We start from the raw sequence: 115343 nt of genomic DNA on the forward strand, positions 1-115343 counted from the left end.
CAATTGGCAGAAGGACCGCTGGGTCTTTGGCGTTGAGGTGGATGCCAGTGGCGCCGCGTCAGACGGTGCAAATACCTGTCTTGCCGCCTCTGGATCAATTGTAAGCGCAAACTGCAATGCGAGCCCAAACCTCTTTGTCACCGGCACCGGTCGGCTCGGTTACGCGTTTGGCTCGCAGGGATATACGCTGGCTTATCTCAAAGGAGGTGTGGCCTGGCAACACAACCAGGGGGATGTCGTCAACAACAACGAATTTAGCTGGGCGCCACAGAATGCAACTCATTTCGAGTATGGTCGGGTCGGTGGCACAATCGGCGCCGGCGTCGAGCAGGCGATCACGCCTGCATGGTCCGTTGGACTTGAGTACGATTATCTGTGGTTTGGTGGACCAAGTGTGGCAACCCCTCCGACCGCACGGCTTCCGTTGGCAACGGTCCCAGCCAACATCACCCACCCGTCCAGCAGCTATCATATCGGCAAAATTGCTCTGAATTATCATTTCGATGCCGATCCAAGGACGCCGGGCTGGTTTGATACGCCGCCATACGGGGCAAGGCCGACTGTCAGCGCGTCGCCGATTGCCTTCACTCGGGGTTGGTCGTTGGAAAGCGGCACACGGTTATGGCTGAGCCGAGGAAGGTTTCAATGGGGCGCCGGGAGCGAGCTCGTATCAAGGCTCACCTATCACAAACTGGATGGGATCTCCGGTGAGTTGTTCGAACGCGTGGACAGCCCGTGGGGGATATTCCTGAAGGGCAATATCGGCTTCGGCCGCATCAACAACGGAACCATGAACGATGAAGATTGGGGCGCTGCCTTCGCCTATTCCAACACGACATCGGGCCAGACGAACGGAAGGTTCATGTACTACACGGCCGACGCGGGCTACGATTTTTTGCGCGGCACCACCTTCAAGGTCGGTGGGTTTATGGGCTGGACCTACTACGGACAGAAATCTGACACGACAGGATGCGCGCAGATCGCGTCCTCGCCGCCATGCTATCAAGCAGTCGGCGGAAAGATGGTCATCGGCAGTCAGGACACTGATTGGAATGCGCTGCGCGTCGGTCTGAGTGCTGAAACCATGTTGCTCGACCGTTGGCGCGTGAGCGCCGATGTTGCTTACCTGCCCTGGACAGACTTCCAGGGCCGTGACAACCATCTGTTGCGGGATTTGACGTTCTTCAGCGATCAACGCGGGAGCGGTGGCAGTGGTGTGCAGGTCGAAGGGATCCTGTCTTATCTCATCACCGATAACTTCAGCCTCGGCGTCGGCGCCCGTTATTGGGCCATGTGGACTCCAAAACATAGCGAGATACTCCCCAATAAAGCCCAAAAGGAGGGGAGCTCTCCAGTTGCCGAGGGGGCCTTTCCTGCGAACTATCGCATGGAGCGATGGGGTACGTTCCTGCAGGCCTCCTACAGGTTTGACTGAAACTGCTCGCTCGCCGCTCTAAGCTACGGAAGCCGCGACTATACATGACGAAATCGCGGATCCCAGGATTCGATTCAGGTGGAGACCAAGAATAAAGCTGCAAGCTTTCGGGCCTTTCAAGCCCGCAAGCTTGCATTGATTTACTGAAGGTGACGGCCAGGCCGCCGTTGGGGCGGTGCTGCGTTATTCCAATCGATCTTTGTTGTCAGAGCGCCCGCCGACCTTGAGACGAACCAATTCGCAAGAGAGCGGTGACGTATTCAATTCGGAATCGCCGAGCATGCGGCACGCGTTTTGTGTCCGTCATCAGACGCATCGCGCTTCAAATCCGCCATCCTTGAGAGGAGAAAACGACATCGCCAACGAAAAACCGCAGGCAGTACGCGTCGTGTGCACTGGCCTAGATCCTGCAGACCTTAGACGGCGTGGAGGCGGCGCCAACAACATCGGCCATTCGGGCTTGGTTGCAAGATGGCGCGCGCGTTGTGTTTCGTGAGGTGAGATGCGATCTGGAGTTCTTTCTTGGGGTGCAGCAACAATTGCGCTCGTTGCAAGCGGTGCGGTCAATTCGGCAGATCTTAAGCCGGCAGTAAAAGTCCCACCGGTCCTGTGGAGCTGGACCGGAGGATATTTTGGCGCGCACGTTGGCGGCGGCTACGGCCGGACATCATTCAGTGATCCGTATGGTCCGTCAATCTATGGGGATGTCGTCGATACCCCAGTGTTCCTGCAGGGAGGCCAGATCGGCTACAATTGGCAGAAGGCCAATTGGGTCATTGGCGTTGAAGTGGATGCCAGTGGCGCCGCGTCCGACGGCACGAATACCTGTTTTGCCGTCTCCGGATCTGTTGTGAGCGCAACCTGCAATGCGAGTCCGAACGTCTTTGTCACCGGGACCGGTCGCCTGGGTTATGCGTTTGGTTCGCAGGGCCATACGCTGGCTTATCTCAAGGGAGGTGTGGCCTGGCAACACAATCAGGGCGATGTCGTCAACAACGACGAATTTCGTAGCGAAGACCACCCCGATGGCTTGGCGTCACAGAATGCCACTCATTTCGAGTACGGTCGGTTCGGCGGCACAATCGGTGCCGGCGTTGAGCAAGCGCTCACGCCTGCATGGTCCGTTGGACTTGAGTACGACTATTTGTGGTTCGGCGGACCCGGTGTGGCAACCCCTCCGACTGTACAGCTTCCGTTGGCAACGGTCCCTGCCAACATCACCCACCTGTCCAGCAGCTATCACATCGGCAAAATTGCTCTGAACTACCATTTCGGTGCCGACCCGCGGACGCCGGGATGGTTCGATACGCCGCTACAGGCGGCGACGCCGCCCGTCAGCGCGCTGCCGACTGCCTTTACTCAGGGATGGTCGCTGGAAAGCGGCACACGATTCTGGCTGAGTCGCGGAAGGTTTCAATGGAATCACGGGGGCGAAGTCACAGGGAGCGATCTCGAATCAAGGATCACGTATCACAATCTGGATGGGATCTCCGGTGAGTTGTTCGAACGCGTGGACAGCCCGTGGGGGATCTTTCTGAAGGGCAATATTGGGATGGGGCGCTTCAACAACGGCAATACGAACGATGAAGATTGGGGTGCTGACACCTTCGCCTATTCCAACACGACATCGGGCCAGACGAACGGAAGGTTCACGTACTACACGGCCGATGCGGGCTACGATTTCTTGCGCGAGACCGCCTTCAAGGTTGGCGGGTTTATGGGCTGGACCTATTACGGCCAGAAATCTGACACGACAGGATGCGCGCAGATCGCCTCCTCGCCGCCGTGCCATCAAGCCGTCGGCGGTAAGGTGGTCGTGGGCAGCCAGGACACTGATTGGAATGCGCTGCGAATCGGCCTCAGCGCTGAGACCGTGTTGCTCGACCGTTGGCGCGTCAGCGCCGATGTTGCCTACCTGCCCTGGACAGATTTCCAGGGGCGCGACAACCATCTGAGGCGCCCATTGACGACTTTCGAGAATCAGCGCGGGGGCGGTGGCGGTGGTGTGCAGGTCGAAGGAGTCCTGTCTTATTTCCTCACCAACAATTTCAGCGTCGGCGTCGGCGCCCGGTATTGGGCTATGTGGACTTCAAGACATAGTAAGGAACTCGACACCCGTTCCGAGACGGAGGACAGTTCTCCTGTCACCGCAGCACCTAATCCTGCGAACTATCGCATGGAAAGATGGGGCACATTTCTGCAGGCCTCCTACAAGTTTGATTGAAACTGCTCGCTCGCTGCTCTAAGCTTCCGAAGCCGCGACTATAGATGACGAAATCGCGGTCGTGGGGCTGGAGTCGGGCGAAACCGAGAATCAAGCTGCGCACTTTCGGGCTGTTCAAGCCCGAAAGCTTGCAATCGATTTACTGAAGGTAAAGGCCAGGAGCCGTCCAAACCATCGTTTGATGTCAGAGCGCCCGCCGCAGTTCGGACGTCACTAACTCTCTGCAAGGTGGAACGTCAGACGCAGTCCTGCCATTTTCAGGTTCGATCCGTCTGCCACAGCCAGCCAATTCGTAGCGATTGAGGGCTCATCTCGCGGTGTTGCCTGGAGTATCGGTCCGCTTAAGCGTTACCTTCAACGCCTGGCGCGTATCCATTCGGCGCAGGCCGCAGAGTCACCGGACGAGCGGTCCACGACTTTCATTGTAGAACCTGATCAGCTCGATCAGGTTTTCGATTGTGAAGTCCGTGAACGCCTTGACGCTGTCTTCGCCGACGCCTCAGACTCAGATCACCCCGTGCTCGGTCTCCATTTCATTTCGAGATGTAGCCACACCTCGTCTTCCGAGCTCGACCCCGAGGTGATGGCCTGATGGACCTTGTTCACGTGTACAGGTTCTGCTGGCCGCTGATGCCGAGCCGGGCGACGAGGAGATCGCCGCGAGTGTTGGCGTGAGCGGTTCAACCGCGTAGCGGACCAAGGGCCGCTTCGTGGAAGGCAATATGGAGCGGGCGATGAGCGAAGAGCCGCGTTCCGGACACAACCCTAGAAGCCCAGCCGCACGAGCACCACAAGTGAACAGGCCGAAAACTACCACCATAGCTGCATGGCTCTTGCACACTACGTGCGTCACTTCTTGGAGAGCACCACCTCCACAGTTCTGTAGGCTCAATGCTCCGGTCCGCAATGATGTCCATTGTCAGGTCAACCCGCGATATCGATCGGTCTTGAAGTAGCGTACCGGAGCGCTCGTTTGAGCTCCGCAAACTGCTGGAACATGACAATGATTGCAATCATTCCAGCACCCAGCTCAGCGATTGCTTGACTGGCCAACAGTCCGTTGAAACCCGATATGACCGGCAACACCAGTATGGCCGGTATGAAGAAATAGCCGTGCCTCGCCAAGGATACGATCACACTGAGGCGTGCTCTCCCGAACGACTGAAGCATCGTCGTCACGAAACTCTCAATACCAAAAAGCCAAAAAAAGAGATGGAAAACGATACAGGACAAGACGGCAATTTCAGTGACGTTCTCGTTATCGCTGAACAGTTTGACCAAAGGTCGGGCAAAACTCACAACGGCCGCGGAATACGCAACCGAGAGCGCGACAGTTATGGACAGCATGAGCTTTGCGGCCTTCCATACGCGGGGAAGATCGCGTGCGCCCCAACCGAAACCCAGGACAGCTTGAGAGCCCATACAAAAGCCGGTGACAGGCAGTGCGCCGATCGTCAGCAATCGCACAGCTATTCCCATGGCCGCGATGCAGTCGTCTCCGAACGGCGCAGCAGCTCCGTACAGGAGCATGGAGGCAGTGGCAGACAAAATGCCGGTCATGGTGGCTGGCGCACCTATGAACGCGATCTGTCTGATGCGACTTGTTTGCAATGAGACGTAAGAAATCTTGACGAGGACTATCCCGCCTAGCTTCGCAAAATGCGCAATGTAGAGGCTAATGGCAGCGATCTGAGATACCAGCGTTGCGAGGGCTGCGCCTCGCACACCGAGGTTGAGTAAGAAGATGAAGGCCGGATCGAGCACCGCGTTCAGTATGAAGGCGGTAAGCATCGTCCACATGCTGAAACGTGTGTTGCCCTCGGCTCTAACGATGAAGCCGTTGACGATGTTTAGAAGCATCAGGGTGTACCCGAACAATAGCGTCGCCGCATAGTCGAGCGCCACGGGCATGATGGTTGGAGTTGCCCCGAGCGTTACGAAGATCCGTCGCAAGTTTAGCAGTAAGAGAACCGTAAACATGATACCAATCGGAGCGGCCAGGGCCAGCGCGGTACTCGCGCCCCTACTTGCCTCCAGGTACTCACCAGCACCAAGATGGCGAGATATGAACGAGGCTGTTCCAACACCGATTCCCTGACCGACTGCCGTCAGCAGGACCACGACGGGCAAGGTCATGCTGACAGCTGCGATCGCCTGCGCACCAAGTGCACCAACAAAGATCGCATTGACGGCCTGCTGTACCGCGTTGATCGATAGGCCAACAATAGACGGAATTGCGAGCCGCAGGATAAGGCTCGCCAGATTGGGATCCGATAGATCGATGTTCTGCTTCTTCTTTGCCATCACATCTCGATCGCACTCGACCGCTACTTCCGCATCCGGCTCATTCATGGATGACGGTGTCGCCGGCTCTTCCGAATTCGCTGATCGTCAGCAACAGCTCCTGTTGCAACACCGTGCAAAGATTATGGGTCACCTCATAACCGATCTGGGTTGGATCATACCTTGTTTCAATCTGTAGACGGCCGGCTTGATATCCGACGTCGAACCAGAAGAGGTGGCTCGCGGCGGCTTCATCCATGTCTTCGCCGATCCAGATTGGAGACGGGTCCTGGGCTAGGAGGCGGCGCGGAAAATGGTGCTGCAAACCCGCTCGATAATTCAGTCCGATTTTAGGTAAGGGCAGACGATCGATCCGGCTCCGCACGGCTGGATCTCGGTTTACAAATTTCAAAACCCGAAATCCTACTCCGCTGCGCGGCAGGGCATTGCGCTGGCGGTTTATTGAACGAGCACGATCGGGACGAGCCTCCGTTCCGGCGAGACTCAAGGAAAGCGGAACGAGCTCGCTGATATGGCCAATGATCTGCGATGGATCGATATCTTCAAACAGCCGACCTCGGGTCGAGGTAAGGCTATCAATCCAGAGCGAATAGTTGCCGAAAACACGCCCACAGGCGCCGGATATCGCGGCAAGAAATACGTCGATGTCCTTACAATGCGTCGATCTGGCTGCAATATTGAGCAGATCAGCTGTCGCTTCTTTGCCAATCTCCAGATGATGCTTGGCCTGATCTTCCCAAAGGACCCGGCAATTCGCGTCATCCGCTCGACCTTCAAGGCGTGCATAGTGAAGCTCTCTCGCGGTCACTTGCGAAAAGCTCGCGCTACCCGCCGACGTGGGGCTGACATGTAAATTGAACCGATCGTAGTCGATCCTCTCCCAGTATTCGAGTTCGGCTGGCGCCTCGCTGTTCGCGTACTGCTCAAGGCGCTTCAACCATGGAGAGAGCATTTGCATGGTCTCGGGGCCGCTTACGGCGTGGCCTGAGCCAAGAGCGTCGTAGGCCGCATCCAATGCTTCAAGGAACAGTCGATAGCCTATCCCGTCCGCTACAAAATGATGCATCAAGACCAGAAGATAGTAATCGCCGCTTTCCGATGTGCGGAACACCGTGACGTTAACAAGAGGCGTCTGGCCGTCAAAACGAAACATATGTTGACGTCTTGCTGAGATGCTCTCGATTGCCTTACGCTGCCGCAGGCTGGTCAATCCGCCAAGATTGATCTCCTCCACGAGACGTTCGGCCACGGAAGCTGCGATCGTCAGACGTAGACCATCGTCGGTTCGGGCGATACGGAGCCTGAGGCCTTCGTGCCTATCCATGACATGAGCAAGGGCGCGCTCCAGCAGCCGGATATCCAGCATCCCGCCGGGCAGGAAGAACAGATCGCCTATGTTGTAGTGCTCATCGAAGCCGACAAGAGGCTTCCAAGATGCGATTGCGGGGGTAACCGGCAACGACCCGTCCACGGAAGGGGCGGTATGGAGTGCAACCGTCGCTCCATCTGCCGCCAATTCCCTAATTGTCGGCGTTCGATAGAGTCGGTCAACAGTAAGATTCAGCCCGGCTTTGCGCGCCAACGTGACGCAGCGCACGCTTAGAAGAGAATCTCCACCGATATCAAAGAAGACCTGATCAATTCCGACCCGCTCGACGTCCAATAGATCCTGCCAGATCCCAGCAAGAATACGCTCCTTCCTCGTGCGGGGCTCGACAGATGGAGCAGGTCCGACCTCGCGGTAAGGAACGGACGACAAGCCCGCACGATCTATCTTTCCGCTTGTCGTGAGGGGGATATTGTCAACAAAACGGAAGGCGGCGGGAGTCATGTAGGATGGCAATGAGTGCTTAAGATGGGCGACAATCTCTTCCGAGCTTAGACTGTCGCGCGCGGGGATCACGCTGGCGATCAAACGACGATCGCCGTCCATGCCATCTGCAGCGACCGCGGCCTTTGTGATTGCGGGATGAGACTCAAGAGCCTTTTCCACCTCCTCCAGCTCAATCCGATGCCCCCGTACCTTGATCTGATTGTCCGATCGGCCGCAAATCTCGAGAAGGCCCCTGGTTGAGATGCGGGCAATATCGCCGCTTCGATAAAGGACGCTGTACTGTCCGTCACCATAAGGATTTGGCACGAAGCAACGTGTTGTCCGCTCTTGATCCCTCCAGTACCCAGCGCTTACGCAGCGCCCCGCGATGCAGAGCTCACCGGCGGCTCCGACAGGGACTCTCTTCAACGCGGCATCGAGCACGTAGAGTTTGACGTTATCGATTGGGCGCCCAACGGGGACGAGCGACACGCCGTCGTCGGCATCCGACGTTTTGTAGACTGCGGCGTTGGACGCACATTCCGTGGCACCATAGAAGTTCCACAACGGCACGTCCGGGAAGTGCGTACGCCAGCGAACTGGGAGCGAAGATGACATCGCTTCAGCGCTGCTTGTGACGAACCGCAAGGAAGTGGATCTTGGCTGCCGCTCTTGGGAGGCAACGAGGCCGCTCAGGAGTGGCGGCGAGGCAAATAAGTGTGTCGCGCGACGTTCCGCCAACGTGCTCAACAGCAGATCTGGATCCAGCAACTGCCTACGGGTCAGGATCAGCGCAGGCACACCTCTTAGAAGTCCACCGAAGTATTCCCAAGCGGACGCAACGAGTGATGCGGACTTCTGGACAACCATCACGTCGGTGCGCTCGAACGGAGCGGTTCGCCACATCCAGTTCAGTCGATTAAGAATTGCCGACTCCGGTATGAGAACCCCCTTCGCCCTCCCGGTCGAGGACGACGTGTATATAAGGCTCGCAATTCCCTGATCTGATGGTTTGTCGCCGCACTCAGACTCGTGCGCGAGCGTGCCGCACCCTTCTAGGGTCAACAGGCAAATCGACGGCAGGTCAAAACCAAGGTCAGTGGTACTTGCGTGAACCAAAACCTTTGCCCGACTATCTCGCAGGATATGGTCCATCCGATCACGCGGATAATCCGGCGATATGGGGACAACGATGGATTGCAAGGCTCGTGCCGCAAGAATAACAGCGGCGACGTCAGGCGACCGGTCGACCAGCATGGCGACCCTGTCGCCAGCCCCCACCTCAGACGCCTCCAGTAAGGACCTGATTGCTGTTACGCGCTCACGCAGATCGCCGAATGTGATCTCACCGAAATCACCAAAATATGCCACTTGGCTGCGATGAGAGGCGCCGATTTGCTCGAACGCTTCGACCAGTGGACATTCAGTCGCGTATGACTGCGCCGAGCCGTGCAGCGAGTCCAGCATAACGACATCCGCCCCGCTGAGACAGCTCAGATCCTTAACGGGCGCAAGTGGATTCTCAACGCAGGCCGCAATCAGACAGCGCATATTATCAGCCATACGGACGATGAGATCTCTGGAGAGGATGTCTTCGGCATATGCTAGCTGGAGGGCGATTTCATCGCCCTGATCTTGTGCGTACAAGGTCAGATCGAATTTTACATAGCCGGTGTCGTATTCGCGGAATGTCAGATTGCACTCATGCTGATCCGGTGGCTCCGCGGCCTCGGAGTACATGTTGAACATGACCCGGAAGATCGGCGATCGTTCCGCTTCGCGATATAGCCGGCTATCCCTTACCATCCAACCGAACGGGTATGCCGAATTTGCGATGGCATCGCTGACCAGGCCCTGGACGCGCAAGGCATGAACCGCAAAGGACTGACCGACATCGATCGCGGAACGGATTGGCAGCATATTCAGGAAAAAGCCGACAATGTCGGCACTGCCGGGTTGATCCCGTACGACTTGCGGTATGCCGACGATTATATCGTCCTGACCGCTGTACATCCGTAGCAGCAGCTTGAAGCACGCAAGGAGCGTTGTCGACGTTGTGCATCTATGTTGGCGCGCAAACTCCCGTACCTGATTGGAGAGCTCGCTGCCGAGCAGCTCCGCATGCGAGGCGCCGCGGTGAGACTTCGTCCGCGGTCGCGCTTGTCCTGTTCCAAGCGAAAGCACCGGCGGATCATCACCAATCTGACGGCGCCAATAGCTGCGTTGGTTGGCCAGCGTCTCTGGGGTCGCGTGCTGTTTTTCCCAGACCGCGTAGGTCGAAAGCGAGGCGCGGTCCTTTGGCATGGACGCCGCGGCATCCAGGTATCTTTGTCGAAGGTCTCTGAGCAGAACAGAGATGGACCAAGCATCGATAATAATTTCGTGAGCGGTGATCAGTATCAGATGGTGGTCAGGGCGAAAACGGATCATGCGCGCGCGAAACAGATGACCTTGGCTGAGATCAAAGCTACCGCTCAGCTCTGTTTGCCGTAACTCTGCGATCAGCTCCTCGGCTTGCTGTGCCGTGAGATGAGATGCATCAGTCAAACCAAGATTTGCGCATTGCGGATCATCAAAAAGCTGAACCGGACGATCCTCGTCGATAAAGCGCGCAGAAAGTGCCTGATGGAAATGAACGACATCGGTCCAGGCACGGTTGAATGCGACCAGATCGATGAAGCCTCTTATTCGCAGGCCGCCTTGAATGATGTAGTTCCTGGCAGACGGATCGAGCTGGGAAAGAAACCATAGATGTTCCTGAACTCGCGTTAGAGGTGCTCGCGGAAGCTTTCCGTACGCGGGGGCTGTGCACGGTTTGGATTCGACTCGGGACGCGATCGAAGCCGCAAGAGACCGTACAGTTCCATTCAGGACCAGCCTGAAATCCGTTCTCACTCCGAGCTGGGTCTGCAATTGACCCAATATGAGCATTGCTCGGAGCGAGTCGCCGCCGAGGCTTATGAACTGATCATTCACGCCAATGTTCTCAATGCGCAGAACGCCTGCCCAAATTTGCCACAGCTTGGCTTCGAGCTCTGTTCGCGGCCCCTCGAACGGCGTCGGCAATAAAGGACGAACACTGGTCGGGTCCGGCAATGCGCCAAAATCGACTTTTCCGTTTCTGGTCCGCGGAATACAGCCGACGTGGATGATCCTTTCCGGGAGCATGTAGGTCGGAAGCGTTTCGGCAACAAAGTTCTTAAGCTCGGTTTCCGTCACTTCAGCCGGAGCCGACACATACGCGATTAGCTGTCTCGATCCAGTTTCCCGCTCCGCGCTTGTTATGTCTCGCGCCATAAGTTTTACGCCTGCGCAGACGGAGGCGACCGCGACAGCGCCATGTACCGAATGATGGGCACAGAGGCGGGCCTCGATCTCTCCCAGCTCAATTCTGTGCCCACGGATTTTGACCTGACGGTCCCGTCGACCGAGGCATTCCAAGAGACCATCGGAACGGACGCGCCCGAGATCACCTGTCCTGTATAGGCGCCGGAACCCCGGGTTGTTGGAGAACGGGTTTGGCCCAAAGGCATCCTTGGTGCGAACATCGTCGTTGACGTAACCAGCCGCGACACCCACGCCGCTCACACAGATGTCGCCGACCTCTCCCGTGTCGCACAGACGAGATCCATCGGTGACATAGACCTCAAGGTTCGCAATCGGCTTGCCGATCGGCACATAAGTGTCAGCCACCGCGGGCGGTACTGAAACCAGATTGTGCGTAACGCCGTCGGCGCACTCGGTCGGCCCGTAGTGGTTGAGAATGGGGACCTGCGGATATAAGGCAAGCCATGCGCGCGCCAGTCCGGGTGTCAGCGGTTCTCCAACCGTAGAGATAATCCGCAAACTTTCCAGGGCTCTCTCAGCCGCCGCAAGGGGCTGCAGATATTCAACAAATACTGCAAGCATTGACGGGACGAATTGAGCAACCGTCACGCTGTGCCCTTGAATTGCTTTAAGAAGAGATACTGGCGATTTCAGTGTCGCATCATCAATGATCGCGATACTGGCTCCGACGCAAAGCCCTGACAGAAGTTGCCACAGCGAGATGTCAAAGCAATGCGATGCCGTCTGCGCGATGCAATCCGTCCGAGTGAGGGCCAGGGCATCAATTTTTGCCGTCAAATGATTGTTTAAGGCTGCATGCGCAATCATTGCGCCCTTGGGCTGGCCCGTCGAACCAGACGTAAACAGAATATAGGCGAGTTCATCCGCGCTCGATGATGGCACGAACGACGAAGGCTGGCCCTCACGCAGCGCCGCCTCTATCGGCATGAATTGGGTGGAGCCTTTGCTGCTCGACCGGAACAGGCTGAGCGAATGCTGCTGGTCGGGGCCAATAATCAGAGCACAGCGGCTCTGCTCAATTATGAACGACGTACGTGAATCCGGTAAGGATGGATCGAGCGGCAAGTACGTTGATCCGGCCTTCAAAATTGCGACCACCGCCGTCGCCCAGTCGAAGCCGCGCTCCCCCCAATATCCGATGACCGCGCCCCGAGCGCCATGCTCTCGTAGCCTCCTTGCGAGGGCATCCGATCTTAGTCGCAGCGCCTCGTAGGTGAGTTCGTCTGCGCCGCTTCGCAGCGCAATTCTCTCCGGATCCGATCTCGCAAGGCGATCGATCGCCGTGATCGCCTCGATCGGTTGACGTTCCACAAACTGATTTTTTTTGGATAGATCTCGGCTAGGCATACGCGTCCCCCATCCGTCGCCTTCTGGGGCCCTTAATCAGAACACCGACGATCCTGATTGAGGGTATGCAGCGCGTAGCCCCCGGTATCGGCCGGTCATAGTGTGCCGGTTTGTCCGTTTCTTAGCTTCCCGTGCTTTGCGTTCACTACTGTTACCTCGATGATCGTCAGGGGAACGCGGCCGCAGCCTAGGGCCCCAAATTGGCGTTGGCACCTACCGGATCTTGTAGTCGACACGCGTGAGTCCGCATGGCACCCGCAACCAACGGGCGCCTGGACTTTGGTTTGGTGCTCTCCTCATGAAAGCGGACTTGGCCCTCGCAGGGCTGCGGATTCCTATGGCACTCAAGCGGTAACATCGATTGTGCAAGATCCAATGCAAACACATGTTACCGTTTCCACGAGACCAGCGTCGTTTCCACAGCCGCTGGAGGGCAGTCGTCAAGCGCTCAAAGGCGGACGAGGGACATCTTGTCGCCAATCACCGCCAAGCCGATGGTGCTCGAGCAGCTGATCGCCACATCAAGGACTCGGCGTCGGCTCAAAGGCACAAATCAGTTGCCTAAGGTCATCGCAGTTGTCGGATTCGACGGCGGTTTTGAGGTCATTCACGTACCGGCAAAACACGCGGGCTGATCACCTCGTCACCTAGATCCCGAACAGCTCTTCTTATTGAGCCGTCAATTCAACGGAGATTGCTTAATGATTATTGATAACGAAGAGGAAGTACCACCGGCTCTTTCAACCGGTGCGACGCATATGCTCATCGAGCTATGGGGAGCGAAAAACCTCGACGATCCGGACCTTGCGGAAGACGCCATCCGAAAAGCCATCCATGCGGCGAGTGCGACATTACTCCACCTCCATGTTCATAAGTTTTGTCCGGGCAACGGCGTCTCGGCAATAGCGTTGTTGGCTGAATCGCACATGACCTTACATACTTGGCCTGAGAGGTCCTACGCGGCCGTTGATGTTTTCGTATGTGGCGACAGCAATCCTGCGAGCGCCGTGCCAGTACTAGTTGAGGCCTTTCAGCCTGAACGGTCGGACGTTCGCAGCTTCCGGAGAGGTGTGTCAATCAAGCCAACCAGTTGAAGCAGATGGTCGATCCCTCGGGTGAGGGCATCGAGCTCGCTGCCTCAATCGAAAAAATATCTTGGACTAACTCTAGCATCAAAACTCGACCGCGGGGGTTGCTGACGTATGCTTATTTGTTGGCCGTCAATATCGACCATCATTAAAGATTGCACGGACTTATGGCGCAAGCCTGCCCAATGGTAGCGCCCCTCTGCCACAACTAGCACTTGCTTCGGCGCGGATGCGCCTTGGCAATGGCCATTGCCGTTTTGGATCTTCAATCGAGCGCCCTCAGGTCAGCCGCATCGCCTTCGAGCCGAGACTCAGCTCTTCGAGCTGCTTGTTCCGCACGGATCTGGCCTGGGGGACGGTGGTCGGCCGCGAGCACCACATAGACCGCCGGCAGCACGAACAGGGTGAACAGCGTGCCGATCGACATGCCAGCGACAACCACGAGCCCGATCGAGAAGCGGCTGGCCGCCCCGGCGCCGGTCGCGGTCAGAAGCGGGATCAGGCCGGTGACCATCGCGGCCGTCGTCATCAGGATCGGCCGCAGTCGGATGCGAGCCGCCATCTCGATCGCCGAGCGGCGGTCAAGCCGTTCGTTGAGCTGGAGCTCGTTGGCGAACTCCACCATCAGGATGCCGTGCTTGGTGATCAGGCCGACCAGGGTCAACAGACCCACCTGCGTGTAGATGTTCATGGTTGCTGCGCCGAAGAACAGCGGGATCAACGCACCGACAATCGCCATCGGCACCGAGATCATGATGACCAACGGGTCGCGCAGGCTCTCGAACTGTGCCGCCAGCACCAGGAAGATGATGATCAGCGCGAAGCTGAAGGTGACGGCGAGCTGGTTGCCTTCCTGCACGTATTGCCGGGAGTCGGCAAGGTAGTCGTGGCTGAAGCCCTGCGGCAGCTTCTTGGCTTCACCTTCAAGGAAGTCGACGGCCTGGCCGACGGTTACGCCGGGCATCGGCACGGCCGAGAAGGTCGCCGAGTCAAGCTGGTTGTAGTGGGTCAATGAATTCGGAGCGGTCGACGTTTCGATCGACACCACCGTCGATAGCGGCACTTGTTGGCCGGTGCTGGTCGCCACGTAGTAATTGCCGAGCGCTTCCGGCGAGAGCCGCTGGCTGCGTGGTACCTGTGGGATCACCTGATAGGAACGGCCCTCCAGGTTGAAGCGATTGATGTAATTGCCGCCGCCCAGGATCGCGAGCGCGCTGCCGATGTTCTGCATGTTGATGCCGAGATCCTGGGCCTTGGCGCGGTCGACGTTCACCTTCACGGTCGGCTGGTTGAAGGCGAGATCGCTATCGGTGACGATGAACATGCCGCTCTTGCGCGCGGCGCCCTTCAGCTTCTCCATCTGCTCATAGACGGCCTGGAAGCCCGCGGTCGAATTGATCACCATCTGCACCGGCAGGCCGCCGGGTCCACCGGGCAGCGGCGGCAGGTTGAAGGCGAACGCCTGGACGCCCTCGATCTTGCTGAGCTCGGCCTGAACCAGCGGAACCAACTGGATCGAAGAGCGCTTCCGTTCATCCCACGGCTTCAGCAACATGCCGGCGATACCGCTCTGGGGACCGTTGATGCCGTTCAGCGCGAAGCGCAGATCGGTCTCAGGAAAGCCTTGCAATTTCTTGTCGAGCTTGTCGCCATAGAAATCGAGATAGTCGATGTTGGCATATTTCGGCGCCTTGATCACCGCGAACACGATACCTTGGTCTTCCTCGGGCGCGAGCTCTTTCGAGGTGTGCATGTAGAGGAACCCGACGAGCCCAAGGATCGTCACCGCGACCAGCCCGGTAATGGCCTTATAGTCGAGCGAGCGGTCGAGCCTGCGGCCATACCAGCGCGTGACGGCGCCGAACACCTTGTTGACCAGTTTTGCAAACCGGCCCTCCTCCGTGTTTTTCAGCAGCCCCGAGCACATCATCGGCGACAGCGTCAGCGCGATGACGCCGGACACGATCACCGAGCCTGCCAGCGTGAAGGCGAATTCGCGAAACAGCGAACCGGTGAGACCGCCGAGGAAGCCGATCGGCGCATACACGGCGGCTAGCGTGATGGTCATCGAGACGACCGGACCGATGATTTCGCGCGCGCCTTGCAGCGACGCTTGCACCGGTGTCTTGCCCTCCTCCAGATGGCGGTGGATGTTCTCCACCACCACGATGGCGTCGTCGACCACGAGGCCGATCGCCAGCACCATCGCGAGCAGCGTCAGCAGGTTGAAGCTGAAGCCGAGCGCCAGCATCAGGGTACAGACGCCGATCATCGACAGCGGGATGGTGACGACCGGGATGATCACCGAGCGGAACGAGCCCAGGAACAGGAAGATCACCACGATGACGATGATGATGGCTTCGCCCAGCGTCTTCTCGACCTCATCGATCGAGGACTGAATGAACTTGGTCGAGTCGTAGGCGACCTTCATCTTCATCGACGGTGGCAGATTGCGCTCGAGCTCGGGGAACAGCGCACGCACACCGTTCACAAGAGTCAGCGGGTTGCCCTGCGGCGTTGCGTTCACGCCGATGAAGATCGCGTGCTCGCCGTTAAAGGCTACGCTCGCATCCGTGCTCTGGGCTGCAAGCTCGGCGGTGGCGATGTCCTCCATCCGCACGAAGCCGCCGTCCTTGGCCTTGACGATCAACTTCCTGAACTCGTTGACGTCGGTCAGGCCTGTGTTCGTCGTGATGTTCGAGAGGATGAGGTATCCCTTGGTCTGGCCGGCCGCAGACTGGAAGTTGTTGGCGGTGATCGCGGCCGCGACATCAGCCGGGGACACGTTGTGGCCGGCCATCTTCATCGGGTCAAGCCACAACCGCATCGCAAAGGTCTGGCCGCCCAGGATATCGGCGGACGCCACGCCATCGACGGTCGACAGCACCGGCTGCACGACGCGCGTCAAATAGTCCGAGATTGCCGAGCCCGACAGCTCCTCAGAGGAGAAGCCCAGATACATCACGGCCGTGGTCTGGCCGGTGGTCTTGGTGACGACCGGATCGTTGGATTCCTTCGGGATCAGATATTTGACCGAATTCACCTTGGCGAGCACCTCGGTGAGCCCCTGGTTCGGGTCAAAGTTCAGCTTGATGTAGACCTGGATCGTCGACGTGCCGAGCACCGAGGACGAGGTAACGTAGTCGACGCCCTCGGCGGAAGCGACCGCCTGCTCGATGGGCGTCGTGATGAAGCCCTGGACCAGGTCTGCAGACGCACCGGGATAGACGGTCGTGATATTGATGACCGTGTTCGACAGTTTCGGATACTGCCGGATCGGCAGTACCATCGCCGCGCGCAGGCCGATCAGCAGGATCAGCAGACTGACGACGACCGACAGGACCGGGCGTTTGATGAAGATATCGGTAAAGGTCATCGCGGCGAACTCGATCTCTTTTGTTTTAAGAACGTGATCCGGTCAGACCGGATCACGCGAGTGCATTGTCAGTGGCGCGGCGGCTTCGCCTGGATCTGCGGGGCCGGGTCGGTCGAAATCGACACGGCCGAGCCCGATTGCAGCTTGAGCTGGCCGACGGCGACAACCTTGTCGCCCGGCTTCAGGCCTTTGACGATTTCAGCGCGACCATCGACCCGGTTGCCGGTCTGCACGAAGGTGAGCACCGCGCTCAGGCCGGTCTTGCCGTCCTCTTCCTTCTTCTCGGTGATCAGGAACACCGAGTCGCCGTAGAGCGTGTAGTCGACGGCTGTCTCCGGAACGGAGACCACCGCCGGCTTGTCCGGCAACACCACCGTGGTGGTCACGAACATGCCGGGCTTCAGGATCTTCTCCGGATTCGCGACCGTCGCCTGCACCCGGATGTTACGGGTGTCGGTCGCGATCTGCGGCTCGATCGTGGTGATCTTTGCGTCGAAGGTGCGGGCCGGATAGGCGTCGACCTTCAGCCGGACTGACTGGCCGACCTTGAGGTTGCCCGAATCCTTTTCCGTCACCGTGAAGTTCGCCCACAGCTCCGACAGATCGGTCAGCGAGACGATCGCGGTGCCTGCCGTGAGATACTGTCCGACCTCGACCTTGCGGACGCCGAGATCGCCCGAGAACGGCGCGCGCACCAGCTTCTGCGAGATCAGCGCTTCGGTCTTGGCGATGCCGGCCAACGCCTGGTCGTAAGCGGCCTGCGCGGAATCGACGGTCGCTTGCGGACCGAACTGGCGCGAAGCCAGTTGCTTGGCGCGATCGAGCGAAAGCTGCGCAACGGTCGCCTGCGCCTTGTAGTTGGCAAGATCGCCCTGATCCGGCGCGTCGAACAGCTGCACAAGCGGCATGCCGGCCTCGACATGAGCGCCCGGTTCGAACTTGATCTCGGTGACGCGGCCGTTGACGTCGGCGCTGACGTCGACCTGGTGTACGGCAACGAGGCTGCCGACCGCGGTCAGCAGGTTCGGCACCACCTCCGACTTCGCTTCGGCTGCGCTGACCGAGGTCGGCGGCGGCTTGTTGTTGGCGAAGAACTGCTTGATCATCTGGCCACGAAAGTAGTTGAACCAGACGAGGCCACCGACCAGCGCGCCCAGCAGCACGCCGACGATGATGAACCAGAGCACCGGCCGGACCGCGCGCTTGGGCGCTTTATCAATGGGTTCGCCCGAAATCTCGTGTTCAGCCGCGATGTTCATGTCATGAACATCCTGCAATCGCCTGCCCCGGGCGCCGAAGCGTGGCCCAGATGCGAAGCAATTGCGGCGTCGTGAAGTCCGCATCAGTCACGTTCTGAATCAGATCGGAGAACATGACTTCGTCGATGCTTGAAAACTGCTTCATAATCCATTGTCACCCTTTTTGGCGAGGTCGCGAGCGGGAGACGCTGGCGTATTTACAGCCCAGCCTCAGCGGGCTGGCCAGACGTGAATGCTCAGACATGATTGTCTAGGCCAGTTTGAGGACCGGAAGCGATCGACCGGCTCCCTATTCGACGGTCACGGATTTGGCGAGATTCCGCGGCTGGTCGACATCAGTGCCCATCACGATGGCCGTGTGGTAGGCGAGCAGTTGCACGGGGATCGCGTAGACCATCGGCGTGAAGGCGGCCGGCATGTCCGGCAGCACGATGGTGGCGAACGTATCCAGTGTCGCCTCTTCAGCGCCCTTGGCATCGGTCATGAGGACAATGTTGCCGCCGCGCGCTGCCACCTCCTGCATGTTCGAGACCGTCTTCTCGAATAGACGATCACGCGGTGCGATCACCACGACTGGCACAGTCTCGTCGATCAGCGCGATCGGCCCGTGCTTGAGCTCGCCCGCAGCATACCCCTCTGCATGGATGTAGGAGATTTCCTTCAGCTTCAGTGCGCCCTCTAGCGCGATCGGGAAGCTCGTACCGCGACCAAGGTAGATGACGTCGCGCGCTTTCGCGATGTCGCTCGCAAGCCTCTCGATCTGCGGCTCGGTGGTGAGCGCTGCCGACATCAGGCGAGGAATTTCAACCAAGCCACGCACCAAGTCGATCTCCTCATCCTCGGACAGTTCGCCGCGCGCCTTGGCGGCCGCGACTCCAAGCACGGCTAGCACTATCAGTTGGCAGGTAAAGGCTTTGGTCGAGGCAACGCCGATCTCGGGGCCGGCCAGCGTCGGCAGCACGGTTTCGCTCTCGCGAGCAATCGTCGATGTTGGTACGTTGACGACGGCGAGCGTGTGTGCCCCTTCCGCCTTGGCATAGCGGAGCGCGGCAAGCGTATCCGCCGTCTCGCCTGACTGCGAAACAAAGATCGCGAGATCACCTCTTTGCAAAGTCGATTCGCGGTAGCGGAACTCGGACGCGACATCGACTTCAACCGGCACGCGCGCAAAGCGCTCGAACCAGTATTTTGCGACGCTGCCCGCATAGCTCGCTGTGCCGCAAGCAGTGATCGTGATGCGCCGGACTTCTCTGAAGTCGAACGGCAGCTTGACCGGCAGCGCAACACGTTGGCAGGCCGTGTCGATATAGCGCGCCAGCGTCTGTCCGACCACCTCCGGCTGCTCATGGATCTCCTTGGCCATAAAGTGTCTATAATTCGCCTTGTCAACCAGGAACGACGACACACCCAATTTCAGCGTCTCGCGGTGCGCGACTGCGCCTTTGGAATCGTAGATGACGCCGATCTTGCGGGTAAACACGGCCCAGTCCCCATCTTCAAGATAGGTGATGGCGTCGGTGAACGGGGCGAGCGCAATGGCATCCGAACCGATATACACCTCGTCATTGCCATAGCCGATCGCGAGCGGGGATCCCTTCCGGGCGGCGATCATGAGATCGCAATGCCCCTTGAACAGGAATACCAGGGCAAACGTACCGCTCAGTCGCGGCAAGGCTTCTTGCACTGCTTTTTGGGGCGAGTAGCAATTCTTCAGATAGGATTCGACCAGATGCGCCACCACCTCGGTGTCAGTGTCGGAAACAAATCTGGCGCCATTCTGCTCAAGTTCAGCGCGCAACTCACAAAAATTCTCGATGATTCCGTTATGGACGACCGCAACATTGTCCGTCGTATGCGGATGCGCGTTGTACTCCGTAGGCTTGCCATGAGTGGCCCAGCGGGTATGACCAATACCAGTGTAACCCGACAGCGGATTGCGACGTAGGCTGGTCTCAAGATTTTTCAGCTTGCCCTCGGCTCGTCGGCGCTCAAGATGATTGCCGTCGAGCGTTGCGACTCCCGCTGAATCGTAGCCGCGATATTCCAGCCGAGTGAGCGCTTCGACTAGCCGCTCCGCAACAGGTGCGCGCCCCAAAATGCCTACAATCCCACACATGCGGATCAATATCCCCCAATTTCAGGAACAATGCCTTTAAAGCCGCTACACTTTTCTTGAGACATCATCGTTGGTTGCGTTGAGAGCCAAGCACGACGGCCCGGCCCACTTCTCAAGAGTTTGGTGAAGCGCATAGCTGGATAGATGATTTCCATCTCCAAGCTGTCGCTCGTACACGGCCCGCAAAAGAGGCCCGGCCGCCTTCGGTGACCGGGCAGAAGTCAGTCTCGGAGGAGACACGCCGTTAGACATTCCCAGCTTCCGTCGACAGTGGGAGGCCTACCGACCGTCTATTTGCGGCGAGGACATTCGCCGCCAACGTTGGCGACAGAGGGCCGATCTCGATTTCGAACGCAATTCGATGTTGTCCAGCGCCCGATCTACAAGAGAATTTGGCAAACAACGACGCAGCCTCTTGGGCTTCGCCTGTCGCTTCCAACCGGCGCGGTGTAACCGCCCAAGCACGTGACCGGACTGAAAATGCGCTTGAATTGATGCTCGACATGCACCGAAAATATTCCTCCGGCTCTAGGCAAAGATCGAACACCATTCTGATTGGCCGAAGGCTTTTCTCCAGTCCGGGACGTTTTCTTATGGGGGATCCTATAGGATTGGTAAAATCGATTGTGTTGATGGGCCGCATCTACACAATGGATAGTTGTCAAAATGCTTCTCACGGCCGGTAGCCATTGGCGACTTCGCGGTTTCGAGACCGCCGGCCTCCATTATTGTACGAGCCGGGCGAGCCCGCGAATTGGTCAAAGAGGTTTGGTATGGCGAGCTGCGCTCAAGGCGTTATGCAGCTCCGGCCCGCACGGGCCCGCCTCAGATGCTCATGCGTCAGAGTGCTGAGCGTTCTTATGTGGCGTACATCGGGTCACTGCTCAAAATGGATCTTCCGGGCTTTCCTGGGGACGCCGTGGATCAGTTGCGGACGCTCGATGTCGAAGCTTCGCTAATCAAAATCCCCGGATCGTCATGAATTCCGATGGATCAGCACGATCTGTACGCAGACGATTTATCGGATGTTCTCGATCTATGGAACCCAGAGCCATGCCGCAAAAGAGCATGAGATGGGAAGGCAACCCGATGAACTCCGCAACGGTCTTGTGCCACAGCGCCCAAGCCTCTTGCTGACGACCATTTATGCACCTCGGTCGGACCGTCGTAGATGCGAAATGCGCGAACCTCGCGGAATACCTGTTCGACGATGGTTTCGTTGGTCACACCCGTCCCGCCAATGACCTGGACGCAGCGATCCGCGACCCGCATGAGCGCCTCACTTACGGCGACCTTCGCCATCGAGCTCTCATTTGTTCCGAGCGATCCCGCGTCCAGGACGCTCGCACACCAGGAGATCATCAACTCGGCTTGCTTGAGGTCGATCAGGTTGTCGGTAAGCATGAAGCCAACTCCCTCGTGGTCGACGAGCGTCTTGCCGAACGCCTGCCGGCGGTTGGCATAGCTGGTCGCGATCTCGTTGGCGCGGATGCAAGCGCCTAGCCAGCGCATGCAATGCGACAACCTGGCCGGCGAAAGGCGGATCTGCGCGTATTTGAATCCCTCACCCGGCAGCCCGAGCATTTGATCGGCCGGAATGCGCAAATTGCGGATGGTTATGACCGCATGACCGCCCGGCATGGAACTGTCGATCGTGTTGGGCACATGATCGATCGTGATTGCTGGATCAGGCAAATCGACCAGGAACATGCAGGCGCCCTCCTCGGCCTTTGCCATCACGATGCCGACCTTGGCTCCGCGAGCACCTGTGATGAACGCCTTGCGTCCATTCACAACCCACTGATTGCCGTCCAGACGACAAGTCGTGGTCATCATCGATGGGTCGGAGCCAGCTTCCCCTTCTTCGGCCGGTTCGGTCATGAAGAAGGCGGACCGAGCGCGCCCCTCGACGAGCGGTTTTAGAAAGCGCTCCTTGATCTCCGGCGAGCCAATTTTGCCCAGAAGGTACATATTGCCTTCGTCGGGAGCCGCCGTATTGCATGCGAGGGGGCCAAGTGGCGATAGGCCTGTCTTGGCCAGGACGATTGCGGTTTCCGCCTGCGAGGTGCGACCCGTCGGCAGGATGTGTAGCGTCAATACGCCCGCCGCCCGCGCCAATTCACGCAACTCGGTGACCAATTCGTCCTTGGGACGGTCATGATGATCACGGCGGGGATCGCGCTCGAACGGGACCACGACGTCCCGAACGAAGCGCTCAACGCGATTGGCAATCTGTTGAGTACGCTCCACGCCAACCCCGCTCATTTCGGTGCCATTCGAATTGCGCCGTCGAGGCGGATTGTTTCGCCGTTGAGCATTGGATTGGTGACGATGGACTCGACCATCTAAGCGAATGCGGACGGATGACCGAGCCGGCTCGGAAAGGGCACCTGCTTGCCAAGCGACGTCTGCGCCTCTTCAGGAAGGGACATCAGCAGTGGTCTGCGAAAGATGCCTGCGCAATCGTCATCACCCGAATGCCATAGCGCGCGAACTCACGCGCAAGAGGCAGCGTCATGCCGACAATTCCGCCCTTCGATGCTGAATAGGCAGCTTGGCCGATCTGGCCATCGAACGCAGCAACGCTGGCAGTGTTGATGATGATGCCCCGTTCCTCACCGTGCGGCTCGGCCGTATGAAGGCGGGCGGCAAACTTCGACAGCATGTTGAAGCTGCCAATCAGATTGATGTTGATGGTCCTGGCGAAGTCGCGCAGCGGTAGCGCCCTGCCGTCTCGATCGATCGCCTTACCGGGCGGGCCGAGGCCGGCGCAGTTGACCAGGATGCGCCCCTCGGCGTTAAGATCTAAGATGGTCACCTTGGCGCCCGCGGCCGCCAGTCGCTCGGCCGTGACGCCTCCGAGACCGGAAGCGCCGCCCGTGACGATTGCGGCTGTTCCCTTTATATGCATGCACCTTTTCCGTTTTCTCGAGGTTCAAATTTCGATGGCCATCGCCATCGCTTCGCCGCCGCCAATGAGCGTACTTGCGTAGCTTGCGATGACGGCTGGATCTGACATGGAGGCTCCTCAGTGCACTTCGTTGTTAGTCGCGCGCTGCGGCCCTCGGAGGTCTCGCGCAATGACCATTCGCTGGATATCCGATGTGCCTTCGTAGATCTGACAGACGCGCACATCTCGATAGATCTTCGCGATGGCAAAATCTTCCAGATAGCCGTAGCCGCCGAAGGTCTGCAGCGAACCCGAAACCACCGCCTCGGCCGTTTCGGAGGCGACGAGCTTCGCCATAGACGCTTCCTTGAGGCATAGAAGAGCTGCATCCTTCATCGCGGCGGCATGCAACACGAGCTGATGAGCGGCCTCCAGTCTTGCGGCGAGATCCGCAAGACGAAACCCGACGGCCTGATGCGCGATGATTGGCGACCCGAAACTCGTTCGCTCGCCAGCGTACTTTACCGCCGCGTCGAGAGCGGCGCGTGCCATTCCCACGCATTGCGCCGCAATGCCGATGCGGCCGGCCTCAAGATTGGAGAGCGCGATGGAGTAGCCGGCACCTTCCGGACCGAGCCGCATTGCATCTTCGACGAAAACGTTGTCGAACCGAATGGCACAGGTGTCGGATGCGGCCTGCCCCCGCTTGCGTTCGATTCTCTCGACGCTGTAGCCAGGACTGTCGGTGCGGACCAGAAAAGCCGAGATGCCGCGCTTGCCTGCAGCAGGATCGGTTACGGCGAACACGATCGCAAGGCCGGCAGTTCGCCCCGGCGAGATAAACTGCTTCGCTCCGTTTAGATTGTAACCGTGTCCCACGCGAACAGCCCGGGTCCTCAATGCGGAGGCATCCGAACCCGCTCCCGCCTCGGTCAGTGCGAATGCGCCAATCATTCGGCCAGAGATGAGCGAGGGCAGAAATCTTGCTTGCTGCTCCGGCGTGCCGTCCTTGAGTAAGCCTGAAACGACCAGACTGTTTTGAATGCTCAAAATGGTAGATAGCGCACCGTCGGCCGGGGCGACTTCAACAAGCGAGAGTGCATAGGATACGTAGTCGGCGCCGGCTCCTCCGGCCGCTTCGGGCGCTGTCATTCCCATAAGTCCAAGGCTCGCGAGCTCCTCAAACAACCGCGCGGGGTATTCCTTGGCTTGTTCGTAGTCGCGAGCGAAAGGCGCAACGCGCGCCTGCGCGAACTTGCGCACTTCGTCGCGAATAGCGGCTTGCGTTTCAGTCAGGATCACGACGCGCGCCTGTCGATTTTTCGCCCAGACGAGCCCAGGACAGCGAGCGCGACTGCGCTAAGCACTAAAGGGAAGGACAATGAAGTACCCGGCATCATTACATTTTCTGCCGAAATGATCGGCTCCTCCCTGCTGAATTTCCGCGCTTCTGCCCCGACGCCTAAAAGTGATGTTGAGGTCATATTACTGCCAAGCCGCCACATCAAGCCGGCTCCATCGAGCGCAGGGCCAGGCCCGTCCACCTGGCTTTTTATTGATGATTGTCAGCGCTCGAACGCTGTTCGCGATCACTGGGCAGATTTCATGAACGAGCAGCGTCACGCCTGTTTGGCTGCGACACGCGCGCTCGCATCAATGGCAGAACGGATGCTAGTTGGGAGCCGCAGGATCGTCTTTGGCGGCACCAAACACGCCTCGATACCAGACCTTTGCGCAGTGTGACCCTATGTGCTCAATCTCCGCGTCGCTTGGATCTTCCGACGCGAGATCAAATTTCATATAGGCAACCTGCTCCATCGTGGCGCCGAGCACTTCAGCAGCCATTTCAGGATCGAGTTCACGGCTTAGTTCGCCCAATCCCTGAAGGCGAGTCAGCCAAGTCGCGGTGCGCCTTACGAAGCGGCTACGTTCCGTGACATAGAGAGAAAGGAATGTTGCTTTCTCTCCGCGAGCCGCCGCCTCGCGCATGACGCGCAACAGCTTGCGATGTCGGGCATAGATCTTGAGATAAGCGATCGTATTCTCAACGAACTCGGCTTCGGTTGCCTTCAATGATCGGCCCGACCTTCGCTTACTCGCGACGAAGATCTCGTCGACCAATGGTTGCAACACGGCGAGCAGAATCTCGTCCTTATTTCGAAAGTGCCGGTAGAAGTTGCCGTAAGACGTTCGAGCGATCTTGACGATGTCCTGGACCCGGGTGGCCTCGTATCCTTTGCGCGCGAATACGCGTGCGGAGGCGTTCAGCAGGCGCTGACGCATCGCTGCCCCCTTCGCGGTGGCAGGGGCCAACGGCTCCAACGCAGAATCGGTCTCCAGCATTTGCCACCCATAGCACCGCGGCCGCTTGACCACCAGCTCGGAACCCAGTAATATGACGTCAATGTCAATTATTGACTAGGCTCGGATCGTAATCAGTTCAAGGGCCGGGAGCTGCAGAGCTCGCCCGACCCGTCGATGCAGCCAGTACCCCCGTGGAGGGGGGCGTGCTCGGTCGCGGCAATTCCGTTGGAAATCCAAATTTCGCCTCTCCGGTGGAAAGGCGACATTCAGGGATGTGTGATGTATCCGGGCACCCACGCACTAACAAATCCGGGCCGCCCTGCCCTCATCATGACGGCAACCGGTGAGATCGTGACATACGCCGAATTGGAGGATCGGTCTCGACGGGCTGCAAACTGGCTCTTCGACGCCGGCTTGCGGCCCGGCGACGTTGTGGGCCTACTCTCTGACAACAGCTCTTGGATCTTCGATATCTACTGGGCCACTCAGCGCTCCGGCCTGTATCTGATGCCTATCAATTATCGGCTGAGCCCCAGTGAAGTCGAGGCAAGCTCATGAAGCAGGAATTGCGTAATCGGTATTGGTCGGAGAAGGCAGCCTGACATCAAGCGCCTGGAATGGAATGAACCGCTCCAGTCTGCGGCCTCGCCAATGCCCTGTCGTATGTATGCCGCTGAATTTGGTCAACACAACACAACGCCATGCTGCTCCGCAATACGCTCAGTGACTATCGCTTGCCGCTCGATTCCTCCGATGCCGATGCTCTCGGCATCGAGGCTGCCCAGGCAGTGGAGCGCTTCCTCCAGCATAGGCAGGGGACCGCCCCTACCCCGATGGTTTCACTTCCTGGCCTTGCCCGTCGTCTGGATGTCGGATCCATCCACGTCAAGGACGAAGGACAACGATTGGGTCTCGGCAGCTTCAAAGCACTGGGGGGAGCCTATGCGGTCATACAGCTTGTCCTTGGGCTCGCGTCGCAACGATGGGGCCGTCCAGTCGACATTTCTGAGTGGCGCTCACCGGAAGTCGCCACAGTCGCCGCTGGAATAACCTTGACGTGCGCCACGGACGGCAACCACGGCCGATCCGTTGCACAAGGCGCTCAACTCGTGGGCGCAAACTGCGTTGTCTTTGTTCATGCTGGAGTGAGTGATGAGCGCTGCCAAGCGATCGCGCGGTATGGTGCTCGTATCGAACGTGTTCAGGGCAACTACGATGATTCCGTTGCGTCGGCATCTAAAATCGCCAGCGAACGGGGCTGGATTGTGGTCTCCGACACATCTTGGCCAGGTTACGAACGGATCCCTCACCTCGTTATGCAAGGTTATACAGCATTGCTTCGTGAGGCTCTTGGTGCGCTGCCAACGCCTCCAACCCACGTGTTTGTCCAGGCCGGTGTCGGCGGCATCGCTGCGGCGACTGCCGCTCATTTTGCGCTTGTATTCGGAAAGGACAGGCCCTTCTTCACTGTGGTGGAGCCGGATCGAGCCGCCTGCCTTCTCGAGAGCGCCAAGGCCGGCCAGATCGTGAAGGTGCCGCACGACAGACCAACCGTCATGGCGATGCTTGAATGCTACGAGCCATCACTTGTTGCCTGGCGCATTCTCTCGCGCGTTGCCGATGCCTTTATGACCGTCGAGGACGACGAGGCGGTTACGATGATGAAGGCGCTTGCCTATCCCGTCGACGGGGATCCGGCGATCGTCGCCGGCGAAAGTGGCGCAGTAGGTCTCGCTGGATTGGCAAAGGTGGCGGGTGATCCAGCGTGTCGTTCGGAGATCGGGCTCGACTCAAATGCCCGTGTCTTCCTGATCAATACCGAGGGCGCCACTGATCCAGCGCTCTATGAGAAGCTCGTGGGCGCTCGCCCCGAGGACGTGACCGGCTGAACCGACGGAGGAGAGCACATAGCATGCCGAGTTGTCCGACGTTTATGCGGTTTGCAGTGGCCGCGCGTGACCGCTCTGTCTGCGGCGGTCGCGATGAGACAGGGCTTTCGGTTTTTCACATGCCTTGCAACCACCGGCCATTGCATGTGGATTTCAAACACGATTCTCCACTCTGGAATGGTTCGCGATTCCTTCGCCGGTTTGCAGCTACAGTTGATAGCTGCAGTCGCCCGCTCGCGTTTCGCGCCAAACCCAAAGCGAAGTCGGAGGGCCCCACGATTCTACGGAAGCAAGTAGCTGATATAGAAGCGGCAGGCGGTCGCCGGGTCGCGCACGGCAAACCTTGGTATAGCTTTTCCAACCCTTTGTATGCAGCAGTTCGTCATCGAACTGCTATGTCTTAACTCTAACACTCCATCTAAAATTTTGCCGCACTCCCGTGAGCAGGTAAAATCGATTGTTTAGATGAAGCACATCCACACGATGGATAAATTCGCACCATGCGTTTCAACGGCCTCGATCTAAATCTTCTCGTCGCGTTCGACGCTCTCATGACGGAGCCGAACCTCACCGCGGCGGCGCGGCGAATCAACCTGAGTCAGCCGGCCATGAGCGCGGCCGTGGCCCGGTTGCGCGCCTATTTCCGCGATGAGCTCTTTACGATGATGGGCCGCAAGCTTGTGCCCACGCCGCGAGCCGAAGCGCTTGCTGCCCCGGTTCGGGAGGCTCTGTCGCACATCCAACTCTCCATTATCTCCCCCGACGGATTCAAGCCGGCGCAGTCGACTCGTCGCTTCAGGATCATCCTGTCAGATTTCATGATGACCGTGTTTCTTCGAAAGGTCGTGGATCGCGTCGCGCAGGAAGCTCCGACCGTCTCCTTCGAATTGCTGCCACCCGAAGAGGACCCCGATCAACTTCTCCGGCGGGGTGAGATTGACTTCTTGGTTTGTCCGGAATTGTTCATGTCGCACACGCATCCCAAAATGCCGCTGTTTGACGAAAGATTCGTGTACGTCGGCTGTCCCAAGAGCAAGCAGCTAGCTGAGCCGCTTACATTGGAGCGATACTTATCGATTGGACAGGTTACGGCCAGATTTGGGCCGACGATCAGACCTTCGTTCGCTGAATGGCTTTTGCTCGAGCATGATCTCAAGATTCGCGTCGAAGTCGCTGTACCGGGCTTTAGCCTGATCCCACCCCTGATATTGGGAACTGATCGCATAGCGACAATGCCATCGAGGATGTTCAAGCATTTCAAGAACACGATGCCCTTGCGGACGATCCAAGCTCCTTTGCCGGACTTTGCGTTCACCGAATCCGTCCAGTGGCCTGCTCTTCACAACGCTGATCCGGCTAGCATTTGGATGCGCAACATTTTTGTGCAGGAGGCCTCCCGCATCGCATGAGTTCGCCTGAACTTGAATGCGCGGCGAAAATCAACCACAGCACGTGGTGATACACGATCTATCGAGTCACCGACTTGAGACGCATCCGCATGAGCGGTAGCCTGATTGGTATTTTGGCTGTCAGTGCTTGAGCCAGGCGGGATCTTCGTTGTCTACCCGGCCGACTTCGAGCAGGTTGTCCATACCGAATTCGGTGGAGGCTGCGACACCCCTTTTCTCGGAAAAAATGGAATCGGATGACGCCGTCCTCGATCTCCATTCGTCGACGAACGTCCCGCAGCCAGTCTTCGTTTCGCCGAAACACGACACCGTTTACGAGAACGCCATCGCCTGAACCTCAACGCTGGTTCGTGCTCGGTTCGGAGATCAGTGGCTTACCCCCGACCGAGACCGGCCCTTCTGGCTTAGCGGGTTGGACGGCTCGCTTGGCCGGGCTCGAAACGGGATGGGAAGGCAGGGGAGAAGAAGGCGCGAGAAGAACGGGGGCAGCGACGGCCGGTTTCTGCAACAACTCAATTCTCGATGTCAGCGCCTCAATCTGATCTGCCATGCGTTTCAAGTCGTCCTGCTGCGCACCGATGTTACGATTTATCTCTCCAATTTGATCTCTTGCCTTCTGCTGCTCGGACCGAATCTCCAAAAGTGCCTCCCTATCTTCAGGTGACAGGCCTGTCGTTGGGACGACTTCATGAGCCAACGGCTTCTCGAAAAACTCTTCGACACTGATCCAATAATAGGCTGCTCCGGCGCACAGGCCGATGGACACCGCCACGAGCCCGAAGACCGACGCAAAACGTCTTGACGACCTGTGCAAGACAGAGGGTGGTTCCAAGCTGCTCACTTGATCAATCACATTCGTCATCCCTGAGCCTGCCATTCTCATCCGTGTTGGTTTTTCTCGTGACGCGATAAAGGGCAATGGTCAAGAGCATCGGGAGCCGAGCGTGCAGCCTTGCGCAACTTTGTCTGAGCGCATGGTTTTATCCCATAAGGCGCATTAACAAGCCGGCGCGGCGAGGCCCTGATACCCATATTTCCTTGAAACTGAACGATCCGAAGTTGCGATCCAAAGCGTGAGCGGTGCCAAAGGGAGTTGCCATCTTGGCAAGATCGCTCTCGTCGAACTCCAGTGATCTCCTTGCACGAGCGTTATTGGGAGCGCCTGTCCGCTTTCGGCGCTTCTTCGCCGCAAAACGGTTCGGAGCTGTTCGAGAGCGAACCAACAGCAGGGCTGTATGCCTCGCTATCCGAAATTTAGATATCCAGTCGTGGCTTGCACGGGGGCCCGTCGAGTTCAGCCCGTTGTCGCGAGATGCCGGTATTTTCGCGGACAGTCAAATGCAGCTTTCCGCTTGCGCTTTGGCCTGCGAATCGGCGGCTGCATGAAAGAGATCGTGGGTTTCACTCCAGCGCTCCTCAATCGTTCAACGCTTTCTTGCGCAAGACGCGGTATCACGCACAAATGCTGCATCGTGAATAGAAAGACGCAGACTCCAAACCCGGTCTCGAGCCTAACTTTATCGCGACAATGGATAACTTACGTTGTGGGGCCCGCTTGTGCGCAGGGCAACCGTTAACTCGCGTCCTGATCTCGTCTTCAGGGTGTGTGCATTTCATTTGAAGACTCGGACGCCCGAAGAAGAACGCAAGGTGGTAACATAATTGATGGTGGGAGAGGTCGAACAGGTGTCTATAGAATGCGAACGTTCGGCAATCATCTGCCACCGAGGCTTTTGATCGCGGCCCGGGACTCCCTTTGCCGGAATTTACCGGCGTATGGGCTGTCTTCGCGAGACGGGTATTGCATCGTCCTGCCGCCATAGGGACATCATACGCATTCGCCAGCGCAAGGATCGATCCGATGGCGATTGATCGTGCAGACCGGCCCAATTCGAAATGGAGTTGTCAGAAATAGAAGTCACCGTCGGAGTTCAGGCCTGCAAGAATGGCTCGGCTGAGGGCCCTCCACGTTTGCAGGCTTCAATTAAAAAGCCGCGAAGGGCTTAGCTAGGCATATGCTCGATCCGGTCGTGTAAGACGCCAATGAGCATGTCCGCCTTTCCCCGTGAGAGATCAACCTCGCCTGGCGGCACGACATAGCCGCCACAATCCACCGAATGTGCTACGCACAATTTATGCAACTCTTGCATCGGATGAATTCGGGATACGGCGCCGCGGTGTGCGTCGCCGCCGAGGATCTAGCCCCGATGGGGCCGCAGGACTACCCTGCCCACGTGGACCAGCTAAGCCGTGCAATGGCAATTTGAGACGCGGGCCAATCTCTGAGAAGCCGAGCTTCAGGTACAATGCTGAGTTGGGACTGCGGCTCCACATCGGCTGCCTTGGCGCCCCGACTTCAAGTTGGCCCCAGCCTTTTGTCGCCCCAAGGGTAACGGCTGCGTCGATGAGCGCCATCGCAACACCAGATGATCGCTGGTCAGGCACCACGTAGAGCTCAGTGATAATGCCATAGGTTCCGCGCGCAAAGAGGGCGGCACTTTCCGATAGCATGATGAGGCCGACGGGGCGTTCCTCCGTAAAAGCAAGAAACCCCGAGATGCGCTCTTTCATGGCCAGCAGGTCGGCAACCAGTCGAGTATCCACTCCGGCCTGCACGTGACCGGCCCCAAGTTCGGCAAGCAGAGCACTGACCATCTGAGTCACCGTTGCGGCATCATCGACGGACACCTCACTCGTCTTCACCATGTCACATCCTCCACCACGTGGTTCAGCGGCAGCAACGGAGACAGAAGCTGCCGCAGCCATCAACTCAAAGTCGATATGCTGTTACTTTGAAAGTCCAATGACGCTTTCGTTCACACCATTGAGAGGTCGCTAGATTTTCACTTGGCGCTTAGCTGATGGTTCTGGCTCAAGACATAATCGAAACCTGCCTTCCCGCTGATCTACGCGAGCTTTCGATTGTAATCCGGCCTCAAGCTAGAGCGCTGTTTGGCCAACGCAACGGCCGGGTCACCAAACACATTCCGCATCCGATGCGGCGCCCCTATGAGTCGTTCGGTGGAATCCTGCTTTGCTTGGCGAGCTAGATGAGCTCGATCAAACTGGCGGCCAATTGACGCAGGTAGCATTTTGCTCCATGCGAGCGGGCCGGCGGGTGTTTAATGCGACGCCAAACAATCGTTTAAGTGTTTCACGATCGCCGGTGTCAGCACGAGGACACGATGTGAATTAGGTCAACAAAACGGCACGCATGTCGCATCGTGCCGGGTGGATCGGAGTTGTGGAGTTCGTAAGACATCATTCGATCTCATCACCCCACCACTATGAACGAACCGGTTGGCGCCAATAGTCTCAGAGAATGAACTACGGCGCGAGTCGAAGACGCACTCATTTTTGTCGTGGTTGAAAAACCAGCTTTCTTATATTTGCGACGAACGGATCGTTTGTTTCCTCGACCACGGTTGCAGGCATCCCTCGAATTTGGGGGAAGCTAAAGAAGCCTTGGTCGAAACACCATCTTGCGCCATCTCATCGATCCTGTTCTCCGGTCGGAGTCATTCATTGACTTGCTCGAAGCCGCTCATCGAGCCTCGTCGAGCGCGACCAGCTGTAACGTGCCGCAGTGATGGCCGCGGCGGCGTTGCGCCCGACGATCTCGGGAAGGTTTGACGGCCGAACTTGCCGATCAGGAGCACGCCCGCGCAAGCGCAGCAATGATGCGGACTGTCCGCTTTCGCGCCCTTTTTCGGCTGTCGAAGCAGGACGCGACGCCTTGAGCCAAAATGCCGCGAAGGCGTTCCGTGGGCCGTGCCGTGCTTTTGGCCGGCCCGGCAGATCCACCTCGGCCCGGTCATCGAGGCCTAAGCGGTGGAGCATGTCCTTGCCGCGCTCATTTCGACTATCGCTGTAGAATACCTCTACCACTCTCATGGCGTTCTCACCTTCGCCAGAGCCTGGAGCAGTGACGGCACCCCTCTCCCCGTCTGCGCCCAAGACTTCTTGCCGTAGGTTAAGGGTGAAGCTCGCTCAGGCCTCTTCATCCAACCAGCCGATCTTGCTCCTCAGGAACCGAAAACCAAGCACCTGAAAGCTGGCACGCTCCTTGTTGTCCCTGCCATAGCCGTGGCCCCCCGCGGCTGCCTCATACAAATAAGCCTCGTAGCCCATCACCTGCAGTTTCGCGACCATCTTGCGGGCGTGCGCCGGATGAACCCGATCGTCGCGCCGCGTGGTGGCAATCAGGATCGGCGGATAGTTTTGACTCGGTCTTGCCGCATGATAGGCGGAATACGTCTTGAGCCATTCCCACTCCGCAGGCTTGTCGGGATCACCAAATTCCGCGATCCAGCTCGCACCGGCAAGGAGCTTTGTGTAGCGACGCATGTCGATCAGAGGAATCGTGCAAAACAATGCGCCGAACCGCGCCGGATAGCGCGTGAGCATGTTGCTGATGAGGATGCCGCCGTTCGACCCACTTTCGGCGGCTATCCGCCTCGGCTCAGTCACGCCGCGACGCACCAGATCGGCGGCCACCGCCGCGAAGTCATCATGCGACAGTTTCTTGCCAGCAAGCCGTCCGGCGTCGTGCCAACGTGTGCCGAACTCGCCCCCACCGCGCAGGTTCGCCTGTACGGTCGTGCCGCCACGCTCCAACCAGAGCTTGCCCAGGGCCGAATTGTAGTACGGCCTCATCGAAAGTCCGAAGCCGCCGTAGCCGCTCATATGGACCGGCGCGTTGCCGCTCTCCGCGGCGGGACCAGTCTGCACATATGGAATCCGCTCACCATCGATCGAGATAGCCTCGTGCTGCGTAACCACAAGGCCCTCGGGGCTAAACGTCTTTGGCGCCTGCTTCAGCACGATTGGGCTCGAGACACTCCGTTCGATCAGCATCAGCGAAGGCGACGTGAGCGGATCCTGGACACAGGCAAGCAGGTCGCCGTTGCTTTCGGACCGATCGCAATCGAGGGGCCACACGTCGACGACGCCGATGCCGGGAAGGCCGCGCAGCTCCTCATGGCTCCAGCCCGCAGACGAGGGCGTCCAAGTCTCGAATGAAGGGCGCAGCTCGTCGAGGATGGAAAGCACGAGTTTGCCGCTGGCCCAGAAAAATCCCTGCAGCGCGCGGCGCGGGCGCGGCGCGAAAATGACCGTGAAGTTGCGATCGCCGGCGAGAAAGGCCGACAGCGACATGCCAAGCGCGGTGTCAGGCGCGTGGGTGACGCCGGCAATCCTCCATGCAGAGCGCAATTTGACGATTAACCAGTCCCGGTGCGCCTGGAGCCAGATGTCGGAGGGAAGATCGAGCTTCATGCTCGCGCCGGTTTCGGTCCCGGGCCAGACGTCAAGATTGAAGAAGTCCAGCTGATCGAAGAACCAGACGCGTGGCCTTTTTCCAGTCCGATCGACTTCGCAAAAGGCCCACATGCGATCGGGCGTCGTCTCGAACACCACGGCCGCGCGATCCACGGGTTCGCCGCGGCGCCACAACCGCACTGTCCTCGGATAGCCCGATGTGGTTGCCATGCCGTCTCCATGCGCGCTGGACAACAGCAGCGTATCGGGATCGACCCATGTGGCGCTACTCTTCGCTTCCAGCAGGGTGAAGCCGTCGGCCACAAAGCTTTTCGCTTTGAGGTCGAATTCGCGCAAGACGACGGCATCGCTGCCGCCGCGCGACAGGCTCACAATGGTTCGCGGATGATCTCCCGGCAGTGAAGCCGTCGCGTTCAGAAGCCAGTCCTCACCTTCCTTTGCCGCGAGCTGGTCGACATCGAGCAGGATTTCCCAGGACGGGTTCGGCTTGCGAAATTCGTCTAGCGTGGTCCGTCGCCAGAGGCCTCGTCGATTGCTGGCGTCCTTCGAGACATTGTAGAGATAGCCACCACGCCGCGCGATATAGGGAATATTGTCCGGCCGATCGTAGATCGACGCCAGCACGTCGCGATCCCGCTCGAAGGTCGCGCCGGCAAACGCTCGCAACGTCCTGTCGTTCTGCCGCTCGACAAAGTTTAGCGCGCGCCGGCCCTCTATCTCTTCCAGCCAAAGATAGGGATCATCATCGGGAGCGGAGAGCGTTGGCGCTCCAGCTTGCGACTTTGTCGGCGAGCTTGCTTTAGACACCCGTTCACTCCCAGGGCTGGCATTGGCGTTCGCTTTCGATTTGCGATCGAGGTTTGCATGATGTGGTTCGGTCGAGACACGAAGCCTACAACCTGACGCAGCATGCGATTCAAGTTCATTCTTTCGAAGTGAACGCTGCTCCGCAGATTTCATCATTGACGTTGGCGCGGCGCCCTTCAGTTCGCTGGCGAGCTGCAGTTCGTACTTGGCGCTTTTACAGTCATTCCCACGCATGCATCAGAGGGATTTCGGAAGACGCCGCAAGGATGCGACCCAAGGTCATACGCTGCAAATGGATATTGGCAAAACGGGTGATGGGCGCTGACTTCTGCGTCGCCGTCAACTACCGATATTCGTAATCAAATATGACAACAGCGCGCCGTTGCTGGTCAATGACTTCTACGGTGCAGGCTCGCGCGGCTGCTCCAGAACAATCTTCGCGTCAGCCTCTCAAAGAGTCATGCTGCGCAGCTCCGCCTAGTCGAAACAACAAAAGGGGAGCGCATCACATGAGCTAGAGGGGCGACGCATCCGTGAATGCAACACCGGATCACTAGCACGAGGGTCCGATTGCGCGGCTTACCACGATGCGGATTTACCAGGCCGCTTCGGTGATGAGCAATCATTATCGTTCCAGTACTGTGACACTGAGTGGGTGCCGTGTGAGGGCAATTGACTTGCGTCAGAATTCGAGCGGCACCATCAGTCTCGTGCTCTATTTCTGAGGGCGGTGGTGGGTCTGAAAGGCGTTCACTTCCCTGAACCATGGTTGGAATGAAGATTGGCATTGTCCGATGTACGACCATGTCGGAGACGCAACATCGCTTGTGCGAGCTGATCTTTGTATTTGCGAAGCTTTCTCTTTGGCACAGCTAATGCTTTTGGGGAATGCGCATCGCGTTGGACCGACATAGTCCTGCGGACACGCAAAGACTCTCGATTGGATGATCGGAGAGTCTAGAGCCACCGAGAAATGAAATTTGTTCATCACTCATCCTCATTCCTGACAAACCGAAATGGAGCTTTTGAACAGCCATGCCGATCCAGCAGCTGACGAACTATGTCGATGGCAATAATAGAGCCAAATGCCGAGCGCTTTATCGTGCTTTCTCCTGGGATCTTTGGGTTCGGATGTTGACACGAATCCCAACACCTTCATACCGATCGGCGGCTTGCGTTCTTGCTGCACTGCTCTCCAGTTGCAGTCTTTCGACCGGCAGCGCATTTGCCCAGACGACGCTCACGTCGGCGCCGCCCGCCAGCTTCACGCTCAGCAACGGGCTTCAGGTCGTGGTGATCCCGGACCATCGCACGCCCGTGGTCACGGAGATGATCTGGTACAAGGTCGGCTCCGCCGACGAGACGCCCGGCAAATCGGGGCTTGCCCACTTTCTCGAGCATCTGATGTTCAAGGGCACGGAAAAGCACCCGATCGGCGAATTTTCTAAGACCGTGTTTCGCGTCGGCGGCAACGAAAACGCGTTCACCTCACTTGATTACACCAGCTACTTTCAGCGCGTCCCGCGCGAGCAGCTGCCGACGGTGATGGAGTTGGAGGCCGACCGGATGACCGGCCTCGTGCTCAAGGACGAAAACGTACTGCCCGAGCGCGACGTGGTGCTCGAAGAATACAACATGAGCGTCGCCAACAGTCCCAATGAGCGTTTGAGCGAACAGATCACGACCGCGCTCTATCTCAATCATCCCTATAGCCGGCCCGTGATCGGCTGGCATCAGGAGATTGAGAAGCTCGGTCGCGAGGACGCGCTCGCCTTCTATCGTTGCTTCTACGCGCCGAACAACGCGATTGTCGTGATCGCCGGCGACGTCGAACTCCCTGAAGTCCGCTCGCTGGTCGAACGCAATTTCGGCCCCATCCCCGCTCAGCCCGCGATCCCGGCGCAGCGCGTCCGCCCGCAGGAGCCTGAACCGGAAGCCCCGCGCACTGTCACGCTGTCCGACCCGCGCGTCGAGCAGCCCGTCCTGCAGCGCTTCTACCTCGTGCCCTCGGCGAGGACGGTGGCTCCCGGGGAGAGCGCGGCAATCGCCGTGCTTGCGCAGCTGATGGGCGGCGGCAGCAACTCCTATCTGTACCGCGCCCTCGTCGCCGACAAGCCGCTCGCGGTCTCCGCCAGCGCCAGCTATTCCAGCATCTCGCTCGATCCGACCCAGTTCTCGGTCTCGGCCTCGCCGAAAGCCGGCGTCGGCTTTGCCGAGGTCGAGCAGGTGATCGACGGCGTCATCGCCGACATCGCGCAGAACCCGATCCGAGCCGAGGACCTCGAGCGAGTCAAGACGCACCTCATTGCAGGAGCGATCTACGCCCAGGACGACCAGGCGGCGCTCGCGGGCTGGTATGGCGGCGCGCTGAGCACCGGGCTCTCCGTCAAGGACATCCGAAGCTGGCCGGACCGAATTCGCGGCGTCACCGACGTACAGGTCCGTGCAGCTGCGCAAAAATGGCTCGATAAGAAGCGCTCGGTCACCGGCTATCTGATCAAGGACACCAGCACAGCCAAGACTGGCGCAAAGACTACCACCAAGCGCGAGGAGAAACGTTCGTGACCCATCCCTTCCTTCACTCCCGACGCATCGTTCTGTCGTTGGCCGCCGGCGCAGCGCTCACTTTGACTCAGATCTTCCCCTCCGAGGCCGCCGCAAAGATTCAGCGCCTGATCTCGCCGGGCGGCATCGAGGCCTGGTTCGTCCAGGACGCAACCGTGCCGCTGATCGCGATGGAATATTCCTTCGCCGGCGGCTCGGCGCAGGATCCCAGGGACAAGCCCGGCGTCGCCAATCTCGTCGGCGACCTCCTCGACGAGGGCTCCGGCCATCTCGATTCCAAGACGTTCCATGAGCGGCTCGATCGCCGCGCCATCGTGCTCTCCTTCAGCGCCAGCCGCGACACCTTCCGTGGCAGCCTGCGCATGCTGCGCGACAACAAGGACGAGGCCTTCGACCTGTTGCGCTCGGCGCTCACCTCGCCGCGTTTCGACACCGCCGACGTCGAGCGCGTTCGCTCGCACGTGATCGCCGGTCTGCGCCACCAGACCACCGACCCGACGTCGCTGGCAAACCGCAAGTTCCTGGAGGTCGCCTTCGGCGATCATCCCTACGGGCGGCAGACCGATGGCACGCTGGAGAGTGTGCCGGCCATCACGATCGACGACATGAAGGATTATGTCGGCCGCGTGCTGGCCAAGGACACACTGAAGGTGGCGGTCGTCGGAGACGTCGATCCAGACACTCTCGGCAAGTTGCTCGACGACACCTTCGGCGCCCTGCCAGCTAAGGCCAATCTGGCGCCGGTCCCCGACGTCGAAGCTGCAAAGCCGCCACAGCGCGCCTTCGTGCCGTTCGACGTGCCGCAGACCGTGATCACCTTCGGTGGTCCCGGCGTGAAGCGCAACGACCCGAACTTCATGGCAGCTGATGTCGTCAGTCACATCCTCGGCGGCGGGATGTCGTCGCGGCTCTATCGCGAGGTGCGCGAGAAGCGGGGCCTCGCCTATTCGGTGTTCGACTCGCTGCAATGGATGCAGCATTCGGCGCTGTTCATCGGTAATACTGGCACGCGCGCCGACCGCGCCGGCGACACCATCGACGTCGTCGAGAAGGAGGTACGCCGCATCGCCGAGGCGGGCCCGACGCAAAAAGAGCTCGACGAGGCCAAGTCCTACCTCAAGGGCTCGCAGATGCTGGCGCTCGACACCTCCTCCAAGCTGGCCCATGCGCTGCTGCAAGATCAGCATGATCAGCTGCCGATCGATTATATCGAGAAGCGCAACGCCATTGTCGATGCGGTCACGCTGGACGACGCCAAGGCGGCCGCCAAGCGACTGTGGGGCCAGGGCCTCCTCACCGTCATTGTCGGCCGCGCACCGCAAGCCGCGGCGCTGCCTGCCGGCGTTCCGACGCCGAAGTCAGACTGATTGGCGCACGTCGATGGCCGGGCTTGTCCCGGCCATCAACTTCAGTGACGCCGCGTTATTGATATGTATGCTTGGTAATTCTCGGCGCCCACGCTGGTACACTCTGCTCCGGGTCGTCCCGCGACATTGCCATCGCCAACCCGACATGCTGACCCGGCTTCGCCTGCGCCTCAAGCGCGGCCGGACAAAGAACAAAGCCGTCGAGCGATATCTGCTGGCGACGCTTCCCAACTGGCTACTTTATTGACGCCGGCTGGGAGCCGGCCCTTCGTTCGAAAAAGATGATCGAATCCCTATGGGATAAGCGTCGCGAGAGAGAAGTGAAACCAAGTCATGAAAGCACAAGACGCACGCCAATATGGCCCCTGACCTCAGCCCCCGCTTGCCAAAGCAGAATCTAAATGAGGCGCAGGTTTTCAGCTGATATTTTCCCCGAGCGGCCGATCTTTGGTTCATAGCTGATCTTGTCTCCTTGTGGGAGTAGGACCAAGCCAGCCCTCTGCACCGCAGAGATATGAACAAACACGTCACGGCCGCCATCGTCCGGCGCGATGTAGCCGTAGCCTTTAGTCGGGTTGAACCATCTCACGCTTCCAGTCGCCACTGTCTTTGCTCCCTAAAAACGACACTGAATCGCGCGCTGCGATCTAGCAGCCGCGTTGCTCACCTCAGCAACTCGCGTGCCGCTCCCAACGCGCTGTGAATAGTTGTAGAAGACCGTGTGTTTGGTGCGGATTTGCGGGCTTCTTTGTCTGTCGTTCTTGAGTGCCACGCAGCGAATGTCTTCAATCCGACAACCCTGGTACGACAAAATACGGAAGGCGATGACTTCGGCCGCTCTCTCCTGTAGTCATCCGTCCTGTGTAGATCACATCACGAGACTCACTGGATCGGCTCATCCAGGTGATGTTGAAGTTCGTTGCGACTGACGTTGGCAGCGACCCAATTGACCAGCAGACCTCTGCGGACCGGGCGGGCCGCTCAATCATTGGCAGACTTGAATCTTATGGGAATGGGCCATCCACTGCCAGACCACGGAACGTGTGCACTACGTTCCAGATTTTTCTTGTGACATGCTAGGCCGGTGCATTTAGATGGATCACAGGATCGGCACCGTCGAGCCGGGATGCAAACAATGCCACAAAGACTGATCCGCGTGGCTGGCCGTTGGGACTATGGGTCGTTTCAACGTTTCTTTCATTTGCCGATGGAGAGTCGATGTCTACGAGGCAAGCGGTGTGCCAGCTGAAACAGTTATTGGGGATGCTCGCTGGACTCGCCGGCATTGTTGGGATCTCCGGTGCTATCGCAGCGAGCAATCCGAGATGGGACAGCGCACAGGGATTTGGTGCTGGAACCACGGGCGGCCTGGGAGGCGAAGTTGTTCAGGTCAACTCACTCAAAGATCTGACTTATCAATTGTGTCGTTCGTATAGCTCCGGAATCTGCAAGGATGATAGTCCGCGCGTTGTCCAGATTGTCGGGACCATAGACTTCACAGGAGCGGAAGGGCGCGGCGAGGGTCCGGGTTGCCAATACAGCAACACCTGTCAGACGCCCTACAAGGGTGAATCGCTTCTCCTCCTGGATGGGCTCGACACGCACTGCGACGGCAAGCTCAAAATGGAAGTCAGCTTCGATAAAGCGGGCAAACATCCCTTGGAGGTCGGATCAAACAAGACCGTGATTGGCGTCGGATCAAGCGCTACAATCAGGGGCAAGGGACTGCGACTGAATGGTGTGAGCAACGTCATTGTCCGCAATCTGACCATCGTTGACATCAATCCCGGCATTGTCTTCGCGGGCGATGCGATTGCGATTTCGCGAGCGAACCGGGTCTGGATCGATCATAACCGTTTTCATAACATCGGGCGCCAGATGATTGCCGGCGGCCTTGGGGAGACGACGAATATCACGGTCTCGTGGAACGATTTTGATGGCAGGGATAACTACTCCTCTTATTGCAACGGAGCGCATTACTGGAACCTTCTTTTTCTTGGCAGTCCTCAGTCGATCACGGTTGCCAACAACTACTTCCATGAGGTCTCCGGACGGGCTCCGCACATTGACGGTCTACGGTCGGTCATTCACCTGGTGAACAACTACTTCCACAACACCGAGCTGCTGCAGCGCAATGGTTTCTTCCACGCGCTGGACGCCGGACCATCTGTTCAAGGCCTGATTGAGGGCAACTACTTCGACAACATTGAAACCCCGATCAGGGCCGAGAGTGGGCATGTCTTTGGCGCGCTGGGAGGCGTAAATCGAGAAATGCAAGACCTCTGCCTAGCCATGCTTGGACGCATGTGTGCGGGCAACATCGCGAGGCCCGCGCCGCGGATCAATGGATTCCGGCTGGATGAAAGCGTCATTAGATCTTTTGGCGCTCTTCCGAAGGCGGCTATTCATCGTCCCTTCCAGGCGGATGATGTCCCGGCATTGGTCACCGGCAACGCAGGTCCCGGCCACATTTGAATTTTCCGATAGGATCCAGCGAAGCTGCGACCGCGCGCACGCATCTGGCCGAAGTACCGCGGAATTCTCCCTCTTCCGGGCAGAACAATTCCCGGTCCGTGGCAGCTGCGCTTCAAAGAGCGCCTTGAGCGTTCAGGCCAGTCGATCCTCACTCCGAGACGCATCGATTTTTTTTGCAAGCGCGCAACTGCCTCGAAGCTTCGGCGGGTCTCATTCAGCCTCCTGCTCGCCCAAGTCACCGTCCACGAAACACGATATTCTCCGAACTGATTGAGACCTCATCGGCAGATGCGATCGGTTCAAAAACAAAATGCCCGGCATGTGTCGACGAAAGCAGCTCTTGCTGCGCCGCGCTGCTTCGATGGGCTAACAAAAAGACTTTCGGATGCGGCGCCCTATTCCTGCTGTTGCAACCAAAGAACGCATTTTTCCATCGTGACTGCAGGGCATTTGGCGGTCTTGCGGCGTAAATAAAGGAATATCTCAGATTTGAGAGGGCTGGCATGAGTAATTTGGATCTGCAGTCTTCCGGAGCGACGGCTTGACGCCACGCCCAAGGACCCGGGCGGCCAGTAAGAGTGTGTTATGGGGCGTGAATTCTACAGAAAACTGGCGCAGCAGGCGCGTGATCTCGCCGAGCGGGCCGATCCGTTCACCAGGCAGCGGTTGCTGAAGCTGGCCGGCAGCTACGACGTGAAGGGCGGAAATCTGGCGCGGGCGCCACGCCCGACGGAGCGTCCGCTGCCGATTCCGCGTACCGCGCCGCCCGCATCGATCTTTTCAGGTCCGGGCGAAGCTGGATGAAGTTCGGTGCAGGCCACCCGTTCGCCGATCCGGAAGCCGCGGCACGCAAGCGATCGCCGGCGGCATCGAGCCCAACCAACGGCCAGTTCCTTTGCGATGCCAGCCGCACCGGCGGCGTTTTCCAAACGGGCCTGACATTGGCGGTTGAACGGGACTGGATCAAGCGGCATGGGTCCGGAACACATTTCAGACCGGCTGAGCACGGAATTGGATCTCAACTAGTTGTCGAGCGCGAAACCAAGCGCTCTCGCTCTCGGCTGCTTCGCTTGAGCCGACTGACCTTCTTGAATTGATCGGATGCTCAGGCCGATCAGGCAAGCGAAAGCATCATCAACGAGCATTGGAAGGATGACGTCCATGATGGACGACAATTTGGCGCGCATGCGCACACATCTGAGCGCCATCCAGCGCCACCGAAGACTGCTGAAGACCAAGCTCACCGAACACGACCGGCAGTACGTCTGCAGACGCCTGTCGGAGGAAGAGTGCGCGCTCGAAAGCTTGCGAGCGTCGATCTTTCCCATGGTGTTCGAGAGCCCCAGGCCGATGATATCGGCCTCCTAGCCGGTACGGCCGTGTCGATGGCGACGGCCTACGCGCGCAGGAGCGCCGCTATGGCACTCACGTCAACGAATTCATATATCGGCTACCGATATTGGAGCCTTTTTTAGATGCGCGGCCTGCTAATCCTCTTTGTGACCTTTGTGATTATGCTGGCGGCGCGCAGCCAGCATCAGATTGGTTTCGTGCCGCGCCCAACCGCATCCATGCCACCGGTCAATGTACCCTAGAGCCGAAGGTTTGGCGCAAACAGCGCGGATTGCGCTACAACGTGCTTCCGTCTCTCTGGGAATTCGGACCGGTTTGCGTTAGGCGGAGCCTCGCTTTCCAAGTTGTCTGAGGACCTGCAGGAAGCGGGCAAGCCATGCCTCAAGCCATGCGTCAGTTGAGGCCACTTGCGCTGCTGCGATCGTGCGCGCCCTCGTCTCATCAACAAGGAAGATTTGAGGACGGCAGTTTTGGTTTCTGACTGGATCTTGCACTTCTCCCACCCTTTCGCGAGGAGCGTGGCGAGGAGGTGTCCGGACCTCCCAGGCCACGCAGCCGCAACAGCTCAGTCGGCGAGCGGCTTTGGCATGTGCAAAACAGTATCGGTTCCCGGGCAGGTTGAATTGATCTAGCGCAAACACGAGAGCCGTTCGTCTTTAACCCAGCAGATTTGTGGATGTCCCGGTCGTGTAATCCGAGAAGACCAGCTGCGTTTTTCTGGGCGCATTTTCACGGCCGCGCTTCAATGGTAGTGCAAATCGCGCGAGTTTCCTGATCGTGGTCCTCTTTTTCTCCCCCTGCGATGGAGTGTTGTCCAATCAAGCCTCTAGAGCACGCCCTCGAAACCAACGGGACCATGCGAGTAGACCGGATTATCGGCGCGGGCTGACGCCTGCCTTGATCCTGTGAATCTGCGGTCCGGCCGAATGTCCCTTTTGTGCGAGCGGATCAGGAAGCGTTTGCGCTTCTTCGCGCGTGGTCGGAGCGGCGGCGCTGCCGCCGCCCGTGCCGACCTGAGCGCGCGAGCACCGGCAGCGGGGCAGCGGGGATGGAGCACTCGGGCGAACCTTTTGCGGGCTCCGGACGCCTGGGGCGCGCTTCCATGAACTCCAAGACGGCGCGTCCCTTTTCCGTTATGCGCCACCCGCCGTTGATACGTTCAATCAAGGCTTGCGAAAAGATGTCAAGGTCGGGCACAAGCGAACCCAGTCGTCGGGTGCGTTCGGCCCAATCGCTACCGCTGGTCGCCAGGATCGCCATGTCGCGCTTCAAGTCCGCCATCACGGCAAACCCATCCGGATAGCTCACCAGGATCTTAAGAACCGTGACCTGGAAGTTCACGCGGCACCCTCTTGTGACTATCGCCACATCGTCGGCGCCTTCGAGAGCGTTTCGCGGCGAACCTGCCGTACACAGTCGGTCGACGTCTCTCCCCCGGTGGTTGCTCCCAGGACTTTTGAGGCGACATTGGTCCGGCCGCCGGTGTCGTACCGGGACACATACTCGCAGATCTCGTCAACAACCCTGCGCATCCGAGCAAGAATGACCACCTGAATGTCCATAAACTGGAATAATGGGCGGGCCATGCTGGTATAAATAGGACTGGCCGAAACCCAAACTACGCCTCGCGATCGCAAGGTGCAACGGCCCCTCGACGATACCTGCATAGTCCGAATAGCCATACCGAAGCAACTCACCGACTGGGGCGCAGACCACGTCCGTTCCGCGCAGTGCCGAGTCCTTCCCACGGCATTGCTGCCGATGACAGGCCGTTGGCTCAAGACGTCAAGAACCGCCGGCCGATCGGCGCCGATCATCAACGTCCGTATGAGTTCGCGGGATCCAGGCGGCTGCCGGTTGCTGCCGATTACCCCAAATGATGATGCAACTGCCGATCAGACGCCGACAGCGCTGTCATGACAACCATCATCATCGGCATGTCGTAGGCAGCAGCGTCACAACGGCTACGAGGCGCCATCCGCCACACCAAGGCCGCAGCCATTGTCCGGCTTAGTTCGTTTCGGCGCAGTACTACGGCCGGAAGCGCAAAGGCCACGATCGTCGCATCGCCGGAATGAATGGCGTCTTTCCTCGGGCTCGGTGAAAGCAACGTTCGGATCGCACCAATTCGCGCGCCGCGGCGTCCATTAGGGTTTGCTTTTTACTTTTGCGTTATCGATCGCGACGATTTTGACGTCTGCCGCCGACGGCCAAGCCTCGCCAGCGCCTCGACTGGCGGCAAGACGAGCGAGATCCGCTTCGTCTTCGCCAACGATCCGCACGTCTGGTCGTGACCGTCGTCCCGGACTGCGTTTCCCAACTGGCGGCTCCCTGCCAGGCGGGTCAGCACTCGTTCGGCTGACAACCAGCCGTTGGCCGATGAGCTTCTTACGGCATGCCTACGCCGGCAGTGGCAACCTCGGTCCGCCATCCGTCCTCGCACCAACGCCACGTAGCGCGATCCACGGCAGCCGACCTCATGATGTCGCGACTGCGTCTTTAGCAACCTTGAGCGGCGACGCCTTGACCGACTTGCTGGCTGGCTTGGCTGCGAATTCCATCGGCTCCTTCGTGAAAGGATTAACTCCGCTGCGGGCTTCAGTAGCAGGCTTGTTCACGACCGACATCTTGACGAAGCCGGGGATGACGAACTCGCCAGACTCGTTCAACTCCTTGTAGCCGACGGTCGCCAACTGCTCGATGACGGCCTTTACGTCACCTTTGGAAACTTGCGTTCCTTGAGCAATTGCGTCAATGAGCTCGTTCTTGGTCATCTTGGCCACGATGAATTCCTTTGTAGCGCCGAACGATACAGTGCGTGATGTATCGCCGGCTCTTTTCCTCTTGTTCGAGCACGGCAAAACTACACGAATTACTTTCATTCACTGAGGTGATGAAGTCGACCGGTTTAAAACCTATCGGAAGCAAAAACACAACGATCTTTGTTTCCAGCATTCGCTCACGCGTCACAGGTGGACGGCGAATGCCCTATTCGGTATGCAGGTGAATGCTTGAATTTGGCCGATGCAGCAGTCAGCGCAGCAATCAGAGCCAATCCCTCTTGGATCTCGCAGACGAGTGATGATCGCAGATCGAGCCTCATTTTATTTCACACTTCGTAACGCTCGCGCGGACAGGTCACCTCTGAAGGAAACTCAGGGCCCGCTAATACTGGTGGCGTCGGGACAGAAGCACAAAGCTGATCCCCTCTCTCTTACCGGCGATGCCCTAGAGAGATGCCGAGCTTGATTGCCTTTTGACGGAGAGAACCTTCCGTCCTTTTCATAGACTTTGCGATCTTCGCTACCGGCACCCTAGCCTTGGAGTGCGCGCGAAGCTCTTTGACGTCCGCCTTCGTGTACTCGCGGCGGACTACCTTCTTCACTTTCTTCGCCATTGGAAATCTCCACTCGTTGTTGAGCGGGGCTTCTAGCACGAAAGATCAAATTGGCAATGTTGCGACGCGTCGCATTTCGTGCGATTTATAAACCGCTTTTGCGAATTCACTTCCGTCCTGATATCTGCAAAAGTGCTGCCTTCTATTCAGTCAACTACAATTGAAACACTGAAGGGTTTTCCGGACGAATGACGGCCCGATGTTCGGAGGCGCGCCATAGTAGCGCCGTCAAGTGTGACTCGCATGCGATAGGAGCGATGTGGCACTGGGACCTGGTCGCGCGGCGCTGAATCATCGGTGTGCGCCTGCACTCGGATGCAGTCACTCAGGAAACGAATTCCTAGCTCACCTCAATCTCGGCGGCCTCGTTGTCGGTCAGTTTGGCAAATTCCTTTTCCCAGCCACGTATCGACAGAACACCCTTGTTCTGGTGGAGAAGCGAAATAATAGATCGACAGTGCCGCCCCGCATGTCGACGATCTCCGTCACGCTACGCCTGAACGTATCCTAAGATACCAGATATCTCGTCTCCACCGGAAGATCTGTATCGATTGTCCTTGCCACGCCATTCATAGAGAAATTCGGCGTGAGGCGTGGCAGTGGCATCGAAGAAGCGTTGGAAATCTGCCGTCTCGTTGAGGACGCGAACACTCCGTTCGCCCGTCGCCTTCCATTTGATGAAGGGGAGCAGGCGGACAGAATAGCTTTCAAGACTCCGCTGATAAGCGTTGATGTTGTCCAAAATGGCCGCGGAGACCGGAAACATCATGCCCGGCGGATTGAAGCCGCGTTCCGCCAGAACGTAATCGATCAGTTAGCGATGAAGGCGGCCGTAGCGAACTTGGTGTTGAGCACGGCTTGGCATGAAAAGGCGTAATTTTCCATGAAATCCATGACTTTTACGCCATTTTCGTGAGATATAGAGCCCCGAAGTGACAAGAGGGGTGGTGCGGAACAGCCATTTCCTTGCTGACCTGATGGATAGGGCACGGTCGTTTGGGCAGGAAATGCGCCGATGCAAACCGCGTGACATTCATAATGGCCATCAGTCAGCCGCACTTCGCCAGCAGCGGTGTCAGGATCAGATCATTCAGGAGGCGGTGCATTTGCGCTCAGTTGGGTCGGCTCAAGCTGGGGTTTGAAGGCGAGCAGACGAGCGCCGGCCGCCCTCGCGTTTGGACCGCGGCGCAAACGACCTTTTCCAAGTCGAAGGCGTTCTGACTATCTGCGCAAATTCAGCACCGTCAGAAAGCATTCGCCCTGCTCGCGGGCGACGCGCCGGCGCTGACGGCGTACGCGCCGACCGTGATGCGTCAACGCGGCAAGCTGCGATGGGCAAAGTCTGGAGCACTCAGGTTGAGCTTTTTCGGCCGCCGCGTTGAATCCCTACGACGAGCTTCCATACTCTCCGACACGGCGCGTCCTGTTTTCGGTTGTGCAGCACCCGCGGTTCGTACGCTCGATCAGCGCTTATGAAAAAATGTCAGATTGGGAATGTGCGAAGCCGGTCGTCTGGCCTCCGGCCCAAATCCTGGCCGCTGGTCGCCAAGATCGCATTGGCGTGCTGGAGGCCCGCCATCGCGGCGAGCCAACGCGTGCCCTTAAAGCGGCTCGCGTTCGCATAAACCCTCAAGTCCGTCAGCTGACGGTCAGCTACGCTGACTATGACCCCTCGCCGGCTTGACCAGCCTTAGTGCTGTAAACGATTCACAGAGAGGAACCTGATCCACCATGGACCGCCGAACCGACCGTTACTTCGACCTTAAATGGCGCGCCGGCGATGCAAGCCGAGGTTGTCCGCTGGGCGATTCCGACGAACGGAACTGGATCGGACCAAGGTAGAGCGTCTCCTTGATGCAAAGCTGTCAGAGGTCTTCGAAGCAGTCAAAGCGATCCTACATTGATCTGGCAACGAGCCGCAGGATGTCCAGCTAGAACATCATCTAGGTCGACAGCGGAGTTCAGCTATGACGAGACCGTTCCGTGATGTTCCGAGTTTCTCGACATGAGCCGAGCTCACTTCCTGCCTCGTGCTGCAAAAGCCTGATCGTCTGGCTGCGCGCGACCTCGGCCGCTGAGGAGCGGGAACGAGCCGAGGAAGACATTTATCGCGGCACTCTCGGGCAACAATCGAGCCCGGGAACTAGGCGCTGCGCCGCACGAGACTTCCCGGCGGCATGTGACGGCTGATGATCGGAGCTTGTCCACACCAAGATCGTGACCGCTCGGTGGCGGGCGCGATCGTTCTGGTCGACGAGATCGGCCCCTCGTCGACAATTGAAGCACACGAAATAGGAGATGAATGATGCACTGGCGCACACCAAAACTACACCTGAACGAGGGCGATGGCTATTTATCTCCTGATGCCTCCCAACCCCTGAGGACTTGGACTCGGTGGCCGCTCGCGGCACTTCTCCTCAGCTTGGTGCTTTGGGGCGCTCTCTTGCTCTTCGCCACGTTCTCGTGAGCGCCATGCCACTCACCGGCTCCGGCGCTCCCGAGCGACGTGCACGAGCAAGCATCCTCGATGGATCGAGATATCAGCCAGGTTTCGAGTTCAGCGACACGCCCTCTTCAGCGCCGAAAAAGCTATGTGCGTTTCACAAGCAATCGTTGGTTTTAGGACTGCCTCGTGCTGGTCGCAATGCCGTTGTCAGTACGATTCGCAGCTAGACGCGATCGAGCCAAGCTCGTCCCGCCATGGGCGCGACCAAGGCCGCCAGCTGCGTCGATGCGGTTGGTCGGCCCGGGCCGCATACGGAAACTGCCGAGAGCGCAACTCTCCTGAACGATCATGCAGCAGCGCCTGCTTGCGCTCTCTAACGCCAAAGGCGCAAGTTCCCGCATGACCGTCATCCGGACTCATTTAGCGCCTGCGGGCGGCGACCATGTTCATGCAGCCTGTCGCTGGAGCTGGCAGCGAGCGCACGCGATGTCCAACCCGACCTTTCTCGGAAGCTTGCACAGCGCTTGCAGCTCCTGAAGCACATTTCGTCAGAAGGCCGCTCCTGACCGACCTCTATCCGTGTTTGTGCCATGCACCATCGAGATGCCGCAGCTTTGGAGTTCGGTTCACTCCGATTGAAGAAGATCGCGAGACATTAGTCGTGCCATCGACACATTGATCATCGATCTGAAAAATCGGTGCTGGCGTTTTGCGCGAGAACAAGGCGGCCCCGGTTCAGGTGTCGTAGTTTGGATTAATCCCGAGTGGCACGCCGGGACCTGCGCTGGTTGCGAGGTCACGCACTGCCGGGCCGTTTTCCTGTTCACCCGAGCCCAGCAGCATGGGGCAGATATGCGCACCATCACTTTCCTCTGCCCGATCACACGAGTTGTGGTTCAGCATCGGCTAATCGACGACGAAGCTGCCGAACACCAGTTTCAAGGCGTGTTTTGCCCCGCCTGTTCCCAGCTGCACTTCGTAGATCGCAAGACCGGAAAGCTGCTAGGCAGGAAGACGAATGACAGCGCGTCCTCACAGAGCGGCTGAAGTACGGCGCCGCCGAAAATCCGCTGGCGATACGCGAGCATTTGGCTTCCGAGTTCCATCAGTCTTGAGGTGCAATAGTCAGCATGAGGAGAGTTCAACGGCGGGCTTTTTGCATAGAGCCACCACGTGATCAGCCTGCTCGGCACATTTCGTTTCCTAAATGCGTTGAAAGAACACCGGACCTTAGGCTCGCAATTTTGCACTACGAGAAAATTCGCCGGATGCCCGTGGCGGCAAGTCTCTACAGTGACATTGGGTGAACGCGGCCTGCTACCGTGTGAAGTCGGTGCGCTGGCGTAGGCTGCGGCGGCGGACGTACCGGCGGCACCACAAACACCGAGCGAAGCGAAGCAATCCAGAGTCCTTCCGCGGTAACAGTCCGGATTGCTTCGTCGCTTCGCTCCTCGCAACGATGAGGAGGAGAGAGGGGGAGCACTAGCAATGATCGACCACATCCCCGTCGGCGTCAGCGATCTCAAACGCTCTGCAAGATTTTACGACGCCACGCTGCTGCCCGCGGGCTCCCGCGCCTGGTCACACGGCACTGCACAATTGGCTTCCGCAAGGCCTATCCGGAGTTCTGGATCAATCTGCGCGAGGCGATACGGTACGGAGCACCGGAGAGCGGCGTGCATATCTGCCTGCGGGCGAAGATTACGGCCGAGGTCGACGCGTTTCATGCCGCAGCCCTTGCGACCCGCGGCGCATCCGACGGCGCGCCGGGCATCCGCCGGCACGACCGCATGCGTTACTACGCAGCGTTCGCCTTCGATCCGATGGCAACCGGATCGAAACGGCGACGTTTCCGGCGGAAGAATCTTAGAGCTTCCGCACGATGTCCGGCGCGAGCTGCTTTTCCGCCTCGGCGATCTGGGCCGCCGCCGATTTCAGCTTCGGCAGGATGTCCTCGACGCAATCGGCCTTGAGGATATCGACGGAAAAGCCGGTGCGGATGAACTCGATCTGGCGCATGTGCGACAGCAGCAACAACAGCGGCTCCCAGAAATTGGCGATATTGGCGAGGAGCACCGGCTTGGCGTGACGGCCGAGCTGCTTCCAGGTCAGTTGCTCGACCAGCTCCTCCAGCGTGCCGACGCCGCCCGGCAGTGCCACGAAGGCGTCGGAGCGCTCGAACATCAACCGCTTGCGCTCGTGCATGTCGGGCGTGATGATCATTTCCTGCACGCGGGTCAGCGCATTCTCGCGCTTCCGCAGGAATTCGGGAATGATGCCGGTTACCATGCCGCCGTGATCGAGCACGGAGGTGGCGACCGAGCCCATCAGGCCAAGCGAACCGCCGCCATAGACCAGGCGGATGTTGTTCTCGGCGAGCGCCTTGCCGAATGCCTTGGCGCCTTCGATGAAGTGGGAATTGGTCCCGGGACCGGAGCCGCAATAGACACAGACGGTTTTGATCGTGCTCATTGGTACCATGATGCTTTGCAGCGAAGTCTTTCGCTAGTCCAAGGTGTTGCGTTGAATGACGGGAGCCAGTTTACATCTGAACAGGCAAGCTTTGGGTTGACGACTCCTGATCGCAAGCGGCGCTCTTCGGCAACGCGACCGCACGAGCAAATGTGTTGCACCTTCGTCCGGGGCAACGGATCTCCTGGCCAGATTGCAGACCTGAATTCTTTGACTGTCGCGTCATTGCAGTTTCGATTGACGGTCGCAGGTGTCGGCCAGGGAGACAAGCTTGTGTCGTGCACCGATCGGTCCATCTTCAGCCGATCAGAGGTGTTGGCCACCATTGATCGGCACTTCGACGCCGGTGATATAACTGGCGTCATCCGAGCACAGGAAGAAGATGACCTTAGCGACCTCTTCAGGGGTCCCCACCCGGCGCAGTGGAATGTTCGGTACGACCCGTGCTTCCGTATCCGGTGACAAAATATCCGTCTTGATCTCGCCCGGGGCGATTGCATTCACACGAATTCCATGCGGCGCGTAGTCGTGAGCCATCTCGCGCGTGAGACACGCAAGAGCGGCTTTCGAAGTCGCGTAGGCACTGCCAGCGAAGGGGTGCACCCGCGAGCCTGCAATTGAGGTCACGTTGACGATCGATCCAGACGCAGCTTTCAATTCGCCAAAGAGCCCCTGCGCAAGCAGAATTGGAGCCACCAAATTGAGATGGAATACGTCCATCCAGGTCTCGATCGATGTCGCCAACGATGTTAGTCGTGCGCCGCTCGTCGTCTTCGGTGACATCGCTGCGTTGTTGACCAGGGCGTGCAACGGCGCGCCCGCGAGGCGCTCTTTAACCTCGGTGATAGCGCGCGGCAGCAACCGATGCTCGCTGAGGTCGAGCTGGACATGATTGTCGGATGCGGCCTCCCAAGGACATCGCCGGGCATCGATCGGTTGCCGCGCGCAGGAGATGATCCGCCAGCCTGCTTCCGAAAACAGCTTTCCGGTGGCGTAACCTATCCCACGCGATGCTCCGGTCAGCAGCAGCGTCTTTCGGTCTCTCCGCCGGCCGCGTGCCTTGTCCGATTTGAATGAACTGCCCTCGTTGTCAACCGACATTCGTCTGGCGACCGCATCCTTGTTCGGCAGATCGGCCCTCAAACACGCCTCCTATCAGGTTACACTCAACCTTCTTGGTGCAGGATTTGGGCCATCTCTACCGACAGAGTGATTCACGCGTGTTGCGAAGCCAGGCCCCGTGGTTTACGACCTGCTTGGCGAGTTCCAGACATCAAGTCCGTTGGCTTTCCGACAGCGGCAACGCGAGGACCGCGGCAAATGACCTTCACTCTTTTCGCGCACAGCTGCGCAAAACTTCGTTCAGTAGATCTGGGCTGAACGCGCGAGTGAAGGTCCTGCCGATGTTGAATGCCGCCGCACGCGGCTCGTCCCGATCCTCGCGGAGCTATCAGCAACAGGAGGGGCACCCATCCGTCCATCCAATGGTGCATGCCAATTCGAGACGCCCGCTCGCTAGCAACCCCAGCGGTTCATACCGCTGCTCTTGCCCCAATCCACCAAGGGGCATTCGAACGCGGGCGCCACGGAATAGAAGGCCATCCTCAGGCGTCAGCAGCCTCAAAGTACCTGGCGTAAGGTCCCTCTTTGAATTGGCGACGCAACTCATCAAAATCCTCTACGGTTTGGTCGAGCGGTCGCACTTCCTGGCGCTGAAGTTTGACGCGACCGGAAACATTCCGCATACGAACCCCGAGGAATTCCCAAACCAACTCCAAGCACAGGTGCGGCTCGCGAAGAAGCGTCTCATACTCCAGCTCGAGGATGTTGGTCGACGCGAAGGACTGCCTGATCCTATCGTGGAACTCAGCGGTGGTCTTGAAGTAGGTTTCGCAGGTGCTGACGCTTAGGCTGACGAGTGGCGGTTGCGAGTCGTCGCTATCAGAGCTGTATTTCAGCCATTCACCGGTTTGCCTCGCCTGCACGAGTGAGCGGAGCGATTCCAGCGGATTTCTACGACACACGATGACCTTAAGGCGCGGCCAACCGGCCAGCTCTGCCATCATCCCCGGACGGTCATGAAACTGCGGTTCGTTGATCTTGCAGCCAACATGAGTCACGTCGATTTTGTCGCTCGGCGTTGGATAGCGCAAGTAGGCGCACTCCAGAAGCTCACGATCGCTACGTAGGAGCCGCGCCTTGTCGGGCCAATTTGGATCATACTCATTGAGCAATTCCCCGTTGCTCACCACGTTCGGATGTTCATTGAGCAATTCTTCCAGATAGTGGGTGCCGCTCCTCGGCATCGCGAGGATGACGAATGGCTCAGGCGATCGTTCCGATTTCAACATTGTGACAGCTCCTGATTGACTCGGTCGAGACGGTTCGGCCCCTAACCAATGAGGCTAGATCAGCCCGCACGTGATACTATCGTTCCACAAGGCCAGATATATCGGTGAGATACGAGCATTCTTGCCGCCGGCTTCCACACCCGCAAATTTCCGCAGAACTGATTCACACTATGTGGGGCATGGTTTGTTCAACGCATCAGCCGGCGGCGAAGCAGCAAAGCCGATACGACGAACGCGACCACAGTGTATATGCAAAGTACGCCCACATGCAGGCCGACGCTGCTGGCGTCCCGGTCCAGCATTGCCGGCCGAATGAGATCAATCGAATGTGCTAAGGGCAACGCCTCTGCTACGCGCTGCAGCGCGATGGGCAGTTGAGCAACGGGAAAGATCGCGCCGCACAAGTACATCATGGGTGTGAGAAAGAGGGTCTGATAGAACACGAAGTAGTCGTAACTGGGCGCGAGCGCTATCACAACCATGGCGAGGCTGGCGAAGGCAACACCGGTGAGCGCGATAGCTGGCAGCGCATAAGGGATGGACGGCCACGCCGCATAGCCCAGCGCGGCGGCGACAATCGTAATTCCCGTTCCTGCCAGAACAGCCTTTGTCGCTGCCCACGCCAATTCACCGAGAACGACGTCGCCAAGCGTGAGCTCCGTGCAAAGGATGGCGTCCCAGGTGCGCTGGGCGTTCATCCGAGCGAAGGCCCCATAGACGGTTTCAAAGGTCGCCGAAATCATCGCGCTTGTCGCGACCATCCCAGCCGCCAGAAAGGCGACGTAAGAAATGCCATCGACTTGGCCGATCATCAGTCCCAGGCCGAAGCCGAGACCGAACAAGGCGCCCATGGGCTCAGCGAGGTTTCCCAGAAGCGATGCCAGCGCCGCTTTGCGCCAAGCCATATAATTCCGGCGCCATACGGCGCTCCAGTTCCACGCATTGGCGGGCAGAGCCGCCGCGTACTGCTCCCACATCATTCAGTCCCTCATCTCCCGACCGGTCAACCGTAAGAAGACGTCCTCGAGGTTCGGTGGCCGCTGAAGCAGACGAAGACCGGTCCGCCCACGCAGCCGCGCGAGCACCTGCTCTGGATTTGGCGCATAGCAAAAGAGCGTCTCGCCGCTGATTTCGGTGCGTTGAGCGAGCGGCTTGATGAGGCCGCAGAGCTCGTTCGGATCGCCACCGTAGACCTCAATGACTGGGCAACCGATCTGTTCGTCGATCAATGTGTGTGGCGGCCCTTCGGCGATCTTGCGTCCTGCCTCGAGGACGCATAGGCGATCGCACAATCGCTCCGCCTCCTCCATGAAGTGCGTCGTCAGAAGAATCGTCTTGCCGCGCGACAGCAGCGCGCGCAGCCGCTCCCAAATCAAATGCCGCGCATGCGGATCGAGCCCGGTGGTCGGCTCATCCAAGATAAGGATCTCCGGATCGTTGATGAGCGCCCGCGCCAGCGTCAGACGCCGCTTCATGCCACCGGACAGTTCGGTCACCCGCGCGTCTGCCTTGCTCTCAAGGCGGGCGAACTCGAGAAGGGACGGAGTGATCTTCTCGACATCCTTTGCTGTCATCCCGAAATAGCGCCCGAACACCAGCAGGTTTTCGCGTACGGTGAACTCGAGATCAAGATTGTCAGCTTGCGGAACGACGCCGATGCGCTTGCGCGCCAATCGAGCGCGTGCCGGCACTTTCTCGCCGAGCACCGTTATCTTGCCAGCCTCGGGCGTGGACATCCCGAGCATCAAACGCGCGATCGTGCTCTTGCCCGCGCCGTTCGGTCCCAACAAGCCGAAGCACTCTCCCGATGCCACCGTGAACGACAGCTGGTCGACGACCACCTTCTCGCCATAGGACTTTTTCACGGCCGTGAAATCGATAGCCACGTTCGATACGCGCCCGCCCCCCCTGTCAGCCGGCGTGACCGGCGCCGGCTCCATCGCGATTGTTCGCCTTGAGATTGGCGCTGCTTCGACGCCGCCAAGCATTTTTTCCATTCCTTCTGCTACAATTTGTCGGCCGGACCAGCTCGCTGATCTCGCCTTCAACAACCGCAATGCGATCCGTCTGCGATACGGCAACTCTGACATAGTCATTTGTCAGCCTCCGAAGCGGGTTGCTTATGCAGACGGCCTCCGAAAGCTGGCGATCAAGCAATCTTCGTTATCCGACCCACCTTGGCAGTGGACACGCTCGATCTCGACCAACGCTTCATTCAACATGGCGATGACGGTCTCTGCACCGGCTGCGTGTCCCCAGCGTCGGCAGATGTGGTCGCGCGCCGATCCGAACACCACAAGCCCGCCTGGCGCGAGCATTCCGACCAAGTTGTCGACCGCCGTGCGCATCTCCAGCGTGTCGCTGAGGTAATAGAGGACTTCTGCTACAACAATAAGGTCGAACCGCTCTGGTGGTGAAAAGTGTTGGAGGTCAGCGACTTTCCAGCCGATGTGTGACCATCTCTCCGTCCGGTGACGTGCGCGGCTAATGGCCTGCGGCACGACGTCGACGACCGTGAGCCGCTTGCAGTGAGGCGCGAGCATCTCGGTGAATGCGCCGGCAGCGCAACCGACCTCCAACGCACTTGTGATGCTTTGGCGGGAGAGCGACATCCGAAGCATTTGCGTGTATCGCTCCCGCTCGAACGGATTCGCGTCCAGACGCCACGGATCATCGGCGACCAATTCTCGCTCTAGCAACTGATAGTTCTTGTCTAGGCTCACGAGCTTCTCACCTCTTTGACGCGCACAGTTACGCGTCGCCTCCAGGCCCGTCAGGTACCGTCAACGTCAAACGCATGTGTACGTGTGGCCGTTTCGCCCATCGACGGTGCAATACCCGAATGGCCTGTGGCATCTAACCTGGCGCTCTGCCTCGGCGTGCTGGCCTGACCTTCACCTGAATCTGGCATATTGGCGGACTTGCGCGACAACCAGTCACTGTTGCCCAATGTGCACAACGCATATACCTTCACAGGAAGTAACAGGAACATGCTGATCGGTTTGTGTAGAGCGAAAGCGAGAAAGCGAAGCTGTCGGGCACGAAATGCTGCCAAGCTGCAGCGAACCATGGTCATTGACGCGATGATCAGTACCGTCGGCCACGGCAACTCGCTCGTCAGTGCGATTTGCGCAAGCGCGGTCAGTATTGAAACGCCGAGCAGAAGCGGAAGGAGGTTCTGCCCGACAATGTCCAGCGTGATGTAGAAGTCGAGGCGTGGCAGCAGGGGTAGCGCAAGCGCTGTATCCCGGAAGGTACTCCGTGCCCACCGCAACTGTTGACGCAGATATGGCACCAGCCTATCCGGAACGACGGTTGCTGCGATCGCATCAGGAACGTACTCAGTTCGAAATCCGGCCGCGAGCATCAGGATCGTGAGATGGCGATCCTCGCCAAAGTCGCTTGGCTTTCCTCGAAAATACTGCGTCTCGTACTCGTGGAGGACCAAATCGAGCGCCGATCGGCGATACATGGCGCACGGGCCACAGCAACACAAGACGGCTCCGAAGCGAGCTTCCGCCAAACGCTCTTCATTACAGGCTAGCCAGTACTCCATATCTATCAGCCTGGTCAGCCAAGTGCCGCTTCGATTGCTGGCTGTGAGCTGCCCCATAACAGCGCCAACCGCTGGATTTTGCATCTTCCGTACAAGCTTGGTCACCACGTCGACGGCGATTGTCGAATCTGAATCGACGTTGAGAACCAAATCGCCGGACGAGCGGCGCAGCGCTGCAATTTGCGCCTTGCGCTTGCCAACATTCTTTCCCAGCCACATAAAGTTGAACCGCGGATCATCTGTGTAGGCGTCCTGTACAGGCCACAGGTACCTACGATTTTCCGAGCCGTCATCTACCACGTACACCCGCACTTGCCCTTCGTAGTCTTGGCTTGCGATCGACTCCAGGCACGCCGACAGCGTGCGCGGGTCCTCGTTAAAGCAGGGCACGATCACATCGACGCTCGGCAGCGGGCCAGTCTCGGAAACGTCGTCAGTCGGGGACGGGATCTGTGTTCGGAGCGCGTTGAGCGTCTGCGTGCTCCTGTAGATGGCGGACAGCAGGGCATAGGACGACACAGCGACAACGCTTGTTGTGGCAAGCAGATTCATGGGGGGCGGCTCTTTTTCAATGAGACTGAGGAAGTGAGCAGATGGCGAATCCTTGCTCGCCCAATGCCGGAATAAGCCGGGAAAGCGCCTCGAGGGTCTGATCGCGACCGCAATCGATGGCTTGTTCGCGCTCGACGGGAGGACATCCGTCGTGCAAGAGCACAACAGCACCGGGCCGGACCGACGCCAGCACTGCGTCAACAATCGCCGGAACGCCTGGACGAGACCAGTCTCTCGGGTCTACTGACCAGTGCAAGGGAACCAGTCCAGCTCTGGTTGACATCGTGAATACCTGGTCAGTCCAGATGCCATACGGAGCACGTATGTGCCGCAGTGACGCCTCGGGACAAACCGTCCTGATGACGTCGCTCGCCGACTGAATCTCATGTTGCACCTCAGCTGGTTCGCATCGGGAGAGATCGGGATGTGTCATCGTGTGGTTTCCGACTTCATGCCCTTCTGCGATTATTCGTTGGATCAGTTTCGGGTGAGCTGCCGCGCACGTCCCGATGACGAAGAAAGTCGCCGGAGCCTCGTGCTCGGCAAGAACATCAAGGATAGACGCCGTCCAACGTGGATCCGGACCGTCGTCAAAGGTCAGGTAAACGTTACGATCTCCGGTGGCGCTAACGTGCTCGCTTCGCGCTTCCGACAAGCGGCCGGGGCAGGTCACAGCTCTGGCCCGTTCCGATCGATCATGGTCCCGACCGGCCATTCGCTTATCGGACGTCCGATTGGGAAGACCAGAACTACCAAGTCGTCGTCGGTACGGGTCGGCGGCAAGTCGAGATGAATATCCGGCCGCGTTGAACGCACGCTCACTCCCGGCAAAACCGTCGCGAGACCCTGACGGCCGACCAGCTTGGTCACATGCTTCTGTAACGCCTGCCGTACTGCACCAAAGCCAAACGGGACCGCGAGCTGCTGCAGCACCGGATACATCACCCGCATTGAGTGCGTGATCCCCAGCCCCTCCAGATCCGGACGAACACCGTACAATCCTAGCTCAGCCACGAGCAGGTCGACGTCCCCGACTTTGATGAAGCGGCGCAGTGCGCCGATATGAGCTGCGATGCCGTGCGCATCGTAGCCGATGACACGAATCTCGGGCCTCGCGCCGGCCCAGCTTCGTCCGCCTTCGAACGGCTTTGCATTGAATTCACCGGTCGGCCCGTACGTCTTACGAAAGAACTCGGACAGTTCGATGTGTTCAGCAAGTTGCAACTCGTTTTCCCAGCACACCCTCCACCGGACTTTGGAGTGCGTGGAGAACACTCCTGTATCGTTGGATATGGCAATGTTCATGGTGGTCCCCGTTGCGACGTTCGATATTTGATCTGGTACTTTGTGCACGCGCGTCACTCATTCTCGCAGGCGCATTCATGCGCCAACTGGACACCTCGGCGCGCGTTGGCCAGTGCCCACCGGTCGGAGGAGCCGCGTTCACGATGCAGATGACATTGAGGCGCGGCGCCATTCGCATGAGATCGGGCGGATATTTCAGCCGCGCTTTGGGCAGATCGCCTTGGAGCCGCGATCCATTTGGACGCGCCGCCAGCGTGCTTGACATCCGTAAGCGGACCGAGGAACGGCGGGGTCGCGTTCGAGATGAGCCGCGGTGGATACTTAGAGGATGCTAGATAATCCCTCTCGGGGCTGGTCCAACGATTAATAATCATTGTGGTACGCCTCACTCCGATCCGACGTTTTTGGTATCTCGCACTGCATCAAATTGGTAAAATCGATTGTTTCTATGGTAGACATCCACGGGCTGGATACTTCCCACCATGCGTTTCAAAGGGCTTGATCTGAACCTTCTCGTCGCGCTCGACGCTCTGATGACGGAGCGCAATCTCACGGCGGCAGCGCGGAGAATCAACTTGAGCCAGCCGGCCATGAGCGCGGCGGTTGGCCGGTTGCGTTCCTACTTTCGCGACGATCTATTCGCGATGAGAGGCCGAGAACTCGTCCCGACACCACGCGCCGAAGGACTCGCCGGCCCAATTCGCGAAGCCCTGCTGCACATCCAGCTGTCGATTATTTCGCGGGATGCGTTTAATCCAGCTCTATCGGACCGCAGGTTCAGGATCGGCGTTTCCGACTTCGTCATGGTCGTGTTTTTTCAGTCCATCGTGGAGAGAGTCGCACGGGAGGCACCTGGCGTTGCGTTCGACTTTCTGCCCCTCGCCGACGACCCCGATGAGCTTCTCCAGCGCGGTGAGATCGACTTCCTTGTCTTGCCGGAAATGTACATGTCGCGCTCCCATCCAAGAGCGACGCTGTTCGAGGAAAAACTCGTATGCGTGGGGTGCCGGAGCAACAAGCAGTTCTCACGCAAGCTGACGTTCGAGAAATACATGTCGATGGGACACGTAGCGGCTAAATTCGGGCGTACCCGAAGGCCTTCGATCGAGGAATGGTTCTTGATTGAGCACGGTCTCAAGCGACGCATCGAGGTTGTCGTGCAGAGCTTCAGCATGATTCCACCCATGCTCCTGGGCACTGCTCGTATAGGCACGATGCCCTCGTTGCTGGCCAGGCATTACGGAAAGACGACGCCCCTGCGGATCGTCGATCTTCCGCTGCCAATTCCGTCTTTCACAGAGGCCGTTCAATGGCCGGCCCTTCACAATACCGATCCGGCGAGCATCTGGATGCGGACAATATTGTTGGAGCAGGCTTCGCGCATGCCTTCGGCGCGCGCGACTGCAGCAACTCGAAAGGCCTTGGTAGAGCATTCGCCTTCCAAGTGAATGGAACACTATTGCAAAGTTCAGATGTGAACTGAAAGCGACCTGCTAGTGAACGGCGGCAGAAGGAGCCAAACGTTCTCTTGTTGCATCTTCGCGTTCAAGTGTTTCGCCCCGCCATCCGAGCCGGCGCATGACGCCGAGCCGAGAGCGAAGGGCTGCGCAGACGCAACACACTCGGGCTGCTGATGGCGCCAAGTGTGTTGCGTCAACATCACCCAGTCGCCGCGACAATTTGACGACGCCCCACTTTGGTGATAGCCGCGCAGTCCCGTCGTTCTCGTCGACATGGAATGTGTCGCTTGCGATAGTCTCTAGGAATGGAGCCAACATGTCATTGGTCTCTGACAGTGCTGATCGATGTCGATCGACGACGAAATTGCGAATCAGTTGGTGCGACTGGCGAAACGCAATTTGCGGCCGATTCACATGTCGAACACGTCAAGGGCTACACGGACGTCCAAGTTGATCTCGTTCCAGATCATGCGAAAGCCGCCTCGCGCCTGCGCCAGCCGGTGTCCCCCTGAACTCACCACCGCGCAGATATCAGCCGGTGATCCCGCTCCGGTATCCGCATGGCACGGGAATGATAGTTCGAAAGTCGTTCACCCCTCGCGCAAATGAGCGCCTGCTCTCCCTCAATGACGGGCCGCAAACCACCCGCCCTCATCGGTCTTCTCGCTTGCCATCACCGCGCACCGCCGGCCCTCGCGGTGATCGTTCAGGCGCCGCGATGCGCTGACCCGAACAGTTCGCCGTCAGTTTCGCGCACCAGTCAGCTGGGGATTCCGCAGAGCATTCGATTGCTCAGATTCGTCTGGCATCGGCTGCCTGGATTTCAGGCAAGGCAAGTCCGTCGCTGTTGCACAACCGCGTCACTTGAGTGCGTATCGCGCCTTCCTCGCTGAACGGCGCCGCTCTGTCGTCTTTTCGCCCAACGGCGCGGTCAAGCGCCTCGGCCAGCTAACGATCACAAACAGGGAGCCGAACATTGCTGCAGTATAGTGGTGTCTACGATCCGGAAGATCTCACGGTCCTCGGCGCGATCTTTGATAAAGCCATCGCGTCATTGCCGGCATCTATGCGAACGCCTGAAAACCGGATCACAATCGCCAAACTTGTTTTGGAGCGTACAGCAGCAAGCCAATCCGGCTTGGCGTCCCTTATGCTCCTGCTCGACGCCCTACCATCTGCCCACTCGGTTGAGCGGCGATCGGAGCAGAGCCAGCCTGCTTGCGCCAGAATGGACGACTGCCCAACCAGCTAATTCAAGTAGCTTGATTCTCACGTGACGTCAGGTTGTAGGCTTGCCAATTGAACATCATGATCAAAGCTACACCACGAAGGCGTCGCTGGCGCATTGGAGAACTTGCGGAGGCTACCGGGGTAACGGTACGCACGCTGCATCACTACGAGCACACGGGTCTGCTCAGCGCGTCCGAACGCACGGACGGCGGTCATCGAATGTACGAACGCGAAAGCATTCAACGAGTGTCGCAAATTCGAGCGCTGCGCGAGCTCGGCTTCTCGCTGAATGATATTCGCACGGCAATGGGAGGAAAGACGTCACTTACTGACCTCCTGCGCAAGCATTTGGAGCAAATTGAACTTCAGGTCACGCGCACGACCCAGTTGCGGGATCGTTTGCGTAACATGACGACGGACTCTGACACGCAAGTCAGCATGCATGAGCTGCCTGCTGCTCTGAATGCAGCTTCGCGCGCTGAAGCGCGCCCCCAGACTCCGCGATGCACGTGCGCGCTCGGCGCTGATCGAGAAGAGCGCTGGCGAAAGATCCGGGATGAGTTGCGCGATTGTGTCGATCGTGGCGAGCACCCTTGCAGCGAGCGGGCCGCTTCCGTGGCGCTGAAGGCGCGCGCGCTCATCACAGAAATTGCGGGAACCGACCCGGCGGCCTCAACCATGCTGAAAGTTCTTGCGCGACTGAGCACGCCGCGCAACCTGGCCGGCTGGAACCACAGCCTGATGCAGTACCTTGATCTCGCAATGGCCGCATTGCAGGACAGGTACTGACGCAGCCGCCGATTCAGATGCGTCCTTCATTTAAATGATTGGCGGCCGCACGTCGCGACTGCTGCGTTTCCGGCTCGGCCTCTTCCTTCCGTGCCTCCCCATCAACCTAGTTGCTGTCGCTCCTTCCACGAGAACCGCTCGCGACCTCGAGAGATGCGTCTCTCGAACAGGCTTGAATCGGACGTAACGTCAGATTGTACGATGGAATCTGGCTGATACCGGATTCACGCGCGGAACGCTCTCACGGGCGAGGGTTGCCCTGGCCCCGTACGCCTGGTTTTCCAAGCTGCGTTCTCGGCGTTCGACAAGCAATGAAGGATCGTTATGGCGCTACCAGAGTCTGATCAGCGCGTTTGCGCCGACCGCGAGTGCGGTTCGAGCCAGCTTTCGTCTGACCCTGTCCGAGTGCCTGCCGGAAGAAGGGATCTTTGGGGCATCCTTCGGCCCATCTTTCGCTTACCACGGCACGCGCGCGAGCACCGGGCGGAGAACGGCTCACAGCAAGGGCCGCCGGTCCGACGGCTGTCATTATTCGACGCCTCAGCAAAAATTTTTCAAGGCAAAACCAGCCACAAACTCAAGCCCGCATGGACTCTCATAATGTCAATCCATGGCGCCATTTCTCTCGCAGCTATTCCACTCCTTGCTTTGATGTCCGTTGCATCTGCGGCCGACGTCAATATTGCTGTGGCAGGACCGATGACTGGAAGCAATGCCGCGCTTGGAGCGCAGATGCGGGACGGTGCTGCTGCCGCCGTCGATGATCTGAATGCGTCAGGCCTCCTTCCAGGAACTAGCGTCGCCGACGACGCGTGCGATCCCAAGCAGGCGGTCGTAGTCGCCAATCGGCTTGCATCAGATCAGGTCAAGTTGGTTGTTGGCCACTTTTGTTCTTCCTCGTCGATACCGGCTTCCAACGTTTACGACGAGGCGCAACTTATTCAGATATCACCAGGATCCACCAATCCCGCGCTCACAGAGCGTGGCATCAAATCCGTGTTTCAAATCTGTGGGCGCGACGACCAGCAGGGTGTCGTGGCGGCCGAATATATCCGACGGCATTTCCCCAACACCAAGATTGCCATCCTTGACGACAGGAGCACCGCTGGTAAAGGCATCGCCGATGTCGTTGCGGCTCATCTTCGGGAGGTTGGGATATCGGATGTGAAGCGACAAAGTTACGTGGCCGGGGAGAAGGATTACATGGCCCTGGTTTCGAGGATGAAAGCGGACGGAATCAAACTTGCTTACATCGGCGGCTACTACAATGAGATCGGGCTGATCGTGCGTCAGGCCTCAGAAGCAGGTGCAGGTATGACCGTGATGGCCAATGATCCTCTGATGACCCACGATTTTTCGATGATCGCGGGCAAAGCCGGAAACGGAACACTGTTCACCTTTATGCCGGATCCCACCAAGAATGCTGAGGCGGCGAGCGCCGTGGCACATCTCAAGGCCTCCAACCGGTCTTCGGAAGGTTATTCGCTTTACGCCTATGCGGCTGTGCAGGCATGGGCGAAGGCCGCAAAGCGCGCCGGCACTTTTGATTCATCGAAAGTGGCAGCTGCGCTTCGTTCGCAGCCAATTGACACGGTGATCGGTGCCGTCCGGTTCGACGCCAAGGGCGACAATTCGGCTCCCGGCTTCAGTGTCTACCGTTGGCAAGACAATATCGCCGAACAGGCCGAGTGAATTGATCGCAACTCATCACGGTTCGATGGGTTCATTCAGCCGCCCGATACCCTGATGCACATGTCAAGGGGACGAGCGCACGCTCGTGATTTTCCCACCCCCTAACGGGACTTCCTCGGCACTCTCACTAGTCGAGCCAGCTGGTCAACTGGTGCGGTTCTCCGCGCTTGTTGACCTGGGCTGCACCACACCAAAACGGAGGCTCTCCAATGCGTAAGATATTTGTAGCTTGTAGCATGCTTGTTCTCGCTCAAGCTCAAGCCAGTGCTCAAGATTCCCACCTGCTTGCCGCGGTGGAGGAACATGCCGCGCCAGGTGAGGCTGATGATCGATCGCCCCAAGCAATGTCTGCAAGGAAGCCATTTGAAACGCCAGAGGCTCCAACCCCAGTTCCGACTGATACTGCGGAGTTTGGGTCCATTGACGCGACCGTCACGTTTCTGGCGGACGTATATGGACCCGCGCCACAAACGTCGCAGCGTCGCACTCTTCGTTACGAACAAGCCAAGAGATATATTGACGCGCATCCGGGTACGCCTGGCGTGCTGTTCATCGAAGACGTCATCGACCATCGTGGCTCGAACGGCATAGCACCGCAACACGAACTCGAGTATCGGGAGACACCGGCTCACTACTACGTGGGCGGCGGGACCTTAAACGACACAGTATTCGGGTTCGTTGACGGACCGTATCCTCCCGTGTGGACGATTGAAGCGGCACCGGTCTATTCGAGCCTCATCTATGTCGACGCACAAGGCAGCGAGACATATGTTAGCGAGAGCAAAGTCCGGCAGATGAACGATCTCGCCCCCGAGCTGCTGGACGAGATGATGCGACGCCAGGATGCGGATCGACGTTATCATGCCAGTCAAGGCTTTCTGGCAGATGAGATTCAGCGAGCCGCGGATAACGGCGACAACTTGCGGCTGGCCCAACTCACCGAGCAGCAACAGCAAGCACAAGCTGCGCATTGTGCGGCGATGCAGATGCGTCAGCAGCGCGACGCGGAGATCGATCGGATGTATGACCTCAACTTGAAGGCCGACGCCGGTACGATCAGCGCTCCCGAACGAGGGGAACTCGACAACTTCTCCAAGCGATCTGAGTTGATCGAATCGACTGCACCGATTTCTGGCCGCGAGGCCGCCGGTCCTCCGCCAACCAGCTGCCCATTGTGTCGGAGCACAAACATTGCGGTGTTGCGAAGTCGACATTTTACCGGGACATTCCAGTTTACCTCTAGCGATGATCGGTCTGTGGTCGTGGCTTATCGCCACGGCCACGCAGGTCCCATTGGCGTGCTGATCGGTGTGCCGAAGGATCTGTCAGGACCGATATTTGGTAGCTGGACCAACGCGGGAATGACCTTGCCGCCACCCCAGAAATGACAGCGGTTTGGACCGCCGCCCAGCCTTGTCTGCGCAGGCACGATCAGGACTGATCCGTCACTGCCCGTGCGAACCTAAGCCCCTGCTTGCTGAAACACTCGGCGTCCGCTTAACCCTTCCTTGGCGGTAAGGAAGCTGCGAAATTGCCCGCTCACGGGCACAGTTCGCCACGGCGACGTGCGACTCGAGGCGAAGTCCACGTTTGTGGGTTGCACATCCCGGCCAGGCCGGTCGTCCCTTACCGAATGATCCGGTCGGTGCAGGGGGGGCCGGCCATTCAAATGAGGTTTTGGCGAATGGCCTTTGCAATTCCGTGGGTCCGGTTCGAAGTCCCGAGCTTTCGTATCGCGTTCTTGAGATGGAAGTTGACTGTATTCTCGCTCACCTCGAGTATCTTGCCTATTTCCCAGGAGGACTTGCCCTCTCCCACCCATCGCAAGCAATCTTTTTCCCGCTCAGACAGGGCAACTTCGCAATTTGAGCCACTAGCGGAGGGCCGCGAGATCTCCGCAAGGGCAATGTGGAAGTGCCAGGCCAGTACGTTGAGATGACTCATCTGGCACTGCGGATCAGCATCGTCGAACGGGGATGCAAAGGATGCCAGAGCCACTTGGCCCAATGGTCCGTACAACGGCACGCTCATACCGTGCTTCAGACCCGCCTCTTTGGCTTCTGCGAGTACGCGCTGCTCGCTGGGTTGCAATTGACATTTTTTGGCAAGTTGATCCCACAGGAACGGCCGCGAAAGCGTTGGCGCCCGTCGTACCACCGGATCGATGACACGGTACTTGCGTTCAACGTACCGGCCGCACCAATCGGACGGGAAGGTTACCGTTACCCCGGAGGGCAGATATTCAGGCAGACCACATGCCTCCGCGAAAGTGAGGGCTCCATAAGCGACTTCACTGAAGCCTTTCTCGCTCGCACAGCTTACGAGAAGGTCGAACAAGACCTTGATTGAGTGAGTTGCCTTGGCGCATTCGATGAAATTGAAAAGATCCATGTAGCGCCTCACGAGGCCCCACGGCCCAAAAGTCGTACTGCGTCATTGCGCGCAGAGCTTGGTGAGGGCGGGCGTCGTTCACTCGCCCTCACCGTTGGGCTTGGCGTCCTTGCAATGCGAGCGCTCGAGCGCTGCGGCACGCAGTTCCAGAGCTGGGTAAGCTCTCCCGAAACGCGCTCGGAAGGGATAGGCGCCTCGAAGCAGCGACGAGTCGAGAAGGCCGCGGACGCGTGTCGACGGATTAAGCCCGCCACGTCTTAACTGTCGTGTGGACAGCTGCGATTCGGCTCGTCGCAGCGCGCAGGGCCGGCTATCATGAACAGTGAGAGTGGCCGCTATCGGACTGCCGGCGAGCTCCTCGCTGAGTTGAGGATGACCGACTTCTAAAAGAGTGCGGTTGTGCAATCGCAGGCGCCATAGCGGTGGCGGAGCCTCGGGATGCCTATTTGCGTTTCCGCAACCCGGATCCACGGTAGAGCAAAGCGCTTCCGCTCTCTTTGTTCGATGCTGGTGAAGACGCCCTCGGCGAGCCGCACGAGATGGCCGTTGCCGAAGACGAGAACCTCGCACAAGAACCGCATGCCATCTCAAGCGCCAATGACCAAGCGTTTCAGCTCGTCGCACGCGGACCCGCGCGCAGTTGCAACTTTGCTTCATCGAGACGAAACGGTGCATGCGGGACTCCGGAACTTCCGAGCTGACCCTTAGGACAGCAAGTGTCGTACCAATTCCCGGCAGTCATGCATTCACGTCTGAAAGCCGTGTGTTGCGCCACTCGTCGGTCGTTCGGCGGGTCGGAGGATCGAAGCAACTCGGACATTCGTCCGAATGCGACACTGCGCTTTGCTACAGAAGCGACATTTGCAGGTCAGCAAAGCTGCCGCCAACAACAAGATACGTAGCCTGTCTGCGGCACAAGGCAGGCGCACAAGGGGCGCCCCTGTAATCCCATGCGCGGCGAAGCCTATGGTCGAGAGCTGCTGAGCGCGGCCGACCGCCAGAGCGGGCGCCGTTTCAGTTCCAGCCAACAACCATCGAACATCCCGGTCCGGCACCAATGCTCTGCGTTGCGATCAGCGATCGCGCTCCCCCTCGATGGCACTGCATACTCAGCCGTTGGCTGGTCGACTTGCGGATCGTCGGCCAGCTCGCCTTGACTGGATGCTGGACGACACACGCGGCTGAATGGCCGCTACCTTCAAGATCTGTATGATAGACCGGTGCTCATCGCACGAGGAACGAGCTGTCGCCGACCTGCGCGGTTTCCGACAATTTGGCGTGACGCGCTGGCAATCTGAAGCGGCACTACTCCTCGATTGGGCTTATCAAGCCGCGATCGTGTGTCACGCGGCGGACCAAACGTCGCAATGGTTGCTGCCAACAGGCCCGGTTGCGTTGCACCAGATACAGAAAGTGTGACGACGGGGATTGTGCCGCGGACCAGCATCGCGTCATCCTGGAACGTTACCTCGCGCCAAACGGGAATGCGCCATAATCCAAATGCGCGACCCGCGAGCAACACCCTCGGCGCCGTTTACATCCGACGTACGCCGAGGGCTTTTGCGTGCACGGACAGTGACTCCGCTCGCAAACTCACATCAACTCTATTGGTTGTTCATTGCAACTCACCGGTATTAGGACCGACGAATTCCAGAATCGACTCTGCCTTCTGAACCTCGTGCGCGAGGCGCTTGAAGATTCGAATGGCAGACGCCGGCGTAACAAGGAGTCCAACTCTCTTGCAGGCGAGCTCGAAATGATGCGCAACCTGTTCGTTACTGGGGGCAACCCGGGTCTGAAGCGCGCATGTAGTTAGCGAGGCGAGCATGTGTTCGACGACATCCATTTCAGCCTGACTCACCCCTCTTCCTTCTTTCAGCTGTTGGCCCGCCCGCAAACGTCATCTCGCGAATTGACGGCCAAGTTATGACCGACAAAACAGCGAACCGTCCTGCGGCGGCGCCAGCCTTGCGACGGCCCTAGCATGATGTGCGCTCATTTCACAACCCCGCGGTGGCTTATGTCGACGCTCATGCTGCACACTTGGCTACGCAATGTCGCTCAACTGTAAAGCCGTCGACACGTCCATCAAGGTAACACTTCAGTCGAAAGCTCGCTCTCTTGATTCGACCGAGGCACGATGCCCTCTTTCGGCCAAGCTGGTCCTGCCGCCGATCCAGTTTGTCTAGCTTTCGCGACCGCTCTCGTTTTGCCCAAGATATCTCTGCGTGGTCCCCTCGCCTGCAAGCGAGCAGGCGGCATGTGACGCCCCACCGTTGGCTCTCTATTGCCCATACGCGATAGACGCCGAACGTGCCTGGCGTTCCGAGTTCAAACCTGACGTCACGTCAGATCGACGACGACGGCCGCAGTCCGGATTCTCCGAGCTGTTAGATGGCCGCAAACCTGACGTAGAGCGCTGCCACGTCAGACCTCGCTCGCATAAATTTGCAAAACTTCGACGACCTCTTCTTTCTGCCATGTTCACGTCTAAAGCAAAGACTGTCGATCGCGCCTCGCGGTTGGCATAGCGCGTGTCTTAAAGGGAATTCGATGGCGAAGCCGGTTGTGATTGTGGTGGGCGCGGACAAGGGTGGGGTCGGCAAGACGACCGTATGTCGGACGCTTCTGGACTATTTCAGCGTGAACAAGGTGCAGACCCGCGCCTTTGACACGGAGTCACCGCGAGGTACGCTGAAGCGCTTTCATTCCGACATCACTGAGATCGTCGATATGACGACGACGGCAGACCAGATGAGGATCTTCGACACCCTGAACGCCGGGCTATCGGTCACCGTGATCGACGTCCGCGCAGGTTTGCTATCGGTCGCTCTGAACTCGTTGCGGGACATCGGGTTCCTGGATTCAGTAAAGTCTGGTCAGATCACCTTTGCCGTCTTTCATATCCTTGGCCCTTCGATCGCCTCTCTGGACGAGATCGCCGAAACTTCCAATTTCATGAACGGCGCGAAATACTTCCTCGTCAAAAATTTCATAAATGATACCCAGTTCTTCCAATGGGATCAGTCGACTTACGACTCGTATTTTCGCCGCATCAAGGGCGCCACCGAACTGACGATTCCGAAACTCAACGAGATGGCGTATGAGCAGGTCGAGGTCGCTTCCGTTTCGTTCGTGAACTTCGTCGCAAACAAGGGACCGCTCGATGAGATCGCGAACTACTCCTTTGTGCTGCGGGGCTATGTCCGGCACTGGCTGGCCAACGTCTGGTCCGAGTATGACCGCATCAATTTGACCGATGTGACTGGCGCCACATCAAGGCCCCGCAGCAGTGAAACGTAGCCCTTTTGGTATGCACCTTGGGGAATATACGAAGTCGTGTGATGTCGCTGGAGATGCCGCCCACGCCGGTCTACATCATCTGCTCTCCCGGCCTGCAGGTCGGCAAGACTCTGATCGCGCGGCTCTTGAGCGAGTTCTTGTTGCTCAAGAACGGATCGGTGCTCTCCTTCGACATCAGTTTGAGGGAGCCGTCGCTGGTCGATTACCTGCCCACAATTACCGAGACGGCAGATGTGACAGACACTTGGGGCAAAATGCAGTTGATGGACCGGCTCATCCTGGACGACGGGGTCGCGAAGGTGATTGATCTCGGTTTCCACGCATTCGACGAGTTCTTCAAAATGTGCATCGAGATTGGGTTCATGAGGGAGGCGGTACGCAACCAGGTTGCACCAATCATCCTATTTGTCGGGAGCGCCGATCGCGTCTCCTCAAGGAGCTATGAGGTGTTGCGGCACCAGATCCGGGCACCAGCGCTGATCACCGTCCATAATCAGTTCGTGCTGCGCGGCGAGTTGCCCGAAGCAATGGACCGCGCTCCAGTGCTGCGCATCTTCGCACTGCCGCAATTTTTGAAGACCTATATCGATCGCCTGACGTTTTCCTTTACGGGGTATTTGCGCCACGAGAAGGATTCGACCACGGAGCTGCATCAATGGATTCGGCGGAATTACACCCTGTTCCGAGACCTCGAATTGAGCCTCATGCCGGCGCGCTCATTTTGAGGCCAAGCAATGAGTCGCTGACCCGTGCAGTCGACGGGCCCTTTCCATCTTGAAATAGGAGACGTGGACCGACGAGGTCCAGCGTCCGGGTGCATTGGGCCAGGTGCCAACCGCACACATCCGATCACGATCGTTCTCTCATTTGTGCCACCAGCGACGCGGCCTCGGACGGTCCGAGGCCGACGACGCCTATGAAGGATGCCGGTGGCCTTGGAATATTCTCACGAATGGGCTTCCAGAGGTGCAGGCAGTACCTGCTGTTGTTCACATATTGCGAGTATGGCGGGTGCAGCTGCATCACGCATTCCTCTTCATCCCAAAACAGGTCCTTGACGAAGCACATCTCTTCCCAGTTCGGACAACGCCGCGGCGTCGAGACGGAGACGTGCTCCCATCCCGGACGGACCAATGCTGCGATCTGCAGTTTACAGCCGCAAGGTCCTTGAACAAAAAAGAGACCACAAGGACCTGACCCTGGCGCGCTGGCGAACTGCCCATGCTGTACGCGGCCGGCCTCCAATCTATCTATGATCTGCGCTCTCACGCGTCCTCCTTGGCTTTTCAACTCATCTGAAGTCGGCGCACACGAAGGTTTCGCCGGTGCTTCATCGACTTCACCCAATGCTACCGCACATAGGTCAGCCTGAAACAATCCCAATACGTCATCTATGTGGCCGCAGCCGTTGAGTTCGTCAGGTCAATCAAGCTCGCGCTCGCCATTCGTCGCTGCATCACTCTCTCTCGAATGACCAGTCTGTGGGAAAGTGGCGTTCAGGGACGCATTCCGAAAGACCTTGGGCAGCTTCAGATTCGAATATCCCCGCTGGGACGCGTGGAGCAAGAACCGAATCATGGGCTGCGAGCGCGTCAATCCAAGATGTTGCGGACTCCAAACCGCGGGATTCGAGCAACTCCGATATTGCCTCACATGAGTTTGGTTGACGCAAACGGAAAAGACCGCCTGCGCACCGCTTAGCATTCAGGTCCGGTTCGTGACGAAGATGTCGGAAACCGGACCCTAAGCGCGACACCATTTGCCGCGGCGACGCCAAACCCTAGGCTTTCTTGCGTCAACGAACGCCTACAGCACCGCTTCCTGCGGCACGCCAATTGCTGAGCGGAATATGCGGCAGCGAGCGCTTGCGCACAGCCCACCAACGCGGGATCTTTCGATGACACTTGGTCAACCCACGCAGATCAACACGCGGACGACTCGCGGCTTGGCAATTGTCCGAGATGCACTTGACGGTCGTCGCAATCACGATCGAACCGATACCTGCCTCGACCAGTCCGGAGATTGGCCAGAGCTAGGCTTGGCTTAACGTCCCAATCGGCTGTCGATGAGGTCGGCCGGGCGTTGGCCGCTCCGATCTTCAATTTGGGAGCATCGGGCCGTTTCGCCTGGGCATGGTGACATCCGATTTCGCGCGGATGCGACGCTCGCCTCGATTCACTAGGGATAGATGAGTGCTGATGATGCACTGGCGTGAACCAAGACGACGCCTGATCAACGCGCAGGACGCGCTGCGAGCGGCGCGTTGTGATCTCCCCCTGAAGTCGGGCACGCGACAACTTTGGTCGCTTGCGGCAATTTTCGCCGCGCTTGTCTGGATGAGCATCTACGGGCTTGCCGGGGTTTTTCGATGGGCGACTGCAATCCGCCACAGGTGCGTGCTGCGCTTAATGCGCCGACGACCCGGCTCGCCGAGCCTCGCCCGCGCCAAAGACAGATACAAGTGAAGTGGGCCATCGCGTTTTCGGTAAGCTTGTGGGCCATGCTTATCGCTTACTGCGCTGACAGTCCTGAGGCGTTCATCGCGGCGAGTCTTGCCGCAGCGGTAAGCCTGTGCCGACTCTTGGACTAGCCAAGTACCAGGAGAATGCGGAAATCTTCCGACGACAGTTGCGCACGAGCCTCTTTTGCGGCGTCGGGATGGACCGCCTCACCCGCCTCGGGCTTGTCGGCGTTCATCTTCGCTCGGCGACCACGATTACCGTCTTGGGACATTCAGCCCCGCTACTGGAAGATGGATCCTGAGCCGCAGCACTGCTCGGCACGTGCCGCGCCCTGGTCCCAAGAGGTCGGCGGTCGATAGCAAGGATGAAAACGATCGCAGTGTCTCAACATAAAAAAGCCCGACGCCCTCGGAGCAGGCTGGAGGTGCGTCGGGCCCAACCTGGCGAGGTTGGGGGCATCGACGTGCCGCTGAGGGAGCCCACGTCCATGCCCACGATGATTGTTGCAAATGATGTGCCGCGGAAATTGGCAGAGAGGTTTCGCGACGATCATTGAATGTGTGCCGCGAGGTGTCGTCGGTACTCCTGCATGAAGGTCTATGTCTCGCCTGCCCGACAACGTCCGAAGTTCTACGAACCCGATACGACGTGCGTCGATGTTCAACACGGCCAGGGATGTCGCATGCTGGTTGATACAGCTCATTGTGCGTCTCTCGGCTGAGCAGCACGAAAAAGCCCGACGCGCCTTGCCGGGTAAAAAGGCGCGTCGGGCCGGCGAGGCATAGGCGCTGGAGAGCCTTTCCCCTCAGAAGGCTTCAGCAAAACACGTGCCACCCTGAAGGCTGCCGCGATGATCCGTCGCGTCTCAGGATGGGCGGGGGTGACGCGCGCGCTCACTTCCGGGTATGCGAGCCTATCCGAACGTCTAGTTCGATGCCGCTGGGCGACAGCACGCGTTGTCGTCGCATTGCTAGATCCACTTAAAAGATCCATCGAATTCGAGTCGGTGAGACATCCTTCAAATTCCGGAGATCGAAGGCGACGTGCGGAGCATGGGCGCGGGGTGTTAGGGGTGCGGGCGCATGGGTCGAGGTCACTTCAAATGCTGCGGGCCAGAGCCGAGAGAGATCTTCTCGGAATGCCACCCGAATTGAAGATAGTCATTGCTCCTCATCGGCAGCTCTTCTTAGTCTTTCCCGCTCGTCGGCCCACCGTTCCAGCTTTTGATATTCCTCGGCGATTTTAAGCAGCTTGGCCTTTGACTTTGGACAATCGAATGACTCCGCCTTGGCGAGCGTCGCTTGAGCTCGCTGCCGCCAGTGTGTTGGACCGCTCGATGGGCCTTTGCGCTTCATGGAAGTGGATATGCAACCGCTAGACCAGGTGAAGCGGCGTCCAACATCCGTGCTGATACGTAGGAACTTCTCGGGCGTAGGTCACAATATCTTCAATATGGGAAGCGGCGCCATTTTCGGTCAGCGCGGACGTTATTGACGAAGATCGTTGGCGGAAATGCTTGAGACGAAACGCGCGGGTCCCGGTTGTCTGAACGGACTCTCCGCGCTGACAAGTGAAGAGTCGTCGGCGGGTGGGCCGCCCTGCGGACCAGGATCTGGTGACGACTTCTGCGCAGCGAATTGTCCGCGGAACGGCGTGAGCCCGAACACGCTCGCACGACGTTCATGGGGGCTTGAATCGCACGTGGCGTCAGATTGTACGGTTTTCGGATCAGGCGGGCGGGCCTTTGCTCGCCCTCGATCTCTTCCCGCGCAGTCACAGGGGGTTGCACATGTCTTGCAGTTTCGGGAGGACGGCGCACGGGCTGCCGGTACGGAGTGGACCTGCGCATGACTGGCGGACCGCGGCGTCACAGACGTGCTGCGGACGACAGACCCTTTGGATGATGGCGTTCCTCGGGTCACTGCGCCTCGTAGCTCCGCCGCCGTTGATCGGTCGTTTCGTGCTCGTGACCTCGGGTCCGATCGGTCGTCCGTCAGCTACAGCATGCGCAGGACGTTAATCCCGGCTGCAGTCGCAGCCGCCACAATGGTCTCTCAAACGATGACGACCGCTCGATCGGCCGATCAGAGATCGTCGGGTATGCCGGCGTTCGCGGTGTCGGCGTCTCCGCACCTCAAGCTTGACCGTCCGGCGCTCGCTCCTATGGCATACACCATGTTCTGCCTGCGTTATCAGGATGAATGCCGCCTCCGCCTCCTGTTTCGCGGCGGTCCGGTCCTCCTGACCGAGGCGCGGTGGGCAGATTTGAAAGAAGCCAACCGGACCGTGAACAGCGCCATTATCCCGGAAGCCAGTGAACCCGGTCCCGCGGTGGAAACCTGGCTCATTGATCCGGAGCGCGGTGACTGCAACGACTACGCCGTCAGCAAGCGCCACAAGCTTCTACAGCGTGGATGGCCGCCGCGAGCGCTGTTGCTCGCCGAGGTCGTGACCGCCTCGGGCCAACATCATCTGGTTCTGGTGGTACGGACTAAGAGCGGCGACCTCGTGCTGGACAATCTGACCCCGCAGATCCGATCGTGGTCGCGTGTTCCCTATCGCTGGGTTCGAGTTCAGTCGCCAGGCGCTCCGCGATATTGGCGTACTATCGCGCAGCGCGGCGAGTAAGCGCCTCACGGAGGAGATCGGAAATGTCCCGGCTAGCGCCACGGGCGCACTGCAGATGATCGAACCCCGGGGTGACTTCGTTCAGCGCGCCACCGGTCGGTCTCCGACCGGCGCCGCAACTGATCTGTGGTCCGTGCTCTGATCGGCGGCCGTCAGCTATGGCGATATCGCCTGCAATCAGACCGCATTGCGCGCTGGTGAGATCGCTCTCTCAAGGCCCGTTTTGATTGATCCATTCTCCTTGTCCCTTGGATATTTGCCTAGCGTGGTCGCGCGTCTTGGATCTGCGGAGCTTCGTAAGCAGAGCCGGCGGACATCACGCCTCTTTTGGCCGCTCCGAGACAATATGGATGATCACGATGAATGAACATCAGAGCCGATCGGACGCTCTCACGGACCGCTATTTGCAGGTGCCGTGGGGATTGTCCTTCGCCAGACCGACGGAACGGATTCGCCATTGCTGTGCCCCCGCATCGTATTCCCGACTCATTTCGAGAAGATCGGCTTCTCAGCCGCGATGGGCTGTTGGCAGCAGCAGACGAGATGCGTGGTTTGGAGCGAAAGGGCAGATCAAGCGGATCGAGCACGCTGAACCGTATCAGGAGAGTTCACCTATGCGCTGCCCGAAATGTGAGGCCGACAAATGGTATGAAGTTGCAACGCACGATCCCTGGAGCGGTCGGCCGGTGATCGCCTGCAAGATCTGCGGCGAATATGCCGAGCTCGAGGCGCTCAAACGTGAGGATGCGCACGATGTGATTACCCGGACGCTGGCGGCTGACTTGGTCGGTGAGGGGCAGGCTGACGCGCGGGCCATTGCGAGCAAGGTTCTCCAGGCGCTGGAGAATGCCGGCCTGACAATCAGACGCTCCTGACGCGATTTCCCTCGACCCTACCTCATTCCGTCCCCGCGGAACCAGACACGATCGGGGTCTCGTTGCACTGGCATCCGCGGACGGGCTGATGTCTGTCAAGACTCGATGATCGGTCGCAAAACTGAAGCCCGGCCTTGTGGAGCTTGACGGGGCGTGTGGAAGTGCCCGCAAACGTGGTCTCGACCGTTAGCCATGACGATGGAGCCTCTTGTCTCAATGCCGGTGATTGCGAGGAGGCACATTTCGTTGTTTTGAAAGTGAAAAAAGCTCCACTCGGCCATCGAAAGGGCTTGAACCTTACGCTGCGTGAGATTGTAGGCTTGCGGTTGCGGCGAAAGCTGGCTTGGCTTGCCACCGCCGAGATTATTGAGCCGCCAGAATATCTGGCTATTCGCTTGACGTCGGCGGCTGTTGCTAAGGAAGAACCGATGATACCCGGGCGAATGACGACAACGCTCACCTCAATCGACCGCATGTTTCTGAAGATTCGGGAACTGATCGATACAGACGACTCGATCCCGCTTGAGCTTCGTGCGTCGCTGCACACGACGCTGGACAAACATCTTCGCCTGGCAAAGGAAGGATTCTTCAAGGCGCCTGCGAGGAGCCAATAAGCGGCTTGCGTTGCCCGGCTCCTGCTCGGTTTGCCCGAGGAGCCCGGTTTTCGGTGAAGTTGTCCGAATTCACAACTATTTCCGCGGTAGCAAACGTGGACTTTTGTGACAGTTTGCTTTAGCGGGCTTCACCGCACGCCGATATACTTCTGCGTTTGGATGCTGACGCGCCAGTTGCGTACAGTTGCCTCTCGGATGCACAGCTCCGTCGCTTTCCGGCTTTGGCTCAATGGTTGTAGCCATATCTCTGGCTTGAGCGCGTGCTCGATAGGCAGGCTCAGCAGGTTTTGGATGTCGGCAGGCTTGCCCACCGGGTGTTTGATCTCATTGGCACGCAGCAAGGTCTCACCCAGAACGGATCGCCGACCCGGCATGCCAACTTTCGGACTGACGGTCACCCATGTGTAGGGATGCGCCTGAATGGCTTGGGTGCCCGATGTCTCCAACTGCACCGAGAATCCGGAACCGACAAGCAGCGTGGTCAGTGGCCGCAGGTCGTACAGCGCGGGCTCGCCACCCGTAATCACGACATGCCGGGCGCTGAACGCCTGCACAGCGAGCAGGACGTCCTCCGGCGACATCATGGCCCAGGTGTTGGTGTCCTCGGTCTTGATCATCATGTCGGCTATCGACACCCGCCGCTCTGAATCGACGAACCAAGTGTGCTTGGTGTCGCACCACGGACACCTGACCGGGCATGCCTGCAACCGTACGAACACGGACGGCGTGCCTGCCTTGCAGGCTTCCCCCTGGATGGTTTCAAATATTTCGTTAATCGGCAGCACGGCCTGCCTCCCGATACATGGCGCTGTTCGCGCCGTGCTCCTTCACCTCGACTGACACCAGCCGGCAACGCGGAGCAAGTCCCTTTTCCGACAACCAGTTGCTGCCGACGCGGTAGACGTGTTCGGCAAATTTTTCACAGCCAACTGCCGGCAGGACAACGACGTCTGCTAAGCCGCGCCGTGCGGCTTCGCGAAACCATTCGAGCTCGGGGTCGTCCGCGGCCACGACCGTCTTGTGGTCGAACGTACCTTCGAGGATCGCCCTCAGCTCTTTGAGGCCGCCAAAATCGACGACCCAATTCTTGTCGTCCAGGGTGTAGGCTTCGAACTCGAAACGAAACGACAACGAGTAGCCGTGCAGCAGGCGACAATGCGACTTTGCGCGCCACTGGCGGAACGTGGCAGATAGGCCGACCTCATGGCCGTATGTCTTCGTCGATAAGTATGCCACGTCTAGTCCTTGATCTGCGCCATAAATTCGGTACGCATTGCCTTGCTGTCGCGGAAGGCTCCGCGCATGATGCTGGTCGTCATGATGGTTCCGGTTTCGCGAACACCGCGCCAGACCATGCACTGATGCTGTGCCTTGAGGACGACGGCCAATCCCTTCGGCTTGAGACGGCCCTCGAGATCGTCCGCCAGCATGAGGGTGGCTTCCTCTTGCAGGTGGGGTCGCGACAAGATCCAGTTGGCGAGGCGCACAAACTTGCTGATACCGATCAGCTTGTCACCAGGCAGAACACCGACCCATATGCGGCCGGTGACGGGGACAAGGTGGTGGGCGCACGCAGAACGTACTGCGATAGGGCCAAGCGAGTAGACCGCATCCAGACCGCTGTCGTTCTGACACTCCGTGACCTCGGGCGCGGCCTCAAAGCGGCCGGCAAACACCTCGCGCACGTACATTTTGGCAATTCGCTTCGCGGTCCCCTGCGTATTGTGGTCGTGATTGGTATCGATGACCAGGGCATCCAGTACGGCCTGCATGTGCCGCTCGACCTCGGTCTGTATCACCTCAATGTCACCGGGCAGCAGGTGTTTTGCGATGTTGGCGTTTGGCGCAAACGACACGCCAGCTTCGAGGAGGCGTTTACGAATTGCCTGCGTTGAGCTTATCAAAACTTCCTGCCTGACACTTTGCCCTGTTTCCGCCGAGGACTGATCTGCAGTCCGATCGCGTGATCCGCCCCCGCCATCTGATCCGTCGGCCGAAAGAACTGAGAAATGGCCGCCTGGAGAAAAGGCATTTGGGGCATAACCTGCGATTGAGGGCACTTCAAAGACCGGACGCTAGTCAGCGGTGCAGGCGAAGCTTTTCAATGCACAAATTCGATACATTTGAGATGAACTCCTGGGGTGGTCGCTCCGAGGACCGCAATTGTTGAAATGGGTCTTCTCATCTCTAGCAATCAGCATGCCGGATACGACTCTGCGCGAGGTTGCCCGAAGAAGACCACGGGCTTTGCACCGCTTGCGCGGATGGGATACGCCGTCGCGTTCGTCCCCCGACATGGGCGTCTTCGACCCGACGGCGACTGATACGACGATACGGCCACTCTTCTACGACCCAATCGACTGCCAGAGACATGACGCCCCCTAAGTGGGGCTGAAGTCCGCGGCCGAGCGGCTCGATGTGGAAACCAAGAGGCGAGGCAAGATGCAACGCCAGAAAAGGAACGTCTCGGCCGCAAATGTGCGAGCCGCCTTCGCACCGACATAGTGGGGGCCAATCGCCATATGTGGTTGACGCTCCCGTTCATTGCAGCGCATCGGCTCTGAGCTTCACGCTCTCAGATGCTTCAGCATCGAGTTGCAGGCCTGCTCGGCGTCGGCGAACGTTGTGAAGGGCGAGCCAGCGATCTTGATTGCACTACGACTTCGATGAAGCGGGCGCCATGACGCCACATAGCCGGGACGTCCGCGAAAGCCGTGGCCTGCGCGGCTCGCATAAGCGATCACGAAGGAGAAGCCATGTCCGCTTGCACTCCACACGTCCAAATGCTCGACGGCGCAGTGGAATCGCAGGATCATCGCCACTCGTAGCCTGCAACTTTCGGCTTAACGCTCTGTCCACCCACCTGCGCTGCCCCGGCGTAAGCTCGTCGACGGCCGCTGCTCGTCCTTGCCGATCGCCCGAACCTCTCCCCGGGTCATGAGCCTCGGGCGAGAGCGGCAAGCTCAGCTTCAAGCTTGGGCTTCTGCTTGAAAATGGTGTCGATCAAGGCTTGCGCCGGCTGCTCGGCAGCATCCACGATGGCTGCCTTCTCTGCGCGCGCCGAGGGCGCGAAGACGCGTTTAACAACGGTGGGCGAGCCCCTGAGACCGCATTTTGAAACATCCTCGACGCCAGCCTCCTGGGCGTTCCATTTTACAATTGGCGCTCGAGCGGCGCGCAAAGCATCTGCCATTGCGCCACGGCGAATCTGGTTGGTGGCCTCCATCATGGTGATGAGCGACGGCAGGCTTGCGCGCAGCACCTGGGTGCCGCCCTCGCAGCGCCGCTCCGCTTCGATTGTGCGCGCGGTGAGATCGATGGTCATGATCTTGGCAACATAGGTTAGCTGTTGCACAGCAAGCCGCCTTGCGATACCAGGCCCGACCTGCGCGGTGTCGCCATCGATCGTCTGCTTGCCCGTGAATATGAGGTCAGGCTGGCCATAATCCTTGCCGATCTTGCGGATGGCGGTCGCGAGTGCGTAGGTGGTTGCCAGGGTGTCCGCACCCGCGAAGCAACGGTCGGTCAGCAGCACCGCGCGATCGGCGCCAAAGGTGAGGGCTTTCCGAAGAGTGTCCTCGGCCGAGGGTGGGCCCATTGTAAGGACGGTGATCTCACCACCAAACTTGTCGCGCAGATCGAGCGCAGCTTCGAGCGCGAACAAATCGTAAGGATTGATGATGGTGGGCACACCCTGACGCATGATCGTGTTGGTCACAGGGTGCACGCGGATCTGTGCGGAATCAGGGACCTGCTTGATGCAGACGACATTGTGCATGTGCTTCTCCAGAGACCTTCGAAATCCACAGAAAGCACAGCAAATGTCGTACCATTTGCGGTTTAAGGCATGAGTCGATGTAAACAACAAGTTCTGAGAGCCTGACGTGCTCCAACACGTGCAGACGCATTTCGGACATTCGTCGTCATCGCGACAGCGCTATGGTCGCACCGCCCCCACACCGCTCAGAAACGCTTGATCTCGATGCCGTATTTCCTCAGCGCGTAGCCAATCTGGCGGGGAGTAACGCCAAGCAGGCGCGCCGCCTTTGCCTGAACCCAACCCGACCGCTCCATGGCCGCGGTGACGCGCTCGGGATCGGTCATCTGTCCGGTACTTACGAGCGCGGCGCCGGCTGGACCCAGCCCAGCCTGCGCGTCCCGGACAGGCGGGACAGCGCCGGCGGTCGACCGACCAGCTTCAGCGCTGCTCGGCTTCGGGGCCCCTGCGCAAGTTGGGCGCGCATGCGGCGCCACGTCTTCAGATCCCCCCTTCCACAGCATCGCCGAAAGGCACTGGCCGTGGCAGCAGGCGAAGTCGTCTCTGCAGATCGAAGGTCCTGGGGCGAGGGTCGCTGTCCGCTGCACGCAATTTTCGAGTTCACGGACGTTACCCGGAAACCCGCAATTCATCAAAACGTCCGTCGCACCTTGATCGAATGTCAACGTGCGGCCGTTTTCGCTGTTGAAATTCCTGAGAAACTCGGCGGCGAGCAGCGGAATGTCGCTGCGCCTTTCGCGCAGGGGCGGCAGCAGCAAGGGAACCACGCTCACACGGTAATAGAGGTCAGCGCGGAACCCGTTATTTGCGACCGCTTCCTCCAGGTTTCTGTTCGTAGCTGCAATGACGCGAACGTCGACTTTCATGGTCTGATTGCTGCCGACACGCTCGAATTCCTGCTCCTGCAGGACGCGCAGCAGCTTTGCCTGAAACGAGGGCGAGATCTCTCCGATCTCGTCCAGAAACAGCGTACCCTTATCGGCCAGCTCAAAGCGCCCCTTGCGCGAACTGAAGGCGCCGGTAAAAGCACCTTTCTCATGGCCGAACAATTCGGACTCCAGAACGGTCTCGGGGAGCGCCGCACAGTTGAGCTTGATGAACGGCCGCTTGGAGCGCGCCGAGAGGGCGTGAATAGCCTTGGCCACCAGCTCCTTCCCGGTACCGGATTCGCCGCGCAGCAGAACCGTGCTATTCGATTTGGCAACCACCGCGATCTTGTCGAGCAGCGCGCGCAGCGCCGGACTATCGCCAATGATGCCTTCCACATTGACCTTCTTGCGCTCGCGAGCGGGTTGTTGGATTTCGGCCAATTGCTTTTGCAATCGATCCTTTTCCGCCATCAGTCGCTCGCGGTCTGTCGCAAAGAGCCGATGCAGCTTCACGGTCTGCCCGACCAGATTGGCGATCATGGTGAGAAGTCTGACGTCGTATTCGAGCCGTATGCTTGAGCTGTCGTCCAGAACACGGTCGATGGTCAGCGCGCCAACTGCTTTCGCGTCGATCCGAATGGGAACGCCGATGAACGACACCCGTGCGTTATCGCTGGCACCGAGCACCTCGAGGTCGGCCGTCGTGAACGCCGAATGGACTGCGATGTCCTCGGCCACGAGCGGCATGTCCGTCGCCACGATCTGATCAATCGCTTTCGGTGGGAGCCGCGTCCGGTACCGCTCGTCGCTGCCTTCGGTCCAGCCGACGCCGACCGTAATGTCTGGCTGGCCATCATGGTCGAAAAGCGAGACGATGCCGTGCCGCATCTGAACAAACGAATGCAGAATATCCACGACGTTGGCCAACGTGAGCTCGAGCCGGCAGGGGGCGGCGAGTATCTTCGAGATTTCGAAGATCCCGACAATGGCGCTTTCGTGCAGCGTCACAATGGGAACAGTTTGGCTCGTCTCCGACACTGAGTCAGGCCTTTCGTGTGCGGAAGCGATGTTCAACATGACGACGTCTCCGTTATTTTCAGCATCCTCCCTACCATCTTGTTTGGATTTTGCGAGTTTGATGCTGCGCCTGATGCTCGTGCGCAATTCAGGTCGCCAGCTAGACATAGCGCTCTTTCATGGCACTGCTATAAACGCATCGTGGTCCTAACGTCCTTGTTATGAGGTCGTCCTGTGTTCACAGTGCACGGCACGAGTTCCATGGACCTGCATCAACGATTTTCCGACTCCATGTGTAGCCGACCGCGAGCCGTCGGCAACCTTTGAATAACAACTTGGCGCATGCGTCATCTTTTTCCCGATCAGAATGGGATTTTTTCCCGGCCAAACATTGGAATGCGATGCTAGCGGTCTCTTCTGGTGCAGTCCCACGCGAGGAGTCGCCGATGTTTTGCAGGGATGCTCATTCCTCACGTGCGACAAAACGCTGCTCTCGCATGCAATCGCAATTGCCCGGAATCTGACGCGGTGTGTTGGTGCGTGCGATTTCGCTCGTAAGACTCGGTAACCTCGCTTTGCGAGGGGCTAATCGCTGCTTGCAAAGGCCGGCGAACGCGCAAACGCCGGCGATCACAGTATCGATGTCGGCGTGGCTCTTAGCTGACGAACAACAACATGCGGTTCACATCGGGTCCCCGATTCAAGTGGAATAGGCCGAGCGCAGTCTTGACTGAACTCGTCAACGGCGTGCTTGGTGACGTCCGGCGACGTCGCAGGAATGCCGCCACTGTCGATCGATGCATGCGATTGCGCTCGCGAGCCGTTCATCGACGTCTAGGGCGCCGAATAATAGCTGCCGATATCTGCTGCGATTGACCTCGATCTTGACACTGGTTGCAGGGTCGCACCTGAATCGCTCACGTTGAAGCGGCGGATGAGTGCAGCGAGCCATCGGCCAGCCGGCTGGCCGAGACGGCGCTCCGCCGAGGAGCTCGGGATTGTGCGAGGCCGCGGCCGGAACCAGCGTCTTGCGTCCTCGCTCAGGATGTTACCTTCGAAGAGCGTGAGGCCGATGGGCGCCAGTCGTCGGCTCCGGCCGACCGAATTTCCCACGTTCTTCGCCAAGATCGAGGCACAAACACACACCTTATTCTCATAACGCGATCTTTGGGCGCGTTGCAGGATCTGGGCCACTGCGATCAACAACGTAAGACTTCGCAGCCAAATGTCGTCTCGCGAAGGGGCGCGGACTTAGGACATGGGCTGTGTTTGCTTTCTGACATAGGGCAGAATTCCAACAGTCGATTGCCCGAGAGCCGTCCGGCGCTCGCCCCGGCGACCGATCTTGCCGTGATAGCTCCCGAACCGCCCTTGATTCGCCGCACGCGCTCTCAAAGCCCGAGCTAGGCCCAACGAACGTTCAGCCACAAGCTTGCGCGAATTCGTGCGACGAGCACGTCGACAGGACTTGATTCGCACGTAGCGTCAAATTGTAGCTTCGGCAAACAGGCCGCCACGGCCTTCAGAACAGCCGGCGCAGGTCAGTGCCTCGCCGGGGAGCATCGCATGACGCTGCCAATGTACCGACTTTCAAACCAAGGCTTGCGGCTCGATCGTGCTGGGACTGCAAGGGCTGGCTTAGCGACCAGACTCGGCTGCGCGCAGTCGGCTGAGATTGACAGAGCGATCGCAACGTCGCGAACAAACAACCAGATCGCTGCATCTTAACCGCCGCCTTTTGGCTCGTGCACCGCCAACGAGCCAGGCGACGCCACGTCAGCTGTGCGAAACGGATTTCTCGCTAGACCGTCAAGCACACTCTTAATGGCGACTGCCGTCTGCGTATCAAGAGGGACAAGAATATGGTCGATGCAAAACTGCAAAGTGTGCTCTCTTCTCTGGCGCAGCCGGCTAAGGATCTAGAAGCCCAGTCGCCCGGCCAGCGGGCGCCAGATGCGCGTTACGTGAAACTAAACACCAATGAGAACCCATTTCCACTACCAACAATGGTATGGCGAAGTGCAATCTCGGCGCTCGAGCGTCAGTATCTGTATCCGGAAGACGATAACATCGGTTTGAGGGAGGCTGCCGCCAATGCCTACGGCTTCTCAAAGGACCATGTGATCGCCGGCAACGGATCGTCGGAGCTTCTCGGCCTGATCTACAGGGCCTTTCTTGCGCCGGGCGATAGCGTCGCAATGCTGTCTCCCGGGTTTTCGTTCAATCGTAAGCTAGCTGTGTTGCAGAGCGCTAAATTTCTTGAAGTTTTGTGGAGCGACTCGCATTCGATTCCGATTGATCAGCTGCTCTTCGGTCCGGCAAAGGACGCCAAGTTCATCTTGTTGGCTAATCCGAACAATCCGACGGGGACGTTCGCCCCCATCGCCGACATCGAACGCCTCGTGGCACAATCTGACCGCTTGGTCGTGTTGGATGAAGCCTATGTCGACTTCGCACCTGATAACGGTCTACGGCTCGTCCGCCGCCACCCCAATCTTCTGCTTCTCAGAACGCTTTCAAAGAGCTATGCGGCCGCCGGCATTCGCGTCGGCTTTGGCCTTGGTCATCCAGAGCTGATTGGAAGACTGCGGAATATCCAGAACGTCTTCAACATGAATGTCATAGCGCATGCGGTCGGCGTCAGCATCCTTTCACATCGCGCGGCCTACGAAGAGAACCATAGACACATCAGGCACGAGAGAGAACGAGTTGCGGCCGCACTGCGTCATTTCGGGTTCCGCGTCGCGCCCTCTCATACCAATTTCTTGCTGGCGCGTGTCCCGAACGGACAGGACGGCAGGTGGTGGCACGCCGCACTGGAGAGGGAAGGAGTACTCGTTGCCGTTTTTCCAGATGACGGCCTCGACCACTGCATCCGCATCAGCATTGGCACAAAAGAACAAATGGACTCGTTTTTAGCGGCCGTTGCCGCGATCTCAGAACGCCTGAAGCGAGGTGGATAGCCAACCGCGCGTCGATGTCCACTCTCTTCGTTATACTGCTGATGAAACAGGAAGCCGATGATAGCAGCTCGAGCCAGGCGAGGACCCATGCAGGTGACGGCTAAGTGACCGCGCGTTGAGTGCTTGCCCCTGCGCGTGTTGCAGGGCTGAAGCGAGACAACGATCTCGTGCGCTCGACGCACGGGCACCCATCGAAGTTCAGACCCGACGGTCGTGAGATGTGGCCATAATAAATGCGGCGCCCTTAAGCCTTCCTGGGGAACGAGCAGGCATTCCGCCCAAAAAGGATCTATGCAAATGACACAACAGCCTTCGTCAAAACTCACCTGCGGGATTTTCGATCACCTGGACGACGACGGCCGCGATGTTGGTCGTCAATACGAAGATCGCCTAATCTTGGCGGAGGCATGCGATCGCCTCGGCTTCTATGCGTATCACGTGGCAGAGCATTGCACGCCCCATGGAAGAGGTCCTTCGCCGGGTCTTTTCCTGTCGAGTGTCACCCAGCGTACGCGGCACCTTCGTCTCGGCCCATTTGTCATGCTGCTCAACTTCTATCATCCGCTCCGCGCTTTTGAGGAGATCTGCATGCTTGATCAATTGAGCGGCGGCAGGCTCGAGCTGGGTCTCGGACGTGGTGGCCTTCCAGTCGAGTTAAGCTGTTTCGGGATTTGCGAGGATGCGGCGCCAAGCCGGTACGAGGAAGCCAATGACATCCTCCTAAAGGCCATGACGGGCGGAGCCTTGTCGTACCAAGGCCGACATTTCCAGTTGAACGAGGTTCCTCTGACATTAACGACGCACCAGCGTCCATCTCCCCCGATATGGGTGACCACCAATCGGCTCGACACGGCAATTTGGGCCGCTGGCAATGGCGCGAACCTCGCCTGCGTGGGTCCCTCCGTCGGTGTTCGCAAAATTTCCGATGCTTACCGCACACATCGAGAGCGCAGTCCCTGCGCCCCTGATCGCGGGCCATTTGTTGGATTGCTGCGCATGGTCGTGATTGGGCGATCCGAGACGGACGCTTATTCGCTGGCCAGATCCGCCTACGAGCAATGGCTGCGGAGCTTCAAATTCCTCTACGAGCTCAGTGATATCCCGACGCCACAGGCCCTTCCGCCGACATTCGATGCGGCAATCGAGAGCGAATTGTGCGTCGTCGGAACACCAACGCCCGTCCGACGCCTTCTGCTCAATCAGCTGGAGGAGGCAGGCGCAAATTACCTGCTTTGCCAGCTCGCATTTGGGAATTTACCACTAGATGCATCGCTATACGCCGCAAGAACCATCCAATCCGAGCTGCTAGGCCATCCCTAAGTCGTCATTTGGTACAGCAAGCCACCGTTACTCGTTGCCGTTTTTCCAGATGACGGCCTTGACCACTGCATCCGCATCCGCATCAGCATTGGCATTAGCTGCAGTTGCCGCGATCTCAGAGTGCCTGAAGCGAGGTGGATAGCCAACCGCGCGTCGATGCCCACTTATTTCGTTATCCCACTGATGGAACGAGAAAACGATGATAGCGGCTCAAGCCAAGCATTGACCTATTACAACTGACGACCAAGTGGCCGCGCATCGAGCGCTTACCGCAGCGTCACGGAGGCGGAACGGAACAACGATCTCGTCGCTCGATCCGACGGCACCTATCAAAGCTCAGACCCAACGCTCGCGAGATGCGGCCAAAACAAATACGGCCCTTAAGCCCTGCCCAGAAAACGAGCAGGCCTTCCCCTCAGCAAGGATATATTCTAATGGCACAACAGCCTTCGTCAAAACTCACCTGCGGCATTTTCGATCACCTGGACGACGACGGCCGCGATATTGGCCATCAATACGAAGATCGGCTCATGTTGGCGGAGGCATACGACCGCCTCGGATTCTATGCGTATCACGTGGCAGAGCACCATTGCACGCCCCACGGAAGAGGCCCTTCGCCTAGTCTTTTCCTGTCGAGTCTCGCGCAGCGTACGCGGCACCTCCGTCTTGGCCCATTGGTGATGCTGCTTAACCTCTATCACCCGCTCCGCGCTTTTGAAGAGATCTGCATGCTCGATCAATTGAGCGGCGGCAGGCTCGAGCTGGGTCTCGGGCGGGGCGCTCTGCCGGTCGAGTTGGGCTACTTTGGAATTTGCGAGGATGCGGCGCCAAGCCGATATGAGGAAGCCAACAACATTCTCCAGAAGGCCATGAGGGGTGGAGTTCTGTCCTACCAAGGCCGACATTTCCAGTTGAGTGAGGTTCCTCTGACATTAACGACTCACCAGCGTCCATCTCCCCCGATATGGGTGACTACCAATCGGCCCGAGACGGCCATCTGGGCCGCGGGCAATGGCGCTAACCTCGCCTGCGTCGGGCCCGCCGCCGGCGTCCGCCAAATTACCGATGCCTACCACACCCATCGAGAGCGCAGCCCCAGCGCCCCTGATCGTGGGCCATTTGTTGGCTTGCTGCGCATGATCGTGATTGGGCGATCTGAGTCGGACGCTTATTCGCTCGCCAGATCCGCTTACGAGCAATGGCTGCGGAGCTTCAAATTCCTCTACGAGCGCAATGACATCCCGACGCCACAACCCCTTCCGCTGACATTCGATGCGGCAATCGAGAGCGAATTGTGCGTTGTCGGAACGCCGAGCTCCGTTCGAAACGTTTTGCTTCATCAGCTGGAGGAAGCAGGCGCAAATTACCTGCTTTGTCAGCTCGCATTTGGTAATTTGCCGCTAGATGCTTCCCTCTACACCGCGAGGACGATCCAATCCGAGTTGCTCGACCAATCCTGAGTCATCATTCCGCCGTTTCAACAGCTCGCCTTCTATGCTCGTTCGCATTTCGTCAAAGCGCGGAACCACCCACGACCTCGATCTTCGCCTACTCCACCAGGCGTTGGTCGCGCTGAAACAGCATCACGACGAATGCGTTCGTCCGCGTTTGCAACGCGCGCGTTCAGTCCACTTTCCTCCTCTTGCGCGCGCAATCTCTAAATTGCGCGTGTCCTCCGAGGCAGGAACAGCGTCAGCCGTCACGATCGCCGTTGCCACATCGGGCAGATCGATCTGGCGGCCAAGGCGTGCATGCAGCGTGATCCGGTCGAGCTCGCCTTCCCACCAGGACACGAACACAACGGCAACGCCATTGCCTATGATATTGGTGAGTGCGCGCACCTCGCTCATGAACTTGTCGATCGAGAACACGATCGCCATCCCTGGCACCAGAGCCGGGTTGACCGCGGACAGGGTCGCTGCCAGCGTGATGAAGCCAGCTCCGGTGACGCCGCTCGCCCCTTTTGAGGTCAGCATCGCCACGAGCAAAATCGTGAGTTGCTGGTCGAAAGTGAGGTCGAGCCCGAGGGCGCGCGCGATGAATAATGTCGCGAGTGTCATATAGATGTTGGTGCCGTCGAGATTAAAGGAATAGCCGGTCGGCACCACGAGGCCGACCACGGGCTTCGAGCAGCCCAGCCGCTCGAGCTTCTCCATCAACTGTGGCAGCGCACTCTCCGAGGACGATGTGCCGAGCACAATCAAGAGTTCGTCTTTGAGATAGGCGATGAACTTGAAGATGGAGAAGCCAACGAACCGCGCGATCAGCCCGAGAACCACGATCACGAATAGCGCGGCGGTCGCGTAGAACAGCGCGATCAATCCGATCAGATTGGCCAGCGCCGAGGGTCCGAACTTGCCGATTGTAAATGCCATGGCGGCGAACGCTCCGATCGGCGCGGCCTTCATAATGATGGCGATCACGCCGAACACGGCCTGCGCGGCGTCGTCGATCGTGCTGCGCAGCCTCTCGCCGCGCTCTCCGAGCGCCATCAGTGAAAAGCCGAGCAGAATCGCAAACAGCAGCACCTGCAGGATGTCACCGCGCGCGAGCGCGCCGACTACGCTGTCTGGAATGATGCTAAGCACAAAGTCAACGAACTTGGTCGCCTTTGCCTGCTCGACATAATTGGCGACTGCGGTCGCATCGGGCTTGGCGGCAAGGCCGCGGCCGATCTGGAACAGATTGCCCATGACGAGACCAATCACGAGCGCGAGGGTGGAGACGATCTCGAAATAGACCAGCGCCTTGATCCCCACCCTGCCGACCTTCTTCGCATCCTGAATATGAGCGATGCCGGAGACCACGGTGCAGAAGATGATCGGCGCGATCACCATCTTGATGAGCTTGATGAAGCCATCGCCGAGCGCCCTCATCCAGTCAGAGGTGGCAAGCGACGGCCAGCCCCAGCCGACGATGATGCCGAGTAGGATTGCCAACAACACCTGGACGTAGAGGACCTTATACCATGACCGAGACGCCCGCGCGGTTGGCGCAGCTGCAATGGTTGTCATAACGCTCCTCCCAGGTTTGGCGGCGATCCCGCTTGACGGGGTATCGGAGCTGTTCCGACACCATCCCGCGAGCGAACTTCTGACCCAGGATTCGTAGGCCAGAGCATCTCGATGACGAGCGGGTCTCTCGCTCTTCATCAAAAAGCGCCGATGGCGTTCCCTTTACTACTCGTTCACTGCCGACTTCTGTCTTGGCCAAGCCAAGGTTCGGCTTCGAGTTGACTGCGCTTAAGCTCGTTTGGAGCGCTCAGCGACAAGCGCATCATCGTTGTCCGGATCAAGGCGACTCCTTCTTGTCTCCCAAGCCGCAGCGAGCGCCTGATACATATCCGCGATCAGGTCGCTTGCGTCCTCCAAGCCCGCGTGAACCCGAATCAGCGGTCCAGCGAGAGCAAGCGATGGTTCCGCGCGTTTCAATGGGTCAACATGCATCACGAGGCTTTCGTATCCGCCCCAGGACCAGCCGATGCCAAAAAGCCGCAGCCTATTGAAGAAAGTCGAAAGCTGCGGCTGCGACATCGGTTTCAGCGCAAGGCCAAAGAGGCCGCTCGCCCCCGAAAAGTCTCGTTTCCAAAGCGCATGGCCAGGATCGTCCGGACACGCCGGGTGCAAGATGTTGTCGACGGCTGGATGCGACCGAAGGCTTTGGGCCAGCTTGAGGCCATTGTCCCAATGACGCTTCATGCGGACGGCCAGGGTACGCAGTCCCCTCAGGGCCAAATAGATGTCGTCCGGCCCAGCGATCTCCCCGAAATCATGGGCACTTGATCGCAACGCCGACCACGCCGATTCGTTGGCGGTCGCGACACCAAGCAGCGCGTCTGAATGGCCGACGATATATTTGGTCGCCGCTTGGATCGAGATGTCGACGCCGTGCGCAAACGGCTTGAAATACAGAGGCGTTGCCCATGTGTTATCCATGATCACTACCGCATCGGAACGATGGGCGATTGCAGCAAGCGCAGGAACGTTTTGCACCTCGAACGTGAGGGACGAAGGTGATTCCAGATAGATGGCTCGTGTCTTCTTGGTGATTTTAGCCGCAAGTTCTGCAGGCTGCGTTGGAGAGAAGTATTGCACCGTGATCTGAAGTCTTGAGAGAACCTCGTCTGCAAATGTCCTGAGAGGTGTATAGACGCCATCGCTGATCAGGACGTGGTCGCCTGCGTGCAGCACGCCGAGAAGCGAATGCGTGCAGGCAGAGAGCCCCGACGGAAACAAGAGCGAGCGATAGCCGCCCTCCAGTTCGCAAACGGCAAGCTCGAGTGCGCGGGACAGAGGCGAGCCGAAGCGGCCGTAGTTCGCCGTCGGATCGCTCTGCCTGCGCGATTCGTATTCCTCCAGGGTTTCCGAAACAATTGTGGAGCCCCGGTAGACGGGCATGTTGACCATCCCCGAATGTTCGGCGGGCGCACGACCGAGGCGAGAAAGCCGGGTCTCGATGTCCAGGTCCTTGCTGTCCTCCAGGTACTTCATTGCTTCTTTCTTCTGAGATTGTGTTCGGCCTGGCCGGGGGGAAGGACATCAGGTGCGGTTCGGATGGGCCTAATCGATGCGAGTCGTTTTCGTAGGTCGCCTCCTCGCTCTAAATGAAATCGGCTCGCTCCTTCGCACCAGAACCACCTGCGTTGCGTGCGCCTCATCAAGATTGGTTGCACATCAGGACGGCGCAGTATCAAAGCACGCTCCCTCGTAAGATCCGCCAACCGGCCGGCATTCACCGCTCCTACTAAGTCGAGCCAAGTCCTTTAAGCGCCATCGAAGCAAGAGGCGGGCCAAACCTGCTGGGCCCTCGATCGCAACGGCTCATCGTGACTGCGCAGCGACGTGGACGTCGCGCGCGCTTTGTCGCGAACGAAACACATCGTGTTGAGAACCCGCCACCATCGGGCGACTATGTTCGAACTGGCTTTTTCCCGATGATGTTGTGAACGATGTCGACGAGCAGCGCGCGTGCCGCGTTTGATGCCAGTGCAGTCTTGATCGTTTAAACGTTCAGCCCACTCACGGACCGTGACGTGATCCGTCATGAGGGACCAGATAGTGGCTGCGTCCGGTTTCCGGGTGACGATCAGAGGAAATGGAACGACATGATAGCGCTCGCTCGATTCTCTACGATCGTCGCTGCTTCAGTGTGCGCGCCTGTCGTGATCGCTCTGGTTCGAGTGCAACGACGCCACGACTTCATGCCGGAGTTGACGCGTACATCCTTGGGTTCGATACACGATGGACCTACTGCGTGTTTGTCGGTTTGATCATGATTGATGAGCGCGCAACCTGACGCGGCGTTAGATTCAAGCGCTTCTGGAAGCGAGAATGTTGCGCGACAGCTACAGCAATTCGCGACAGCACTGTTAAGACGCGCGTGGCGCAGGGGACATGTGAAGGAGCGTATTCGAAATGAAGAAGTTGTTGCTTGTGACTGCGAGCATCGTCACGTTGATCGGGGCAGCGCCCGCATTCGCCGCCGATCTCGCTCAGCAGCCCATCTACACCAAGGCACCGCCGCCGCCAGCACCGGTCGCGGCCGCAATCTATGACTGGAGTGGTTTCTATCTTGGTGCCAATGGCGGCTGGGGTTCGACCCATAGCTCCTGGGATTTTGGAGGCGTCACGCCCGAGGGCTCTCACGACGCGAGCGGCGGAACCGTTGGTGGCCAGCTTGGCTATCGCTGGCAGACCGGCCAGGTGGTCTTCGGTGTCGAAGGCCAAGGCAACTGGGCCGATTTCAGCGGCTCCAATGTCAGCGCCGCCTTCCCGGCCGACATCAATCAGACGAAGACCGGGTCGTTCGGCCTGCTTACAGGCCAGGTCGGCTACGCCATCAACAACGTGTTGCTTTACGCCAAGGGCGGTGCCGCGGTGACCGGCAATAGCTATCAGATCAACACTCTCGCCGGCGCGCCGCTGGCGAGCGCCGACAATACCCGCTGGGGCGGCGTGGTCGGGGCGGGCATCGAACTCGGCTTCGCGCCGAATTGGTCGGTCGGCCTCGAGTACGACCATATCTTCCGGCACGACGCTAACGTGAACTTCAGCAACTCCGCGGGTGCGGTCGGTAGCGAGCGCATCGGGCAGGATTTCGACCTGCTGACCGCGCGGCTGAACTACAAGTTCTGGGGCCCGGTCGTTCTCAAATACTGACTCCATCGCGTTAGAGCGGCGGATCGAGAGCCCCGGCCCCAGGCCGGGGCTCTTTTTTTCAGCTGTTCATTTGCCTCCAACAACGAGCTGCGCGCCTTCTCGTGCAGGCCAGGGGTTGCGTCACGACGTTAAGCTCGCGTGTCGCATCAGTTGAGTATGTTCAGGTGACCGCCAACGGGAACGGTCTGATGGCGCTGGCGTGGCTGTGGCGATGCTCCTTGCCAAGTATCTGACGCGGCGTGTTCCGTGTGCGATATTGTGCGGTGCCGCCGGTTCTGCAGACTACACCCGAGCTAGCACTGGTTAAGACTCATGCACAACCATCACACTGCCCCTCTCACGTGCACGTTCGGTCATGCCTAACCCCTCAGTCGCGAGACAACTTGATCTGTTTCCCGACGTGCTCCCGCCAGAAGCCGAGCCGTTTGATTCGATAATCGACGAGCTCGGACGACGTGCCGAATGATCGCGCGATTTCCACCGAAGATCGGTTTTTGCTCAAAGCTTCTATCATGGCCGCTCTGGGCAGGAGTGCTGCTGAGGCTAGATAATAGGCGTCGTGTTCTTCTGTCTTGTCATAGGTTCTGCCGTAAGATTCAGCTATCCGGGCAATTTTGGTGAGTCTATGGCCGAGCAAGATGTGCCAGTACTCCTCCAGAATAGTCACTCGTTGACGTTCGACCGTGTGGCTGTCATTTAAGAGCACGGCCCATTTCTCATTGCTGGCGTTGAGTGGGAGCGTCATCGCTGACCATTCGCCACCTGCATTTCCGCGCAGATACTTTACGGTCTGCGCGTCTAGACAGTTCGTCTCCCCTATGCGGATAACCTGCACGCCGTCGACTTCGACTCGGAGACTATCAAGCGGTTCATCGGGCGAGAGCCCTAGGTCTGCTCTGAACTTCTCCGCGGCTTGTTCAAGTTCTTCTTTCGACAACGACAGGCTGGGGCCGGTCCCATTTTCATCAGCGTCTTGCTGACCGGTCCATCCAGCGTCGCTTGCAAGAGTTTGCCGCAAGCATTCGGCCGCTCTCAACAGGATTCGGACCGTCGACGATTGAACATTCTTGCCGGCTCGAAAATGTACGAATGCGACTCTATCGAAACCGAGCCCAGCCTCCTCGGCATCAGGACCAAGCCACTGCAGAAGGCGAATCTTTGAGTTGTTGTCTGGAAGCCCCTCGCCGCGTTCAATTCGGGCCAGCGTAGAGAAACTGACGCCAATGGCTGTTGATAGTGCGCGGATGCTCAGACCATCGGCTTCGCGCTTCCTCTTGACCGCTCGGATCAGCTTTTCTTCGAATGAGGGCATCTTCTCTATGTGCGATTAGCACGGCTTGACACGTCCGACGATTCGGGCGCAGGCTGTGCGGGTGACACAGACTCGCACATTTCCGATTCGGGATGAAGCCCTTCTTGGGACGGGCGTCCGAGTGTTGTTGCAGGAGCTCGGAGCTGCCTTGGACCAGCACCGGCCGCTTCGAGTTCACGTCCATGGCCGGATCACCGTGGACGAGCAGTCCCCAGTGGTGACCGAAACTGAGGAGAATGGTGATGAAGGACAAGGAAAGAGAGGATCCGCAGCCCGATCACGGAAAAGGGCCGCCCGACGACAAGGGGCGGCCGGTGGACCACGGGCGCCCGGTACCTCATCACGGGTCAGCGGCGACAAGCTGCACGCCCGTTACGAAGGTCAGGTAATACGCCTTGCCGAGGCGTACCCCAGCCTACAGACCTTCTCAGACAACGACGGGACGTGGTTTCTCGCCAAGAGCTCGATCATTGAGGGCTTGCCGCGGAGAGCCACGTTTCTCGTTGCTCTTCCGCACCGATCGGGTCCGGGACCTCGCGCATGGGGCTTCTGGACAAGCGCTGCAGAACCATCGCGCTGGATCGGTCCGCGCCACACGAACTTCCGGGATGGCTCGATTTGCGCTTTTTCGCCGAACGACGGAGCGTGGTCCGAAGGTGGTGATCTTAGGACGCTGCTTGATCTCTACAGCGTATGGGCTCTCCGTCATCTTTATCTAGAGATTTTCGGCCGGTGGCCGGGAAAACAATATGGAATGCCGGGTGCAGACCCGAGAGCGGAAGCCTATTACCGGCAACGGGAGTGCCAGGACGACGAGCTTTGTGGCTGCGGCTCGGAAACGCGGCGCTATGCGGATTGCTGCAAGGCGTCCGATCTGCGATGTGATTTTATCCAATCAGCGGCTCTTTTTTTGCGTCACACGGGTGGCTTTGAGACTCGCCAGCCGCCTCCCCCGGTTATTAGTTTTATCGAAAATCAATCCGTCGTTCCCAACATGGCAGACGTCCATTTGGAGCTTCCAGTTAACTAACCGACCTCGCTTCTCGCGAACACCTAAAAGAAACGCTCAGATCGAGATTTCGGAGGGGTCACGTTTGTGATGGGGTCTCCACTAGCACGCTGGCCCAGATATTTTCAGCGCGACGCAATTCCGCCGTCACGTCGCGCACGTCGGGAGCAGCCCATACCGAATCGCGGAGTAAAAAACGCCAACTGTTAGTTCGCTCGACTCGCCGGGCAAGCGCAGCGACGCGAGAGTGTGGAATCAGTGCCGCTTTGAGAACACGGTAGTCCTCGTGAAAGAGAATTGCCGCAAGAAAATCGAAACCCTGCGCCGGCAAATCTCGCAGCGCACTGAGCTGACGAGAGTTGCTATGCGCCGTCAAACGCCGGCCTTTGATCTGATAGCGCAGGTTCGCGCTATCAGTAGCATCCGCATCCCGCATCGAGTTCGGCGCCTGGTTCCACCCGAAGGCGCGGCAGAATAGATGTTCAGCAAGATCGCCGACAGGATTGTTGGAGCTGCGGGTAACCCCGCGTCGGCGTAGCTCTCCCGACACAGCTGCGTGAAGCGCGAGGAGTTCGGGAGGCGTCATCTCTTGCAATTCCAGCATCACTATTCTCTGGTATCGTCAGCTGACGTTGGCGGTCTCGATGACTGAACAAGCATTGGCGAGATCGTTCGAGCGCGAGCGTGATAATCATACACCCTCACGCGCTACTGCCCCCTCTGCACGTCCCCAGCCGCAACTTGCTGATCCGAAAATCGAACAATTTCAGTGGGATGCATTAATCGGAGGACTGATCCACAAACATCCCACTTACTATCCATCTGCACGCAGGATCACGCCTCATCATTCGCAATGCAGTGATTGAACGTGATTCTTGTGCCTTCCGCGCGGTGGCGGCGCCTTTTCCCGCACCAAGCCGAATGGATTCCTGGCCTTGATGACCCGGCTGCTCAAAATGCTGAGCACGTTATCGTAAGCGCTCTTCTTCTGGTAGTTCTTCGCGAAGTGGACCGCGTAGTCGGACATACCGTCCCGTTAGATTTGTTCTCGACGAAGAATGGAGACGCCATGCGCTGCTCCAAATTTCTTCTTACGCGCGTGTGTTGTGGGGAGTCAGTAGTAGCTTCCGCCGACATAGGCAGATATCAACGAGCCGCAAGTATATGAAGGCTCATGCGAACGCGACGCATCGCTCGGCGACGATCGCCTTGACGCTCTCCTCTATGGACTTGGTGCCTTCGCCGTCCCGCGCCATTTCTGGCAGCGAGATGGCGCCCGCGGCTTTGCGCGTCGCCGCCGTGACGCTCGCCATAGCCTCTTCCGCACGCGCGATGGAAAGCTCGATCGTGCGGGCGAGCATCAGAAAATCACGCGGCGTGAGCCGTTCGTCCTTCCCGCTAAGCTTGAGCTGCCATGCGATCGCTGGCGAGGCCGGGAAAGACCCGCGTGGTGACGGCATCATAGAGCGGCGCGAACCGGACGCTTTCAAATTGCCGGGCGCCGGGCGCGGCGACCCTCAGCAGTGCCAGGTTTTTGAGGTGCATGTCCCCGTCAGCTATCAACCACGCGAACAGTGCGCGCCGGAATAGAATATCGAGATCGTCGGCGGGATCGGTGGACAGCGGTCGAAGCCCGCGCGCCACGCGCTCGATGGTGCCGTCGTACTTGGCCGACGCGGGCAGGTCGAGCACCGAGCAAAAGTCCTCGAGCGCAAGGCGGCGCTTGTCAGCCCTATCTCGCCTGATGTCGAACCGCTCGACGACGAGCGCGGGCGCCATGCCGTCGGGCATGCAGACGAGCGCCGCGTCGGGAACGACGAACCCCGCTGCGCGACCGAGCTCCAGGCATATCCATTCGACGATTGGCAGCGCCTCGAAGCCGGCCGTCCCGGCGGGCTTGAGGATGTGAGTGAACGGCGCGTCGATCGCCGCGATCAGCGCGCCGTCGGACGTCAGGCACATCGGCGCCTTGATTTGCACGCCGGACAGACGAGGCGTTTTCGCGCGCTCAAACAGTTGCGCGAGATTCTGCTCGAAGCTCTGCTCCAGCTCACCCCTCGACAGGCCGACATAGCGTCCTATGAATTGCCCGCGCTTGGCAAACTTCGCGAGCGGCGCCTGCAGGACGTCGAGCGGCAGAGCGTCGAGCTCCTTCTTGGTGGCAACGACCGCGATGTTCGACATGAACCGCTTGCCGTGCCGAATGGCGTCGCGATCATCGCGCTCGTGAAGAACCTGGGCGAGCCAGCCTTCCGGCAAGAGGGACTCCACAAAGGCTGGCAGCTTGCCGGGCGCCGTCTGGCGGACGAACGGCGGCGCCGTATTTGCCGCGGCCTTCCAGCGCCATTCGAAGCCGTCATGCGTCAGGCGGCCGAGGGGCTCGCCATGCCAGGCCACGATCCGCTCAAGCGCCGCCTTGTTCGCAGCAGCCTTGCCGACGACCGCCGGGCGTGTCGTCAGGTAGCGCTCGGCGCCCTCGCCCTCGCGATACCATCCGTTCTCGCGAGCCAAAGCCCAGAGCGCGTCCGCCGCCGCTTGTGGTGATCCAAACTCCTCGACCAGCCGCGCGGCCATGTCCGCGCGAAGCTCGTCGGTGATGGCGCTGGCGTGCTCGCTTCGGAGGCGGAAAGCTTCCAGAAACCGCTGGCGCGGCGACGACACCTCGATCCTGATCTCGCCCTGATCGTCGCCCACGATCGCAGGCGCTGTCGACGGATGTGCCGGCGCCTCGTTCTGGACGATTTCGAGAGTGCGAATCCGGGTGCGCTGATTGCGACGTCCGCTGAGGAAAAGCCGACCGTTAGAGGTTGGCCGCAGGAGTGCGGCCGAGGCGGACGAGAGATAAGCGGCTGGGTAGAGATAATGTGCGATGCGCACGGCGTGGGCCAAGACCGCCGTGTCGACATCGGCATTGGCTTGGGCATAGACCCCGCGGACGATCGCCTGCCGACGCCTGCGCATGGGCGCGTCGCCTGTCAATGGTCTCACCGACCAGGAGGATCGTCACAGACTTCCCCGCATTTCAGATGCGCGAAGGTCGCCAAAATCGAGCCAGTTGTCCAGGACGATTACGCATTTCAGATGCGTGAAAGTCGTAAGCGCTAAGCGGGAACCCTCGCTTCGGGATCGGGATAGCTGTGCGAAGAAGCCTCCGGCTTGGACGGAGGTTTGGGATGGGATTGGACAGCAAAAAGGACGTCCATTTGGACGGCTCACCGGTAGGGCCGGTGAGCCGGCTGGAGGTCCTCGAAGGACCGTCGGGGCGCCGTGTGCGTTCGGAGGCTGAGAGAGCCCGGATTGTCGCGGAGAGTCTGCTACCCGGTGCCCAGGTGTCCGAGGTGGCGCGCAAGCACGGAGCGACGCGCTGGCAGATTTACGATTGGCGACGACGCTTTCGACAGCGAGGCATGTTGGCGCCGTGCGAAGCATTGCAGTCGACATTCGCACCGCTGGTCGTGGAAAGCGCGTTGGAGGAGCGTCACGTTCCGGCGATCAAGCTTGAGATCGCGATCGGCGATGTCGTGCTGCGGACGGACACAGCCATAGATGGCGAGCAGCTGTCCCGGGTGATCCGCGCAGTGCGAGCGTCACGATGATCGCGGCCGGTGCCGATCTGAAGATTTACATCGCGACGCGGCCGATCGACTTCCGCTGTGGCCACGATGGGCTTGCGGCGAAGGTGCAGGAGATGCTTCGTCTCGACCCGTTCAGCGGCGCAGCCTTCGTGTTCCGATCGAAACGAGCGGACCGGATCAAGATTTTGGTCTGGGATCGAACGGGCCTGGTGTTGGTGCACAAGCGTCTCGAAGGTTGCAGGTTCGTTTGGCCAACGATCGCAGACGGCGTGATGCGCATATCGCCGGCGATGTTCGCAGCCCTGTTCGAGGGGCTGGATTGGAGGTTGGTCCGCCCGGAAGAAGCGCGGCGTCCCCAGGCGGCTGGATAACTGCGGCAGAATGACTCGGAAGCTATTTTGAACGTGGCACGCGCGGCGGCGATGTGCTCGAAATAGCGCATGAGCATCGCGGCGCTGCGCGACGAAAATGAACAACTGAAAGCGCTTTTGGCGCAAACGCAGGCGGCCTTGAGTGAGCATCAGGGGGCGCTGGCGGCGTCGGAGGAGGCTCGGCGCCGGCTGGAGGTCATTCTCGGCGAATTACGACGCGACAAGTTCGGCGCGAAGTCCGAGAAGCTACGACCAGATCAGTACCATTTGCCGCTCGAAGACGTGGAGATCGCGCAAGGCATTCTGGACGCGGCGCAGGAGAGAGCCGAGAAGGTCATCCAGGGCCGATCGCGGAGCGATCCGGATCAAGGTTCTCATCGCAATCGCGGCTGCTTGCCTGCTCATTTGCCGCGGGTGGAACGGATCATCGAGCCTGCGAGCACGCTCTGTCCGTGCGGTTGCGGCGCCATGACGAAGATCGGCGAGGACGTCAGCAAGCGCCTCGACGTGATCCCGGCGCAATGGCGCGTGCTGGTCACACGCCGCCCGAAATACATCTGTCGCCGCTGCTCGGGCCCTGTCGCGCAGGCGCACGCACCGGAACACGTCGTGCCCGGCGGGCTGCCGACCGAAGCGGCTATCGCGCATGTGATCGTCTCCAAGTTTGGCGACCATACGCCGTTCTACCGTCAGGCCGAGATCTATGCGCGCCAGGGCATCCGGCTTGATCGGGCGACACTGGGCAACTGGTCCGGCCGCGCCTGCTTCCATCTTCAGCCCATCGCGGACCACATGCGCCGCCGCCTGGCCATGGCGGATCGTCTGTTCATGGACGAAACCACGGTGCCGGTGCTCGATCCGGGGCGAGGCCAAACGAAGAAGGGCTACTTCTGGGCGATCGTCTCCGACGACCGCGGCCACAGCGGCCCAAGTCCGCCGATCGTGCTGTTCCGATATGCCCCCGGTCGCAGCGGTGCCTTTGCGGAGCAGTTCCTGGATGGCTTTTGCGGACGCTTCCTGCAATGCGATGCCTATGACGGTTATGACCGGCTGACCGAAGTCGCTCGACCGCAAGGGCCGTGGACGCTCGTGCATTGCTGGAGCCATTTGCGCCGGCGCTTCGTCAAATTGGTGCGCAACAGCAAATCGCCGATCGCCGAGGCCGCCGTTCGGCACATCGCACAGCTTTACGCCATTGAAGCCATGGTACGCGGTGCATCGCCGGACATCCGGCTGGCCGGGCGCAGGGAGCACTCGCTGCCCATGGTCGCCGCGTTAAAGCCTTGGTTCGAGAAACAGCTGTCGATGATCTCCAGCGGTTCGACGCTCGCCGAGGACATCCGCTACGCGCTCAATCACTGGCAGGGGCTGACCCGCTTCCTCGAAGACGGGCGCCTTGAGCTCGACACGAACCCGGTCGAGAACGCCATCCGGCCAGTCTGCCTGACCAGGAAAAATGCTCTCTTCGCCGGTCACGAAATCGGGGCAGAAAACTGGGCTTTGCTTGCATCCATCGTGGCCACCTGCAAGCTCAACGACGTCAATCCGGCCGGCTACATCGCAGAAACACTCGAGGCGATCATCGACGGCCATCCCCGTAGCAGGATCGACGACCTCATGCCGTGGCGATTCCGCAAGGCGTCAAGCCAGCCTCAATAGGGTGACGGCTAAGCGCTTACTGAAAGTCAGACACAGGCCACTCCGAACCGGTCGGTTCAGGCGACCAGCCTTGTTCGATTGGCCTCAAGCCGCGCCAGTACCTGCAGACTCGTCCTGCGCCAGCGCGATCAGCGGCAGCATCTGCGGCGTGATCGCCGCACTCTGTTCGGTGATCAGGTTGGCCGGGACCGCCACCTCATGATGCCGGCCCAGGCTCGCGGCCAGATCGGCCAGCACGGACCTGGCGAACAGGGTGCTGCGCACCTCCACCCCCAGCGACAGCTGCCGCAGACGCGCCATCAGCTGCACCGCCAGCAGCGAGTGGCCGCCGAGCTCGAAGAAGTGGTCGTTGCGTCCGACCCGCTCGACGCCGAGCAGCTCGGCCCAGATCTGCGCGAGCGCGATCTCGATCTCGCCCTACGGGGCGACGTAGCTGGCCCGCGCAAAGGCATCATCGTCCGAAGCCAGCAGCGCGTTGCGGTCCAGCTTGCCGTTCGGCGTCAGCGGCAGCGCCGCGACCCGCACGAGCGCCGACGGCACCATGTAGTCCGGCAGCCGCGCGGTGAGGTGCCTGCGCAACATGGCGGCCAGATCGGCCTCGGCCCCGTGCTCCGCCGGAACGACATAGCCAACCAGTCGCGGCTCGCCACGACCATCCTGTTGCGCCAGCACCACCGCCTCGCGCGCCAGCGGGTGCTCGGCAAGCCGCGCCGCGATCTCGCCCGGCTCGATCCGAAAGCCGCGGATCTTGACCTGATCGTCGTTGCGGCCCAGGAACTCCAGATTGCCGTCCGGCAAGTAACGGGCGAGATCGCCGGTCTTGTACAGCCGCGCGCCGGCCTCGCCGCTGAACGGATCGGCCACGAACCGCTCCGCGGTCAGCTCGGGCCGGTTCAGATAGCCGCGGGCAACGCCGGAGCCGCCGATATGGATCTCCCCCACCGCCCCGAACGGAACGGGCGCGCCATCAGCGTCCAGCAGGTAGATCCGCGTGTTGGCGATCGGCCGGCCGATCGGCAGCCGACCGGCTGTCTCGTCGATCGCGGTGATCTCGCAGACCGTCGCAAAGGTCGATGTCTCGGTTGCGCCATAGCAGTGCAACAGACGTTGCGGCCTACACTGGCGCAACACCCGTGCGACCACCGCCACATCGACTGCACCGCCGCCAACCAATAGCAATCGCAAACTCGCCAGCACCGGCGCCAAATGATCGGCGCTCCGGTTGAACAGTCCGGCTGTCAAATGCAGCACGGTGACGCTGTTCTGCTGAAGCAGCCTGCACAGGATATCCGGCTGCAGAACGGCAGTGTGTGGAACAACAATCAGGCGTCCACCGTGGAGCAGTGGCGCCCAGACTTCCAGCGTACTGATACTAAAGGCGGGATTGCCCACCCACGCTACCCGATCACTCCAGCTAAACTCCGCATATCCATTGTTGATCACAAGCCGGTTGACGGCACGATGAGGAACAGCAACCGCCTTGGGAACGCCAGTCGACCCCGACGTGTACATCACGTAGGCGGTGGCCTCGGCGGCCAATGTCAAGCCTGGATCGGCATCAGATCCCTCTCCAGCGATGATTGGCTCAATGGCCTGAACAGGAATGGCAGCCTCGACCTCGCCGTCACTGTCGGTTGCCGTGAGCACCAGGCGCACAGCACAGTCGATCATCATCCAGCTCTGTCGCGCGGATGGAAGCCCCCGATCGATCGGTACGTAGACCGCGCCTGCCTTCAGAATGGCCAGCTGCGCCACGACAAGGGCGATGGAGCGATCCAACACGGTCGCGACGCGATCCCCTGGCTTGAGTCCAAGCCCAATGAGATGATGCGCCAGCCGGTTCGCCCGGCTGTTGAGCTCGCCATAACTTAAGTCTGTCTCCGCATCGACCACCGCTACCGCATGCGGCACTTTCCGGACCTCGGTCTCGAACAGCTCATGGATGCACTTATGCGACGGATAGGGCTCAGCCGTTCGGTTCAGTTCCTCCAAGAGGTAGGTGCGCTCTTCACCTGACAACAGCGCAAGCCGTCCCAGCGGCTGCCCTGTATCGGCCATCACGGCGTGCAAGAGATTGTTCAGATGCGTCGTCATCCGCTCGATTTGCGTGGATGGCAGCCGACTTGCATCAAAGTGCCATCGAAAGCTTCCATCGAGCACGCGGATTTCCAACGTCAGCAAATCACCACATGGAGCCGCGTCCGAACTCGGGCACGACGCCAGATCACCAGCAGCGGAAGAGCCGATGTCGCTGATGGTGATGCCAATCGGCCAGGGTCGGCAGGACCGTAACATCCCGATCTCCCGCAACGCCGGGCAGCGCGCGATCAGATCCCAGGCAAAACTATCGTGCGCTCTCAGAACGGCGCATTCGGCTGCAACAACCCTGTGCGCCTGCGCAAAGTCATGAGCAAGATCAATGGCCACCTCCATTGGCACGACGGAGGCGACCAGCGCCTCGCCCGCGTTCAGGCCCACTTGCGGCCGCTTGGGTGCGGGTTCCCAGCCGAGTTGAAGCTCAGATTCACCTGTGATGCGGGCAAGATAGATCAGGAAAGCCGCTAGTACGCACTCCGTGCGATCGATCGGCAGCAATTCGACCAACGCATCAGGAGTCAGCCAAGCGCTCGACTGCCGTCGGGGCGACACCTCTTGTGACGACGACACAAAGGGAAGCTGCAATGACTTGAACCGCTCAAGTCGCTGTCGCCAAAAGCTCTCCCGAGGCGCCAACATTTCATCGGCAACAGTCATGCGGGCGCACCTCGTCGTCGCTTAGAAATAGCATTGCGAAAACTCCGGCTAGCGCACCTTCAGGCCGACAACGTAGCCGTCCTCGCGTTTGGCTTTGATCGAAAGACTGAACGGCAACGTCGGGTCATCGAGAATTGATCCTGAGGAAAACGGCGCCTCGAACAATTCCCCGTAGTTGAAGTTCGCCGTCGTTTTGGCCGGCACGATTCTCACCGGGCTCTGTCCAGTCGGGATGACGGCATCAACGCTATAGACAAGGACACCGTCGCCGGTGGTTGTGCCATCGTGGCCTCGAATCGGCTGTGCAAGTTCGATCGCGTACACTTTCGATGGATTCAACGCACCGTCGGCTGGTACCACAATCATCGAGGTTCCTGTGCTGCCTGGCAATGGTGTGAGGACAGTCTCACACTCACCGTGCGCCAGGTACGCCTTGCGCTCGTCTGCAAGCCAGCCAAGTTTGTGGCGATGCCAGCCGATCAGCGAAGTCCCCCGAAAGATATCGCCCATGATGTCCCAGGAGCCGGTCGTAAATCGCGGTGGCTCGAAGTTATAGAGATCAGGCAACCCGAGGGTGTGGCACACCTCATGACACAGGTTCATGTGGGTGTTGGTATAGCTGTCCTTGCCGAAGGTCACGCCCCAACGAACGGGCCCCGTTGGAGTCACAGGTGCATTGATCGGCGTGGCGATAAATGTTGGTGAACTAGCAATCCCGTCGGTCTTCGCGCCAACGACAAGCAACAGGGGGTGGGTTCGGACATCGAGTTCTGGGAAAAGTGCTGCGGCGTCTGACATATAGTCTTTGTGCTGCTCGAACGTGAAACGTTTGTTGGCGCCGGTGTAGCTGGTGGAGGGCTTAGGCATGCGCCGCCAGCCAGGAATTCTGGCAATCTCGAAGGTGAGGCGCCCGTACGATTGGTCCCTAAACCATTTCTCGGCCTTACCGTATCCGGTGAGATGATCGGCTATCCCTTCCGTGCCGCTGATATCGCCGGGTGCGTCAGCGAAGTCCACAAAGACCATCATCGCTCTCAGCGACCCAATAGCTGGGAGGCTTCGAGGGTCCGTCTGACCTTCGCTCAAATAGATATTCGACTTTCGGTCAAGAACCGGGATTCCGTCCGGCCCGGCGAATCGCGCCGGGCCTCCGGACATCACCGGAAGCCACGCTGAGACTCCAAGGGCCAACACATTACGACGCGTGATCCCTGACATGCTTGTCTCGAAGTCGCCTCCAGTCCGGGCCTGACATAGCCCAAGACTTCATTTTGAACTTGTCGAAGGGCAGAGCGTCATCTTGAGCGCCCTGTTCTGTGCAGCGCGGTCGGGAGATTTGTCCGATCTCTCGCGACGAAGCTGCAACAAGCTTAAGTGCTTGTGCGAGGAGCGATTATAGAAGTGAACCGGGCTCACGCTCCTCCCAATTATGGTAGGGAGCTGCGATCCGGCTTCCGATATTCTTCCATTCGGATCGATAAATCGCTCGTAACCGAAACCGCCGCAGTGTGTGGAGAATGACGGGTCGGTTCGAAGAATGGCGAGACGCTCTCAGAGCCGCCGCGGGACTTCGCCCAGGCGAGCGGAAGCAAGATGAGAGGTGAAGACCTGAGCTGAATACAGTATTGGCAGGTCACGTGCGCGCGGGGGCATCTGATGTCTCGCTGAACGGTCTGGATGCAAGCGAGGTCAAGCCACCACAAGATGGCAGCAATGACCTTACTTCGAGCGGTTGCGGAGGGAAGATCGCGGCCACTCTTGTAGAGATCGTCTCTACGGTCCGATTGGTCCATGACATCGTCATGAGCTTGAGCTGTTAGCGCATCCGGCTCCTCGACATATAGAGAGACCTAGGCGGAGGGTGAAGCCTAGTGGAACGACTATTGCAGTGGCGTCATGTCGAGAAGATGCTCGCAGCCCGCCTCGAGCCCGCCCCAGCATCTTGGAAAGCGTCCTTCTGCGCAGGTTGTCGCCACGGATTGGCCATCGCTCTACGTCTTCACCCCGCCTCAATGTCCAGCGTCAGCATCAATGCAACAAGCTGCAGGCCTTACGGAGGGAGAATGACTGGCCCATCTTTCAAGAAATTGGAGTTAGGCAGAACGCAAAGCACCGTGAGGTTCATAGATCGGCCAACATCTGCAATAAGAGAGTACCGGTCGAGGCAAGAGCCTCGGGCTTACGTGCAAATTGAAATGTGGAGACGTGGGGTTGCGAACAGATTTTTCGCGTATCAATCAGGATAAAGCTGTCTTTGATGACATCTATGCTTCGGATGATCCAAGAGCGTATTTCTCCGTCCTGGGAGGCCTGGATTACATGATCCCGGATGTGGCTGAGCCGGTCGTGCGTCAGATTCTGGCAGCGAGAGCCTCGGCAACCAGCCTTAAGCCGATCGTGCTTGATGTCGGCTGTTCATACGGCATCAACGCGGCGGTGCATCGGTTTCCACTGACCTTCGGCGGCTTGCGTCACCGCTATGCCCGGCGCGAGATGAGGGCGATCAGTTCCGAAACACTGGTGGATCTCGATCGCAGGTTTTATTCGGCTTGGCCTGATGTTGGTCTAGCGCGGTTTATCGGTCTCGATGTATCAGCACCGGCAATCAGCTATGCAACGGCCGTTGGCCTCCTTGAGCAAGGTATTGTCGCCGACCTCGAAAAGGAAGCGCTCTCGACAGAAAGCGCGCGTATTCTCCGCTCCATCGATGTCATCATGTCGACGGGCTGCATCGGCTACGTCACCGAGAAGACGTTCAGCAAAATTCTCGATGCGACAGGGAAGCGTCCATGGATCATCTCTTTCGTGCTGCGGATGTTCCCGTATGATGCCTTGGCTGCGACGTTCGCAAAGCGTGGTCTCGTGACGGAACGTCTTACTGGCGCGACATTTATTCAGCGTCGATTTCGCGATGCTGAGGAATTTGAAAGGAGTTTGGCCACATTGACAGCTCTTGGCATCGATGCGACCGGACTGGAATCGGAAGGTCTGTTCCACGCCGATCTGATCTTGTCCCGCCCCGAGGCGGATGCGCGCGCCGCTCCCCTGGAAGACATTGTCACCGTCGCCAGCGGTCGAGGTCGGCCAATCGGGCCGCGTTACGTTCACGTTGGAGGTGACGAGGGCTTGCAGATCGCACTCGAGCCGTGAGAGGTTCGCGTTTTCGAAGATAGCCGCGCGTGCGCCCCGGAACGGCACACCGAAGTGGATCATGCTCCCGTCCTTTCGAGGTGGAGCATGATGAGGCTTGACTGCGCGGCTGCGACAAGCGTTTTCACCATGCACGGCGGTACCGGGCCCGGGCGGTAGGCCCGCATCGGACAGCGCGCGAGGAGATTGGCCTGCACCCTGTCCAGGCCTCGCTGTAACTCGCGGGCGCATTTTGCGATTGAGGCGTATGGCGAGAACCAAGACGCCTTGATTCGCCTGTCCCCTACAAGGGCGCTCTCGGTCTGCATATCCATGAGCTTGCGGTAACGGACCGCCTCGAGCATTGGGCAGGCACCTTTGTTCGGCCCGGACCCTTCTGGCAGCGTGACGGTCTCGACCTATTCTCGCGAGCGGCTCTCAAGGGGCTTGAATCGCACGTAACGTGAGTTTGTATCATCATACGGGTAAGGCGGCGGACGACATCCGACCGTCGGTCACTTCCTGGCGCATGATGAGAATAGTGAACCTCACAGACTCTCGAACCTGCATCGCGACACTCTGTTCTGATGCCGGTGCACTCCCTACACGGCCAAGCGGTCACCACGCGCGGACCGCCGCTCCAGCGGCCGCTCGGGTTAACCGGGCACCTGAAATCGGAGCGCGGCATTCTCGCATCACGGCGGGGCTTGAACGCAAGCTCGCCCATCGCACGACGTCCGATCCGAGGACGCAACATCGGAAGCACGCCAACCGCTCGTGCAGCTAAGAGCGACGTCGGCGTCTCTTACGCGCGGGTGTCGTTTCCGACAGCATGAACAATATCGTAGATCACACCGACAGAGGATAGCCATTGAACCACAAGCAGCGAACCAGCGGGTCGTCGCGCCCCAGAGCGCATCACTATGCGATTGTTCTTTTTGGCGTTGCGATGACGACAGCTTTGTGCTGCGCAAATGCAGTTGCGCGAGATCGGCCGGTCCCAGCGGAGGCGCGACAGGCGTGCACACCGGATGCGTTTCGCCTCTGCGGCGCCCACATACCTGATGAGGACGCCGTCGCGGCCTGTCTCAAAGCCAATATCCACCGCTTGAGCGTGCAATGTCGTCAAATCATCTCAGTTCGGGATGCTGCCACAGGAACTGGCGGCCCGAGATGAAGTATGCGCGACAGCTGGTTTCGCCTGATCGTATTCGTGCCGCGGCACGTGTACGTGCCGCTGCCTTGGACCGCTCCGATCAACGGTTGTGACACGTGACGCGGGGCTGACAGGACGATCGTCGTGCCCAAGCCCAACGTCTGTGGTCGAGCACACCATGCAGCGGAAGGTACAGACATGCACGAACTGCCTTTTGATACCGTTTTGATCGCCAATAGGGGCGAGATTGCCGTTCGTATCATCAAGACCCTTCGCAAGCTGGGGCTTCGTTCTGCGATCGTCTACCACGACATTGATGCCGGCACGCTTGCCGTCTCCATGGCCGATGCAGCCATCGCGATCGGAGGACGCACGCCGATTGCGGCCTATCTCGACATCCCGCAGATGATCGCCGCCGCCCGAAAAGCGAACGCCGGTGCACTGCATCCAGGTTATGGATTTCTATCAGAGAACGCGGAGTTCGCCAGGGCCGTGACGAGCGCCGGCATCACGTTCATCGGGCCTGCCCCCGAAAGCATCGAACTGATGGGTGACAAAATCCGGGCTCGGAACTTCGTACAGCGGCACGGGTTTCCAGTCGCTCCTTGCACCATAGAGGAAGATGATCCAACGACCTTCGTGCGCAGAGCCCGGGCCATGGAAGCCCCTTTGGTCGTAAAGCCTTCCGCGGCCGGCGGCGGCAAGGGCATGCAGATTGTGCGCGACACCGCCGTCCTGGAGGACGCAATTGCACAGGCGCGCAGCGAGGCGCAGCGCTACTTCGCAGATGGGCGGCTTTATGTCGAACGATATATCGAAAGCGCGCGTCATATCGAAGTCCAGGTGCTCGGCGACGCATTCGGAAACGTTACTCATCTGTTCGAGCGGGAGTGCTCGATCCAGCGTCGGTTTCAGAAGGTCATCGAAGAGGCGCCCGCGCCGGGGCTGTCGTCGGAGTTGCGTCAACGGATCTGCGATACCGCCGTCGGCATTGCCCGTGCAGCCAACTATCATAGTGCAGGCACTGTCGAATTCATCCTTGGCGGAGGAGAGTTCCATTTTCTGGAAATGAACACACGTTTGCAAGTTGAGCATCCCGTGACCGAGATGATCACCGGCGTCGATCTTGTTGCCGAACAGATCCACATCGCCGCGGGCCGTCCACTCAGATTGGCCCAGTCCGACATTGTGCCGAGCGGACATGCGATCGAAGCCAGGTTGTGTGCCGAAGCGCCGGAGCGCGGATATGCGCCAACAACAGGTAAGGTCCTTGTGCTCGACTACCCCGAGAGCGACGGAATACGCATCGACAGCGGCCTTTCGCGAGGTCAGAAGGTCACGACAGCATTCGACCCCCTGCTCGCCAAGATCATCGTGCATTCGCCCTCCCGTATCGAGACTGCGCAAAAGGCGTATCGCGCGATGCGGGAGTTGGTGCTTCTCGGTTGCGCAACCAACGCAAGCTTCCTTGCCCGAATCCTCGCCGACGACGAATTTCTGCATGGACACATTCACACGGGTTATCTTGAGGAACATCCGCATATCGCCGCCGGCGAGCCTCGGGCCGACTTATCGGCCTTCCTGGCAGCAGGCGCTCTGCTGACCGGACCGGTCCGCGAATCGGCAGATGCCGTGTCCGACCTTCACGCGGCGCTGGGCAGTTGGAGAAACTAACGTGAATCACTCTTTCGAGGTCGATGGCGTCGAATACCAGCTATGGCTGTCACGATGCCGAGGGGACTACCGTCTCTGCCTGCATGACAGGGTGATTGCCCCGGTCGCGTTCTCCCATCGCGGTGACGGCTGCGGTGTTGTTATTATTGCGGGTGAAAGCCAGCCCGTCAGGTTCGCCATTGATGGCGAAACCATTCACGTGCACATGAGTGGCGAAACGCGCAGTTTGCATTACCGCGACCCATTGCGAACGCTTGCTACGTCGAAGCAGGAGATAAGCCAATCGGTCGCTCGCGCGCCAATGCCGGGCGTCGTCATTGTCGCCCGGGTTTCGCCTGGTCAGGCGGTTTTTGCCGGGACGGCCCTGATGACGATCGAGAGCATGAAGTTGGAGACCGTCATACGTTCGCCGCAAGATGGCATTGTCGAGCGAATTCACTTCAGGGAAGGCGAGAGCTTTGAGCAGGATGCTGTCCTGGTTACGCTCCTCAAGGAGCGGACCTGAAATGCAGCAGCTCTCGTCTCTGGTGGATGTCAATTCGGAAGACTATCGGCTCAACGAAGTTCATAACAGGCGACTTGCAAAAGAATTGGAGGAGCGCCAGCATGCCGCCCGCTTCGCGCGTCCGGTGCGGGATCTTGAGCGTCTCAAGCGCCAAAACAAGCTGTTCGTGCGTGATCGGATCGAGGCTTTGCTTGACCCGGAAACCCCGTTCCTCGAGCTTTCGACGCTGGCGGCTAGCAAAGCCTATGATGGTGAGGTGCCTGGCGCCGCTCAGGTCGTTGGAATCGGCATTGTCGCGGGTCGAGAGGTCGTCATCCACGCAGATGACGCTAGCGTCAAGGGCGGGGCGTGGTATCCGCTATCGGTCAAGAAGATCGTGCGGGGCTTGGACATCGCGATCGAGAACCGCCTGCCGGTCATTCATTTGTGCGACTGTGCCGGCGGCTTCTTGCCCTTACAGGCGGAGTTCTTTGCTGATCGCTATCACGCGGGTCGAATCCTTCGCAATCAGTCCATTCTTTCAAAGATGGGAGTACCGCAGGTCGGTATAGCCATGGGCCATTGCAGCGCCGGCGGCGCATACGTCCCGGCGCTTAGCGACTACAACATCATTGTTGAGGGCACGGGAGCGATCTTTCTGGGCGGTCCTCCAGTCGTCAAAGCTGCCACCGGCGCAGAGATTTCCGCCGAAGAACTCGGCGGCGCTCACTTGCATACCAGCGTATCGGGGACGAGCGACTATCTTGCAAGTTCGGAGCTGCATGCGATTGCAATTGCCCGAGATATCGTCGCTCGCTTCAGTGAACCTGTAAAAGCCCTGATCAACCGGGCCGCTCCGGAGCCGCCCGCCTATAGTGCATCCGAACTGTACGGTATTCTTCCGAGGGATCCTCGGACGCAATTCGACATGCGGGAGATCATTGCCCGTCTGGTTGATGGCAGCCGGTTCCACGAATATAAGTCACGTTATGGCGAGACTCTTGTTTGCGGCTTCGCGCGTCTGCATGGCTATCAGGTTGGTATTCTCGCAAACAACGGTGTGCTCTTGAGCGAAAGCGCACTGAAAGGCGCTCACTTCATCCAATTGTGCGACAAGTCGCGAACACCTCTGCTGTTTTTGCAGAATACGACCGGCTTTATGGTGGGCCGCGACTACGAACGGCGTGGCATAACCAAGGACGGCGCCAAGCTGATCATGGCTGTCTCCGGGGCGTCGGTGCCAAAATTCACAATCGTCTGTAACGCCTCCCACGGAGCTGGAACCTACGCTATGGCGGGACGGGCTTTCGATCCGCGTTTTGTGTTCACGTGGCCGCAGTCTCAGATTTCGGCGATGGGCGCCGAGCAGGCAGCGGGCGTGCTGACACATGTCAAGGCAAGACAGCTGGCCCGTCACGATGGGCACCTCTCCACGGAGGATTTGGCAGCCATTCGCCAGCCGATCCTGGAAGAATATCGGGAGCGGTCGAGCGCGTATTATGCGACATCCGAGTTGTGGGATGACGGCATTCTTGATCCGGTCGATACCAGAAACGCGCTTGCAATCGTTCTGAGTGCCTCGCTCAACAGCCCAATCACCTCGCCGCATTACGGCGTACTCCGAATGTGACGTCCTTCCGATTTGGATAGGTTGCGAGCACGAGAGAAGACTCGCAAAGGCGCCGCGCCCCGATGAAATTGCCAAAGCGCCTCTGCCGTGAGTAGGTCAAGAAGGCGGTCGCCGTCGGTGCATCTGCTGGTGGAGTGACGTTGATCACCGATTCGGTTACCGCGTTCTCCCTGAAAATCCCGCTCATTGCACGAGATGTTCATTCCGCCGATCGGCAGATCAAGCTCGCGGATTTCGATCTATTCGCCCCCCTCGTAGAACAGCTCGAGGGGCAGGCCGACCAGCGATTTGCCGATCCAGTCCCGGGCAATGATGTTCGAGGGTCCCATCGCGATGGCTGCGCGCGCGTCGCGGAACGCGCGCTCGATCGGCCCACGGTGATAGCCGTAGCCGCCTGTCACTGTCAGTGCCGTCGCAGCGACTTTGTTCGCGACTTCGGCGGCATGGACCTTGAACTCGGTCAGCGGGATCAGGATTTCGCTCTGTGGCTTACCAGCGCGCCACAGCGCGTCAAGCCTTGCGGCCAGTTCGAGACGCCACGGCCGCAGCGTCTCGACAAGCACCTTGGCCGCACCGAGCTCCTGACGAATTGCTTGGTAGTCCGAGAGACTCTTGTTCCGGTCCTTATGCACGAAGCTCGTGGTGTGCGCGACCGCCGCGCTCAAGGCGCCGCGGGCCACGCCTTCCCAGACCGCGCCGAGCCCGATCAGATAGACTGGTGATACGCCGTTATAGATGATTTCCTTGCCCTGCCCTTCGGCGCCGAGCCGATCCCGTCGGGGTACCCGCACGTTCGTGTAGCGGATGGGGCCCGAGTGATTGCCACGCACGCCGAGGGCATCCCAAGGCTTCGCTTCTATACCCGGAGACTTGCCCTCAACAATGAAAAAGACGATATCGGCCTGGTCCTTGGCGCCGGGCGTGCGCGTCTGCACCACATAGAAGTCGGCCTGACCGGAACTCGTTGTGAAGGATTTCTCGGCATTGACCCGATAGTCCTCACCGTCACGCGAGGCTTCAGACAAATTATACCACCAGTGTCCGCCGGTGGCGCGTTCACTGGTCGAATAGGTGCCAAGCAGGCCGCCATTGCGGGTCTTGAGCCAGCGCTCCTTCTGATCATCGCTGCCGAACAGATTGATGGTCTGCGCCGCACCGACATGCATGATGTAGACGAGGCCGGTCGACGCGTCGGCTTGTCCGATGCGGTAAGCGGCTTCCGCAAAATCGACATGACCAAGCCCAAGTCCGCCAAACCGCGGCTCGTTCAGCACGCCGGTCCAACCAGCCTCCGCCAACGCCTTTAGATTCTCCCTGGGAAAGCGGCTTTCGAGATCATTACGGTCGGCGTTGACCTTGACGGTCGCATCGATTGCGGCATCCAGCCGGGAATAGACCTCCAGATCGATCTTGCGCGCCAGATTTTCGTTAGCCATGGTCCTTCTCCCCTGTGTTGATCAATGGTCAGCAACGGCGCGGATGAGCGGTTTCTCGCCGACATCCGTTTGCTGTGAACCGCCGAGATAAAGTGCCTTGATGTCATCGCGATTGCGCAACGCGACGGACGCGCCGGACAGCACGCTGCGGCCGTTCTCAAGGACGACCGCATGATCGGAAAAGCGCAGCGCGACCGTCGAATTCTGTTCAGCGACGAGGATCGAGAGACCCTGTTCGCGGTTGAGCTGCTTCAGAGCACGGAAAATGCCTTCGACGACGAGCGGCGCGAGCCCCATCGACGGCTCGTCGAGCACCAGCAATCGCGGCCGCGACATCAGCGCGCGGCCGATCGCGGTCATCTGCTGCTCGCCACCCGAGGTGAGCCCGGAGATTGTCTTGCGATGGTCCTTCAACCGCGGAAAGAGCTTGTAGATGTCGTCGAGACCGGCGCGGATCTCGCGAGATTTTGCGTCGCGGCCGATCGCGCCGGTGATCAGATTCTCTTCCACCGTTAGCGATGGGAAGCAATGCCGGCCTTCAAGGACCGGAACAATTCCGGCGCGGACCAGCTTCGCAGGCGATGCGGATGCAATGTCGCGACCCTGAAAAACAATGCGTCCGGCGGCCACGTGGCCCCGCCGCGCCGGCAGCAGCGCCGAGACTGCCTGCAGCGTCGTCGACTTACCGGCGCCATTTGCGCCGAGCACGGCAACGATCTCGCCGGGCCGAACCGCGAACGATACGTCATTCACGGCACGAATGGCGCGATTGTAGGTTGCGGCCAATCGCTCGACTGAAAGCAGAACGTCACTCATGCCTGACCCATTCATCTGAGCCTGCGGGAGCCGCTGCTCCCGCAGGTATTGAGCGTCGCGTTTACGCTACTGGCCCACCGGATCGTCACCGGAGGTACGGATCTTGATGGCGTGCTCCTTCGCATAGGCCGCCGACGATTTCTCGATGATCGGCCGGAGGAACGCCCAGTCGGGTGCGATCCAGTCCGAGACGACCTTCCACTTGCTGCCGTCCCACTGCTGGAAGGTGACGCGGCCGTCGCCTTCATGATTGTCCCAGGTGACGTTGATCGAGTGGAACAGGCCCTTCGCGCCCAGCGCCTCCACCCGTGCCGGATCGAGTTGCAGGTGCTCAAAGCCCCAACGGACCTCGTCGCCGGTCAAGGTACGCTTACCGAACTTTGCCTGCGCAATCCGGACCGCTTCGACGTTGAGGATGCCGTTCACGATCCCGAGGTTATGATAGACACTGCCGATCCGCTTCTTATCGTCGAGATTGCCCTTGTTCGCGCCGTAGACGGTCTTGATCACCTCCTGCAGCACCGGATATTCGGCGCCAGAGGCCTGGGTCGTGATCGCAATGTAGCCCTTGGCCGCATCGCCGGCGGGGATGACGTCCTCCTCGGAATTGGACCAGACATTGCCGATGATGTGGTCAGCGGGGAAGCCGACCTTCTGCGCGGTTTTCAGGGCTACCGGGTTCATCACGCCCCAGCCGCGCAGCACCACATAATCCGGCTTCGCCCGACGGATCGAGAGCCATTGCGATTGCTGCTCATTGCCCGGATGCGGCACCTCGATCTGCTCGAGGCCAAACCCGTATTTGTCCGCCAGCAGCTTGTAGATCGGAATCGTCTCCTTGCCGTAGGGCGAACCATGATAGAGCACGGCAATCTTCTTGCCTTTCAGCTTGTCCGGACCGCCCTCCCTTGAGGCAATGTAGTTCACGATGCCGGAGGTCTCGCTGTAGGGATTGAGCAGCAGCGGAAAGACGTAAGGGAATATACGGCCATCAGTCGAATCGGTACGACCGTGATTGACGGTGATCAGCGGCACCTTGTCCTTGGTGATGCGGTCAATCATGGCATAGGCAATGCCGACCGACAGCGGATTCCAGGCCGCGATTCCTGGGCGGCTCTTCAGCCGCTCATAGACTTCGATGCCACGCTCGACCTCGTACTGGGTCTCGCCTTCATCCCAGGTCAGCTTCACGCCGTTGACGCCACCATCCCGGGTGTTGACCAGATTGAGATAGTCGATGAAGCCCCCGAAGAACCCGGTGCCGCCCGCGGCATAGGGACCAACGCGATAGCTCTGGAGCGGGAAAAACTGTTCGTCGGCGTGCGCCGCCAACGTCCCGGTTAGGCCGACGACGAGCGCCACGCCCATCGTCACCTTCAAACGTCTCAACATGTTCATTGCAAGCTCCTTTGGGTTAAGTCCATCTCAACTCGGGATCGCTGGGCGCTTCGCGGGCCGAACGGCGGTCCAGACACGGTCCCACAGGGCGATCAACCCGCGGGGCTCGGCGATCAGAAACGCAATGATGAGCGCACCGATGACGATACGCTGGCTCATCTCCAGCACACCGGAATCGAAGACGCTGCCGAACAAGGCGGCGCCGATCCGCGACAGCAGAAGCGGGAACACAACGATGAAGGCCGCGCCGGCGAAAGATCCGCGCAGCGAGGCCAAGCCGCCGATGATGATGATGAACAGGATCTGGAACGAGCGATCGAGGTTAAAGCCGGCCGGTTCGACCGTGCGCAAATACGCAAACGCCCAGAGAACGCCGGCGACGCCGATCAGGAAGGACGAGGTCGCGAAGGCGAGCAGCTTGGTACGCAGCAGCGGCACGCCGATCACCTTTGCCGCGATCTCGTGGTCGCGCACCGCGACGAAGTTGCGGCCGGACTGGGAGCGTACAAGTCGCAGGGTCAACAGCGTCAACACGATCACGATCGTCAGCGAGAAGACGTAACGTTCGGCGGCGCTGGTAAACGTGACGCCGCCAATATTGAGAACCGGCGCGTCGATCACCCCGGACGGATTGTCGTTGGAGAACCAGCCGAACTTGGTGAG

Annotated in this window: 84 protein-coding genes and 3 pseudogenes (2 of these 87 cut by a window edge); 37 read left to right on the forward strand and 50 right to left on the reverse strand. The window is 59.2% G+C overall.

The window, feature by feature from the left end:
* The 3 genes and pseudogenes from RAD10_RS24350 to RAD10_RS24360 form a co-directional block, all read left to right on the forward strand.
* Nucleotides 1–1435, forward strand: the 3' portion of a protein-coding gene (locus RAD10_RS24350; protein WP_375849355.1) for an outer membrane beta-barrel protein. 248 nt of this gene lie to the left of the window's left edge; only the last 1435 of its 1683 coding nucleotides appear in the window; its start codon lies off the left edge, out of view; it ends in the stop codon at nucleotides 1433–1435.
* A 502-nt stretch (nucleotides 1436–1937) separates the two neighbouring features.
* Nucleotides 1938–3659 (forward strand): outer membrane beta-barrel protein, encoded by a 1722-nt coding sequence (locus RAD10_RS24355; RefSeq protein WP_375849357.1) that lies wholly within the window; start codon nucleotides 1938–1940, stop codon nucleotides 3657–3659.
* A 605-nt stretch (nucleotides 3660–4264) separates the two neighbouring features.
* Nucleotides 4265–4417: pseudogene (locus tag RAD10_RS24360) on the forward strand (IS630 family transposase); the annotation flags it as partial.
* 166 nt (nucleotides 4418–4583) lie between these two features.
* Here the strand turns inward: RAD10_RS24360 and RAD10_RS24365 are convergent.
* Both RAD10_RS24365 and RAD10_RS24370 read right to left on the reverse strand, forming a co-directional pair.
* A complete protein-coding gene (locus tag RAD10_RS24365) occupies nucleotides 4584–6011 on the reverse strand; it encodes an MATE family efflux transporter (RefSeq protein ID WP_270163042.1) in 1428 nt (475 codons plus the stop codon).
* Nucleotides 6004–12471, reverse strand: coding sequence for an amino acid adenylation domain-containing protein (locus RAD10_RS24370; RefSeq protein WP_461619518.1), 6468 nt, complete (start codon nucleotides 12469–12471; stop codon nucleotides 6004–6006). Before RAD10_RS24370 ends, RAD10_RS24365 begins: the two co-directional genes overlap by 8 nt.
* A 470-nt stretch (nucleotides 12472–12941) precedes the next feature.
* On the opposite strand from RAD10_RS24370, the gene RAD10_RS24375 reads away from it, so the two are divergent.
* Both RAD10_RS24375 and speD read left to right on the forward strand, forming a co-directional pair.
* Nucleotides 12942–13106, forward strand: a complete 165-nt coding sequence (locus RAD10_RS24375) for a hypothetical protein (protein WP_270163044.1) — start codon at nucleotides 12942–12944, stop codon at nucleotides 13104–13106.
* 66 nt (nucleotides 13107–13172) lie between these two features.
* On the forward strand, nucleotides 13173–13565 hold the full coding sequence (gene speD / locus RAD10_RS24380; protein ID WP_270163045.1) for an adenosylmethionine decarboxylase: 393 nt from the start codon (nucleotides 13173–13175) through the stop codon (nucleotides 13563–13565).
* A gap of 259 nt (nucleotides 13566–13824) precedes the next feature.
* Here the strand turns inward: speD and RAD10_RS24385 are convergent, their stop codons facing one another.
* From RAD10_RS24385 to RAD10_RS24420, 8 genes and pseudogenes are all read right to left on the reverse strand, one after another.
* Nucleotides 13825–16935 carry a multidrug efflux RND transporter permease subunit gene (locus tag RAD10_RS24385; protein WP_270163046.1) on the reverse strand — a complete coding sequence of 1037 codons (3111 nt, stop codon included), beginning with the start codon at nucleotides 16933–16935 and terminating at the stop codon, nucleotides 13825–13827.
* Nucleotides 16936–17003: 68 nt separating this feature from the next.
* On the reverse strand, nucleotides 17004–18194 hold the full coding sequence (locus tag RAD10_RS24390) for an efflux RND transporter periplasmic adaptor subunit (RefSeq protein ID WP_270163047.1): 1191 nt from the start codon (nucleotides 18192–18194) through the stop codon (nucleotides 17004–17006).
* A gap of 1 nt (nucleotide 18195) precedes the next feature.
* Nucleotides 18196–18339, reverse strand: coding sequence for a hypothetical protein (locus tag RAD10_RS24395; RefSeq protein WP_270163048.1), 144 nt, complete (start codon nucleotides 18337–18339; stop codon nucleotides 18196–18198).
* Nucleotides 18340–18483: 144 nt separating this feature from the next.
* Nucleotides 18484–20310 (reverse strand): glutamine--fructose-6-phosphate transaminase (isomerizing), encoded by a 1827-nt coding sequence (gene glmS / locus RAD10_RS24400; protein ID WP_270163049.1) that lies wholly within the window; start codon nucleotides 20308–20310, stop codon nucleotides 18484–18486.
* A 993-nt stretch (nucleotides 20311–21303) separates the two neighbouring features.
* Entirely contained in the window at nucleotides 21304–22575 is a 1272-nt protein-coding gene (locus RAD10_RS24405) for an acyl-CoA dehydrogenase family protein (protein ID WP_270163050.1), read from the reverse strand.
* A pseudogene (locus RAD10_RS24410) lies at nucleotides 22572–23221 on the reverse strand (SDR family NAD(P)-dependent oxidoreductase). The gene RAD10_RS24405 and the pseudogene RAD10_RS24410 overlap by 4 nt, the downstream one beginning before the upstream one ends.
* A gap of 117 nt (nucleotides 23222–23338) precedes the next feature.
* Complete coding sequence (locus RAD10_RS24415) at nucleotides 23339–24502, reverse strand: acyl-CoA dehydrogenase family protein (RefSeq protein WP_270163051.1); 1164 nt, start codon at nucleotides 24500–24502, stop codon at nucleotides 23339–23341.
* Nucleotides 24503–24871: 369 nt separating this feature from the next.
* Nucleotides 24872–25543 carry a TetR/AcrR family transcriptional regulator gene (locus tag RAD10_RS24420; RefSeq protein WP_270163052.1) on the reverse strand — a complete coding sequence of 224 codons (672 nt, stop codon included), beginning with the start codon at nucleotides 25541–25543 and terminating at the stop codon, nucleotides 24872–24874.
* 240 nt (nucleotides 25544–25783) lie between these two features.
* On the opposite strand from RAD10_RS24420, the gene RAD10_RS24425 reads away from it, so the two are divergent.
* The 3 genes from RAD10_RS24425 to RAD10_RS24435 all read left to right on the forward strand — a co-directional run bounded on the left by RAD10_RS24425 (nucleotide 25784) and on the right by RAD10_RS24435 (nucleotide 28802).
* On the forward strand, nucleotides 25784–26062 hold the full coding sequence (locus RAD10_RS24425) for an AMP-binding protein (RefSeq protein ID WP_270163053.1): 279 nt from the start codon (nucleotides 25784–25786) through the stop codon (nucleotides 26060–26062).
* Between the two features lie 143 nt (nucleotides 26063–26205).
* On the forward strand, nucleotides 26206–27393 hold the full coding sequence (locus RAD10_RS24430; RefSeq protein WP_270163054.1) for a diaminopropionate ammonia-lyase: 1188 nt from the start codon (nucleotides 26206–26208) through the stop codon (nucleotides 27391–27393).
* 500 nt (nucleotides 27394–27893) lie between these two features.
* Complete coding sequence (locus tag RAD10_RS24435; protein WP_270163055.1) at nucleotides 27894–28802, forward strand: LysR family transcriptional regulator; 909 nt, start codon at nucleotides 27894–27896, stop codon at nucleotides 28800–28802.
* A 337-nt stretch (nucleotides 28803–29139) separates the two neighbouring features.
* On the opposite strand, the gene RAD10_RS24440 is transcribed toward RAD10_RS24435, so the two are convergent.
* The 4 genes from RAD10_RS24440 to RAD10_RS24455 form a co-directional block, all read right to left on the reverse strand.
* A complete protein-coding gene (locus RAD10_RS24440) occupies nucleotides 29140–29664 on the reverse strand; it encodes a hypothetical protein (protein WP_461619519.1) in 525 nt (174 codons plus the stop codon).
* Between the two features lie 1271 nt (nucleotides 29665–30935).
* Nucleotides 30936–31508, reverse strand: coding sequence for a GNAT family N-acetyltransferase (locus RAD10_RS24445; RefSeq protein WP_027544434.1), 573 nt, complete (start codon nucleotides 31506–31508; stop codon nucleotides 30936–30938).
* Between the two features lie 816 nt (nucleotides 31509–32324).
* A complete protein-coding gene (locus tag RAD10_RS24450) occupies nucleotides 32325–32696 on the reverse strand; it encodes a hypothetical protein (RefSeq protein ID WP_270163057.1) in 372 nt (123 codons plus the stop codon).
* 96 nt (nucleotides 32697–32792) lie between these two features.
* On the reverse strand, nucleotides 32793–35123 hold the full coding sequence (locus tag RAD10_RS24455) for a prolyl oligopeptidase family serine peptidase (protein WP_461619520.1): 2331 nt from the start codon (nucleotides 35121–35123) through the stop codon (nucleotides 32793–32795).
* An 897-nt stretch (nucleotides 35124–36020) separates the two neighbouring features.
* On the opposite strand from RAD10_RS24455, the gene RAD10_RS24460 reads away from it, so the two are divergent.
* On the forward strand, nucleotides 36021–37454 hold the full coding sequence (locus RAD10_RS24460) for a M16 family metallopeptidase (protein ID WP_461619521.1): 1434 nt from the start codon (nucleotides 36021–36023) through the stop codon (nucleotides 37452–37454).
* Nucleotides 37451–38821: a M16 family metallopeptidase gene (locus tag RAD10_RS24465; protein WP_270163060.1), complete on the forward strand. Its 1371-nt coding sequence runs from the start codon at nucleotides 37451–37453 to the stop codon at nucleotides 38819–38821. Before RAD10_RS24460 ends, RAD10_RS24465 begins: the two co-directional genes overlap by 4 nt.
* A 397-nt stretch (nucleotides 38822–39218) precedes the next feature.
* Here the strand turns inward: RAD10_RS24465 and RAD10_RS24470 are convergent, their stop codons facing one another.
* Nucleotides 39219–39425, reverse strand: a complete 207-nt coding sequence (locus RAD10_RS24470) for a cold-shock protein (protein ID WP_084302129.1) — start codon at nucleotides 39423–39425, stop codon at nucleotides 39219–39221.
* 614 nt (nucleotides 39426–40039) lie between these two features.
* Between RAD10_RS24470 and RAD10_RS24475 the strand changes: the two genes are divergently transcribed.
* The 4 genes from RAD10_RS24475 (at nucleotide 40040) to RAD10_RS24490 (ending at nucleotide 42664) form a co-directional block, all read left to right on the forward strand.
* Nucleotides 40040–41296 (forward strand): pectate lyase family protein, encoded by a 1257-nt coding sequence (locus tag RAD10_RS24475; RefSeq protein WP_270163062.1) that lies wholly within the window; start codon nucleotides 40040–40042, stop codon nucleotides 41294–41296.
* Nucleotides 41297–41881: 585 nt separating this feature from the next.
* Entirely contained in the window at nucleotides 41882–42100 is a 219-nt protein-coding gene (locus RAD10_RS24480) for a hypothetical protein (RefSeq protein ID WP_270163064.1), read from the forward strand.
* The gene (locus RAD10_RS24485; RefSeq protein WP_156936865.1) at nucleotides 42097–42393 is read left to right on the forward strand and encodes a hypothetical protein; all 297 of its coding nucleotides are present in this window, start codon (nucleotides 42097–42099) and stop codon (nucleotides 42391–42393) included. The genes RAD10_RS24480 and RAD10_RS24485 overlap by 4 nt, the downstream gene beginning before the upstream one ends.
* Nucleotides 42394–42457: 64 nt before the next feature.
* Nucleotides 42458–42664: a hypothetical protein gene (locus RAD10_RS24490; protein ID WP_027544430.1), complete on the forward strand. Its 207-nt coding sequence runs from the start codon at nucleotides 42458–42460 to the stop codon at nucleotides 42662–42664.
* Between the two features lie 933 nt (nucleotides 42665–43597).
* Here RAD10_RS24490 and RAD10_RS24495 read toward each other — a convergent pair.
* Nucleotides 43598–43990 (reverse strand): hypothetical protein, encoded by a 393-nt coding sequence (locus RAD10_RS24495; RefSeq protein ID WP_270163065.1) that lies wholly within the window; start codon nucleotides 43988–43990, stop codon nucleotides 43598–43600.
* A 737-nt stretch (nucleotides 43991–44727) separates the two neighbouring features.
* On the opposite strand from RAD10_RS24495, the gene RAD10_RS24500 reads away from it, so the two are divergent.
* Nucleotides 44728–44943 carry a hypothetical protein gene (locus RAD10_RS24500; protein ID WP_270163067.1) on the forward strand — a complete coding sequence of 72 codons (216 nt, stop codon included), beginning with the start codon at nucleotides 44728–44730 and terminating at the stop codon, nucleotides 44941–44943.
* 183 nt (nucleotides 44944–45126) lie between these two features.
* On the opposite strand, the gene RAD10_RS24505 is transcribed toward RAD10_RS24500, so the two are convergent.
* The 3 genes from RAD10_RS24505 to RAD10_RS24515 all read right to left on the reverse strand — a co-directional run bounded on the left by RAD10_RS24505 (nucleotide 45127) and on the right by RAD10_RS24515 (nucleotide 46815).
* A complete protein-coding gene (locus RAD10_RS24505; protein ID WP_270163068.1) occupies nucleotides 45127–45432 on the reverse strand; it encodes an HU family DNA-binding protein in 306 nt (101 codons plus the stop codon).
* A 431-nt stretch (nucleotides 45433–45863) separates the two neighbouring features.
* Nucleotides 45864–46046 (reverse strand): hypothetical protein, encoded by a 183-nt coding sequence (locus tag RAD10_RS24510; protein WP_027544425.1) that lies wholly within the window; start codon nucleotides 46044–46046, stop codon nucleotides 45864–45866.
* 490 nt (nucleotides 46047–46536) lie between these two features.
* Entirely contained in the window at nucleotides 46537–46815 is a 279-nt protein-coding gene (locus RAD10_RS24515; RefSeq protein ID WP_270163069.1) for a hypothetical protein, read from the reverse strand.
* Between the two features lie 3165 nt (nucleotides 46816–49980).
* Here RAD10_RS24515 and RAD10_RS24520 point away from each other — a divergent pair.
* Nucleotides 49981–50362 (forward strand): annotated as a pseudogene (locus RAD10_RS24520) (VOC family protein).
* Here RAD10_RS24520 and RAD10_RS24525 read toward each other — a convergent pair.
* From RAD10_RS24525 to RAD10_RS24565, 9 genes are all read right to left on the reverse strand, one after another.
* Nucleotides 50359–50964 (reverse strand): LOG family protein, encoded by a 606-nt coding sequence (locus RAD10_RS24525; RefSeq protein ID WP_270163070.1) that lies wholly within the window; start codon nucleotides 50962–50964, stop codon nucleotides 50359–50361. The pseudogene RAD10_RS24520 and the gene RAD10_RS24525 sit on opposite strands and share 4 nt — an antisense overlap.
* Nucleotides 50965–51270: 306 nt before the next feature.
* Complete coding sequence (locus RAD10_RS24530; protein ID WP_084302125.1) at nucleotides 51271–52065, reverse strand: SDR family NAD(P)-dependent oxidoreductase; 795 nt, start codon at nucleotides 52063–52065, stop codon at nucleotides 51271–51273.
* 503 nt (nucleotides 52066–52568) lie between these two features.
* Nucleotides 52569–53315, reverse strand: coding sequence for a sulfotransferase (locus tag RAD10_RS24535; RefSeq protein WP_270163071.1), 747 nt, complete (start codon nucleotides 53313–53315; stop codon nucleotides 52569–52571).
* 188 nt (nucleotides 53316–53503) lie between these two features.
* Nucleotides 53504–54292 (reverse strand): ABC transporter permease, encoded by a 789-nt coding sequence (locus RAD10_RS24540; RefSeq protein WP_461619590.1) that lies wholly within the window; start codon nucleotides 54290–54292, stop codon nucleotides 53504–53506.
* A 3-nt stretch (nucleotides 54293–54295) separates the two neighbouring features.
* Entirely contained in the window at nucleotides 54296–55255 is a 960-nt protein-coding gene (gene nodI, locus RAD10_RS24545) for a nodulation factor ABC transporter ATP-binding protein NodI (RefSeq protein WP_270172931.1), read from the reverse strand.
* Nucleotides 55256–55435: 180 nt separating this feature from the next.
* Nucleotides 55436–56038, reverse strand: a complete 603-nt coding sequence (nodS, locus tag RAD10_RS24550) for a nodulation methyltransferase NodS (protein WP_461619522.1) — start codon at nucleotides 56036–56038, stop codon at nucleotides 55436–55438.
* Nucleotides 56039–56088: 50 nt separating this feature from the next.
* The gene (gene nodC, locus RAD10_RS24555) at nucleotides 56089–57423 is read right to left on the reverse strand and encodes a chitooligosaccharide synthase NodC (RefSeq protein ID WP_461619523.1); all 1335 of its coding nucleotides are present in this window, start codon (nucleotides 57421–57423) and stop codon (nucleotides 56089–56091) included.
* 16 nt (nucleotides 57424–57439) lie between these two features.
* Nucleotides 57440–58138: a chitooligosaccharide deacetylase NodB gene (nodB, locus tag RAD10_RS24560; protein WP_270163074.1), complete on the reverse strand. Its 699-nt coding sequence runs from the start codon at nucleotides 58136–58138 to the stop codon at nucleotides 57440–57442.
* Nucleotides 58093–58728, reverse strand: a complete 636-nt coding sequence (locus RAD10_RS24565) for a NodA family N-acyltransferase (RefSeq protein ID WP_049823391.1) — start codon at nucleotides 58726–58728, stop codon at nucleotides 58093–58095. Before RAD10_RS24565 ends, nodB begins: the two co-directional genes overlap by 46 nt.
* 482 nt (nucleotides 58729–59210) lie before the next feature.
* On the opposite strand from RAD10_RS24565, the gene RAD10_RS24570 reads away from it, so the two are divergent.
* From RAD10_RS24570 to RAD10_RS24585, 4 genes are all read left to right on the forward strand, one after another.
* The gene (locus RAD10_RS24570; RefSeq protein ID WP_270163075.1) at nucleotides 59211–60176 is read left to right on the forward strand and encodes a LysR family transcriptional regulator; all 966 of its coding nucleotides are present in this window, start codon (nucleotides 59211–59213) and stop codon (nucleotides 60174–60176) included.
* Between the two features lie 1320 nt (nucleotides 60177–61496).
* Nucleotides 61497–62207: a MerR family transcriptional regulator gene (locus tag RAD10_RS24575; protein ID WP_270172932.1), complete on the forward strand. Its 711-nt coding sequence runs from the start codon at nucleotides 61497–61499 to the stop codon at nucleotides 62205–62207.
* A 600-nt stretch (nucleotides 62208–62807) separates the two neighbouring features.
* Nucleotides 62808–63899: a branched-chain amino acid ABC transporter substrate-binding protein gene (locus RAD10_RS24580; protein ID WP_461619524.1), complete on the forward strand. Its 1092-nt coding sequence runs from the start codon at nucleotides 62808–62810 to the stop codon at nucleotides 63897–63899.
* A 209-nt stretch (nucleotides 63900–64108) separates the two neighbouring features.
* Entirely contained in the window at nucleotides 64109–65287 is a 1179-nt protein-coding gene (locus RAD10_RS24585; protein ID WP_270163077.1) for a hypothetical protein, read from the forward strand.
* Nucleotides 65288–65564: 277 nt separating this feature from the next.
* On the opposite strand, the gene RAD10_RS24590 is transcribed toward RAD10_RS24585, so the two are convergent.
* The gene (locus RAD10_RS24590; RefSeq protein WP_027544409.1) at nucleotides 65565–66290 is read right to left on the reverse strand and encodes a helix-turn-helix transcriptional regulator; all 726 of its coding nucleotides are present in this window, start codon (nucleotides 66288–66290) and stop codon (nucleotides 65565–65567) included.
* Between the two features lie 1615 nt (nucleotides 66291–67905).
* Entirely contained in the window at nucleotides 67906–68151 is a 246-nt protein-coding gene (locus tag RAD10_RS24595; RefSeq protein WP_461619525.1) for a hypothetical protein, read from the reverse strand.
* Between the two features lie 692 nt (nucleotides 68152–68843).
* On the opposite strand from RAD10_RS24595, the gene RAD10_RS24600 reads away from it, so the two are divergent.
* The gene (locus RAD10_RS24600; protein WP_027544405.1) at nucleotides 68844–69593 is read left to right on the forward strand and encodes a P-loop NTPase family protein; all 750 of its coding nucleotides are present in this window, start codon (nucleotides 68844–68846) and stop codon (nucleotides 69591–69593) included.
* A gap of 53 nt (nucleotides 69594–69646) precedes the next feature.
* Nucleotides 69647–70318 (forward strand): hypothetical protein, encoded by a 672-nt coding sequence (locus tag RAD10_RS24605; RefSeq protein WP_270172933.1) that lies wholly within the window; start codon nucleotides 69647–69649, stop codon nucleotides 70316–70318.
* A gap of 124 nt (nucleotides 70319–70442) precedes the next feature.
* Here RAD10_RS24605 and RAD10_RS24610 read toward each other — a convergent pair whose 3' ends face one another.
* Entirely contained in the window at nucleotides 70443–70862 is a 420-nt protein-coding gene (locus RAD10_RS24610; protein WP_461619526.1) for a DUF7694 domain-containing protein, read from the reverse strand.
* Nucleotides 70863–71785: 923 nt separating this feature from the next.
* Here RAD10_RS24610 and RAD10_RS24615 point away from each other — a divergent pair.
* The 4 genes from RAD10_RS24615 to RAD10_RS24630 all read left to right on the forward strand — a co-directional run bounded on the left by RAD10_RS24615 (nucleotide 71786) and on the right by RAD10_RS24630 (nucleotide 76172).
* On the forward strand, nucleotides 71786–72058 hold the full coding sequence (locus RAD10_RS24615; protein ID WP_270163078.1) for a hypothetical protein: 273 nt from the start codon (nucleotides 71786–71788) through the stop codon (nucleotides 72056–72058).
* A 2097-nt stretch (nucleotides 72059–74155) separates the two neighbouring features.
* Nucleotides 74156–74683, forward strand: coding sequence for a transglutaminase-like cysteine peptidase (locus RAD10_RS24620; RefSeq protein ID WP_270163079.1), 528 nt, complete (start codon nucleotides 74156–74158; stop codon nucleotides 74681–74683).
* Between the two features lie 359 nt (nucleotides 74684–75042).
* A complete protein-coding gene (locus tag RAD10_RS24625; protein WP_270163080.1) occupies nucleotides 75043–75558 on the forward strand; it encodes a hypothetical protein in 516 nt (171 codons plus the stop codon).
* A 173-nt stretch (nucleotides 75559–75731) separates the two neighbouring features.
* The gene (locus RAD10_RS24630; RefSeq protein ID WP_270163081.1) at nucleotides 75732–76172 is read left to right on the forward strand and encodes a hypothetical protein; all 441 of its coding nucleotides are present in this window, start codon (nucleotides 75732–75734) and stop codon (nucleotides 76170–76172) included.
* A gap of 128 nt (nucleotides 76173–76300) precedes the next feature.
* Here RAD10_RS24630 and queE read toward each other — a convergent pair whose 3' ends face one another.
* The 6 genes from queE to nifA form a co-directional block, all read right to left on the reverse strand.
* A complete protein-coding gene (gene queE / locus RAD10_RS24635) occupies nucleotides 76301–76957 on the reverse strand; it encodes a 7-carboxy-7-deazaguanine synthase QueE (RefSeq protein ID WP_270163082.1) in 657 nt (218 codons plus the stop codon).
* A complete protein-coding gene (locus RAD10_RS24640) occupies nucleotides 76944–77408 on the reverse strand; it encodes a 6-pyruvoyl trahydropterin synthase family protein (protein WP_234684934.1) in 465 nt (154 codons plus the stop codon). The genes queE and RAD10_RS24640 overlap by 14 nt, the downstream gene beginning before the upstream one ends.
* Nucleotides 77409–77410: 2 nt before the next feature.
* Entirely contained in the window at nucleotides 77411–78028 is a 618-nt protein-coding gene (gene folE, locus RAD10_RS24645; RefSeq protein ID WP_461619527.1) for a GTP cyclohydrolase I, read from the reverse strand.
* A gap of 711 nt (nucleotides 78029–78739) precedes the next feature.
* Nucleotides 78740–78988 carry a hypothetical protein gene (locus RAD10_RS24650; RefSeq protein ID WP_027544397.1) on the reverse strand — a complete coding sequence of 83 codons (249 nt, stop codon included), beginning with the start codon at nucleotides 78986–78988 and terminating at the stop codon, nucleotides 78740–78742.
* 119 nt (nucleotides 78989–79107) lie between these two features.
* Nucleotides 79108–79950, reverse strand: a complete 843-nt coding sequence (locus RAD10_RS24655) for an electron transfer flavoprotein subunit beta/FixA family protein (RefSeq protein ID WP_027544396.1) — start codon at nucleotides 79948–79950, stop codon at nucleotides 79108–79110.
* Between the two features lie 185 nt (nucleotides 79951–80135).
* The gene (nifA, locus tag RAD10_RS24660) at nucleotides 80136–81896 is read right to left on the reverse strand and encodes a nif-specific transcriptional activator NifA (protein WP_270163084.1); all 1761 of its coding nucleotides are present in this window, start codon (nucleotides 81894–81896) and stop codon (nucleotides 80136–80138) included.
* A gap of 1802 nt (nucleotides 81897–83698) precedes the next feature.
* Between nifA and hisC the strand changes: the two genes are divergently transcribed.
* From hisC to RAD10_RS24675, 3 genes are all read left to right on the forward strand, one after another.
* Nucleotides 83699–84799: a histidinol-phosphate transaminase gene (gene hisC / locus RAD10_RS24665; protein WP_270163085.1), complete on the forward strand. Its 1101-nt coding sequence runs from the start codon at nucleotides 83699–83701 to the stop codon at nucleotides 84797–84799.
* A 297-nt stretch (nucleotides 84800–85096) separates the two neighbouring features.
* A complete protein-coding gene (locus RAD10_RS24670; RefSeq protein ID WP_461619528.1) occupies nucleotides 85097–86119 on the forward strand; it encodes an LLM class flavin-dependent oxidoreductase in 1023 nt (340 codons plus the stop codon).
* A gap of 434 nt (nucleotides 86120–86553) precedes the next feature.
* Nucleotides 86554–87579 (forward strand): LLM class flavin-dependent oxidoreductase, encoded by a 1026-nt coding sequence (locus tag RAD10_RS24675; protein ID WP_270163087.1) that lies wholly within the window; start codon nucleotides 86554–86556, stop codon nucleotides 87577–87579.
* 123 nt (nucleotides 87580–87702) lie between these two features.
* On the opposite strand, the gene dctA is transcribed toward RAD10_RS24675, so the two are convergent.
* Nucleotides 87703–89133, reverse strand: a complete 1431-nt coding sequence (gene dctA, locus RAD10_RS24680; RefSeq protein ID WP_461619529.1) for a C4-dicarboxylate transporter DctA — start codon at nucleotides 89131–89133, stop codon at nucleotides 87703–87705.
* 228 nt (nucleotides 89134–89361) lie between these two features.
* Nucleotides 89362–90609: a cystathionine beta-lyase gene (gene metC, locus RAD10_RS24685; protein WP_461619530.1), complete on the reverse strand. Its 1248-nt coding sequence runs from the start codon at nucleotides 90607–90609 to the stop codon at nucleotides 89362–89364.
* Between the two features lie 924 nt (nucleotides 90610–91533).
* On the opposite strand from metC, the gene RAD10_RS24690 reads away from it, so the two are divergent.
* Entirely contained in the window at nucleotides 91534–92277 is a 744-nt protein-coding gene (locus tag RAD10_RS24690) for an outer membrane protein (RefSeq protein WP_461619531.1), read from the forward strand.
* Between the two features lie 367 nt (nucleotides 92278–92644).
* On the opposite strand, the gene RAD10_RS24695 is transcribed toward RAD10_RS24690, so the two are convergent.
* From RAD10_RS24695 to RAD10_RS24710, 4 genes are all read right to left on the reverse strand, one after another.
* Nucleotides 92645–93589, reverse strand: coding sequence for a helix-turn-helix domain-containing protein (locus RAD10_RS24695; RefSeq protein WP_461619532.1), 945 nt, complete (start codon nucleotides 93587–93589; stop codon nucleotides 92645–92647).
* Nucleotides 93590–94677: 1088 nt separating this feature from the next.
* Entirely contained in the window at nucleotides 94678–95202 is a 525-nt protein-coding gene (locus tag RAD10_RS24700; protein WP_461619533.1) for a hypothetical protein, read from the reverse strand.
* A 568-nt stretch (nucleotides 95203–95770) separates the two neighbouring features.
* Entirely contained in the window at nucleotides 95771–95959 is a 189-nt protein-coding gene (locus RAD10_RS24705) for a hypothetical protein (RefSeq protein ID WP_461619534.1), read from the reverse strand.
* 37 nt (nucleotides 95960–95996) lie between these two features.
* Nucleotides 95997–97577, reverse strand: coding sequence for a HipA domain-containing protein (locus tag RAD10_RS24710; protein ID WP_461619535.1), 1581 nt, complete (start codon nucleotides 97575–97577; stop codon nucleotides 95997–95999).
* Nucleotides 97578–97771: 194 nt separating this feature from the next.
* Here RAD10_RS24710 and tnpA point away from each other — a divergent pair, with 194 nt between their 5' ends.
* The 3 genes from tnpA (at nucleotide 97772) to tnpC (ending at nucleotide 100203) form a co-directional block, all read left to right on the forward strand.
* Nucleotides 97772–98194, forward strand: a complete 423-nt coding sequence (tnpA, locus tag RAD10_RS24715) for an IS66-like element accessory protein TnpA (protein ID WP_027545642.1) — start codon at nucleotides 97772–97774, stop codon at nucleotides 98192–98194.
* Complete coding sequence (gene tnpB / locus RAD10_RS24720; RefSeq protein WP_027545641.1) at nucleotides 98191–98544, forward strand: IS66 family insertion sequence element accessory protein TnpB; 354 nt, start codon at nucleotides 98191–98193, stop codon at nucleotides 98542–98544. The genes tnpA and tnpB overlap by 4 nt, the downstream gene beginning before the upstream one ends.
* A 69-nt stretch (nucleotides 98545–98613) precedes the next feature.
* Nucleotides 98614–100203, forward strand: coding sequence for an IS66 family transposase (tnpC, locus tag RAD10_RS24725; protein ID WP_461619536.1), 1590 nt, complete (start codon nucleotides 98614–98616; stop codon nucleotides 100201–100203).
* Nucleotides 100204–100287: 84 nt separating this feature from the next.
* Here the strand turns inward: tnpC and RAD10_RS24730 are convergent, their stop codons facing one another.
* The 3 genes from RAD10_RS24730 to RAD10_RS24740 are packed head-to-tail and all read right to left on the reverse strand — an operon-like array spanning nucleotide 100288 to nucleotide 103986.
* A complete protein-coding gene (locus RAD10_RS24730) occupies nucleotides 100288–100614 on the reverse strand; it encodes a phosphopantetheine-binding protein (protein WP_461619591.1) in 327 nt (108 codons plus the stop codon).
* Nucleotides 100615–100620: 6 nt separating this feature from the next.
* Nucleotides 100621–102957 carry a non-ribosomal peptide synthetase gene (locus RAD10_RS24735; protein WP_461619537.1) on the reverse strand — a complete coding sequence of 779 codons (2337 nt, stop codon included), beginning with the start codon at nucleotides 102955–102957 and terminating at the stop codon, nucleotides 100621–100623.
* 48 nt (nucleotides 102958–103005) lie between these two features.
* Nucleotides 103006–103986 carry a metallopeptidase domain-containing protein gene (locus RAD10_RS24740; RefSeq protein WP_461619538.1) on the reverse strand — a complete coding sequence of 327 codons (981 nt, stop codon included), beginning with the start codon at nucleotides 103984–103986 and terminating at the stop codon, nucleotides 103006–103008.
* Nucleotides 103987–105168: 1182 nt separating this feature from the next.
* Between RAD10_RS24740 and RAD10_RS24745 the strand changes: the two genes are divergently transcribed.
* The 4 genes from RAD10_RS24745 (at nucleotide 105169) to RAD10_RS24760 (ending at nucleotide 111030) form a co-directional block, all read left to right on the forward strand.
* The gene (locus RAD10_RS24745) at nucleotides 105169–106107 is read left to right on the forward strand and encodes a class I SAM-dependent methyltransferase (RefSeq protein ID WP_461619539.1); all 939 of its coding nucleotides are present in this window, start codon (nucleotides 105169–105171) and stop codon (nucleotides 106105–106107) included.
* A gap of 1333 nt (nucleotides 106108–107440) precedes the next feature.
* A complete protein-coding gene (locus RAD10_RS24750) occupies nucleotides 107441–108916 on the forward strand; it encodes an acetyl-CoA carboxylase biotin carboxylase subunit (RefSeq protein ID WP_461619540.1) in 1476 nt (491 codons plus the stop codon).
* 1 nt (nucleotide 108917) lies between these two features.
* Complete coding sequence (locus tag RAD10_RS24755) at nucleotides 108918–109421, forward strand: acyl-CoA carboxylase biotin carboxyl carrier protein subunit (protein ID WP_461619541.1); 504 nt, start codon at nucleotides 108918–108920, stop codon at nucleotides 109419–109421.
* Nucleotide 109422: 1 nt separating this feature from the next.
* Entirely contained in the window at nucleotides 109423–111030 is a 1608-nt protein-coding gene (locus tag RAD10_RS24760; protein ID WP_461619542.1) for an acyl-CoA carboxylase subunit beta, read from the forward strand.
* 239 nt (nucleotides 111031–111269) lie between these two features.
* Here the strand turns inward: RAD10_RS24760 and RAD10_RS24765 are convergent, their stop codons facing one another.
* The 4 genes from RAD10_RS24765 to RAD10_RS24780 form a co-directional block, all read right to left on the reverse strand.
* On the reverse strand, nucleotides 111270–112466 hold the full coding sequence (locus RAD10_RS24765) for an acyl-CoA dehydrogenase family protein (RefSeq protein WP_461619543.1): 1197 nt from the start codon (nucleotides 112464–112466) through the stop codon (nucleotides 111270–111272).
* Between the two features lie 21 nt (nucleotides 112467–112487).
* Nucleotides 112488–113282: an ABC transporter ATP-binding protein gene (locus RAD10_RS24770; protein WP_461619544.1), complete on the reverse strand. Its 795-nt coding sequence runs from the start codon at nucleotides 113280–113282 to the stop codon at nucleotides 112488–112490.
* 66 nt (nucleotides 113283–113348) lie between these two features.
* Complete coding sequence (locus RAD10_RS24775) at nucleotides 113349–114680, reverse strand: ABC transporter substrate-binding protein (protein WP_461619545.1); 1332 nt, start codon at nucleotides 114678–114680, stop codon at nucleotides 113349–113351.
* Between the two features lie 27 nt (nucleotides 114681–114707).
* Nucleotides 114708–115343, reverse strand: the 3' portion of a protein-coding gene (locus tag RAD10_RS24780) for a branched-chain amino acid ABC transporter permease (protein WP_461619546.1). The gene runs 411 nt beyond the window's last position; the window shows 636 of its 1047 coding nt (coding positions 412–1047); its start codon lies beyond the right edge, outside the window — the gene reads right to left on this strand; the stop codon is at nucleotides 114708–114710.

The organism is Bradyrhizobium sp. 23AC (assembly GCF_054863025.1).

Excerpts from the sequence above, each read along its gene's own strand:
- RAD10_RS24355 (WP_375849357.1), top strand. The coding sequence starts at position 1,938 with ATGCGATCTGGAGTTCTTTCTTGGGGTGCAGCAACAATTGCGCTCGTT.
- RAD10_RS24365 (WP_270163042.1), bottom strand. The coding sequence starts at position 6,011 with ATGAATGAGCCGGATGCGGAAGTAGCGGTCGAGTGCGATCGAGATGTG.
- RAD10_RS24370 (WP_461619518.1), bottom strand. The coding sequence starts at position 12,471 with ATGCCTAGCCGAGATCTATCCAAAAAAAATCAGTTTGTGGAACGTCAA.
- speD (WP_270163045.1), top strand. The coding sequence starts at position 13,173 with ATGATTATTGATAACGAAGAGGAAGTACCACCGGCTCTTTCAACCGGT.
- RAD10_RS24385 (WP_270163046.1), bottom strand. The coding sequence starts at position 16,935 with ATGACCTTTACCGATATCTTCATCAAACGCCCGGTCCTGTCGGTCGTC.
- RAD10_RS24390 (WP_270163047.1), bottom strand. The coding sequence starts at position 18,194 with ATGAACATCGCGGCTGAACACGAGATTTCGGGCGAACCCATTGATAAA.
- RAD10_RS24395 (WP_270163048.1), bottom strand. The coding sequence starts at position 18,339 with ATGAAGCAGTTTTCAAGCATCGACGAAGTCATGTTCTCCGATCTGATT.
- glmS (WP_270163049.1), bottom strand. The coding sequence starts at position 20,310 with ATGTGTGGGATTGTAGGCATTTTGGGGCGCGCACCTGTTGCGGAGCGG.
- RAD10_RS24405 (WP_270163050.1), bottom strand. The coding sequence starts at position 22,575 with ATGAGCGGGGTTGGCGTGGAGCGTACTCAACAGATTGCCAATCGCGTT.
- RAD10_RS24420 (WP_270163052.1), bottom strand. The coding sequence starts at position 25,543 with ATGCTGGAGACCGATTCTGCGTTGGAGCCGTTGGCCCCTGCCACCGCG.
- RAD10_RS24425 (WP_270163053.1), top strand. The coding sequence starts at position 25,784 with ATGTATCCGGGCACCCACGCACTAACAAATCCGGGCCGCCCTGCCCTC.
- RAD10_RS24430 (WP_270163054.1), top strand. The coding sequence starts at position 26,206 with ATGCTGCTCCGCAATACGCTCAGTGACTATCGCTTGCCGCTCGATTCC.
- RAD10_RS24435 (WP_270163055.1), top strand. The coding sequence starts at position 27,894 with ATGCGTTTCAACGGCCTCGATCTAAATCTTCTCGTCGCGTTCGACGCT.
- RAD10_RS24440 (WP_461619519.1), bottom strand. The coding sequence starts at position 29,664 with ATGACGAATGTGATTGATCAAGTGAGCAGCTTGGAACCACCCTCTGTC.
- RAD10_RS24445 (WP_027544434.1), bottom strand. The coding sequence starts at position 31,508 with ATGGTGAAGACGAGTGAGGTGTCCGTCGATGATGCCGCAACGGTGACT.
- RAD10_RS24450 (WP_270163057.1), bottom strand. The coding sequence starts at position 32,696 with ATGAGAGTGGTAGAGGTATTCTACAGCGATAGTCGAAATGAGCGCGGC.
- RAD10_RS24455 (WP_461619520.1), bottom strand. The coding sequence starts at position 35,123 with ATGCGTGGGAATGACTGTAAAAGCGCCAAGTACGAACTGCAGCTCGCC.
- RAD10_RS24460 (WP_461619521.1), top strand. The coding sequence starts at position 36,021 with ATGTTGACACGAATCCCAACACCTTCATACCGATCGGCGGCTTGCGTT.
- RAD10_RS24475 (WP_270163062.1), top strand. The coding sequence starts at position 40,040 with ATGTCTACGAGGCAAGCGGTGTGCCAGCTGAAACAGTTATTGGGGATG.
- RAD10_RS24480 (WP_270163064.1), top strand. The coding sequence starts at position 41,882 with ATGGGGCGTGAATTCTACAGAAAACTGGCGCAGCAGGCGCGTGATCTC.
- RAD10_RS24485 (WP_156936865.1), top strand. The coding sequence starts at position 42,097 with ATGAAGTTCGGTGCAGGCCACCCGTTCGCCGATCCGGAAGCCGCGGCA.
- RAD10_RS24490 (WP_027544430.1), top strand. The coding sequence starts at position 42,458 with ATGATGGACGACAATTTGGCGCGCATGCGCACACATCTGAGCGCCATC.
- RAD10_RS24500 (WP_270163067.1), top strand. The coding sequence starts at position 44,728 with ATGGCGTCTTTCCTCGGGCTCGGTGAAAGCAACGTTCGGATCGCACCA.
- RAD10_RS24510 (WP_027544425.1), bottom strand. The coding sequence starts at position 46,046 with ATGGCGAAGAAAGTGAAGAAGGTAGTCCGCCGCGAGTACACGAAGGCG.
- RAD10_RS24515 (WP_270163069.1), bottom strand. The coding sequence starts at position 46,815 with ATGATGTTTCCGGTCTCCGCGGCCATTTTGGACAACATCAACGCTTAT.
- RAD10_RS24525 (WP_270163070.1), bottom strand. The coding sequence starts at position 50,964 with ATGAGCACGATCAAAACCGTCTGTGTCTATTGCGGCTCCGGTCCCGGG.
- RAD10_RS24530 (WP_084302125.1), bottom strand. The coding sequence starts at position 52,065 with ATGTCGGTTGACAACGAGGGCAGTTCATTCAAATCGGACAAGGCACGC.
- RAD10_RS24535 (WP_270163071.1), bottom strand. The coding sequence starts at position 53,315 with ATGTTGAAATCGGAACGATCGCCTGAGCCATTCGTCATCCTCGCGATG.
- RAD10_RS24540 (WP_461619590.1), bottom strand. The coding sequence starts at position 54,292 with ATGTGGGAGCAGTACGCGGCGGCTCTGCCCGCCAATGCGTGGAACTGG.
- nodI (WP_270172931.1), bottom strand. The coding sequence starts at position 55,255 with ATGGAGCCGGCGCCGGTCACGCCGGCTGACAGGGGGGGCGGGCGCGTA.
- nodC (WP_461619523.1), bottom strand. The coding sequence starts at position 57,423 with ATGAATCTGCTTGCCACAACAAGCGTTGTCGCTGTGTCGTCCTATGCC.
- nodB (WP_270163074.1), bottom strand. The coding sequence starts at position 58,138 with ATGGCCGGTCGGGACCATGATCGATCGGAACGGGCCAGAGCTGTGACC.
- RAD10_RS24565 (WP_049823391.1), bottom strand. The coding sequence starts at position 58,728 with ATGAACATTGCCATATCCAACGATACAGGAGTGTTCTCCACGCACTCC.
- RAD10_RS24570 (WP_270163075.1), top strand. The coding sequence starts at position 59,211 with ATGCGTTTCAAAGGGCTTGATCTGAACCTTCTCGTCGCGCTCGACGCT.
- RAD10_RS24575 (WP_270172932.1), top strand. The coding sequence starts at position 61,497 with ATGATCAAAGCTACACCACGAAGGCGTCGCTGGCGCATTGGAGAACTT.
- RAD10_RS24580 (WP_461619524.1), top strand. The coding sequence starts at position 62,808 with ATGTCAATCCATGGCGCCATTTCTCTCGCAGCTATTCCACTCCTTGCT.
- RAD10_RS24585 (WP_270163077.1), top strand. The coding sequence starts at position 64,109 with ATGCGTAAGATATTTGTAGCTTGTAGCATGCTTGTTCTCGCTCAAGCT.
- RAD10_RS24590 (WP_027544409.1), bottom strand. The coding sequence starts at position 66,290 with ATGGATCTTTTCAATTTCATCGAATGCGCCAAGGCAACTCACTCAATC.
- RAD10_RS24600 (WP_027544405.1), top strand. The coding sequence starts at position 68,844 with ATGGCGAAGCCGGTTGTGATTGTGGTGGGCGCGGACAAGGGTGGGGTC.
- RAD10_RS24605 (WP_270172933.1), top strand. The coding sequence starts at position 69,647 with ATGCCGCCCACGCCGGTCTACATCATCTGCTCTCCCGGCCTGCAGGTC.
- RAD10_RS24620 (WP_270163079.1), top strand. The coding sequence starts at position 74,156 with ATGCCGGCGTTCGCGGTGTCGGCGTCTCCGCACCTCAAGCTTGACCGT.
- RAD10_RS24625 (WP_270163080.1), top strand. The coding sequence starts at position 75,043 with ATGAATGAACATCAGAGCCGATCGGACGCTCTCACGGACCGCTATTTG.
- RAD10_RS24650 (WP_027544397.1), bottom strand. The coding sequence starts at position 78,988 with ATGATCCTGCGATTCCACTGCGCCGTCGAGCATTTGGACGTGTGGAGT.
- RAD10_RS24655 (WP_027544396.1), bottom strand. The coding sequence starts at position 79,950 with ATGCACAATGTCGTCTGCATCAAGCAGGTCCCTGATTCCGCACAGATC.
- nifA (WP_270163084.1), bottom strand. The coding sequence starts at position 81,896 with ATGTTGAACATCGCTTCCGCACACGAAAGGCCTGACTCAGTGTCGGAG.
- hisC (WP_270163085.1), top strand. The coding sequence starts at position 83,699 with ATGGTCGATGCAAAACTGCAAAGTGTGCTCTCTTCTCTGGCGCAGCCG.
- RAD10_RS24670 (WP_461619528.1), top strand. The coding sequence starts at position 85,097 with ATGACACAACAGCCTTCGTCAAAACTCACCTGCGGGATTTTCGATCAC.
- RAD10_RS24675 (WP_270163087.1), top strand. The coding sequence starts at position 86,554 with ATGGCACAACAGCCTTCGTCAAAACTCACCTGCGGCATTTTCGATCAC.
- dctA (WP_461619529.1), bottom strand. The coding sequence starts at position 89,133 with ATGACAACCATTGCAGCTGCGCCAACCGCGCGGGCGTCTCGGTCATGG.
- metC (WP_461619530.1), bottom strand. The coding sequence starts at position 90,609 with ATGAAGTACCTGGAGGACAGCAAGGACCTGGACATCGAGACCCGGCTT.
- RAD10_RS24690 (WP_461619531.1), top strand. The coding sequence starts at position 91,534 with ATGAAGAAGTTGTTGCTTGTGACTGCGAGCATCGTCACGTTGATCGGG.
- RAD10_RS24695 (WP_461619532.1), bottom strand. The coding sequence starts at position 93,589 with ATGCCCTCATTCGAAGAAAAGCTGATCCGAGCGGTCAAGAGGAAGCGC.
- RAD10_RS24700 (WP_461619533.1), bottom strand. The coding sequence starts at position 95,202 with ATGCTGGAATTGCAAGAGATGACGCCTCCCGAACTCCTCGCGCTTCAC.
- RAD10_RS24705 (WP_461619534.1), bottom strand. The coding sequence starts at position 95,959 with ATGCTCGCCCGCACGATCGAGCTTTCCATCGCGCGTGCGGAAGAGGCT.
- tnpA (WP_027545642.1), top strand. The coding sequence starts at position 97,772 with ATGGGATTGGACAGCAAAAAGGACGTCCATTTGGACGGCTCACCGGTA.
- tnpB (WP_027545641.1), top strand. The coding sequence starts at position 98,191 with ATGATCGCGGCCGGTGCCGATCTGAAGATTTACATCGCGACGCGGCCG.
- tnpC (WP_461619536.1), top strand. The coding sequence starts at position 98,614 with ATGAGCATCGCGGCGCTGCGCGACGAAAATGAACAACTGAAAGCGCTT.
- RAD10_RS24735 (WP_461619537.1), bottom strand. The coding sequence starts at position 102,957 with ATGACTGTTGCCGATGAAATGTTGGCGCCTCGGGAGAGCTTTTGGCGA.
- RAD10_RS24740 (WP_461619538.1), bottom strand. The coding sequence starts at position 103,986 with ATGATGGTCTTTGTGGACTTCGCTGACGCACCCGGCGATATCAGCGGC.
- RAD10_RS24750 (WP_461619540.1), top strand. The coding sequence starts at position 107,441 with ATGCACGAACTGCCTTTTGATACCGTTTTGATCGCCAATAGGGGCGAG.
- RAD10_RS24760 (WP_461619542.1), top strand. The coding sequence starts at position 109,423 with ATGCAGCAGCTCTCGTCTCTGGTGGATGTCAATTCGGAAGACTATCGG.
- RAD10_RS24765 (WP_461619543.1), bottom strand. The coding sequence starts at position 112,466 with ATGGCTAACGAAAATCTGGCGCGCAAGATCGATCTGGAGGTCTATTCC.
- RAD10_RS24770 (WP_461619544.1), bottom strand. The coding sequence starts at position 113,282 with ATGAGTGACGTTCTGCTTTCAGTCGAGCGATTGGCCGCAACCTACAAT.
- RAD10_RS24775 (WP_461619545.1), bottom strand. The coding sequence starts at position 114,680 with ATGAACATGTTGAGACGTTTGAAGGTGACGATGGGCGTGGCGCTCGTC.